General features: G+C 66.8%; 112 protein-coding genes, 2 pseudogenes and 2 riboswitches (2 of these 116 only partly in view). Of the genes and pseudogenes, 89 read left to right on the forward strand and 25 right to left on the reverse strand.

Features of this window, described 5'->3' with window-relative positions; translation table 11 throughout:
- The 6 genes from ACZ45O_RS14830 to ACZ45O_RS14855 all read left to right on the forward strand — a co-directional run.
- Nucleotides 1-670: the final stretch of an ABC transporter substrate-binding protein gene (locus tag ACZ45O_RS14830; RefSeq protein ID WP_464854056.1), read on the forward strand. 1031 nt of this gene lie to the left of the window's left edge; only the last 670 of its 1701 coding nucleotides appear in the window; its start codon lies beyond the left edge, outside the window; it ends in the stop codon at nt 668-670.
- A 225-nt stretch (nt 671-895) separates the two neighbouring features.
- Complete coding sequence (locus ACZ45O_RS14835; RefSeq protein WP_464854058.1) at nt 896-1879, forward strand: ABC transporter permease; 984 nt, start codon at nt 896-898, stop codon at nt 1877-1879.
- 15 nt (nt 1880-1894) lie between these two features.
- Nucleotides 1895-2794, forward strand: coding sequence for an ABC transporter permease (locus tag ACZ45O_RS14840; protein ID WP_464854059.1), 900 nt, complete (start codon nt 1895-1897; stop codon nt 2792-2794).
- A gap of 257 nt (nt 2795-3051) precedes the next feature.
- A complete protein-coding gene (locus ACZ45O_RS14845) occupies nt 3052-4716 on the forward strand; it encodes an ABC transporter substrate-binding protein (protein ID WP_464854060.1) in 1665 nt (554 codons plus the stop codon).
- Nucleotides 4717-4803: 87 nt separating this feature from the next.
- Nucleotides 4804-5790 (forward strand): ABC transporter permease, encoded by a 987-nt coding sequence (locus ACZ45O_RS14850; protein ID WP_464854061.1) that lies wholly within the window; start codon nt 4804-4806, stop codon nt 5788-5790.
- Nucleotides 5791-5802: 12 nt separating this feature from the next.
- Complete coding sequence (locus tag ACZ45O_RS14855) at nt 5803-6711, forward strand: ABC transporter permease (RefSeq protein WP_464854062.1); 909 nt, start codon at nt 5803-5805, stop codon at nt 6709-6711.
- A gap of 100 nt (nt 6712-6811) precedes the next feature.
- On the opposite strand, the gene ACZ45O_RS14860 is transcribed toward ACZ45O_RS14855, so the two are convergent.
- On the reverse strand, nt 6812-7543 hold the full coding sequence (locus ACZ45O_RS14860; RefSeq protein WP_464854064.1) for a geranylgeranylglyceryl/heptaprenylglyceryl phosphate synthase: 732 nt from the start codon (nt 7541-7543) through the stop codon (nt 6812-6814).
- 79 nt (nt 7544-7622) lie between these two features.
- Here ACZ45O_RS14860 and uvrB point away from each other — a divergent pair, with 79 nt between their 5' ends.
- Nucleotides 7623-9596 (forward strand): excinuclease ABC subunit UvrB, encoded by a 1974-nt coding sequence (uvrB, locus tag ACZ45O_RS14865; protein ID WP_464854066.1) that lies wholly within the window; start codon nt 7623-7625, stop codon nt 9594-9596.
- 17 nt (nt 9597-9613) lie between these two features.
- Here the strand turns inward: uvrB and ACZ45O_RS14870 are convergent, their stop codons facing one another.
- Entirely contained in the window at nt 9614-10054 is a 441-nt protein-coding gene (locus ACZ45O_RS14870; protein WP_464854067.1) for an NUDIX hydrolase, read from the reverse strand.
- A gap of 159 nt (nt 10055-10213) precedes the next feature.
- Nucleotides 10214-10319: riboswitch (TPP riboswitch) on the forward strand.
- 87 nt (nt 10320-10406) lie between these two features.
- On the opposite strand from ACZ45O_RS14870, the gene thiD reads away from it, so the two are divergent.
- The 7 genes from thiD to ACZ45O_RS14905 all read left to right on the forward strand — a co-directional run bounded on the left by thiD (nt 10407) and on the right by ACZ45O_RS14905 (nt 20024).
- Nucleotides 10407-11240, forward strand: coding sequence for a bifunctional hydroxymethylpyrimidine kinase/phosphomethylpyrimidine kinase (thiD, locus tag ACZ45O_RS14875; protein ID WP_464854069.1), 834 nt, complete (start codon nt 10407-10409; stop codon nt 11238-11240).
- Entirely contained in the window at nt 11237-12691 is a 1455-nt protein-coding gene (gene thiM, locus ACZ45O_RS14880; RefSeq protein ID WP_464854071.1) for a hydroxyethylthiazole kinase, read from the forward strand. Before thiD ends, thiM begins: the two co-directional genes overlap by 4 nt.
- Nucleotides 12688-13215: an energy coupling factor transporter S component ThiW gene (gene thiW / locus ACZ45O_RS14885; RefSeq protein WP_464854073.1), complete on the forward strand. Its 528-nt coding sequence runs from the start codon at nt 12688-12690 to the stop codon at nt 13213-13215. Before thiM ends, thiW begins: the two co-directional genes overlap by 4 nt.
- A gap of 317 nt (nt 13216-13532) precedes the next feature.
- Nucleotides 13533-14492, forward strand: coding sequence for a ferrochelatase (gene hemH / locus ACZ45O_RS14890; RefSeq protein WP_464854075.1), 960 nt, complete (start codon nt 13533-13535; stop codon nt 14490-14492).
- Nucleotides 14493-14703: 211 nt separating this feature from the next.
- A complete protein-coding gene (locus ACZ45O_RS14895; protein ID WP_464857792.1) occupies nt 14704-15276 on the forward strand; it encodes a DsbA family oxidoreductase in 573 nt (190 codons plus the stop codon).
- A 124-nt stretch (nt 15277-15400) separates the two neighbouring features.
- Nucleotides 15401-17002, forward strand: coding sequence for an alpha/beta hydrolase family protein (locus ACZ45O_RS14900; RefSeq protein WP_464854077.1), 1602 nt, complete (start codon nt 15401-15403; stop codon nt 17000-17002).
- Nucleotides 17003-17243: 241 nt separating this feature from the next.
- Nucleotides 17244-20024, forward strand: coding sequence for a phosphodiester glycosidase family protein (locus ACZ45O_RS14905; RefSeq protein ID WP_464854079.1), 2781 nt, complete (start codon nt 17244-17246; stop codon nt 20022-20024).
- Nucleotides 20025-20027: 3 nt separating this feature from the next.
- Here the strand turns inward: ACZ45O_RS14905 and ACZ45O_RS14910 are convergent, their stop codons facing one another.
- Nucleotides 20028-20807, reverse strand: a complete 780-nt coding sequence (locus tag ACZ45O_RS14910; RefSeq protein WP_464854081.1) for a DODA-type extradiol aromatic ring-opening family dioxygenase — start codon at nt 20805-20807, stop codon at nt 20028-20030.
- A gap of 124 nt (nt 20808-20931) precedes the next feature.
- Here ACZ45O_RS14910 and ACZ45O_RS14915 point away from each other — a divergent pair, with 124 nt between their 5' ends.
- Complete coding sequence (locus ACZ45O_RS14915) at nt 20932-21237, forward strand: winged helix-turn-helix transcriptional regulator (protein ID WP_464854082.1); 306 nt, start codon at nt 20932-20934, stop codon at nt 21235-21237.
- Between the two features lie 81 nt (nt 21238-21318).
- Here the strand turns inward: ACZ45O_RS14915 and ACZ45O_RS14920 are convergent, their stop codons facing one another.
- On the reverse strand, nt 21319-21855 hold the full coding sequence (locus tag ACZ45O_RS14920; RefSeq protein WP_464854084.1) for an HNH endonuclease: 537 nt from the start codon (nt 21853-21855) through the stop codon (nt 21319-21321).
- 221 nt (nt 21856-22076) lie between these two features.
- Between ACZ45O_RS14920 and uvrA the strand changes: the two are divergent.
- The 6 genes and pseudogenes from uvrA to ACZ45O_RS14950 all read left to right on the forward strand — a co-directional run bounded on the left by uvrA (nt 22077) and on the right by ACZ45O_RS14950 (nt 31111).
- Nucleotides 22077-24942: pseudogene (gene uvrA / locus ACZ45O_RS14925) on the forward strand (excinuclease ABC subunit UvrA).
- Nucleotides 24943-25016: 74 nt separating this feature from the next.
- Nucleotides 25017-27011, forward strand: a complete 1995-nt coding sequence (locus ACZ45O_RS14930; protein WP_464854086.1) for an ABC transporter substrate-binding protein — start codon at nt 25017-25019, stop codon at nt 27009-27011.
- A gap of 140 nt (nt 27012-27151) precedes the next feature.
- On the forward strand, nt 27152-27781 hold the full coding sequence (locus ACZ45O_RS14935; RefSeq protein WP_464857794.1) for an RNA polymerase sigma factor: 630 nt from the start codon (nt 27152-27154) through the stop codon (nt 27779-27781).
- A 4-nt stretch (nt 27782-27785) separates the two neighbouring features.
- The gene (locus tag ACZ45O_RS14940; RefSeq protein WP_464854088.1) at nt 27786-28160 is read left to right on the forward strand and encodes a hypothetical protein; all 375 of its coding nucleotides are present in this window, start codon (nt 27786-27788) and stop codon (nt 28158-28160) included.
- An 83-nt stretch (nt 28161-28243) separates the two neighbouring features.
- Nucleotides 28244-30133 carry an excinuclease ABC subunit UvrC gene (gene uvrC / locus ACZ45O_RS14945; protein WP_464854090.1) on the forward strand — a complete coding sequence of 630 codons (1890 nt, stop codon included), beginning with the start codon at nt 28244-28246 and terminating at the stop codon, nt 30131-30133.
- A gap of 48 nt (nt 30134-30181) precedes the next feature.
- Nucleotides 30182-31111: a polysaccharide deacetylase family protein gene (locus tag ACZ45O_RS14950; protein ID WP_464854091.1), complete on the forward strand. Its 930-nt coding sequence runs from the start codon at nt 30182-30184 to the stop codon at nt 31109-31111.
- Nucleotides 31112-31165: 54 nt separating this feature from the next.
- Here the strand turns inward: ACZ45O_RS14950 and ACZ45O_RS14955 are convergent, their stop codons facing one another.
- The gene (locus tag ACZ45O_RS14955) at nt 31166-32479 is read right to left on the reverse strand and encodes a TlpA family protein disulfide reductase (protein ID WP_464854093.1); all 1314 of its coding nucleotides are present in this window, start codon (nt 32477-32479) and stop codon (nt 31166-31168) included.
- A 167-nt stretch (nt 32480-32646) separates the two neighbouring features.
- Here ACZ45O_RS14955 and ACZ45O_RS14960 point away from each other — a divergent pair, with 167 nt between their 5' ends.
- The 3 genes from ACZ45O_RS14960 to ACZ45O_RS14970 are packed head-to-tail and all read left to right on the forward strand — an operon-like array spanning nt 32647 to nt 34459.
- Nucleotides 32647-33024, forward strand: a complete 378-nt coding sequence (locus ACZ45O_RS14960; protein WP_464854095.1) for a DUF2089 family protein — start codon at nt 32647-32649, stop codon at nt 33022-33024.
- A 13-nt stretch (nt 33025-33037) separates the two neighbouring features.
- Entirely contained in the window at nt 33038-33433 is a 396-nt protein-coding gene (locus ACZ45O_RS14965; RefSeq protein ID WP_464854097.1) for an SHOCT-like domain-containing protein, read from the forward strand.
- Nucleotides 33434-34459, forward strand: a complete 1026-nt coding sequence (locus ACZ45O_RS14970) for a DUF4097 family beta strand repeat-containing protein (protein ID WP_464854098.1) — start codon at nt 33434-33436, stop codon at nt 34457-34459.
- Between the two features lie 75 nt (nt 34460-34534).
- On the opposite strand, the gene ACZ45O_RS14975 is transcribed toward ACZ45O_RS14970, so the two are convergent.
- Nucleotides 34535-35005: a hypothetical protein gene (locus ACZ45O_RS14975; protein ID WP_464854100.1), complete on the reverse strand. Its 471-nt coding sequence runs from the start codon at nt 35003-35005 to the stop codon at nt 34535-34537.
- 117 nt (nt 35006-35122) lie between these two features.
- Here ACZ45O_RS14975 and ACZ45O_RS14980 point away from each other — a divergent pair, with 117 nt between their 5' ends.
- Nucleotides 35123-35575 (forward strand): NUDIX domain-containing protein, encoded by a 453-nt coding sequence (locus ACZ45O_RS14980; protein ID WP_464854101.1) that lies wholly within the window; start codon nt 35123-35125, stop codon nt 35573-35575.
- A gap of 1 nt (nt 35576) precedes the next feature.
- On the opposite strand, the gene ACZ45O_RS14985 is transcribed toward ACZ45O_RS14980, so the two are convergent.
- Nucleotides 35577-36617 carry a CPBP family glutamic-type intramembrane protease gene (locus ACZ45O_RS14985; protein ID WP_464854103.1) on the reverse strand — a complete coding sequence of 347 codons (1041 nt, stop codon included), beginning with the start codon at nt 36615-36617 and terminating at the stop codon, nt 35577-35579.
- Nucleotides 36618-36775: 158 nt separating this feature from the next.
- Here ACZ45O_RS14985 and ACZ45O_RS14990 point away from each other — a divergent pair, with 158 nt between their 5' ends.
- From ACZ45O_RS14990 to ACZ45O_RS15005, 4 genes are read left to right on the forward strand one after another with little or no spacing between them, the layout of a single operon-like run.
- Nucleotides 36776-37354 (forward strand): RNA polymerase sigma factor, encoded by a 579-nt coding sequence (locus ACZ45O_RS14990; protein WP_464854104.1) that lies wholly within the window; start codon nt 36776-36778, stop codon nt 37352-37354.
- Nucleotides 37308-37811, forward strand: a complete 504-nt coding sequence (locus ACZ45O_RS14995) for an anti-sigma factor family protein (protein WP_464854105.1) — start codon at nt 37308-37310, stop codon at nt 37809-37811. The genes ACZ45O_RS14990 and ACZ45O_RS14995 overlap by 47 nt, the downstream gene beginning before the upstream one ends.
- 22 nt (nt 37812-37833) lie before the next feature.
- Nucleotides 37834-38454 (forward strand): B-box zinc finger protein, encoded by a 621-nt coding sequence (locus tag ACZ45O_RS15000; protein ID WP_464854106.1) that lies wholly within the window; start codon nt 37834-37836, stop codon nt 38452-38454.
- Between the two features lie 25 nt (nt 38455-38479).
- Nucleotides 38480-39442, forward strand: coding sequence for an ROK family protein (locus tag ACZ45O_RS15005; RefSeq protein WP_464854107.1), 963 nt, complete (start codon nt 38480-38482; stop codon nt 39440-39442).
- A gap of 81 nt (nt 39443-39523) precedes the next feature.
- On the opposite strand, the gene ACZ45O_RS15010 is transcribed toward ACZ45O_RS15005, so the two are convergent.
- Nucleotides 39524-39802, reverse strand: a complete 279-nt coding sequence (locus tag ACZ45O_RS15010) for a hypothetical protein (protein WP_464854109.1) — start codon at nt 39800-39802, stop codon at nt 39524-39526.
- 115 nt (nt 39803-39917) lie between these two features.
- Between ACZ45O_RS15010 and ACZ45O_RS15015 the strand changes: the two genes are divergently transcribed.
- The 20 genes from ACZ45O_RS15015 (at nt 39918) to ACZ45O_RS15110 (ending at nt 62907) form a co-directional block, all read left to right on the forward strand.
- Nucleotides 39918-40745 (forward strand): hypothetical protein, encoded by an 828-nt coding sequence (locus ACZ45O_RS15015; protein WP_464854111.1) that lies wholly within the window; start codon nt 39918-39920, stop codon nt 40743-40745.
- Between the two features lie 62 nt (nt 40746-40807).
- Nucleotides 40808-41713 carry an RNase adapter RapZ gene (gene rapZ / locus ACZ45O_RS15020; protein ID WP_464854113.1) on the forward strand — a complete coding sequence of 302 codons (906 nt, stop codon included), beginning with the start codon at nt 40808-40810 and terminating at the stop codon, nt 41711-41713.
- Entirely contained in the window at nt 41713-43086 is a 1374-nt protein-coding gene (locus ACZ45O_RS15025; protein WP_464857796.1) for a gluconeogenesis factor YvcK family protein, read from the forward strand. Before rapZ ends, ACZ45O_RS15025 begins: the two co-directional genes overlap by 1 nt.
- Nucleotides 43087-44379 (forward strand): class II aldolase/adducin family protein, encoded by a 1293-nt coding sequence (locus ACZ45O_RS15030; RefSeq protein WP_464854115.1) that lies wholly within the window; start codon nt 43087-43089, stop codon nt 44377-44379.
- 3 nt (nt 44380-44382) lie between these two features.
- Nucleotides 44383-45327, forward strand: coding sequence for a DNA-binding protein WhiA (gene whiA, locus ACZ45O_RS15035; RefSeq protein WP_464854117.1), 945 nt, complete (start codon nt 44383-44385; stop codon nt 45325-45327).
- A gap of 138 nt (nt 45328-45465) precedes the next feature.
- Nucleotides 45466-46461, forward strand: a complete 996-nt coding sequence (locus ACZ45O_RS15040) for a polyprenyl synthetase family protein (protein ID WP_464854118.1) — start codon at nt 45466-45468, stop codon at nt 46459-46461.
- Nucleotides 46462-46500: 39 nt separating this feature from the next.
- Entirely contained in the window at nt 46501-47145 is a 645-nt protein-coding gene (locus ACZ45O_RS15045) for a redox-sensing transcriptional repressor Rex (protein WP_464854120.1), read from the forward strand.
- A 131-nt stretch (nt 47146-47276) separates the two neighbouring features.
- A complete protein-coding gene (cdaA, locus tag ACZ45O_RS15050; protein WP_464854122.1) occupies nt 47277-48143 on the forward strand; it encodes a diadenylate cyclase CdaA in 867 nt (288 codons plus the stop codon).
- Nucleotides 48140-49414 (forward strand): CdaR family protein, encoded by a 1275-nt coding sequence (locus ACZ45O_RS15055; protein ID WP_464854123.1) that lies wholly within the window; start codon nt 48140-48142, stop codon nt 49412-49414. Before cdaA ends, ACZ45O_RS15055 begins: the two co-directional genes overlap by 4 nt.
- Nucleotides 49415-49428: 14 nt before the next feature.
- Entirely contained in the window at nt 49429-50772 is a 1344-nt protein-coding gene (gene glmM / locus ACZ45O_RS15060) for a phosphoglucosamine mutase (RefSeq protein ID WP_464854125.1), read from the forward strand.
- 94 nt (nt 50773-50866) lie between these two features.
- Nucleotides 50867-51640: a GerMN domain-containing protein gene (locus tag ACZ45O_RS15065; protein WP_464854127.1), complete on the forward strand. Its 774-nt coding sequence runs from the start codon at nt 50867-50869 to the stop codon at nt 51638-51640.
- 425 nt (nt 51641-52065) lie between these two features.
- A complete protein-coding gene (glmS, locus tag ACZ45O_RS15070; RefSeq protein WP_464854129.1) occupies nt 52066-53895 on the forward strand; it encodes a glutamine--fructose-6-phosphate transaminase (isomerizing) in 1830 nt (609 codons plus the stop codon).
- A gap of 83 nt (nt 53896-53978) precedes the next feature.
- Complete coding sequence (locus ACZ45O_RS15075; RefSeq protein WP_464857798.1) at nt 53979-54248, forward strand: ATP-binding protein; 270 nt, start codon at nt 53979-53981, stop codon at nt 54246-54248.
- 1421 nt (nt 54249-55669) lie between these two features.
- Nucleotides 55670-55831 (forward strand): helix-turn-helix domain-containing protein, encoded by a 162-nt coding sequence (locus ACZ45O_RS15080; RefSeq protein ID WP_464857800.1) that lies wholly within the window; start codon nt 55670-55672, stop codon nt 55829-55831.
- A complete protein-coding gene (locus tag ACZ45O_RS15085) occupies nt 55786-56256 on the forward strand; it encodes an IS21 family transposase (protein WP_464854131.1) in 471 nt (156 codons plus the stop codon). Before ACZ45O_RS15080 ends, ACZ45O_RS15085 begins: the two co-directional genes overlap by 46 nt.
- Nucleotides 56257-56910: 654 nt before the next feature.
- Nucleotides 56911-57687: an HAD family hydrolase gene (locus tag ACZ45O_RS15090; protein ID WP_464854133.1), complete on the forward strand. Its 777-nt coding sequence runs from the start codon at nt 56911-56913 to the stop codon at nt 57685-57687.
- Nucleotides 57639-58370 (forward strand): thymidylate synthase, encoded by a 732-nt coding sequence (locus ACZ45O_RS15095; protein WP_464854135.1) that lies wholly within the window; start codon nt 57639-57641, stop codon nt 58368-58370. The genes ACZ45O_RS15090 and ACZ45O_RS15095 overlap by 49 nt, the downstream gene beginning before the upstream one ends.
- Nucleotides 58371-58603: 233 nt before the next feature.
- Nucleotides 58604-60370 carry an ABC transporter ATP-binding protein gene (locus ACZ45O_RS15100; protein ID WP_464854137.1) on the forward strand — a complete coding sequence of 589 codons (1767 nt, stop codon included), beginning with the start codon at nt 58604-58606 and terminating at the stop codon, nt 60368-60370.
- A 13-nt stretch (nt 60371-60383) separates the two neighbouring features.
- On the forward strand, nt 60384-62087 hold the full coding sequence (locus ACZ45O_RS15105) for an ABC transporter ATP-binding protein (protein ID WP_464854139.1): 1704 nt from the start codon (nt 60384-60386) through the stop codon (nt 62085-62087).
- A 391-nt stretch (nt 62088-62478) separates the two neighbouring features.
- Complete coding sequence (locus tag ACZ45O_RS15110) at nt 62479-62907, forward strand: hypothetical protein (protein ID WP_464854140.1); 429 nt, start codon at nt 62479-62481, stop codon at nt 62905-62907.
- Between the two features lie 130 nt (nt 62908-63037).
- Here ACZ45O_RS15110 and ACZ45O_RS15115 read toward each other — a convergent pair whose 3' ends face one another.
- Nucleotides 63038-63970: a TerC family protein gene (locus tag ACZ45O_RS15115; protein ID WP_464854141.1), complete on the reverse strand. Its 933-nt coding sequence runs from the start codon at nt 63968-63970 to the stop codon at nt 63038-63040.
- A 478-nt stretch (nt 63971-64448) separates the two neighbouring features.
- Here ACZ45O_RS15115 and ACZ45O_RS15120 point away from each other — a divergent pair, with 478 nt between their 5' ends.
- Nucleotides 64449-65807 (forward strand): IS1182-like element ISSyth1 family transposase, encoded by a 1359-nt coding sequence (locus ACZ45O_RS15120; RefSeq protein WP_464857802.1) that lies wholly within the window; start codon nt 64449-64451, stop codon nt 65805-65807.
- A gap of 106 nt (nt 65808-65913) precedes the next feature.
- Here ACZ45O_RS15120 and istB read toward each other — a convergent pair whose 3' ends face one another.
- Nucleotides 65914-66669, reverse strand: a complete 756-nt coding sequence (gene istB / locus ACZ45O_RS15125) for an IS21-like element helper ATPase IstB (RefSeq protein WP_464854143.1) — start codon at nt 66667-66669, stop codon at nt 65914-65916.
- Nucleotides 66670-66672: 3 nt separating this feature from the next.
- A complete protein-coding gene (gene istA / locus ACZ45O_RS15130; protein WP_011194407.1) occupies nt 66673-68199 on the reverse strand; it encodes an IS21 family transposase in 1527 nt (508 codons plus the stop codon).
- A 323-nt stretch (nt 68200-68522) separates the two neighbouring features.
- Here istA and ACZ45O_RS15135 point away from each other — a divergent pair, with 323 nt between their 5' ends.
- The 6 genes from ACZ45O_RS15135 to ACZ45O_RS15160 all read left to right on the forward strand — a co-directional run bounded on the left by ACZ45O_RS15135 (nt 68523) and on the right by ACZ45O_RS15160 (nt 72510).
- Nucleotides 68523-68999: a hypothetical protein gene (locus ACZ45O_RS15135; protein WP_464854145.1), complete on the forward strand. Its 477-nt coding sequence runs from the start codon at nt 68523-68525 to the stop codon at nt 68997-68999.
- 253 nt (nt 69000-69252) lie between these two features.
- Nucleotides 69253-69537 carry a CD3324 family protein gene (locus ACZ45O_RS15140; protein WP_464854147.1) on the forward strand — a complete coding sequence of 95 codons (285 nt, stop codon included), beginning with the start codon at nt 69253-69255 and terminating at the stop codon, nt 69535-69537.
- Between the two features lie 109 nt (nt 69538-69646).
- Nucleotides 69647-70120, forward strand: coding sequence for a stage V sporulation protein AC (spoVAC, locus tag ACZ45O_RS15145; protein ID WP_464854148.1), 474 nt, complete (start codon nt 69647-69649; stop codon nt 70118-70120).
- Nucleotides 70121-70130: 10 nt separating this feature from the next.
- Nucleotides 70131-71147 (forward strand): stage V sporulation protein AD, encoded by a 1017-nt coding sequence (spoVAD, locus tag ACZ45O_RS15150; protein ID WP_464854150.1) that lies wholly within the window; start codon nt 70131-70133, stop codon nt 71145-71147.
- A gap of 4 nt (nt 71148-71151) precedes the next feature.
- A complete protein-coding gene (gene spoVAE / locus ACZ45O_RS15155) occupies nt 71152-71502 on the forward strand; it encodes a stage V sporulation protein AE (protein WP_464854152.1) in 351 nt (116 codons plus the stop codon).
- Between the two features lie 384 nt (nt 71503-71886).
- The gene (locus tag ACZ45O_RS15160; protein WP_464857803.1) at nt 71887-72510 is read left to right on the forward strand and encodes a superoxide dismutase; all 624 of its coding nucleotides are present in this window, start codon (nt 71887-71889) and stop codon (nt 72508-72510) included.
- 105 nt (nt 72511-72615) lie between these two features.
- Here ACZ45O_RS15160 and ACZ45O_RS15165 read toward each other — a convergent pair whose 3' ends face one another.
- A complete protein-coding gene (locus ACZ45O_RS15165; protein WP_464854153.1) occupies nt 72616-73059 on the reverse strand; it encodes a hypothetical protein in 444 nt (147 codons plus the stop codon).
- Between the two features lie 18 nt (nt 73060-73077).
- Complete coding sequence (locus tag ACZ45O_RS15170) at nt 73078-73299, reverse strand: hypothetical protein (RefSeq protein ID WP_464854155.1); 222 nt, start codon at nt 73297-73299, stop codon at nt 73078-73080.
- Between the two features lie 125 nt (nt 73300-73424).
- Between ACZ45O_RS15170 and lysS the strand changes: the two genes are divergently transcribed.
- Entirely contained in the window at nt 73425-74951 is a 1527-nt protein-coding gene (gene lysS, locus ACZ45O_RS15175) for a lysine--tRNA ligase (RefSeq protein WP_464854156.1), read from the forward strand.
- A gap of 80 nt (nt 74952-75031) precedes the next feature.
- On the opposite strand, the gene ACZ45O_RS15180 is transcribed toward lysS, so the two are convergent.
- The gene (locus tag ACZ45O_RS15180) at nt 75032-75295 is read right to left on the reverse strand and encodes a hypothetical protein (RefSeq protein WP_464854158.1); all 264 of its coding nucleotides are present in this window, start codon (nt 75293-75295) and stop codon (nt 75032-75034) included.
- Between the two features lie 265 nt (nt 75296-75560).
- Here ACZ45O_RS15180 and ACZ45O_RS15185 point away from each other — a divergent pair, with 265 nt between their 5' ends.
- The 5 genes from ACZ45O_RS15185 (at nt 75561) to ACZ45O_RS15205 (ending at nt 80315) form a co-directional block, all read left to right on the forward strand.
- A complete protein-coding gene (locus ACZ45O_RS15185) occupies nt 75561-76202 on the forward strand; it encodes a helix-turn-helix transcriptional regulator (protein WP_464854160.1) in 642 nt (213 codons plus the stop codon).
- A 144-nt stretch (nt 76203-76346) separates the two neighbouring features.
- Complete coding sequence (locus ACZ45O_RS15190; protein ID WP_464854162.1) at nt 76347-77237, forward strand: PaaX family transcriptional regulator; 891 nt, start codon at nt 76347-76349, stop codon at nt 77235-77237.
- Nucleotides 77197-77979 (forward strand): enoyl-CoA hydratase-related protein, encoded by a 783-nt coding sequence (locus tag ACZ45O_RS15195; protein ID WP_464854164.1) that lies wholly within the window; start codon nt 77197-77199, stop codon nt 77977-77979. The genes ACZ45O_RS15190 and ACZ45O_RS15195 overlap by 41 nt, the downstream gene beginning before the upstream one ends.
- A gap of 3 nt (nt 77980-77982) precedes the next feature.
- Nucleotides 77983-78756, forward strand: coding sequence for an enoyl-CoA hydratase-related protein (locus tag ACZ45O_RS15200; protein WP_464854166.1), 774 nt, complete (start codon nt 77983-77985; stop codon nt 78754-78756).
- A gap of 5 nt (nt 78757-78761) precedes the next feature.
- Nucleotides 78762-80315, forward strand: a complete 1554-nt coding sequence (locus ACZ45O_RS15205) for a 3-hydroxyacyl-CoA dehydrogenase (RefSeq protein ID WP_464854168.1) — start codon at nt 78762-78764, stop codon at nt 80313-80315.
- A 141-nt stretch (nt 80316-80456) separates the two neighbouring features.
- Here the strand turns inward: ACZ45O_RS15205 and ACZ45O_RS15210 are convergent, their stop codons facing one another.
- The 4 genes and pseudogenes from ACZ45O_RS15210 to ACZ45O_RS15225 all read right to left on the reverse strand — a co-directional run.
- Nucleotides 80457-81080, reverse strand: a complete 624-nt coding sequence (locus tag ACZ45O_RS15210) for a DUF47 domain-containing protein (RefSeq protein ID WP_464854170.1) — start codon at nt 81078-81080, stop codon at nt 80457-80459.
- Between the two features lie 54 nt (nt 81081-81134).
- Nucleotides 81135-81350 carry a DUF2905 domain-containing protein gene (locus ACZ45O_RS15215; protein ID WP_464854171.1) on the reverse strand — a complete coding sequence of 72 codons (216 nt, stop codon included), beginning with the start codon at nt 81348-81350 and terminating at the stop codon, nt 81135-81137.
- A 12-nt stretch (nt 81351-81362) separates the two neighbouring features.
- Nucleotides 81363-83018: a putative ABC transporter permease subunit gene (locus ACZ45O_RS15220; protein WP_464854173.1), complete on the reverse strand. Its 1656-nt coding sequence runs from the start codon at nt 83016-83018 to the stop codon at nt 81363-81365.
- Nucleotides 83015-83686 (reverse strand): annotated as a pseudogene (locus tag ACZ45O_RS15225) (ABC transporter ATP-binding protein); the annotation flags it as partial. The gene ACZ45O_RS15220 and the pseudogene ACZ45O_RS15225, both read right to left, overlap by 4 nt.
- Nucleotides 83687-84000: 314 nt before the next feature.
- On the opposite strand from ACZ45O_RS15225, the gene ACZ45O_RS15230 reads away from it, so the two are divergent.
- From ACZ45O_RS15230 to ACZ45O_RS15255, 6 genes are all read left to right on the forward strand, one after another.
- Complete coding sequence (locus tag ACZ45O_RS15230; protein ID WP_464854175.1) at nt 84001-84990, forward strand: S1C family serine protease; 990 nt, start codon at nt 84001-84003, stop codon at nt 84988-84990.
- A 214-nt stretch (nt 84991-85204) separates the two neighbouring features.
- A complete protein-coding gene (locus ACZ45O_RS15235) occupies nt 85205-85771 on the forward strand; it encodes a hypothetical protein (RefSeq protein ID WP_464854177.1) in 567 nt (188 codons plus the stop codon).
- 41 nt (nt 85772-85812) lie between these two features.
- Nucleotides 85813-86034 (forward strand): 4Fe-4S binding protein, encoded by a 222-nt coding sequence (locus tag ACZ45O_RS15240; RefSeq protein ID WP_464854178.1) that lies wholly within the window; start codon nt 85813-85815, stop codon nt 86032-86034.
- 13 nt (nt 86035-86047) lie between these two features.
- Nucleotides 86048-87112 carry a 3-methyl-2-oxobutanoate dehydrogenase subunit VorB gene (locus ACZ45O_RS15245; protein WP_464854180.1) on the forward strand — a complete coding sequence of 355 codons (1065 nt, stop codon included), beginning with the start codon at nt 86048-86050 and terminating at the stop codon, nt 87110-87112.
- Nucleotides 87112-87873, forward strand: coding sequence for a thiamine pyrophosphate-dependent enzyme (locus ACZ45O_RS15250; protein ID WP_464854181.1), 762 nt, complete (start codon nt 87112-87114; stop codon nt 87871-87873). The genes ACZ45O_RS15245 and ACZ45O_RS15250 overlap by 1 nt, the downstream gene beginning before the upstream one ends.
- Nucleotides 87860-88414 (forward strand): 2-oxoacid:acceptor oxidoreductase family protein, encoded by a 555-nt coding sequence (locus ACZ45O_RS15255; protein ID WP_464854182.1) that lies wholly within the window; start codon nt 87860-87862, stop codon nt 88412-88414. Before ACZ45O_RS15250 ends, ACZ45O_RS15255 begins: the two co-directional genes overlap by 14 nt.
- Before the next feature lie 27 nt (nt 88415-88441).
- Here the strand turns inward: ACZ45O_RS15255 and spo0A are convergent, their stop codons facing one another.
- Nucleotides 88442-89203 carry a sporulation transcription factor Spo0A gene (spo0A, locus tag ACZ45O_RS15260; RefSeq protein ID WP_464854184.1) on the reverse strand — a complete coding sequence of 254 codons (762 nt, stop codon included), beginning with the start codon at nt 89201-89203 and terminating at the stop codon, nt 88442-88444.
- Between the two features lie 328 nt (nt 89204-89531).
- Between spo0A and ACZ45O_RS15265 the strand changes: the two genes are divergently transcribed.
- Entirely contained in the window at nt 89532-90782 is a 1251-nt protein-coding gene (locus ACZ45O_RS15265) for a uracil-xanthine permease family protein (RefSeq protein ID WP_464854185.1), read from the forward strand.
- An 80-nt stretch (nt 90783-90862) separates the two neighbouring features.
- On the opposite strand, the gene ACZ45O_RS15270 is transcribed toward ACZ45O_RS15265, so the two are convergent.
- Nucleotides 90863-91432, reverse strand: a complete 570-nt coding sequence (locus ACZ45O_RS15270) for a hypothetical protein (protein WP_464854186.1) — start codon at nt 91430-91432, stop codon at nt 90863-90865.
- 172 nt (nt 91433-91604) lie between these two features.
- On the opposite strand from ACZ45O_RS15270, the gene ACZ45O_RS15275 reads away from it, so the two are divergent.
- The gene (locus tag ACZ45O_RS15275) at nt 91605-92651 is read left to right on the forward strand and encodes an NADH-quinone oxidoreductase subunit I (protein ID WP_464854188.1); all 1047 of its coding nucleotides are present in this window, start codon (nt 91605-91607) and stop codon (nt 92649-92651) included.
- Nucleotides 92652-92802: 151 nt separating this feature from the next.
- Here ACZ45O_RS15275 and ACZ45O_RS15280 read toward each other — a convergent pair whose 3' ends face one another.
- Nucleotides 92803-94200, reverse strand: coding sequence for an ISLre2-like element ISSyth3 family transposase (locus ACZ45O_RS15280; protein ID WP_011195728.1), 1398 nt, complete (start codon nt 94198-94200; stop codon nt 92803-92805).
- 215 nt (nt 94201-94415) lie between these two features.
- On the opposite strand from ACZ45O_RS15280, the gene ACZ45O_RS15285 reads away from it, so the two are divergent.
- Nucleotides 94416-95234 (forward strand): Asp23/Gls24 family envelope stress response protein, encoded by an 819-nt coding sequence (locus tag ACZ45O_RS15285; protein ID WP_464854189.1) that lies wholly within the window; start codon nt 94416-94418, stop codon nt 95232-95234.
- 45 nt (nt 95235-95279) lie between these two features.
- Here ACZ45O_RS15285 and ACZ45O_RS15290 read toward each other — a convergent pair whose 3' ends face one another.
- Entirely contained in the window at nt 95280-95606 is a 327-nt protein-coding gene (locus tag ACZ45O_RS15290; RefSeq protein ID WP_464854190.1) for a hypothetical protein, read from the reverse strand.
- Between the two features lie 645 nt (nt 95607-96251).
- Here ACZ45O_RS15290 and dapF point away from each other — a divergent pair.
- The 6 genes from dapF to rpoN all read left to right on the forward strand — a co-directional run bounded on the left by dapF (nt 96252) and on the right by rpoN (nt 101793).
- Nucleotides 96252-97070, forward strand: coding sequence for a diaminopimelate epimerase (gene dapF / locus ACZ45O_RS15295; protein WP_464854192.1), 819 nt, complete (start codon nt 96252-96254; stop codon nt 97068-97070).
- Nucleotides 97071-97133: 63 nt separating this feature from the next.
- Nucleotides 97134-97913, forward strand: a complete 780-nt coding sequence (locus tag ACZ45O_RS15300) for a phosphate ABC transporter substrate-binding protein (RefSeq protein ID WP_464854194.1) — start codon at nt 97134-97136, stop codon at nt 97911-97913.
- 55 nt (nt 97914-97968) lie between these two features.
- Nucleotides 97969-98802, forward strand: coding sequence for a phosphate ABC transporter permease subunit PstC (gene pstC, locus ACZ45O_RS15305; protein WP_464854196.1), 834 nt, complete (start codon nt 97969-97971; stop codon nt 98800-98802).
- On the forward strand, nt 98799-99596 hold the full coding sequence (gene pstA / locus ACZ45O_RS15310) for a phosphate ABC transporter permease PstA (protein ID WP_464854198.1): 798 nt from the start codon (nt 98799-98801) through the stop codon (nt 99594-99596). The genes pstC and pstA overlap by 4 nt, the downstream gene beginning before the upstream one ends.
- On the forward strand, nt 99596-100396 hold the full coding sequence (locus ACZ45O_RS15315; protein ID WP_464857804.1) for a phosphate ABC transporter ATP-binding protein: 801 nt from the start codon (nt 99596-99598) through the stop codon (nt 100394-100396). Before pstA ends, ACZ45O_RS15315 begins: the two co-directional genes overlap by 1 nt.
- 35 nt (nt 100397-100431) lie before the next feature.
- On the forward strand, nt 100432-101793 hold the full coding sequence (gene rpoN / locus ACZ45O_RS15320) for an RNA polymerase factor sigma-54 (RefSeq protein WP_464854200.1): 1362 nt from the start codon (nt 100432-100434) through the stop codon (nt 101791-101793).
- 66 nt (nt 101794-101859) lie between these two features.
- On the opposite strand, the gene ACZ45O_RS15325 is transcribed toward rpoN, so the two are convergent.
- Nucleotides 101860-102288, reverse strand: coding sequence for a PH domain-containing protein (locus ACZ45O_RS15325; protein ID WP_464854202.1), 429 nt, complete (start codon nt 102286-102288; stop codon nt 101860-101862).
- A gap of 9 nt (nt 102289-102297) precedes the next feature.
- Entirely contained in the window at nt 102298-103215 is a 918-nt protein-coding gene (locus tag ACZ45O_RS15330; RefSeq protein ID WP_464854203.1) for a LysR family transcriptional regulator, read from the reverse strand.
- A 237-nt stretch (nt 103216-103452) separates the two neighbouring features.
- Here ACZ45O_RS15330 and ACZ45O_RS15335 point away from each other — a divergent pair, with 237 nt between their 5' ends.
- The 4 genes from ACZ45O_RS15335 (at nt 103453) to ACZ45O_RS15350 (ending at nt 106276) form a co-directional block, all read left to right on the forward strand.
- Complete coding sequence (locus ACZ45O_RS15335; RefSeq protein ID WP_464854205.1) at nt 103453-104631, forward strand: phosphoglycerate kinase; 1179 nt, start codon at nt 103453-103455, stop codon at nt 104629-104631.
- Nucleotides 104631-105074: a hypothetical protein gene (locus tag ACZ45O_RS15340; protein WP_464854207.1), complete on the forward strand. Its 444-nt coding sequence runs from the start codon at nt 104631-104633 to the stop codon at nt 105072-105074. The genes ACZ45O_RS15335 and ACZ45O_RS15340 overlap by 1 nt, the downstream gene beginning before the upstream one ends.
- Before the next feature lie 33 nt (nt 105075-105107).
- Nucleotides 105108-105863 carry a triose-phosphate isomerase gene (tpiA, locus tag ACZ45O_RS15345; RefSeq protein WP_464854209.1) on the forward strand — a complete coding sequence of 252 codons (756 nt, stop codon included), beginning with the start codon at nt 105108-105110 and terminating at the stop codon, nt 105861-105863.
- A 131-nt stretch (nt 105864-105994) separates the two neighbouring features.
- The gene (locus tag ACZ45O_RS15350; protein WP_464854211.1) at nt 105995-106276 is read left to right on the forward strand and encodes a metal-sensitive transcriptional regulator; all 282 of its coding nucleotides are present in this window, start codon (nt 105995-105997) and stop codon (nt 106274-106276) included.
- 187 nt (nt 106277-106463) lie between these two features.
- Here ACZ45O_RS15350 and trxA read toward each other — a convergent pair whose 3' ends face one another.
- On the reverse strand, nt 106464-106808 hold the full coding sequence (trxA, locus tag ACZ45O_RS15355; RefSeq protein ID WP_464854213.1) for a thioredoxin: 345 nt from the start codon (nt 106806-106808) through the stop codon (nt 106464-106466).
- 235 nt (nt 106809-107043) lie between these two features.
- Here trxA and gpmI point away from each other — a divergent pair, with 235 nt between their 5' ends.
- The 8 genes from gpmI to ACZ45O_RS15395 form a co-directional block, all read left to right on the forward strand.
- Complete coding sequence (gpmI, locus tag ACZ45O_RS15360; protein ID WP_464854215.1) at nt 107044-108597, forward strand: 2,3-bisphosphoglycerate-independent phosphoglycerate mutase; 1554 nt, start codon at nt 107044-107046, stop codon at nt 108595-108597.
- 6 nt (nt 108598-108603) lie between these two features.
- Nucleotides 108604-109896 carry a phosphopyruvate hydratase gene (eno, locus tag ACZ45O_RS15365; protein WP_464854216.1) on the forward strand — a complete coding sequence of 431 codons (1293 nt, stop codon included), beginning with the start codon at nt 108604-108606 and terminating at the stop codon, nt 109894-109896.
- Between the two features lie 159 nt (nt 109897-110055).
- Complete coding sequence (secG, locus tag ACZ45O_RS15370) at nt 110056-110289, forward strand: preprotein translocase subunit SecG (RefSeq protein WP_464854217.1); 234 nt, start codon at nt 110056-110058, stop codon at nt 110287-110289.
- A 74-nt stretch (nt 110290-110363) separates the two neighbouring features.
- Entirely contained in the window at nt 110364-111050 is a 687-nt protein-coding gene (locus ACZ45O_RS15375) for an alpha/beta hydrolase (protein WP_464854219.1), read from the forward strand.
- A 157-nt stretch (nt 111051-111207) separates the two neighbouring features.
- Nucleotides 111208-111960 (forward strand): biotin synthase BioB, encoded by a 753-nt coding sequence (locus ACZ45O_RS15380; RefSeq protein WP_464854221.1) that lies wholly within the window; start codon nt 111208-111210, stop codon nt 111958-111960.
- Between the two features lie 79 nt (nt 111961-112039).
- Nucleotides 112040-112156, forward strand: a riboswitch (SAM riboswitch).
- Between the two features lie 83 nt (nt 112157-112239).
- Nucleotides 112240-113238 carry a methionine ABC transporter ATP-binding protein gene (locus ACZ45O_RS15385; RefSeq protein ID WP_464854223.1) on the forward strand — a complete coding sequence of 333 codons (999 nt, stop codon included), beginning with the start codon at nt 112240-112242 and terminating at the stop codon, nt 113236-113238.
- Nucleotides 113231-113881, forward strand: a complete 651-nt coding sequence (locus tag ACZ45O_RS15390; RefSeq protein WP_464854224.1) for a methionine ABC transporter permease — start codon at nt 113231-113233, stop codon at nt 113879-113881. The genes ACZ45O_RS15385 and ACZ45O_RS15390 overlap by 8 nt, the downstream gene beginning before the upstream one ends.
- Nucleotides 113882-113910: 29 nt before the next feature.
- Nucleotides 113911-114482: the 5' portion of a MetQ/NlpA family ABC transporter substrate-binding protein gene (locus tag ACZ45O_RS15395; RefSeq protein ID WP_464854225.1), read on the forward strand. Its footprint extends 274 nt past the window's final position; only the first 572 of its 846 coding nucleotides appear in the window; the start codon lies at nt 113911-113913; its stop codon lies beyond the right edge, outside the window.

The following is a 114482-nucleotide window of genomic DNA, read 5'->3' on the forward strand; positions in this document are numbered from 1 at the left end:
CATTCCTCCCGGCCCGATCCCGCCGATCTCGTGGGCGTACGACGACTCCATCGAGGTCCTGGAGCGCGACGTGGAGAAGGCCAAGCAGTTGCTCGAGGAGGCCGGCTTCGTGATGAACGAGAGCACCGGCATCTACGAGCGGGACGGCGAGCCGCTGAAGCTGACGTTCTTCGCCGGCGCGGGCGCCACCACCACCGAGGCCATCGGCGCGATCGCCCGCTCCAGCTGGAAGGAGATCGGCGTCGACCTGGACGTCCAGATGATCGACTTCAACGCCATGATGGACAACTACGTGGCTCCGGGCAAGTTCGACGTGACGTTCAGCGCCTTCAACCTGGGTCTCGACCCCGACTCCATGTTCAACCTGTTCCACAGCTCCGCCGGCCAGCCGGACGCGAACGGCAACGTGCTCGGCTTCAACAGGGCCCGGTTCTACAACGACCGGGTGGACGAACTGCTGGAGAAGGCCCGGGAAGAGTTCGACCCGGAGAAGCGCAAGGAGTACTACTCCGAGTTCCAGCGGATCGTGGTTGACGAGGCGCCGGTGATCATGGTCTACTCCAACGTCTACACCGACTTCGTCAACAGCCGGGTCAAGGGCGTTGTGAACTTCCCTGGTTTCGGCGCCACCAGCGACTACATCTACCGCTGGTACATCAACGAGAAGTAGGCGGCCGTTCCGAGTCTGTGAGTGTGGGTTGCGCGCAGGGGTGGGTTTCGCACTCACACCCTGCCCGGCCCACACTCACACTCCTAAATACGTCATTTATCCACCATTCACCACGAAAACTTCCGCATAGCCTCTTGTAATCCAGGCCCTGGCGCTTGAGTCGGGCGCACCGCTCACTCTCACCGCCCACCGCTCACTACTCACTGGTAATAGGGGTGATACCCGATGGGCCGCTATCTGTTAAAGCGCGTATTGAATATGATCCCGCTGCTCATCCTGGCGACCCTGCTCTCATTCAGCATCATGCAGCTGGCCCCGGGCGGCCCGGAGAAGGTATTGCTCGCTGCCGAGGACGCGACCCTCGATCCGTCTCGCATCGAAGAGCTGCGGGAGCGGTGGGGCCTGAACGATCCCATTCCCGTGCAGTACGTGCGCTGGCTGGGGAATGTGCTCACCGGCGACTTCGGCCGCTCGTACTTCTACCGCAAGCCGGTCTCCGAGGTGATCGGCTCGGCCTTGCCGGCGACGCTCCAACTTCAGTCCATCGCGCTGTTCCTCACCTACCTGATCGCGCTGCCGCTGGGCATTATCTCCGCCGTGCGGCAGTATTCGAAGCTGGATTACGCCGTGACCGGGCTGGCCTTTGCCGGGCAGGCGGCGCCGAGTTTCTGGGTGGCCATCCTGCTGATCTGGGGCGTGGCGATGAAGTCCAACGGCCTCATCCCCACCAACGGCATCGCGACCCCCGGCGTGAATTTCGAAACTTACGGCTGGCTCTCGGTGCTGGCCGACCGGGCTAAGTACATGATTCTGCCGCTGACCGTGATGGTCTTCGGCAGCCTGACCAGCCTGACCCGATACATGCGCTCCTCCATGCTTGAGGTTCTGAAGGAGGACTACATCCGCACCGCCCGGGCGAAGGGTCTGGCAGAGAAGGTCGTGGTGTACAAGCACGCGCTGCGGAACGCGCTTCTGCCGGTGATCTCGATTTCCGGCGGCCTGCTCTCGTCGATGGTGGGCGGCGCCGTCATCACGGAGACGATCTTCTCCTGGCCGGGCATCGGCCGCGTCGGCTTCGACGCGGTGACGCAGCGTGACTACAACGTGTCCATGGCCATCATGCTGATGTCCGGCGTGCTGACGCTCATCGGCTTCCTGCTGGTCGACATCGCCTACGTGTGGGTCGATCCGCGCATTAAGTACGACTGATGGGGGGTGCTTGCGATGGCGGTCGCGGCTGAACAGAAGACCGATAAGCTCTATGGGCAGGCGCCGAAGGAGACCACGCAGTTTCAGCAGATCGTGCGGCGCTTCCTGCGCAACAAGGCAGCGGTGGTCGGCCTCATTGTCCTGCTGCTCATGTATCTGGTGGCGATTTTTGCGCCGTACCTGGCCAGCGAGTCCCTGGACGCGATGAACATTCCGGCCCGCTTCACGCCGCCGAGCCTGGAGCACCCCTTTGGAACGGACAACCTGGGGCGCGACGTGCTCTCGCGGATGATCTGGGGCTCCCGCGTTTCGCTTTCGGTGGGCTTCGTGGCCATGACCATGGCCGTGGCGATCGGCTCGCTGGTGGGCGCTGTCGCCGGCTTCTACGGCGGCACCTGGATCGACATCCTGCTGATGCGCCTTGCCGAGGCGATCTCGATCATTCCGGTCTTCTTCCTGCTCATCACGGTGGTGTCTGTCATCAGGCCATCCATCTTCAACATCATGCTCGTGATCGGCGTGACGTCCTGGCCCGGCCTCGCTCAGATCGTGCGCTCGCAGTTCCTGAGCCTCAGGCAGCGCGATTTCACCGAGGCCTCCCGCGCCATGGGCGCCAGCGACGCCCGCCTGATCTTCCGGCACATCCTGCCGAATGCCGCGGGACCGATCATCGTGTCGGCGACCCTCCGCATCGGCAGCGCGATTCTCACGGAGTCGAGCCTCTCCTTCCTGGGTCTGGGCACCCAGCCGCCCCTGACCTCCTGGGGTCAGATGCTCTCCCAGGGCCGGCCGTTCCTGCTTCAGGCGCCGTGGGTTTCGATCTTCCCCGGACTTGCGATCTTCATCGTGGTCATCTGCTTCAATTTCGTCGGCGACGGCCTGCGCGACGCCCTCGATCCGAAGATGAAGCGATAATGGAATTGTGCGAGAATGCCCCGGGCATGAGCCCGGGGCTATTTTGTGTGCAAAAATGGCCGAACAAATATACGAGTTCTTCAGATATACTAGCGCAAAAAGAAATATGACAGTAGGTCTCAAAGAGGAAATTCGGGTGAACCGATGAATCAATGCGGTAGTCTGATGAATAGCACCACACAGAGGAGGTCAAGGGAGAAGCGATGAGAAAGAACCGCAGGTCCCTCGCCGCAGCAGCCGTACTGCTTGCGCTCACGATGGTTCTGGCTGCTTGCGGCCCCAAGGAGTCCGCTCCGCCCGCCAGCCCCGGCACCGAGCAGCAGGGCGGCACGCAGACCCAGACTCCGTCCACGTCCCCGTCTGATACCCCGTCCAGCGGGCCCAAGGTCGGCGGTGAGCTGAACCTCCGGCTGAACCAGGACCCCGACAACCTGAACCCGATCCTGTCCTCGTCCGCCTACGGCTCGGCGATCTACGGCCTGGTCTACTCCAGCCTGTTCGACTTCGATGTCGACTGGTCGCCGAAGGGCGACCTGGCCGAGAGGTGGGATACCCTGGACGACGGCCTGACCTTCCGGGTCAAGCTGCGTGAGGGCGTCCTGTTCCACAATGGCGAGGAGCTGACGTCCGAGGACGTCGTCTTCACGATGAAGGCGATCAAGCACCCGGACTACACCGGCCCGCGTGCGGCCTCGCTGGCCTCCGTGGAGGACATCGTCGCCGTTGACCGCTATACGGTGGACTTCAAGCTCAGCGAGCCCTTCGCGCCGATCTTCACCAACATCAACTACGGCATCCTGCAGGCGAAGCTCTTCGAGGGCACCGAGATCGGCGACCTGGAGAACCATCCGGTGACCTGGGAGCCCATCGGCACCGGCCCGTACAAGTTCAAGGAGTACGTGCGCGGGCAGTACGCCCTGCTCGAGCGGAACCCTGACTGGTTCCGGAGCGAGGAAGAGGGCGGCGCCCCCTTCATCCAGACCATTCGCATGAAGGTCATCCCGGACGACCAGACCGCCCTGGCGGCCCTGGAGAACGGTGAGCTCGACGTCGAGACGCCGACCCCCGCGGAGGTGAAGCGGCTGCTCACCGAGTACGAGGGCCGGTTGATGCCGGTACAGTACGAGCGCAACGGCTGGGGTTACATCCTGATCAACACCACGAAGGAGCCGCTGACTGACGTCCGTATCCGGCAGGCTCTGACCTACGCCCTGGACCGCGAGGCCATCGTTCAGGGTGCCCTGGACGGCGAGGCCGTCGTGCCGCCTGGTCCGCTGCCGCCTGTTTCGTGGGCCTACAAGCCCGACCTGCAGACCATCGGCTACGATCCGGCCAAGGCTGAGCAGCTGCTCCAGGAGGCCGGCTTCACCAAGGGCGCCGACGGCATCTACCAGAAGGACGGCCAGCCGCTGAAGCTGACCCTGTACGCCTCGTCCGGCTCCAGCCTGATCGAGGCCCTGACCACGATGGCCCGGCAGATGTGGCAGGATGTCGGCATCGACGTGACGGTCCAGCTGATGGACTTCAACGCGATGAACGAGAACCATCTGCAGCCCGGCAATTATGACATGGCGTTCCAGGCCTTCAACCTCGGCCTCGATCCTGACAGCCTGTACGCGCTCTTCCACGGCAGCCTGGCTAAGCCTAACGCCGCGGGTCTCGTGACCAGCTTCAACCGGATGCGGTATGACAACCCCGAGGTCAACGCCCTGCTCGAGGAGGGCCGCCGGGAGTCCGATCCTGATAAGCGCAAGGAGATCTACGGCGAGGCGCAGCAGATCATCGTCAACGACGCACCTGTCATCCTCATGTACTCCAACCTCTACACCGACTTCCACACCCCGCGGGTGAAGGGCATCGTCAACTTCCCCGGCGCCGGTGCTACCCTGGACTACCTGTACCAGTGGTGGATCGACGAGTAACAGCCTGAACCGCATGCACTACGGGAGTGGGGGGCGCCCCTACGGCGCCCCCCATATTCCCTCCCTGAGTTGAAGGTGGTGACCGGTATGGCTCGGTACCTGACCAAGCGAATTCTCAACATGATTCCCCTTCTGTTCATTGTAACACTTCTCTCCTTCGGGATCATGCAGCTCGCGCCGGGCGGTCCCGAGTACGTCATCTTGTCGGCCGAGGCGGATGCCATGTCAGACCCGCAGCAGGTGGAAGCCCTGCGCGAGAAGTGGGGGCTGAACGACCCCGTTTACATCCAGTACTTCCGCTGGGTGGGCAACATGCTGCAGGGCGACTTTGGCAAGTCGTATTACTATCGCCTTCCGGTAAAGGAAGTGCTGGCCTCTGCGCTGCCGAATACCATTCGGTTGAACTTCTTTGCGCTGGTGCTCATTTATGCGATTTCCATTCCGCTGGGCGTGATCTCCGCCGTCAGGCAGTACTCCAAGACCGACATGATCGTCACGGCGACTGCATTCGCCGGGCAGGCGGCCCCCAGCTTCTGGGTTGCATCACTGCTCATCTGGGGCGTGGCCATGAACTCCGGCGGCCTGATCCCCACCAATGGAATCTCAACTCCGGGCATCACCTTTGAGACTTACGGCTGGCTGAGCGTGCTGGCCGACCGCGCGAAGTACATGTTCCTGCCCCTGATCGTCATCGTGTTTGGCGGACTGACCGGCCTCACCCGCTACATGCGCTCCAGCATGCTCGAGGTGCTGCGGGAGGACTACGTGCGCACTGCTCGTGCCAAGGGGCTGGCGGAGAAGGTCGTCATCTACAAGCACGCCCTGCGCAACGCGGTGCTGCCCATCCTGGCCGTTTCGGGCGGCCTCCTGAGCAGCCTGGTGGGCGGATCGGTCATCATCGAGAACGTGTTCTCATGGCCGGGCATCGGCCGGGTGGCCTGGCAGGCGGTGAACAACCGAGACTACAACGTCTCCATGGCGGTCATGTTGCTCAGCGCCGTGCTGACGATGATCGGGTATCTGCTCGTGGACATCGCCTACGTGTGGGTCGACCCGCGCATCAAGTACGACTAGGGGGGAACTGCCATGGCTGCGCCGCACCTGAACACCGAAGCTGAAGAGCAGTTGCAGGGTCTGGCCCGTGAAGAGAGCCAGTTCCGGCAGTTCGTCCGCCGCTTTGCCCGCAACAAGCTGGCCGTCGTGGGACTCGTCATCCTGATCATTTTCTACGCCGTGGCCATCTTTGCCCCGTTCATCGCGAGCGAGCCGCTGGACGCCCGCGTGAACCTGGCGGAGCGTTTCCAGCCCCCCGGGTCGCCGGGCCACCCGCTGGGCACGGACAACCTGGGGCGCGACCTGCTCTCGCGCATGATCTGGGGCAGCCGCATCTCGCTCTCGGTCGGCTTCGTGGCGATGGGCGTCGCCGTGCTGCTGGGCACCCTTGTGGGTTCGATCGCCGGCTATTACGGCGGTACCTGGATTGACATCATCCTGATGCGCATCGCCGAGGCGATCGACGTCATTCCGGTCTTCTTCCTGCTGGTGACGGTGGTCTCGGTTCTCGAACCGAGCGTCTACAACATCATGATCGTCATCGGCCTCACGTCGTGGCCGGGCCTGGCGTACATCGTGCGCGGTCAGTTCCTCAGTCTGCGCCAGCGCGACTTCACGGAGGCCTCCCGCGCCATGGGCGCCACCGACGCGCGGCTGATCTTCCGCCACATCCTGCCCAACGCCGTCGCGCCGATCATCGTCTCGGCCACGCTGCGCATCGGCGGGGCCATCCTGTCTGAGGCCGGCCTCTCCTTCCTGGGGCTCGGCGCCCCCCCTCCGGCCGTTTCGTGGGGTCAGATCCTCTCGGTGTCGCGGACCTTCCTGAAGCAGGCCCCGTGGCTCATGTTCTGGCCCGGTCTGGCCATCTTCATCACCGTGCTGGCGTTCAACTTCGTCGGCGACGGCATCCGCGATGCGCTCGACCCGAAGCTGAAGCGGTAACGGCTCTCCCAAAGGCAACTACCGCCGGATTCCTGCCGCCTGTCGGCCGGGAATCGGGCGGTTCTTGTTTGCCATGGGTGGTGGGGCGCTTCCGGCCGGCTCAGGCATGGCGGGCAGCGGCTACGGTCTCCCGCAACCGCTCGGGCGCCACGTAGACCAGGTTGCCCACGACGACGGTGTGGGCGTGGCGGGCGGCCAGACCGGCCTGAGCCGCCGACCGGATGCCGCCGCCGTAGACGACGTGCGCCTCACCGGCGTTCTCCCGCACGGCCTGCAGGAGGGCCATGTCGCCGAACGCCCCGCTGTACTCGACGTAGATCACCGGCAGGCGCAGCACCCGGCCGGCAAAGGCGGCCCAGGCGGCCGCGTCCTGCGGCGTGAGATCGGTGGTCGCCCGGGTCAGTCGGGCTGCGGTGCAATCGGGGTTGAGGACCAGGTAGGCCTCGGGCACCAGCAGGTCCCACGGGATGTACTCACCGACCACGGGGAGGAGCCGGGCCATGGCTGCGGCCTGGGCCCCGCCCAGCCAGCGGCTCTCCGGCGCGTTCAGCACCAGGGGGATGAAGAAGAGGGCCGGGCCGGGCACGGCCGACTCCAGGGTGGAGACTTCCAGGGCGACCGGAACCGGCGCGTCGGCCAGGCGGCCCAGCAGGTCGAGCACCGCCTGCTGGGTCATGCCGGTGGAACCGCCCAGCACGATGGCGTCTGTGCCGCTCTCGTAGACCGCATCCAGAGCTGCGGGAGAGAGGGGCCGGTCGGGGTCGAGCTTGGTGACGTGCCGCCAGGCGCGCCAGTCGGGGGCGGGCGGCCAGGTCACCGGCGATGGGGCCATGCGTATCGCTCCTCCATGTTGGCAAACGTATGTTTGTGCAGTATACTGGAGACAATCCATGCCGAGGGGGTGAGGCCGGGTGAAGCCCTTCAAGGTTCATGCACCGTTTGAGCCCACGGGCGACCAGCCGCAGGCCATCGAGCGGCTGTCCGAGGGTGTCCTGCGCGGCGAGCGCGAGCAGATCCTGCTCGGGGCCACCGGCACCGGCAAGACGTTCACCATCGCGAAGGTCATCGAACGGGTGCAGAAGCCCACCCTGGTCCTGGCGCACAACAAGATTCTGGCCGCGCAGCTTTGCTCCGAGTTCCAGGAGTTCTTTCCGGAGAACGCGGTCGAGTACTTCGTATCTTACTACGACTATTACCAGCCGGAAGCCTACATTCCCACGACGGATACTTATATCGAAAAGGACGCGCTGATCAACGACGAGATCGACAAGCTGCGCCACTCGGCGACCATGGCCCTGTTCGAGCGGCGCGACGTGATCATCGTCGCCTCGGTCTCCTGCATCTACGGCCTGGGCTCGCCGGAAGACTACAAGGATCTGGCCGTCTCTCTGCGGGTGGGCAACCAGGTGGACCGCGACTACATCCTGCGGCGCCTGGTGGACATTCAGTACGAGCGGAACGACCACAACTTTGTGCGCAACAAGTTCCGGGTCCGCGGCGATGTGGTGGAGATCTTCCCCGCGGGCGCGACCGACCGGGCCATCCGCTGCGAGTGGTGGGGCGACGAGATCGAGCGCATCAGCGAGTTCGACCCGCTGACGGGCGAGGTCACGGGCATCATGAACCACGTGGCCATCTACCCGGCCAGCCATTATGTGGTGGCCGACGAGAAGCGGGAGCAGGCGCTGCTGTCCATCGAGGAGGAGTTGGAGGAGCGGCTGAAGGAGCTGCGCGCCCAGGGGAAGCTGCTGGAGGCCCAGAGGCTGGAACAGCGGACCCGCAACGACCTGGAGATGCTGCGGGAGATCGGTTTCTGCAGCGGCATTGAGAACTACAGCCGGCACCTCACCGGGCGCAAGCCCGGGGAGCCCCCCTTCACGCTGCTGGACTTCTTCCCGGACGACTGGCTGCTGGTGGTGGACGAGAGCCACGTCTCCATCCCCCAGGTGGGGGCGATGTACAACGGCGACCGGTCGCGCAAGGAGACCCTGATCGAGTACGGCTTCCGCCTGCCGTCGGCGGCGGACAACCGGCCGCTGAAGTTCGAGGAGTTCGAGGAGCGCATCAACCAGGTGATTTACGTGTCGGCCACGCCCGGGCCCTACGAGCTGGAGCGGGTGCCGCCGTCGCTGGTCGTGGAGCAGATCGTCCGGCCCACGGGGCTCCTGGATCCCGAGGTGGAGGTGCGCCCGATCAAGGGGCAGATCGACGACCTGTACGCCGAGATCCGGGAGCGGGTGAAGAAGAACCAGCGGGTGCTGGTGACCACCCTGACCAAGCGGATGGCCGAGGACCTGACAGAGTACCTGAAGGAGCTCGGCGTGAAGGTGCGCTACATGCACTCGGACGTGGAGACGATCGAGCGCATGCAGATCGTGCGCGACCTGCGGCTGGGTGTCTTCGACGTGCTGGTCGGCATCAACCTGCTGCGGGAGGGGCTGGACATCCCCGAGGTCTCCCTGGTGGCGATTCTGGACGCCGACAAGGAGGGCTTCCTGCGCGCGGAGCGGTCGCTCATCCAGACCATCGGCCGGGCGGCCCGGAACGCGGAGGGCAAGGTCATCATGTACGCGGACCGGGTGACGCAGTCCATGCAGAAGGCGATCAGCGAGACCAACCGCCGCCGGGCGATTCAGGAGGCGTACAACCGGAAGCACGGCATCGTGCCGAAGACGATCGTGAAGCCGGTGCGCGACGTGATCCAGGCGGTGAAGCCGGCGGAGGACGCCGCGCCGATCAACCTGCTGGATACGCCGCCGCACGAGATTCCGAAGGTCGTGAAGCAGCTGCGGAAGGAGATGATGCAGGCGGCGAAGGACCTGGACTTCGAGCGGGCGGCGGAGATCCGGGATATCATCTTCGAGTTGGAGAAGAAGCGGCGGTAGCGGTGATGAGCCCTGGTTCATGGCCGCAGGATGCAGGCGCGGACCGCCGTCCACGTATGCCGGTTGGATTCCCAGTACAGTTCCGCCTCCACCGCGGGGGCCGGTACCCAGCGCCAGCCGTCGTGCTCCGTCAGGGTAATCCCATCGGCGGTCCCTGGAACCTCCACCCAGTACAGGTCCTTGCGGATGACCTGGTGCGGGAGGTCAAACTCCCACTGGCCTGGAACCGGACGGAGATCCTCAGTCGGCACCCTCAGGCCCGTCTCCTCATAGATCTCTCGGACGCAAGCCTCGCGGGCGGTCTCCCCTTCGCGTATTCCGCCCGTGATGGGCTGCCAGAAACCAGCCGGAAGGTCGGCGCTCGGCGGCTTGTGAAGCAGAAGCACGTCGTCCTCTGCGTTCGCCCTGCGACGGACCACCCAGCATTCGATGCTGTATTGAACCGGTTTACCCGCCACCTGATGGACACCTCCCTGCGACGTCGCTAATTTTTCATATTTCAATCCGCGATTATACAATATACAGTGTCACGCGCAAGATCAGAGGGATCTGTGATCTGTCGGGTTGACATCCTCTTTGCCGCGATGGTACGCTGTCCGCGAAGTTACATATTGGGCTCGGTCCACTAGGGGAGCCTTTTGGCTGAGATCAGGTCATTTGGGACCTGGACCCTTAGCACCTGAACTGGGTAATGCCAGCGGAGGGAAGTGGACGGCCGGCCGTTCTGAGCCTGTGCGGCCGCCTCCACTTCTTCGTGGAGGCGGCCTTTCGAGTTTCGTGAAGACTGCGCACAGAAAGGTGTGATCCATCGTGACCCAACCCCGCGCCCTGACCATCGCCGGCTCCGACTCGGGCGGCGGCGCCGGCATTCAGGCTGACCTGAAGACCTTCACCGTCCTCCAGACGTATGGCACCTCGGTGATCACCTGTGTCACCGCGCAGAACACCCTGGGGGTGACCGGGGTCTATCCGCTCACCCCCGAGCAGGTCGCGGCCCAGCTGGACGCCGTGCTCTCCGACATCGGCACCGACGCGGCCAAGACCGGCATGCTGTACGACGCCGCCATCATCGCCGTGGTGGCCGACCGGGTGAAGCGGTACGGCGTCAGCAATCTGGTCGTCGACCCGGTGATGATCGCCAAGAGCGGACATGCCCTGCTGCTGCCCGAGGCGCAGGCCGCCGTGCGGGAGCTGCTGCTGCCCCTGGCGCGGGTGGTGACGCCCAACCTGCCCGAGGCCGAGGCCCTGACCGGCATGGCCATCCGCACCCGCGCCGACATGGAGGCCGCCGGGCGCCGCCTCCTGCAGATGGGGGCGCGGGCGGCCGTGGTGAAGGGCGGCCACCTGGGCGGCGAGCCGGCCGCCGACCTGCTCATCGCCGCCGACGGCAGCGAGCAGTGGCTGGAAGAGGAGCGGGTGGAGAGCCGGCACACCCACGGGACGGGCTGCACCTTCAGCGCCGCCATCGCCGCCGGGCTGGCCCGGGGCCTGGATCTGCCGGAGGCCGTCCGCCTGGCCAAGGCGTTCATCACCCTTGCGATTCGGAAGGCGCCGGGGATCGGTGCTGGCCACGGGCCCACCAACCACCTGGCCTGGCTGGAGGAAGGGCGCGGGCTGCCGGGAGAAGGGGAGGAGAGGCGATGAAGGCGCTGCCGGAGATGGTCCGGAATCGGCGCCCCCTGGTCCACGCGATGACCAACTACGTGACCATGGACTGGGTGGCCCGGGGGCTCCTGTCCGCCGGCGCCCGGCCGGTGATGGCCCGGGACGGGGCGGAGGCCCATCTGGTCGCCGCGGCGGCCGACGCCCTCGTGCTCAACCTGGGCACCTGGAGCCCCGGGCTGCAGCAGGCGATGCTGGAGGCCGGGCAGGTGGCCTCCCGGCGCGGGATTCCCGTGGTCCTGGATCCGGTGGGCGCAGGGGGGATCGAAACCCGGACCCGCGCGGCTCTGGAGCTGCTGGAGCGGGTGAAGGTGACGGCCATCCGGGGCAACGCCGGGGAGATCATGGCGCTGGCGGGCGAGCAGGGGCTGGTGCGCGGGGTCGACGGTGCGCAGGAGGCGCTCGGCCTGCGGCTGGAGCGGGCGGCCCGGGCGGTGGCCCGGCGCTCCGGCTGCGTTGTGGCCGTCACGGGGGCGGTGGATCTGGTGACCGACGGGCGGCGCACCCTCACGGTTTGTGCGGGTCACCCGCTCATGGCGCAGATCCCCGGGGCCGGCTGCCTGGCGACCGCCCTGGTCGCGGCATCCCTGGCCGCATCCCCGGCCGCACAGGGCGACGCCGCTGCTACCGCACAGGGCGATGTCGCCCCGGCCGTGGACGTGGTGGCGGAGGCGCTCCTCTGGGCCGGGTGGGCCGGCGAGCAGGCAGCGTCGGACGCGCCGGGGCCCGGCAGTTTCGCCCTCGCCTATCTTGACCGTCTGGGCCGGGCCGGTTCCCTGCCGGCAGGGCGGATCGCACCGCCCCTCTCCGAACTGCTCAGCCTGTACGTGCTGGTCAGCGGCGCCACGCCCCCGGAGGTGGTGGAGGCGGTCCTGGAGGCGGGCTGCCGGATGATCCAGTTCCGGGAGAAGCATCTCCCGCTGCCCGCCCAGGTGGAGGCGGCGGGCCGGGTGCGGGAGGCGTGCCGGCGGCACGCTGCGCTCCTGCTAATCAACGACCGGGTCGACTTGGCGCTGGCGGTCGGGGCCGATGGGGTGCACCTGGGTCAGGACGACCTTCCGGTCGCGGCCGCCCGGCGGATTCTGGGGCCGGCCGCGATCATCGGGGCGACCTGCGAAACCGCGGAGGAGGCCCGGATCGCCCAGGCGGCCGGTGCGGACTACATCGGCGCCGGCCCTGTTTACGCGACCCCGTCCAAGGCGGATGCCGGGGAGCCCTACGGCCCTGCGGTGGTCAGGCGGGTGAGCGGGGCGACCCATCTGCCGGTGGTCGGCATCGGCGGCATCGGCATCGGCGGTGCGGCGCCAGTGATTGAGGCAGGCGGCGTCGGGGTGGCGGTGATCTCCTCCGTGGTAGGGGCGCCGGACCCCATGGCGGCCGCCAGGGCCATTCTCGACGAGGTGGAAGGCGCAAAGCGGGGGGTGTTGGCATGAACCGAGTCGAACTGCTGACCCGGATGGCGATCCTGGTGGCGCTGGGCGTCATCTCGTCCTACTTCTCGGCGATTCCGCTGTTCGGGGCGAAGCTGTTTCCCGCGCAGCACGCGATGAACGTCGTTGCGGGGGCCATGCTGGGCCCGGTCTATGGCGGGATCGTCGGACTCGCCATCGCCCTGATCCGCATCATGCTGGGCAGCGGCACGCTGCTCGCGATTCCGGGCACGCTCTTCGGCGTGGTGCTGGCGGGCCTTCTCTACCAGCGCACCGGTTCCCGGCTGGCGGCCATGGTGGGCGAGGTGATCGGCACCGGCGTGATCGGGGCCGTGGCGGCCTATCCGGTGGCGGCGCTGCTGCTGGGCAACGCCAAGGCGGCTGCGGGCGGGATCGGCTTCTTCATCCCCGGCTTCGCGGCCAGCAGCGCAGCAGGCGCCCTGATCGGGGGGCAGGCGCTGGCCTTGCTGCAGCGGTTCCGCCTGATGACGGCGGGCCGCCAGGTTGACGGCGGGCCGTCCGGTTAACGGATGCCGGGGCTGCCACAGTGGGGCCCGCCCCGCAGGGGGCCTTGTCCTGCCTGGTGGGATGCTCTGCCGGTGTTCAACCTACGGCGGCGGATGTATGCGCGCCGTCTGGTGCCCGACTCCCACCTGAACTCTAGGGACAAATAATAGACGCATAATTTAGGAACGTTGACCCATAGGACTGCACGCTCGGGCCGCCTATACTCAGAGTGGAATCACAGGCCCCACCGTTGGCGCGCATTCGCAACCTCCAGCAGGGGCGCACGCTGTACGTCACTAAATATCAACAGGTATGTTTTTTATGGAGGCGCTGCACAATGGAGAAAACGGCGGTCTTGCTCGTCAATCTGGGAACGCCCGCCGCCCCAGAGCCCGCGGCCGTGCGGTCCTACCTGGCCGAGTTCCTGGGCGACTGGTGGGTCATCGACAAGCCCCGGTGGCAGTGGCTGCCCATCCTGCACGGAATCGTGCTGCGCACCCGGCCGCCGAAAGTGGCCAGGCTCTACCGGGAGATCTGGTTGGACGAGGGCTCTCCGCTGATGCACTACTCGCGCCTGCAGCAGGCCGCGCTCCAGGAACGGCTGGACGCTGAGGGCATTCGGGTCGCCCTGGGCATGACCTACGGCGAGCCCTCCGTGAAGTCGGCCCTGGACGAACTGCGCAAGTGGGGCGTTCGCCGCCTGCTGGTCCTGCCGCTCTTCCCGCAGTACTCCTCGACCACGACGGCGCCGATCTGGAGCAAGGTGCAGCAGGCGCTGGCCGACTGGCGCGACATGCCCGAGCAGATCTTCATCCGTGACTTCCCGACCCATCCCAAGTACGTGGGGTTGCTCGCGGAACGGATCAGCGTCTACATCGCGGAGAACGGCGCCCCCGACGCTCTGGTCCTCTCCTACCACGGCATCCCGGTGTCGTATGCTGAGGCCGGCGACGATTACCCGGCCCAGTGCGAGCGCACCACCGACGCCGTGAGGGCGCGCTTCCCCGATCTGAAGGTCGTGCTGGGCTATCAGTCCAAGTTCGGGAACGACCCCTGGCTGGAGCCGGCCACCGACGACGTGCTCGAAGAGCTGGCCCGCACGGGTCACAAGCACGTGGCGATCATGGCTCCCGGTTTCGTCGCGGATTGTATTGAAACGCTGCACGAACTGGAAATCGAGTACGCCGAGGAGTTCGCCGCGGCCGGCGGCGAGCGGTTCGGCTACCTCCCCGCGGCCAACGATCACCCGCTGTTCATCGACTGCCTGGAAGATCTGGTGCGGCAGTACCTGCCGTAGCGCGCCCTGCCGAGTCCGCCGCATGACGGCCACCCTGAGCCGGCACACTATGGCAGGCGCGCCTCCGCCGGCCATTACGGGGCGCGCAGCGCGTACGTCGAAAGGGTACGGCGACCGGCCCGGACGAGGCGCTGTCCGGGCCGCAGGGGAGGAGATGCGCATGGCGATTCGGCTGACCATCTTTTCCGATTTCGTGTGACCCTTCTGCTACATCGGCGAGGGACTCGTCGAGAAGCTGAAGCAGGAGCCCGACCTGCAGCCAGAGGTTACCTGGATGCCCTTCCAGCTGAACCCGGCGATCCCGCCGGAGGGCATGTCGACGGCGGAGTACTTCGGGGGCCGCATGCCGCCGGGCCGCCTGGACATGATGCGCGCCGAACTGAGAGCGCGTGCGGAGACCCTGGGGCTGCCGATGGACCTGCCGGACTTCATCTGTAACACCGGCCGGGCGCACCAGCTGGCGGAATACGCGCGCGCCGAGGGGCGGCTGGACCAGGTGATTCTGCCCCTGTTTCAGGCCTACTTCGTGGAGGGGCTGAACCTGCACGACGAGGCGGTGCTGGCCGAGGCCGCCGAGGCGGCCGGGCTCGACCGCGAGAAGGCCCTCAGTGCGGTGCGGACGGGGTCGTATGCGCAGCGGCTGGATGAGCACCTGGCCCTAGCCGGCCGGTACGGCGTGGGCAGCGTGCCGACCTTCATCGTCAATGACCGGTATAAGATCGTCGGGGCTCAGCCTTACGAGCCCCTGCGCGACGCCCTCCGCCAGATCGCACAGGAGGGATAGACGGAACACTGCGGGCAGCCTTCGGGCTGCCCGCTTTTTTCGACGCAGGGTTTGTCCCTTACCGGCACGAATTCTCTCCCTGTATGCCGATACTGGAAGGGGGAGTTTTGTGCACCTGAAGCGCTTGAATAGTTGGCTGCGACGCTGCCTGGCCGCCGGCCTGCTGGCGGTGATGACCATCGCTCCCGAGGTCGCGTGGGCGGCAGGAGCCGACCTGGTGCCCCTGCGGTTCCTGGCCGAGGAAGTGGGGGCGACTGTGGAGTGGGACGGCGAGACCCGCATCGTCACCCTCGTGACGGAAGATGGCGTGACCGCCACGCTGCGGATCGGCGACACCGAGGCGCTGGTGGATGGAGAGGCCGTTCCCCTCGGCGCCGAGGCTGTGATCATCAACGACCGCACCATGGTGCCCCAGGCGTTCATGGATCTGGTGCTGGGCCTGCCGGTCGCCTGGGATTCTGATGCAAAGAAGGCGGTTGTTGACCCCTACATGCTGAAGGCGTTCCGTCTGGTAAACGCCCTGATGCACAACGACCTGGACGCCGTAAATGCGCAGCTCAGCCCGGCCCTCCGGGAGGCGATCCCGCAGGAGGCCTGGGTGCAGCTGGCCGTCTCCCTGGCGCCGCTGGGTGAACCCGGCCGCCCGCAGGTGTTGGGCGCCGGCGCCACCGCGGTGCACTACAACGTCGATATGCTCGTGGCCTTCACCAACGCACCGCAGAAGGTGATCATCCGCTTCGACGGCGAGGGCCTGGTGGATGACTTCCACATGAACACCTACATGCCGCTCGCGGTGGCAGGCCCCCCTGCGTACGCGGACCCGGCGGCCTTCACGGAGGAGGAGGTCGTGGTGGGCGAGGCCCCCTGGGCCCTGCCCGGTACGCTGACCCTGCCGGCCGGTGAGGGTCCCTTCCCCGCGGTGGTGCTGGTCCACGGCTCGGGCCCCAGCGACCGGGATGAGACGGCGTATGCGGTGAAGCCCTTCCGCGACCTGGCTCACGGCCTGGCCGCCGAGGGCATCGCCACGCTGCGGTTCGATAAGCGCACGTTCGTCCACTCCCAGAAGTTCGGCGTCAACCCTGCATTTACGGTGCAGGAGGAATCGGTGGAGGACGCGCTCGCCGCCGTGCGCCTGCTGGCGGCCGACCAGCGCATTGCCGCCGACCAGATCTACGTGCTGGGCCACTCCCTGGGCGGCGTCGTCCTGCCGCGCATCTTCGATCAGGATGAGGACGGTCTGATTCGGGGCGGCATCGCCATGGCGGCAGCCAACAGCATGCTCGATACCATCTGGGCGCAGAACCAAATCATGGTCGAGACCGGGCAGCTGCCGCCCGAGCAGCTGGTGTTCATCGAGGCGCAGCTGGAGATCCTGCGCGATCCCGACTTCGACCCGGACAATCCGCCCGTGGGCTATCTGTTGGGCACGCCGCACTACTGGCACGACCTGGTGCCCAAGGCGTCGGAGCTGTTGAAGGAGCAGGAGCAGCCGGTGCTCTTCCTGCACGGGGCCCGGGATTTCCAGGTGCCGGTGTCCGAGTACGAGAGCTTCCAGGCCGACCTCTCCGGGAGGACGAACGTCACATTCCAGCTCTTCCCGAAGCTGAACCATGTGTTTACCGAGGGTGAGGGTGAGATCAGCACCCTGGCGGAGTACATGGTTCCGGCCAACGTGCCTGAGTATGTGATCGACGCCATCGCAGACTGGATCAAGTCGATGCCGTAGCCGCGCCGGTCTGGGGTGGCTCCGGATCATATGGACCTGTGGGACCAGGGCCGTCACCGCCCTGGTCCCCTGTTTTTGGCGGGTCTGGCATTTGCGCCCGTGTGGCGCCCGCATGCAGCCCGGTACGGCCACTGGCAACCATTCCCCCCAGTTCCTGCAAGCTTCTGCGGAAACCGGTTCACTCCTGGCACCGTCAAAGGTTACAGGTTACAGAATACCCGTCCAGGAGGAAACCACCTACATGAAGAGGATGGCCTGGCTCATGATCCCGGTGCTGGCGGCGGCCCTGGCGGCGCCCGCCGCCGCGGCGCCTTACGATACTTTCCCCCCGAGCTATGTGAGCGCTCGCCACGAGATCACCCCCGTCGCCCAGGGGCTGACCCTGACCCACTTCGAGCGGCTCTACCCCCACGGTTGGGTGAACGGCTGGCTGCTCACCGCCGACCTGTCCCACCCGACCCTGATCTCCGACGTGCTCACCGCGCCCGGCGTGACCGAGCGGGAGCCGCTGCTGGAGATGGCCGCCCGGGCCGGGGCGGTGGCCGCCATCAACGGCGACTTCTTCGCGATGGGCGGCAGCGGCATCGCCCTGGGCACCGTCGTGCGGGGCGGGGAGTACCTGCAGTCGCCGCTGCCCGACTGGCCCAACGGCGCACTGGTGGGGAAGGACCGCATCGGCCGGCTGGCGACGGTGGCGCTGGAAGGCACCGTCACGACGCCCTACGGCGAGCACCCCCTCACCGTGGTCAACACGCCGGTGGTGCCCGAGGGCGGCCTGGGCATCTTCACCCCGCTCTGGACCATTGACCGGCCCTGGGCCATGGGGGATGCGGAAGAGGGGCGGGAGGTGCTGGTGCGCGCGGGGCGGGTCGTGGCGATCAACGCGCGCGTGAACGGCGACCCCGTGCCGGAAGATGGCTTCATCCTCGTGGGCACGGGCGATGCGGCCAGGTTTCTCGACGCCCTGAAGCCCGGAGATCCGGTGGACGTGTCGTACCGACCCAGCCCGGCGGTGGCGTGGGCCGTGGGCGGGCAGAACCACCTGGTCCGGGAGGGCGCCGTGGTGCCTGACCTAGACAATTCCGCTCGCCGCCCCCGCTCGGCCATTGGCTTCTCCGCCGACGGCTCCCGCATGTACCTGCTTACCGTCGAGGGCGACTCGTCCCGGAGCGCCGGGGCGACCCTGGCTGAACTGGCTGAGCTCATGAAAGCGTGCGGCGCGGCCGACGCGCTGGAGCTGGACGGCGGCGGCTCGGCCACCATGGTGGCCCGCCGCCCCGGCGAGCCCCTGAGTGTGCTCAACCTCCCCGCTGCGGCTCAGCGGCGCATTCCCAACGGCATCGGCCTGTTCGCCATGCCCGGGTCGGGGCGGGCGCACCACCTGCAGATTGACGGCGATCCGCGGGTATTCCCCGGGCTCTCCCGCACGTTTGCGGTGCGGGCCTTCGATGAACAGTACGAGGCTGTAGACGTGAAGCAGCCCCGGTGGGGGCTGCAGGGGCCGGGCGCGATGGCGCCGGAAGGCCGGTATACGGCGGTGCAAGGGGCCGGTTCACAGCCCGTGGCACCGGGCGCGAAGGCAACCGTTACGGTTTCGGCGGAGGGGTTGACCGCAGACCTGCAGCTCCGCGTGCTGGGGCCGCTGGCCCGGATCGAGCCGCAGGTCCCGGGCGGCCTGGCCCTGCTCGATGAGGGCGGGCGAACCTTCACCGTCGTCGGCTACGATGCCGACGGCTACAAGTCGGTGATCGACGCCGCCGATCTCGACCTGGAGTACGACGAGAACCTCGTCCGGCTTGAGCGGGAGGGCAGCGCCGTGCGGGCCGTCCCGGTCGCAGCGGGCTCCGGGCTGATCACCGTATCGGTGCAGGGGCACAAGGCCGTCATTCCCTTCGTCTCCGGCATGCGCACGACCCCTGTGGAGGCCCTGGCCCAGCAGACCTTGTGGACGTTCGAACGCCACCCTGCGCAGGTAATCGGATCGGTGGCCCCGGCAGCGGGTCCCGACGGCGGCGCTGCCGTGGCTCTGCACTACACCTTCGGCCCTGCTGAGGGGAACCGGGCCGCCTACCTGCAGGCGGTGACGCCGATCCCCCTGCCCGGCCGGCCCGACCGTATCGGGCTGTGGGTGAAGGGCGACGGGCAGGGGGCCTGGCTGCGGGCCGTACTGCAGGACGCGGCCGGCGCCAGCCACACGGTGGACCTGGCCCCGGCGGTGGACTGGACCGACTGGCGATACGTGGAGGCGGCGGTGCCCACCGGCGCCGCCTACCCCCTGAGCCTGTACCGGATCTACCCGGTGGAAACCGACGCCGCGCGGTCCTACTCCGGCACGCTCGCCTTCGCCCACCTGACGGTGAAGTCGGCCCTGCCGATGCCTGAGGTCCCGGAGCCCGAGCCCGAAGGGCCTGACGCCATCCTGAACCCGGCCGCGCCCGCCGGTGAGGAGAGCTGGTCCTTTGCAGTGCTGGCCGAGCTGCCTCTGGCAGCGCCGGAGATCGCCGTGCAGGAGGCCCTGGAGGGCAGTCCGACGTTCTTCCTGGTCAGTGCCGGGCTGCGGGAGCCGGTGCGGGCGATTCTGGCGGACCTGGGCGCGGCGGACATTCCGGTATATGAAATGACGCCGCCGGCGCGCTACTTCGACGCCGGCGGGGTGCGGTTCATCCTGTTGGGCACGGGTCAGGGCGGGCTGCGGTCCACCGCCTTCCACCAATGGGAGGGGCTGGATGCCCTGCTCTACCTGACCGAGCAGGCCACGGCGATCCGCCAGGTGGTTGTGGTGGGCGGGGAGAGCCCGCTCCACTTCGCCGACACCCGGGAGGGGCAGCTCCTGCAGGAGCGGCTGACGGCCTTCGAGGAGCGGTCCGGGAAGGCGACCGCCTACCTGAGCGCCGACGGCGTCATCCCGGCTGTGACCCGGGTGGAGGGCATCCCGTACATCAGCGCCGGCACGCCCCGGGCCCCCCGGCTGTTCACCGTCGATCCGACGCCGGGGAACCCGTGGATCAGGCTGGCGCCATAGGAATCAGCCCCCGAACTGCCAGAGGGCGTGGCTGAGGTTGCCGTAGCGGTAGCTGCGGTGCAGCTCCCGCACGGTGCGCTGGTCGTCGGCCGCCCCGAGTGCGTAGAAGAGCGGAATGAAGTGTTCGTTGCCCCCCGGCGGCACCGCGAGACGGGCGCCGGGGGCTTGCTGTTCGTAGTCGAAGAGCGCCGGCAGGTCCCACCCGGCGATGCGCTCCAGGAGCCAGTCGTCGAAGGCGACGGCCCAGGCGTCCGCCTCCGGCGGATCGTCCCAGCGAATCGTGCGGAAGTTGTGGATGGTGCCGCCGCTGGCGAGGATCATGACCCCTTCGCGGCGCAGCGGGGCCAGGGCCTGGCCGATGCGGTACTGCTCCGCCGGCGGCGCCCAGGGGTTCACCGACATCTGCACGACCGGCACGGTGGCCTCGGGGTAGATCAGCTTCAGGGGCACCCACGCCCCGTGGTCGAGGCCCCGATGCCGGTCCACGTCGAAGGGAACGCCCGCTTCCTTCAGGAGATCGGCGATGCGCGCGGCCGTGGCGGCGTCGCCCTGCGCCGGGTACTGCATGCGGTACAGCTCCGGCGGGAAGCCGCCGAAGTCGTGGATGGTGCCATAGTAGGCCACGTCGCTGATCATCTGCGGGTCGGTCTCCCAGTGTGCGGTGAACACCACGATGGCGCGCGGGCTGTATTGCTCGCCCAGCGCCCGGAGGGCGCGGGTGTACTCGTTCTCTTCCAGGGCCAGCATCGGCGAGCCGTGTGCAGCGAAGATCGCAGGCTGCATGGACAGCCCTCCTTTTTTCGATTTCGGTTAGCCTGCTTACGATTTGTAACTAAGTATATGAAGGGTAGTTGCTGTTGTCAAGGGAACTCCTTCTGTTATAATACGAACGAGGAGGTGATGAGCCATGGCTGATTTCCAGCTCTGCCCGAAGTTCGAGCGCGCCATTCACCTGCTGGGGAAGCGCTGGACGGGCCTGATTCTGTGGACGCTGCTGAGCGGCCCGAAGCGGTTTTCCGAGATTGAGTCGGCGATTCCCGTGAGCGGGCGGCTGCTCTCCGAACGGCTGAAGGAGCTGGAATCGGAGGGGCTCGTCACCCGGGAGGTCTTTCCCGAGGTGCCCGTTCGGGTGGTTTACTCCCTCACGCCGAAGGGGCAGGCGATGGAGCCCATCCTGGCCGCCGTCCAGCAGTGGGCCGAGGACTGGGGCTGAGCGTCCACAGCACAGAAATGCAGGCCGGGCTGGCAGCCCGGCCTGTGTGCAATATTAGAGGAGAAGATCCGTGGAGCCACTTCAGTAGAGCGACTTCCGGCTGACGGGCTCCGCCTGGAGCAGCCGCACCAGGCGGGCGTACCGGAAACGCGCAGCCGGGCCCGACTGGTCGGCGGGCACCGGCTCCGGGTCGGCCAGCGCGGCGGCGCTGGCGGACAGGTGGCGGCCCGACAGGATCAGCTCGGGAACGGGCGCCGGGCGGCCCATCTGGCGGGCGAACTCCGCAGCGTCCATGTCGCCCCGCCGGCCGTTGCACTCCTCGCAGGCGCAGATGCAGTTGGCCATGGTCGTGCGCCCGCCCTTGGACCAGGGGATGACGTGGTCCATCGTGAAGCCCGGCCGCCCGCACCAGTAGCAGGTGTAGCGGTCGCGGGCCAGCACCTTCAGCCGGATGTACCGGTAGGCGAAGGGGTCGAAGCGCAGCCGGATGCGGCTGCGGCCGATCCACTTGGCCCGGCCCAGCCTGACCTCCCGGTCGGCCACCTTGCGCCTGCAGGGGGTGAGGGTGCGCCCCCGGCTGTCAATCACTTCGATCAGATTCGCGTCTGCCGTATCCATACCTCCATGGGGCACCACACGTCTCGCCCCCTTCCATTAGTCTGGCCGCGTCCGGGGACGCAAATCCTCCCGCCCGGACGCTAACCCTTATATTATAGCACAGAACCGAACATACGCGGTGTTGCAAACAGGCGTTCGGCGGGGTATGATTTACCTGGCGCCACACGCGCGCCTGCTGTGGTAAGATCTAATGTTGAGACTGCTGTGGGGGGCGTTTGGTTGTGTCAAAGGACCGGCTCGTGATCAGGGGTGCACGTCAGCACAACCTGAAGAACATCGACCTGGAGATTCCCCGGGACAAGCTGATTGTGTTCACCGGCGTCTCAGGGTCCGGAAAGTCGTCCCTCGCGTTCGATACCATCTACGCGGAGGGCCAGCGGCGCTACGTGGAGTCGCTGTCTGCCTACGCGCGCCAGTTCCTGGGCCAGATGGACAAGCCCGACGTGGATTCCATCGAGGGGCTCTCGCCGGCCATTTCCATCGACCAGAAGACGACCTCCCGCAACCCGCGGTCCACCGTGGGCACGGTGACCGAGATCTACGACTACCTGCGGCTGCTCTACGCCCGCATCGGCCGGCCGCACTGCCCCAAGTGCGGCCAGCCCATCGCCCAGCAGACGGTGGACCAGATGGTCGACACGCTGATGCAGATGGATGAGGGAACCCGCATCCAGGTGCTGGCGCCGCTGGTGCGGGGCCGCAAGGGCGAGCACCAGAAGGTGTTCGAGCAGATCCGGCGCGGGGGCCACGTGCGCATGCGGGTCGACGGCCAGGTGATGGACGTCGCCGACGAGGCGCCGAAGCTCGAGAAGAACCGCAAGCACACCATCGAGGTGGTGGTGGACCGGTTGGTGATCCGGCCGGACATCCCGCGCCGGCTGGCCGACTCGCTGGAGACGGCCGCGGGACTGACCGGCGGCATCGTCACGATCGACGTGGTCGGCGGCGAGGAACTGCTGTTCAGCCAGAATTTCGCCTGCCCCGACTGCGGCGTCTCCATCGACGAGCCGCAGCCCCGCAGCTTCTCCTTCAACTCGCCCTTCGGCGCCTGCCCGGTCTGCACGGGTCTGGGCTTCCAGACGGAGTTCGACCCGGAGCTGCATCCTCGACCCGTCGCTGTCCCTCGATGAAGGCGCGCTCATCCCCTGGGCGACATCCAGCCAGCAGTGGTTCCTCCACCAGCTGGACGCGCTCTGCCGGCAGCTGGGCATCCGGAAGGATGTGCCCCTGAACCAGCAGGATCCCCGGTTCCAGGAGGTACTGCTCTACGGCTGGCCCGAGGAGAAGGTCCGCTTCGAGTACGAGAACATGTACGGGCAGCGCAAGTGGTATGAGGTGACGTTCGAGGGCGCGATCCGGCAGCTGGAGCGGATGCACCGGGAGACCTCCAGCGAGGCGATCCGGGAGCACCTGGGCCAGTACATGACCAGCCGGCCCTGCCCGGCCTGCGGCGGCGCGCGGCTGAAGCCGGAGTCGCTGGCCGTGAAGGTGGGCGGGCTCTCCATCTCCGAGATGACGGCCATGGACGTGGCCGCGATGCGCGACTTCCTGGGCCGCCTGGCCCTGACAGAGAAGGAGCGGGCCATCGGCGCGCAGATCCTGAAGGAGATCGACGCGCGGTTGGGCTTCCTGATCAACGTCGGTCTGGACTACCTGACCCTCGACCGGCCGGCGGGGACCCTGTCGGGCGGCGAGGCGCAGCGGATCCGGCTGGCCACGCAGATCGGCTCGCACCTGGTCGGCGTGCTCTACATCCTGGACGAACCCTCCATCGGCCTTCACCAGCGGGACAACGCGCGGCTGATTGAGACGCTGAAACACCTGCGGGATCTGGGCAATACCCTGATCGTCGTCGAGCACGACGAGGACACGATCCTGGCGGCCGACTGGGTCGTCGACATCGGGCCGGCCGCGGGCGAGGGCGGCGGCCGCATCGTCGCCTCGGGCCCGGTGGAGCGCATTCTGAACACCCCCGAGTCGCTCACCGGCGCCTACCTCTCCGGCCGGCGGCAGATCCCGATTCCGGCGGAGCGGCGAAAGCCCAACGACAAGTGGCTGGTCGTGCACGGGGCCGCGGAGAACAACCTGAAGGACATCACCGTGCGGATCCCCCTGGGCACCCTCACCGTGGTGACCGGCGTGTCGGGTTCCGGCAAGTCGACCCTGGTCAACGAGATCCTCTACAAGCGGCTGGCGGCCGACCTGAACCGCGCCCGCACCAGGCCCGGCAGGCACCGGGCGGTGGAAGGGCTGGAGCACCTGGACAAGGTGATTGAGATCGACCAGTCGCCCATCGGCCGCACGCCCCGGTCGAACCCGGCCACCTACACCGGGGTCTTCGACCTGATTCGCGAGCTGATGGCGCAGACCCCGGAGGCGAAGATGCGGGGCTACAAGCCGGGCCGCTTCTCCTTCAACGTACGGGGCGGCCGCTGCGAGGCCTGCAAGGGCGACGGCATCATCAAGATCGAGATGCACTTCCTGCCCGATGTCTACGTGCCCTGCGAGGTCTGCAAGGGCGCGCGGTACAACCGGGAGACGCTGGAGGTGCGCTACAAGGGGAAGACCATCGCCGACATCCTGAACATGACGGTCGACGAGGCGGTGGAGTTCTTCCGGCCGCTGCCCCGCATCTACCGGAAGATGCAGACCCTGCAGGACGTGGGGCTCGGCTACATCAGGCTGGGCCAGCCGGCCACCACCCTTTCCGGCGGCGAGGCCCAGCGGGTGAAGCTGGCCACCGAGCTTTCCCGGCGCGCGACCGGCCGCACGATCTACATCCTGGACGAGCCCACCACCGGTCTGCACACCGCCGACGTGCACCGGCTGCTGGAAGTGCTGCAGCGGCTGGTGGATGCCGGCAACACGGTGCTGATCATCGAGCACAACCTGGACGTGGTGAAGCAGGCGGACTGGATCATCGACCTGGGTCCGGAGGGGGGCGAACGCGGCGGCCGCGTGGTGGCCGAGGGCACCCCGGAGGCCGTGTGCGAGAACCCCGACAGTTACACCGGCATCTTCCTGAAGCGGCACATGGCGCGGCAGCGGGCCGGCGCGCCGCTGGAGGCCGCAGCGGGAACCGACTGAGCGGCAGGTGGGGCCGGCCTTCGGCTCGAACTGATTGAGGGGCCGCGCCCAGCGGCAGACAGGAGAGAGGACTGGTGAAGAACTCCAGCAGGTGCCCGTACTGCGGAGCGGCCGTCTCGTCGTCCGCCAACTACTGCGACAGCTGCGGCACGCCGCTGAAGGCGGCGGCGGCCGGCGCGCCCGCGCGGCGGCGCGGCCGGACCGCCGGCCGGGTGGCGGTGTGGGTCTTTGCGGCGGTGCTGATCGCATTCTTCGGTACCGGGGTGCTGGGCGGCTTCCGCGTGCACGCGGGCCGGTGGCCCTGGAACCCGCAGGAGGCGGCGCCGGCCGAGCCGGCCGACCCGAACCGCACGCCCGGCGGGCCCGAGCCGGAGCAGCCGCAGGGCGAGCAGCCGTCGGCCCCGCTGGAGCGCTACCTGCGCTCCACCGTGACGATTCACGTGCGCGGCGAGCAGGGCAGCCGCGTGGGCACCGGATTCATCATCGACACCGGGGGCCACATCGTGACCAACGCGCACGTGGTCGAGGGGCACCGGGAGTGCGTGACCGTCATCGACGACAACGGCACCACGCACCAGGGCAGCGTGGCGGGGTCCGACCGCAACCGCGACGTCGCCCTGATCACGGTGCCGACCATGGCCAGGTGGCCCGATGTCCTTTCGCTTTCCGACCGGAGTGTGAAGGCCGGCGAGCCGGTCTACGCCTGGGGGCGCACGAAGGGCAGCCCGAGCAAGTCCGTGCTGCCGGCGGAGGTCGTCGAGACGGGCCACGCCCGTCGCATCGAGGGGCGCTACTACGCCGATCTGGTGGTCTTCCGGGGGGCCGAGGTGACGCACGGCTCCAGCGGCGGCCCGCTGCTGGATCCCGCGACCGGCGAGGTGGTCGGGATCGTCACCGCCGGGTCCGATAACGGCCTGGGTTACGCGATTCCCATCGCCGGCGAGGTCGCCCGGCTCATCGCCCAGTGGGCGCAGCAGCCGCTGCCTTCCGGGTGCGGCGAGGTGCCCGCGGGCGACGCGACGCCGGTGGTCCTGGCGGCGGTGGCCCCGCTGTCAGGCGCCCACGGCGCCTGGGGCATCGACCTGGCCAGCGGCGTCGAACTGGCGCTGCGGGACATGGAGGCCGACCTGCTGAAGGCCGGCTACCAGGTGTCGCTGGCCCGGTACGACGACCAGGGGCAGCCTGAGGTGGCCGCCGAACATGCCCGGAGCCTGGCGTACGATCCGGGCGTGATCGGGGTGGTGGGCAGCTTCACCAGCGAGGCCACCCGGGCGCTGGCGGAGGCGCTGAGCGAGAGCGGGCTCGTGCTGGTCGCGCCCACGGCCCGTGCGGAGGACCTGCTGCAGGCCGGCTGGCCGCACGTCAACCGGCTGGTGGCGCACCAGGCCCGGCTCGATTCGGCCGCGGCGGCCTTTGCCAGGGCCAGGCTGAATGTCGGCGCCATCCTGCTGCTGCTTGACGGCAGCGAGGAGGCCGAGCGGCGGGCGGCCTCGTTCACCACCGCGGCGGAGATCATGGGCCTTCCGGTCGCGGGCCGCGTCGTCGTGTCCGGTCAGGTGAACGGTTCCGCCCTGGCGGCAGCCGTGAGGGCGTACGCGCCCGACGCGCTCTTCTACGCCGGCAACAGCCAGACCGGCTACCAGGCGGTAACGGCCCTGCGCCAGGCGGGCGTTGACCTGCCCGTCATCGGCGGCGTCGAACTCTACAACCCCGCGTTCGAGAGGACGGAAGGCTCCGGCTGGCGGGACATCTACTTCGCCCACTTCACCCAGGGGAACGACGCCCGGTTCATGCGCCACTTCGAGGCCATTCTGGGCAAGCCGACGCGCGGCTACGGCATGTTCGGGTACGATGCGGCACGGGTCATTCTGGAAGCGCTGGTGAGCTACGGCGAGGCGCATCCGGGCCAGGTGCCGGACCGGGCCGAGCTGGCCGAGCGGGTGCGGGCGACCCGGGGGCTGAAGGGCTGGTCGACGCGGATCAGCTTCGATCCGGCCACGGGGGAGAACCAGGCGGCGCGTGTCTACTTCTTCGAGTGGGTGGACGGGCGTTACGAACTGCAGCACTAGCAGGAAAAAGGCTCTGGCGCGGAGAACTAGGAACAACCTCTTTCCGCGCCGGGGCCTTTCGGACATAGGAAGTATCGTGGTATAGTAAGTTATATGTGTACGTGACGGGGAGGTGAGCGGCCATCGCTGAGTTGGAGCCCGTGCTTGACGCGGAACTGGATTTGATTGAGCGTTGCCAGACGGGAGATCGAGAGGCGTTCGAGGAGCTGTTCACCTTCTACCGCGACGATGTGTTTCGCTTCGCCTACCTAGTGGTGCGGGACTCGACCCTGGCGCAGGACGTGGTGCAGGAGACCTTCCTGAAGGTCTTCCGCTCCATCGCCAAGTTTCAGTTTCGGTCGAGCTTCAAGTCCTGGCTCTACCGAGTCGCCGTGAACGAGGCGATCACCCTTCTGCGCCGGCGCAAGATCAAGGAAGAGCTGGACCCTGCGCCGGGCGCGAGCCAGGAGCATCAGCGCGACCGGGTCGAGCGCGCCTGGCAGCCGGAAGAGGCCGTGCTCGACAGTGAGGAGCGCCACCTTCTGCATGTCGCGATCGGCCGCTTGGACCCCGTCCACCGGTCTGTGATCGTTCTGAAGTACTTTCACGAGTTCTCCGATACCGAGATCGCGGCCGTGATCGGCTGCCCGCCCGGTACGGTGAAGTCGCGGCTGCACCGGGCGCGGGAACTGCTGCGCCACCAGATGGCGCGCCAGATGGGCAGGCCGGACCTGATCGCCCTGTCCTACCACCGCCTGTCGAAGACGTCGCTTGTGCCCTGCGAGGAGTGAGACCATGCGCGTCAACGAACGGACGATTCGGGATGTCTTGCGTTCGGAGGCGGCGCGTGTGGTGCCGCCGCCGGATTTGTGGGAGCGCATCGAGCGGGAACTGGATCGTGACCGGCTGGGGCGGACAGCGCGTGCGGCCCGCCGTCGCGCCTTCGGCCTCCGCCAGGTGGTGGTCGCTGCCCTCGCGGTGGGCGCCCTCTGGTTCGTGATCGCGCCGGCCCGGCCCGCTGTGCGCCAGGTGGCCCTCTCGCCGGGGCGCTGGGCGGACATCGACCGCACCTGGGTCGCCGTGGTGGTCCCGGTGGCACGGTCAGAGGCCGGCCGGCCGGCTGTGACCGACCTGCGCTGGTCGTCGCAGGAGATCACGCTCCTGCGCTGAGTTGGATCCGGTCGCCCCGCTCCGGCGGGGCCTTTTCTGTGGCGGCGGATGCTAAACTATAGGGACAGGGGAGGTGAGTGCGCTTGGGCCTGGAGGAGCAGATCAAGCTGCTGCCGGACCGGCCGGGCTGCTACCTGTTCAAGGATGCCTCCGGCCGCATCATCTATGTGGGAAAGGCACGGAACCTGAAGAACCGTGTGCGCCAGTATTTCCAGTCGTCCCGCAACCTGACGGCCAAGGTGCTCGTGATGGTCAGCCAGATTGTGGAGATCGAGCACATCGTGACGGATACGGAAACTGAGGCGCTGGTTCTGGAGTCTAACCTGATTAAGAAGCACAAGCCCAAGTTCAACATCCGCCTGCGGGATGACAAGCACTACCCCTATCTGCGCCTGACCCTGACCGAAGAGTGGCCGCGGCTGGTGGTGGCCCGCTCGATGAAGAAGGACGGCTCCCGCTACTTCGGCCCCTACACCAGCAGCCAGGCCATGTGGGAGACGATGAAGCTGGCCCGCCGGCTGTTTCCGCTGCGCACCTGCAGTGACCCCGCCCGGTATCCGCGGGGGTGCCTGCAGTACCACATCGGCCGCTGCCTGGCCCCGTGCCTGCCTGACTTCGACCGCCACGAGGCGTATGCCGAGGCGGTGCGCGACCTGCAGGCCTTCCTGGAGGGCCGCACGCAGGACGTGGTGGCCCGCCTTCACGCCCGCATGGAGCAGGCGGCGGAGCGGCTGGAGTTCGAGCGGGCCGCCGAGTTGCGCGACCAGATCAGGGCCATCGAGAAGGTGACCGAGAAGCAGAAGATCATCGCGCACACCATGGTGGACCTGGACGCCATCGCCTATGCACGGCTGTACGACGAGGCCGGCGTGCAGGTCTTCTTCGTCCGGCAGGGGAAGCTGGTGGGGCGCGATCAGTTCATCATGTCGGGAGCCGATGAGATGACGGGAGGCGAGATCCTCGCCGCCTTCATCCAGCAGCATTACAGCCAGACGGACTTCGTGCCGAAGGAGATTCTGGTCAGCGAGGAGATTCCGGAGGCCGACGTGATCACGGAGTGGCTCTCGGCCAAACGGGGCTCGCGGGTGGTGCTGCGCCGCCCGAAGCGGGGTGAAAAGCGCGGGCTGGTGGAGATGGTGGAGCAGAACGCGCAGGAGGCCATGGCCGAGCGCAAACAGCAGCGTGAGCTGGAGCTGGCCGCGACCGAGGGCGCGCTGCACGAGCTGCAGGAGGCCCTGGACCTGCCGCGGCTGCCCCACCGCATCGAGTGCTTCGACGTGTCGCACGTGCAGGGCTCCCAGGTTGTGGCCGCCATGGTGGTCTTCGAGGGCGGCAAGCCCAAGAAGGCGGACTACCGGCGGTTCAAGATGAAGGTCGACCAGAACAACGACTTCGCCAACATGGCCGAGGCCGTCACGCGCCGCTTCCGCCGGGGGCTCGCCGAGCGGGCCGCGCAGGTCGAGGGGCGCGTGAGGGACCTGGAGGAGAGTCGGGTGGCTGAGGGCGGGTCGGCGTACGGCGGCAAGTTCGCCGACTTTCCCGATCTGCTGATCATTGACGGCGGCAAGGGCCAGCTCTCCTACGTCCGGGCTGTGATGCGCGATCTGGGCGTCGACCACATTCCCACCTTCGGTCTGGCCGAGGCGGAGGAGCGGCTCTGCGCGGAGGACCGCCCGGGCTGGATCGAACTGCCCCGGGGTTCGCAGGCGCTCTTCCTGCTGCAGCGTCTCCGGGACGAGGCGCACCGCTTCGCCATCACCTATCACCGCAAGCTTCACCGACGGGCGAGCACGCAGAGCCGGCTCGACGAGGTGCCGGGCATCGGGCCCAAGCGAAAGAAGGCCCTTCTCCAGCATTTCGGCTCGCTGAAGGCCATCCGGGAGGCCACGGTGGAGGAGGTGGCGCAGGTTCCGGGCCTGAACCGGGAGCTGGCGGAGCGGGTGAAGGAGGCCCTGGGCGGCCCGATGCGCTGAGCGGCGCCGCATTCGCTACTGCTACACTCTACTGATGAAAGGGTATGAATGACGATGAATAAGCGCTGGGTTGCCATGGCACTGTTTGTCTCCGTCCTGCTGGCCGGCTGCGGCGGCGCCGCCTCAAACCAGACCCCGCCCGGTTCAACGCCGCCTGCCTCCACGGATCCGGCAGACGATCCGCAGCCGGACCCCGGCTCCGGGGCCGAGGAGCCCGGCGGAGAGGCGGATCCCGCAGACCCGGAGGACCCTGCCGATCCGGCTGATCCGGCCGCCTGGCCCGACCCGGCCGACCCGACCGATGCCGAGCCCGGCGGTGCGGCCGGCGACCACCCGACCGATCCCGGGCTGCCTGCGGTCACCTGGAAGCCGAGCGGCATCGGCTACCCGCTGGTGCCCAGCGACCCGTCGGTCCAGCAGAAAGTGGCCATGCTCACCTTTGACGACGGCCCCTCGAACTACACGCCCGAGGTGCTGGACCGGCTGAAGGAGGCCGGCGTGAAGGCGGTCTTCTTCATCACCGGCTACGGCGCCGCGGAGCACCCCGAGCTGTTGAAGCGCATCCACGAGGAAGGGCACCTGCTCGGCATCCACACCATGACCCACCCCAACATGACCGAGCTGAGCCGCGAGGAGCAGATCGAAGAGATCCAGCCGCTGATCGACCTGATCACCGAGGTGACCGGCGAGCGGCCGAGGTATTTCCGCCCGCCCTTCGGCGCCTACAACGACACGCTGCTCGCCACCCTGGACGAACTGGGGCTGGAGCTGATCAACTGGAGCAACGGCTCGCTCGACTGGGAGGGCGTCGTGGACGGGTATAAGGACCCGAACCAGGTGGTCGCCGACGTGCTGGATCAGCTCCACCCGGGCTCGGTCATCCTGGCGCACGACACCATGAAGCACACCGCCGAGGCCGTGCCGCTGATCATCGAGGCGCTCCGGGCCGAGGGTTACGAGTTTGTGGTCCTGCCCTGACAACAGGAGCCATGAGATGAAGAAAGAAGGGGAACGCTCCCCTTCTTTCCGGCTTTATGGGACCTTCTCCCGCCGCCGCCACCAGAGCCAGGCCAGCGTGGCCGCCAGCGCGGCGGCCAGCTGCACCGCGGTCACGCCGGCCGGCGCGCCCGACGGGCGGGCCAGGTCGGCAAGGGCCACGGCGAGGGCGCCCAGCAGCAGGGCGGTGACCGTCCCCTGCCCCGCAGCAGGGGCGGAACGGGTCTGGGCGAGGAGGCTCAGCAGCCCCGCAGCCAGGAGGGCCGGCCCCAGGGCCCACTCGGACGGCGCGGGCGAGCCCAGGGCGGCGACCCCGACGCCGAGCAGCAGAGCGGGCAGGGTGCGATCCCACACCTGCAGCCAGTCCGGCACACGGCGCAGCCCCCAGAGGCCCAGCGCCAGGCCGCCGGCCAGGGCGCCCGGCAGCGCCAGGGCGCCGTAGGGGAAGGTGAGCAGGAGCGCGGGGCTGCGCACGTAGGCGCTGGGATCCAGCAGCACGTAGAGCAGCTTCGCGCCGAAGGCGCCGCCGACGGCCAGGTTGAGCACCAAGTCGCGGGCGGACTCCGCGACTGCGGGCACGGGCCCCGCGCGTCCCGCCAGCACGTAGGCCAGCAGGAGGCCGGCCAGCCAGAACACCGCCCGCGTGGGCAGGACGGCCGGGCCGAGGCTGACCGCCTCGGGCAGCAGGCTGCCCAGGCCGCGCCCGGTCTGGGGGGCAGCCGGGTTTGCAGCCGCTGCCGCCAGGTACTCCTGCATCGCCCGGTAGGACAGCGGCCCCGCCACGCGGGCGGTGATCACGCCCTCAGGACTGATGAACAGGCTCGTGGGCATGGAGGCCACCTGGAAGCGGGCGCCGGCCTCGTCTGCGGGGTCCAGCAGGACGGGGAAGCTGTACCCGTGCTCGGCCAGGTAGGCCAGCGGCGCCGAAGGGCTGGCCTCCCGGGCCGTGAGGTTGACCGTGAGGAGGGCGGTTCCGGGTGGGAGCGACGCCGCGAGCCGCTCGATCTCCGGCATTTCGGCGCGGCACGGCCCGCACCAGGAGGCCCAGAAGTTGAGGAAGACCGCCCGGCCCTGATAGTCGGCCAGGCTGACCGGCCGGCCGCTGAGGTCCGCCAGCTCCAGCGCCGGGGCCCGGTGGCCGACGGCGGGGCGCGGCGGCCCCTCCGGTGCAGCGCCCGCCGGCCGGAAGGCGCCGCCCAGGAGCAGCACAGCCCAGATCAGCAGGAGGATCGCCCCGTGTGCGCGCCGCAGCCTGACCGCCTCCCTTTCTGCGTCGTCCAGCTCTGATATCCTTTGGACGACCCGGAATTCTGCACAGGTATGTACCGGCTTGTTGAGGTCGCCCTTCACGAATGTTAAACACGACCCTCAAAAACATTGATAAACAGCCTTGACACGAATGAGGGTTCGCGGATATCATCAACGTAAAGGTGGTGCTTTAGGAAAGTTAAGGGTCAGCTTTAACTTAGGGATCGCACTGACGAAAGGGTGAGGTGATGGGGTTGAGGAACTGGCGAATGCCCAGTCAGTGCCCGGTCTGCAGCGGGGAACTGACCGTGACGCGCCTGGAGTGCGGCCACTGTGCCACGAAGCTGGAGGGCCGGTTCGACGCGACGCCGTTCGCCCGGCTCACGCCGGAGCAGCAGGAGTTCGTGATCACCTTCCTGCGGGCCCGGGGGAACATCAAGGAGGTCGAACGGGAGCTCTCCATGTCGTACCCGACGGTGCGCGCCCGGCTCGACGCGGTGCTGGAGGCCCTGGGCTACCGGGTGGACCGCAGCGCGGCGGAGGAGGAGGCCAGGGCGAAGCAGGCCCGGCGCAAGGAACTGCTCGACCGGCTGAACCGCGGCGAGATCACCGCCGAGGAAGCGGTGGCGGCGCTGAAGAGCCTGTGAGGGGGTGGCAGCGGTGAACGAAGAACGGCTGATGATCCTGCAGATGCTGGCCGGCGGCAAGATCTCGGTCGAGGAGGCCGACATCCTGCTCCGGGCCCTGGAGGAGACCGCTGCCCCTGCCGGAGAACCGCAGGCGGACCCGGCCGGAACGGCAGCCCCCCGGGCGGAGCGGGCCGACCTGGGGGCGCGGCTGAGTGAACTGGTGCGGCAGTCCCTGGAGGAGGCCGACCGCGCGCTCGACGAGGCCGTGCGGACCGTGGAGGAGAAGCTGGCGCAGCAGGAGCGGCGGGAGCCCTACCGGCAGATTCGCCGCCTGGCCGACTCGCTGGACATGGCCAGGGGCAGGACAGCCAGGGTGACCGTGAAGCTCAGCGACCAGAGGGAAGAGAAGACGAGGAGGGTTGATTGAATGTCCCAGGAGGAACGCCTGCTCATCCTGCAGATGGTGGCAGATAAGAAGATTACCGCCGCCGAGGGCGCGGAACTGCTTCGGGCCCTGGAGGGACAGCGGGAGGAGGAGTCCTTCGCCGAAACCTCCCCGCCGCCCGGGTCCCGGCGCAGCGGGACATCCGCGACGCTGGCCTCCGGCCTCTCCAGCCTGTTCGAGGAGGTCGTGGAGCGGGTGACGGGGGCGCTCACCGACTTCAAAGGGCAGCGGTACGAGTTTCCCACCGAGATCAGCGGGGTCTTCACTGCGGACCGGGTGCCGCTGAAGATCTTCAGCGGCAACGGCCACGTGGAGCTGAGGGGCTGGGACGAACCGGGGTACAAGGCGCAGATCCTCGTGAAGGCCCGGGGGGCCAGCGAGGACGATGCCCGTCGGCGGGCGGAGGAGGCCTACAGGGTGACGGCCACGGAGACGGGCTTTCACCTGGAGACCGACCGGCGCTTCGACTGGACGGACGTCGGTGTGCACGTCACGCTGTTCCTGCCCAGGGAGCATACCTATCACGTGGACACGCGCACGGGCAACGGGCACATCCGGCTCGAGGGGATCGCGCTCTCCGAGGGCAGCGCGAAGAGCGGCAACGGCCGCATCACCGTGCTTGGCGTGACGGCCGACCGCCTCTACCTGAAGTCGGGCAACGGCTCGGTGGAGGTGGACGGCGACGTGGCCGACCTGGAGGCCACCACGGGCAACGGCTCGCTGCGGGCGATCCCCATGGGCCGCCGCTCCGAGCGGATGCAGCTGAAGACCGGCAACGGCTCGGCCGCCATCGACACCGGACGGCTGAGCCGGGCGGTGGGCGTCTTCATCGACGCGCACACCGGAATGGGCAGCGTCTCGGTGAGCCGCTCCGACATGGTGTACGAACTGGATGAGCGGAACCTCGGCTACAAGCACGTCATCGCCCACAGCGAGGGCTACGACCAGGCCGAGCAGAAGGTCGATATCCGCGTGCGCACCGGGCTGGGCTCGATCTCCGTCGAATAGGCCGGACTAAGGGAAAAACTGGGGGGGTTCGCTGCGGCCCGTGCCGCGGCGAACCCCCCTCAATGGGGCCGGGACTCACTGCTGGGGCTGCGTGCCCTGCATATAATCCTGGCCGTCCTGCGGCCAGCCCATGGGCGCACCGCCCGGCATCTTGCCCCACGGCCCCATCATCATGCCCTTGCCGAAACCGTCCTTTCCCCAGCCGCCCATTCCGGGATAGCCCATGCCGGGGTAACCCATGCCCGGGAAGCCCATTCCGGGAAAGCCCATCCCCGGGAAGCCCTTTCCCCAGCCGCCCTGGCCCGGATAGCCGCCGTAACCGGCGTGCTCCGGCTCGCGGGCCTCGCCCCGCGGCATGCCCAGCAGTTGCGGCTCCATGGCTTCCACGAGCCGGATGGCCTGCGAGGCGGGCATCCCCATGCCCACCAGGGCGCCCATCAGCGCGACCTCGCGCAGCGTATGTTCACGGTTCGCACCTTCCATCCGCAGCTCCCGCAGTCCGTGGGCAACGATGGGCTCGACTGCACGCATCAGCCGATAAGGCATGCTGCACACCTCCACTCCCATGCTATGCCCCGCGGGCGGGTGATGACATAAGCCGGGGGAAGCGGAGGGGCGCCTTTCGGTGTATGATGGGTACAAGAGCATGGTGGAGGGGCCTGCATGAGATTGGCAGCGGCTTTGCGCACTGCGCTCGCGGTCGGTTACGACCTCTTCCTGAAGCTGAATCCCCGCAAGGTGGCCGCCCACGCGGTGATCCCGGACGATGCCGGGCGCGTGCTGGTGCTGCGGTCGCGCTACGCAGACGTGTGGATGCTGCCCGGCGGCGGGCTGGGGGCCGGCGAGCACCTGGACGAGGGCGTCCGCCGTGAGTGCCGGGAAGAGCTGGGTGTGGATGTTGTGGTGGAAGCCCTGACGGGTATGTACTACGTGGAACGGTCGGCCGCCTACGTCGGGGTGTTTCGCTGCCGGCTGGAGGGGCAGCCGATCCGGCTCTCCCACGAACACGAGGCGTACGCATGGGTGGCGCCGGACCAGCTGCCGCCCCCCGCCCGGATCATGGCGCGCGATGCGCTGCGGTTCGACGGCACCACCGCCGTCGCCCGGCTGCCCTGAGTCAGCCGAACACCATGGCCAGCTCCTGCATGGCTGCCCACAGGTAGATGCCCAGGGTCAGCCCGCCCGTGAGCCACGAGGCTGCGCTCAGCAGACGGCGCCGGCGCAGGCGCAGGACGGCCAATTCGCCGGCGAGCCGCTGCAGTTCGGCGTCGCCCTCGAAGGCCAGGCTCTCCAGGTGGGGCCCCTGCTCCGTCTGTCCCTCGGCCTGCCAGTCCAGCTCCACCTCGAACTCCGCAGGGCGGGCCAGGTGGCGGGGGCTGAACCCGGCGGCCAGGAAGTAGGCGACGGCCGAGAGCCCCGCCGCCATGAGGGTCAGCATGACCATCGACGTCCAGACGGCCGTATCGGGAAGCATCTCAAGCCCCTGCAGTTCGGCAGGAGTTGCCTGGTCCTGCACGAAGAATGTCAGAAGCAGGGCGATGCCGTTGTTGATCAGGTGCATGATCATGCCGGGCAGGATCGAGCCCGAGCGCTGCACCGCCAGGGCCCACAGCATGCCCAGCAGGGTCAGGGGGATCAGCCGGACGATGCTGAGATGGAGCGCGCCGAAAAGCAGGCCGGTCAGGACGACCGCGGCGGTGGGGCCCAGGGTGCGCAGGGCGCCGAGCACGTATCCCCGGAAGGAGAGCTCCTCGCAGATGGCCGGCACCAGGGCCCCGACCAGCAGCGCAAGCCAGGAGCCGGCGTCCAGGAGGATCTGGTAGGTCTGGGGCATCTCGCCGCCCAGGCGCTGCACCAGCAGCACCAGCACGGCGCCCATCAGCTGGGCGGCCAGCCAGCCGACCACGCCCAGCAGCACCGCCCGGCCGAAGCCCCCAGGCGAGAGCATGCGCAGGCGGAGGAAGGGGCGGAGAGGCCGCTTTTCCACCGCGAGGGTGAAGACGATCGGCAGGGCGACGAAGATGAGGAGCTGGGAGAGGACCACCCCTGTGAGGCCGAGCGAGTACTGGAGCGCACCGCCTGCGAACAGCAGCAGGACGAGCGCCGTCAGGTAAAAGGCGAGAACCCGGACCAGGGCCACCTGTTGTCTTGTGGTCACGCGTCTATCCTCCGCTTACCAGATGAATTGAGAATGAAAACTTGTTGAAGGGAACGCACGCGTTTGGTGCGTCTAACGCGCGAGAACCCCTGAGAGGTGTGTGGAAAATCTTGTCTCCCCGTGACGAAACTCTGGCTTTCGCGGCGCAACAGGGGGATATGGATGCCTTCGCGGCCCTTGTGAACCGGCACAAGGGGCGTGTTTACCGCACCCTTTATCAGGTGGTTGGCGACGCCGCCGATGCGCAGGATCTGGCGCAGGAGGTCTTCGTCAAGGTCTTCCGCAACCTGGGGAGCTACCGCGGCGATGCCGCCTTCACCACCTGGCTCCACCGGGTCACCCTCAACATGGCCTTCGACTGGCTGCGGGCCCGGAAGCGCCGTCCGCTCACCGTGCCGCTGGAACCGCCGCCGGGTCAGGAGGAGCAGCGGATGCCTGACCTGCCCAGCCCCGAGGCCGGGCCGGAGGAACTCACCCTGCGGGAGGAACGGCGCCGAAACCTGCGGGCGGCGATCGACCGGCTTTCGCCGGACTACAAAGAGGTCGTGCTGCTCTATCACTTCTACCATCTGAGCTACCAGCAGATCGCCGACAGGCTCGGGATACCGGTGCGCACGGTGGAAACCCGCCTGTACCGGGCCAGGGCGAACCTGAAACGGATGCTGACCAGCTTGGAAGGAGGTGAGCGCGTTGAAGTGCAGCGATGTGCTCCTGCGACTGGAGGCGTACTGGGCTGAAGAGCTGACGGGGGCAGAGCGGGCGGACTTCGACGCGCACCTCGAGGGCTGCGCTGAGTGCCGCTACCTGGTGGAAGGCCGGGAGCTGCTCAGCGATCTGGCCGATCCGGAACTGGCGCGGATGGTGCTGACCGAGCCGCCGCCCCTGCCCGACGACTTCACCGAGCGGGTGATGGCGCGGGTGGAGGCGGAACGGCCGCGGCCTTTCGCCTTCCTCTGGCCCTGGCTGCGCGGGCACTGGTCGATTCACCAGTACGCCAGCGTCGCCTACGCGCTCGCCGCCACTCTTGTGGTAGTTTCGCTGGGCAACCGGTTTTTCCTCTGGAGCCAGGCCACCGACCGTCTGGCGGTGTGGACCGCCAAGGGGCAGGCCTACTGGGCTGCCATCGAGGCCTGGGCGGGGCCCGTCTCCGACCGGCTGCTGAGCATGTGGTACGCGCTGACGGCCTTAGTATAGCGATTCGTAGGAGGCGACACCGATGAGTTGCGCCTACCACCCCGAACGGGAGGTTCGGGGGATCTGCAGCAACTGTGGCCGGCCGGTGTGCGCGGAGTGCCTGGTGGACCTGAACGGGCAGCCGTTCTGCAAGCACTGCCTGGCGGCGCGGATGCAGCAGCCCGTGCGCGAGATCAGCGGGTTCGTGCGCTTCGTGCTCTCCATCGCGCCGGGCGTTGGCCATTTCTATATGGGATTTTTCAACCGGGGCATGCAGTTCTTCCTGGTCACCCTCGTGGGCGGCATGATCCTCAACCTGGCGTTCCCCGGTCTGCTGGGCCTGTACATTCCGGCCGCGATCTTCTTCAGCATCTTTGACGCCCGCGAGATTCACCTGCGGCTGAGCCAGGGCCTCGAGGTGGAGGACCGCGGCTTTTTCGACGTAAGAGCCCTGCCGCAACAGTTCGGCCAGCGCCACGCGGGCATCGCCCTGATCGTGCTGGGCGCGCTCGCGCTCTGGCGCGTGATCTCGACCGACCTGCTGAGGTGGCTCTTCAAGGCGAACTACGTGGTGGTGCAGCGTGCGCTGAACGGCTTCACCTTCGGCATTCTGGCGGTGGGGCTCGGCGTATGGCTGCTCATGCGCGAGCAGCGCCGGCAGTAGCGCCGGCGCGAAAGGAGGCACCGCCATGCCGGCTGGCACCGGGCTGGCTTTGGGGATCGACCTGGGTGGGACGGCGATCAAGGTCGGCGTGGTGAACCGCGCCGGGGAGATTCTGGCCCGGGCCTCCCGGGCCACCGAGGCCGAGACGGGCCCCGAAGGGGTCGTGGAGCGGATCGCCCTTGCGGTGATGGACGCTCTGCACGCCTGCGGCCGGGAGCTTTCAGACCTGGACGGCGTGGGCGTGGGCACCCCGGGGATCTGCGATGCCGCGCGCGGCCTGGTGCGCAGTTCGGGCAACCTGGGCTGGAAGGAAGTGCCCCTGGGTCGGCTGCTGAGCCGGCGGCTGGGGGTGCCCGTGCGGCTGGAGAACGACGCGAACTGCGCCGCCTGGGGCGAGCAGTGGTGCGGCGCGGCCCGGGGCTGCGACGATGTCATCCTCTTCACGCTGGGCACAGGCGTGGGCGGCGCCCTCATTCTGGGCGGGCGCCTCTACAGCGGGGCAAGCGGCTGGGCCGGAGAGCTGGGCCACATCCGGGTGATGCCGGATGGGCCGCCCTGCTCCTGCGGGCTGTCGGGCTGCCTCGAGACCGTCGCCTCGGCCGCGGCCATGGGGCGCGCAGGTCAGGAGGCCGTCGCGGCCGGCCGCTCGCCCGCCGTGGCGCGCATCGCCGCCGCGCAGGGCGGCCAGGTCGATGCCCGGGCGGTCATCACCGCCGCCCGGGAGGGCGACGCCGCTGCGGCTGAAATCTTGCGGCGGGCCGGGGAGTACCTGGGGCAGGCGTCGGCCATGCTGATCAGCGCGCTCAACCCGGCCCTGATCGTGGTGGGCGGTGGCGGCGCGTACGCCGGCGATTTTCTGCTGGAGCCCATGCGCCGAGTGATCGCCGAACAGGCGATGCCGGGCCCCGCCGGCGTCGTCCGGGTGGTACAGGCGGCCCTGGGCAACGATGCCGGACTGATCGGCGCCGCGACCTCCGTGTGGCGCTGAGGCGCGGAAAAAGGGGCAGGCCAAAGAAAAGGGGCAGGCTTTTTGGCCTGCCCTTCTTGGCTGTGGGCGGTGGGCTGCGAGCTAGTCGCGGCCCGGGCTCGCGGTGGGGGGCGCGTCGTCTGTGCCGGGGGCGATCCAGGCGCCGCAGAAGGGGCAGCGCACGCGCGCGGCGGGCGGGAACGCGCCCAGCCGCTTGCCGCAGCATGACACGGGGTGGAGCGGCAGCGACGGCAGCTTCTGCCTGAGCAGCCGCCGCCGGTCCAGCTCCCGGATGTCGGCTTCCACCAGCGCGAGAAACTCCTTCAGGTCGAGACTGCGCAGCTCGCGCTCGGTCATGGGCTGCCTCGGATGACCTCCCACGGCCTTTCACCTCCCGTGCGGAGCGCCACCGGTAACTCTCCCTGTTCGGAAGGTTTGGCGATCGGATGCTCAATTCCTGCCGGGAATACTAGCGGCTGCAAGGGAGGGACGCGCGTTGAGGATCATTGCAGATCTCCACACCCGGGTGCGGACCGGTCAGGCCTCCGACTGCGTGGAGGCGCAGGTGAGCGCAGCCCTGGCCCGCGGGCTGGAGGCCGTGGCGCTGTTCGCACCCGATTCCAGGACCCTGAAGCCGGTTCTTGAGTCCGTCCGGGCGATCGACCCGCGCACGCCCACCATGCGGGTGCTGTCGGGCGCCGCCTGCCGCATCACATCGCCGGAGGGCGAACTGAGTGCGCCCCGCGCCGTGCGGCGCGGGCACGACCTGGTGCTGGCGGTGGCCACGCCGCAGTTGGCGCCGGCGGTGCAGCGCTGGATCCCCCGGTACCGCCCCGGTCTGCGCCGGGCGCTGACCGATGCCGTGGTCGCGGCCGTGTACCGAAACGACATTGACCTCATCGCCCTACCGGGGCACCTGGAGGTTGACCCGGCGGAGCTGGCCCGCGCGTGCCGGGACCGGGGCGCGGTCCTGGAGGTATGCGCCCGGAGGCCCCGTCCGTCGGCTGCCTTCCTGCGGCAGGCTGCGCGCCTGGGCGTGCGGTTCGCCGTCACGTCGGGGGCCCGCAGGCCGGAGGAGGTGGGCGACTTCGGCGCGGCGGCTGCCCTGCTCGCGGCGGCCGGCGTGTCCCCGGAGCAGGTGGTGAACAGCGACCGGGGCGATCTCGCGGGCTGGCTGGCGGAGCGGCGTCCGTTTCTAGATTATGGCGGATGGGCCGACTGGACCAGCCACGGCGCGCGCGGGCGCGAGGCTCGCCAGAGGCGTGAGGAGCGGCATCCCAGCGACTGGGCGGACTGGTCCGCGCAGGGGGGCGAGATCCACTGATGCCGCGCGCCTGACAGGAGAAGCGCGGGTCGGGGGCGAATGCTGGCGGTGAAAGTCGGGGGGTGATGGGCGTGGATCAGTCCATACGCCTGGTGATCGTGACCGGGATGTCGGGCGCGGGCAAGACCCAGGCCTTGAAGTATCTGGAGGATCTGGGCTTCTTCTGCGTCGACAACCTGCCCCCGTCGCTCATGCCCAAGCTGGCCGAACTGTTCGGTCGGACCGACGGCAAGGTCAGCCGGCTCGCGCTGGGAATTGACATTCGCGGCGGCCGGTTCTTCAACGAGATCATCGGAGCCCTGCGCCAGACCGCGGACATCGGCGTGGCCTACCAGATCCTGTTCATGGACGCCTCCGACGAGGTGCTGGTCCGCCGCTACAAGGAGACCCGCCGACGCCATCCGCTGGCGGTTCAGGGCCGGCTCCTTGAGGGCATCCAGCGGGAGCGGAAGCTGCTCCAGGAGCTGCGCGGCCTCGCGACCTTCATCATCGACACGACGAACCTGACGCCCGCCGATCTGCGCAAGGAGCTCCACAAGCGGTTCGGCCAGGACCCGGAGAGCCCCGACTTCCACGTGAACGTGGTCTCGTTCGGGTTCAAGCACGGCGCGGTGCTGGACGCCGACCTGCTGTTCGACGTGCGCTTTCTGCCCAACCCGCATTACGTGCCAGACCTCCAGCCGCTGACCGGCGAGGATCCGGCGGTGGAGGACTACGTGATGAAGTGGAACACGACGCAGCAGTTCTACCGGCGGCTCACCAGCCTGATCGGCTTTCTGCTGCCGCATTACGTGGCCGAGGGGAAGAGCCTGCTGACCATCGCCATCGGCTGCACCGGCGGGCAGCACCGCTCCGTCTGCCTGGCCCGCCGGCTGGCGGACTGGATTCGCGAACGGGGTTACTCGGTCTCGGTGGAGCACCGCGACATGCCCCGCCGTGCCGCGCGCGCGGAGGAGGGGCAGCCGTGATGCGCATGCTGCGCTGGTTTGCGCCGGGGCTCCACATCAAGCGGTGGCTGCTGGTCGCCGTTCTCGGCGTCGCCCTGGTGGTGGTGGGTCTCTCGCTGACCCTGCGAATCAACGTGTACAGCCTTCTGGGCGCCTGGCTGGTGGAGAACCTCGCCGCCACCGCGGCCGTTCTTTACACGGGCCCGGTTGTGGCCGGCGTCGCGGCTGCAGCCCTGGGGGTGGTGCTCACCTGGGTGGGCGTCAGCCGGCTGGTGAACTCCGTGCTCTCCACCCTGACGGCCCGGGAGGAGGGCGTGGCCGACGCGTTCCTGGAGCGGCGGCTCCTGCTGCGGGGGCCGCGCGTGGTCGCCGTGGGCGGCGGGACGGGGATTCCCACCCTGCTGCGCGGCATGAAGCAGTACACCGCGAACCTTTCGGCCGTGGTCACCGTGGCGGACGACGGCGGCTCCTCGGGCCGGCTCCGCACCGAGTTCGGCATCCTGCCGCCGGGCGACATCCGCAACTGCCTGATCGCCCTGGCGGACATCGAGCCGCTGATGGAGCGGCTGTTCCAACACCGCTTCACCAACGGGGAGGGGCTGGCCGGCCACCCCTTCGGAAACCTGTTCATCCTGGCGATGACCGAGGCCACGGGCGACTTCTACCAGGCGGTCAGGGCGGCCAGCGAGGTGCTGGCCGTGCGGGGGCGGGTGCTGCCGTCCACCCTGGACCACGTGCTGCTGCGGGCGGAGCTGGCCGACGGGCGGATGGTATCCGGCGAGTCGGCGATCGGCAAGGCCGGCAGCTCCATCCGCCGGGTCTTCCTGGACCGGGCCGACGGCGCGGGAGAGGTCAGGGCCCTCGACGACGTGCTCACGGCCATCCAGGAGGCCGAGCTGATCGTGCTGGGCCCAGGCAGCCTGTATACCTCGATCATCCCGAACTTGCTGGTGCCCGGGGTGGCGGACGCGATCCGGCAGTCGCCCGCGCTGAAAATCTATGTGTGCAACATCATGACCGAACCCGGGGAGACCGACGGGTTCAGCGTCTCACACCACCTCAGAGCCCTGATCGACCACGCCGGATACGGCCTGGTGGACATCTGCCTGGCCAACACCCGGGCGGTGCCCGCGCAGCTGCGGGACAGGTACAGGCAGCAGGGCGCGGAGGCCGTGGCCATCGACCCGGCCGCCTACCGGCTGGGGGTGCAGGTGGTCGCGCGGGATCTCCTGCGGGTGGAGGGGGACTACGTGCGCCATGACCCGGAGAAGCTGGCCCAGGCGATCGGCCACCTGTTCCTGGCCCGGCGCCCGCACGTGGGCCACACCCCCTGGGAGTTCTTCCTGTTTCGACAGCGACTGCGGGAGCGTTCCCGCCTGGAGGGGAGTCGTTAGATGGCGGTTTTCAGCGCCCGGGGCGTCTGGCCCGGGGAAGCAGAGGGACGCATCTTCTGGGTGGACGCGGAGGCGAAACCGGAGCGGGCCAGCTGCGCCGACCGGCCGGCCGAGATCGGCCGGCTGCGGGAGGCGGTCAGCCGCGCCCTTGCCGACCTGGATGGCTGGATGGAGCGGCAGCCGACCCTGGGAGGCCGGGTGCTCCTGCAGCACTGCAGGGAAGCGCTGCAGGACCAGGCCTTCATGCAGCGGGTCACCATGCTGATCGACCAGCACGGCCTGGCGGCCCCCAGCGCTCTGGTGGAGGCGGCGGGGCTGGTGGGGAGCATCATGGCCCGCAGCGAGGAGCTTCAGGAGCGGGCCCGGGCCCTGGAGGAGACGGCCCGGTGGCTGGCGCGCCGGCTGGCCGGCGACCGCTACCCCCCGGACGCCATCCTCGCAGGCCAAGCCTTTTCGGCGCTCGAGCTGCTGGACCGGACGCAGCCCGCGGTGATGGCCGCCGGCGAGCCGGCGGTGGTGGGCGATGCGCCGCTGCTCTGGGGCGTGGATGCGGTCTCGCCGGAGTGGCACGGCAGGCCGGCCCGCATCAGCGGGGGCGCCCTCATCATCGGAGAGGAGGCAGAGGCTGACACAGTGCGATACGAGGCAGAGCGCAGGGCGGTGCTGTCGGTCGCGCGCCGCATGCACGCCGACGGGCTGGTGCGGCTGACGGCGGGCAACGTCTCCTGCCGCATCCCCGGTACGTCCCTGTTCGCCATTACCCCCAGCGGCATGCCCTACGATGCGCTGGAGCCCGCGGACATCTGCATTCTGGACCTGGACGGCCGCGTGGTGGACGCGCGGCGGCGCCCGTCCACGGAAATGCCGCTGCACCGGCTCACCTACCTGCGGCGTCCGGACGTGGGCGCGGTGGTGCACACGCACTCCATCTATGCGTCGGCATTCGCCTGCACCGGGCAGGAGCTTCCGGTCATCTCCACGGAGCTGGCCGGGCTGGTGGGCGGGACGATCCGCTGCGCGCCGTACGCGCCCAGCGGCACGGAGACCTTCGCCGAGGTCGCCCTGGCCGCGCTGGGCAACGAGGATTTGGCGGTGCTGTTCCAGAACCACGGAGCCATGGCCGTCGCGGAGAACCTCGAGAGGGCCTACGCCGTGGCGGTGGGGCTCGAGGAGGCGGCGCAGATCTACCTGCTGGCGCGGCAGGTGGGGGAGCCCATCATCCTGCCGCCCGAGGAGCGGCGCCGCATCTTCCTCGCCAGGCGCAGGGCGTACGGCCAGTCCCGGGAGGCGTAGATATTGTCGGATGAAGTCTCTTTCTCGGCGATGGTGAAGGCGGAGCTGGCCCTGCTGACGCCGGAGCTGCCGTGCTGCCAGCGGATGGAGCTGGCGGGGCTGGTGCGGGCGCTGGGGCGGCTGGAGCTTCAGGGGCGCGGCCGGGTCGCCCTCACCCTGTCCACCGATTCGGCCCCGGTCTCCCGCAAGGCGATCCGGCTGCTGAAGCGCGTCTCCGCGGTGGAGTACAAGGTCATGGTCATGCGCCGCCGTAAGCTGCGGAAGAACCTGGTCTACCGCATTCACATCCCGCCTCAGCCGGCGGCCATGGAGCTCCTGCAGCTGGCGGGCTTCATCGACGCCGCGGGCCAGCCCACCGAGTGGGCGGAGCGGCCCGAACTGGCCCACGACCACTGCCGCAGGGCGTACCTGCGCGGCGCCTTCCTGGGCAGCGGCTGGGTGGCGGGTCCGGAGAAGCAGCACCACCTGGAGATCAGCACCTCGGCCACGGAGGCGGCCGACGCCCTGGGCCAGATGCTGTTCAGTTTCGGCATCTCCGCCCGGATGGCGGCCCGCCGGGAGTCGCTGATCCTCTACGTGAAGGAAGCCGACCAGATCATCCGCTTCCTGGGGCAGATCGGCGCCCACCACGCCCTCCTGCGCTACGAGGAGGTGCGCGTGGTCAAGGAGATGAAGAATCGGGTGAACCGGCAGGTGAATGCCGAGGTCGCCAACATGGTGAAGCAGGTGGACGCGGCGGCCCGGCAGGTGGAGGCCATCGAGCGGCTGAAAGCCGCCGGCGCCCTGGAGCGGGTCTCTCCCCCGCTGCAGGAACTGGCCGCCCTCCGGCTGGCGCATCCGCACGCCAGCCTGAAGGAACTGGGGGAACTGTGCCGGCCGCCCGTCAGCAAGTCGGGCGCCGCACACCGCATGCGTCAGCTCATGGCCCTGGCCGAGTCACTGGGATGAACAGAATACGTAGTCTTTAGAGTTTGCGATTGACAATCGTCATGGTACAATAGGAATGATGTCACAAGCCCGATGTGCAGGGGCTGGCTCCTCCTTTCGGATCAAGTCCGTCCTACTTCGGAAAGAGCAGGTGATCAGGTGAGTTCGCAACCGCTCGCCGGCAAGACACGGCCGCTCGACGTCTTCTCAACCATAGCCGACGACCTGCGGCAGGTGGAGACCGCGATCGAAGCGGCCTTGTCTACGCAGGAGACGATGCTGGAAGAGGTCTCGACCCATCTGCTGCGGTCGGGCGGCAAGCGCATCCGCCCGGCGCTGGTGATTCTGGCGAGCCGCTTCCCCGGCGTGGAACTGAAGCAGGTGATCGATGTGGCGGTGGCGGTGGAACTCATTCACATGGCCACCCTGGTTCACGACGATGTGGTGGACAACGCCGATCTGCGCCGCGGGCGGCCGACCGTCAACGCCGTCTGGAACAATCAGGTCTCGGTGCTCACGGGCGATTACCTGTTCGCCAAGGCGTTCACCCTGCTGGCGGACACCGGCAACAACCGCGTCGTCCGGCTCATGTCTGAAGTGGTCCGGGAGATGAGCCAGGGGGAGCTGGCGCAGATCGCCTCCTACTTCGATGTAGACCAGACGGAAGAGCAATACTATCGGCGCATCGCCCAGAAGACGGGTTTTCTGATCGCCGAAGCCTGCCGCCTGGGGGCCGTCATGGCCGGGGCTGAGGAGGAGCAGGTGCGGGCCGTCTACGACTACGGGATGGGCGTGGGCCTGAGCTTCCAGATCGCCGACGACCTCCTGGACTTCTTCGGCGACGAGGGCACGGTCGGCAAGCCGGTCTGCGGCGACCTGAAGATCGGCATCCTCACGCTGCCGGTCATTCACGCCCTGCAGCACGCGCCGAAGCGGGCCGAACTGCGCGAGCTCATCCTGACCCGGTCGATTGACGACGCGGAGGTCGAACGCGTGAAGGAGATCCTGACGGAGGCCGGCTCCTTCGACTACGCCCGCCAGAAGGCGCGTGAGCACATCGATCGGGCTGTGCGGGCCCTGGACCAGGTGCCGACCCTTGCGACGCGGCCGGCCCTGAAGACCCTTGCAGATTTTGTTATCAACCGGAACTTCTAACCTTCCGGTTGTCATACTTGCGAATCAGGGGGCTGTTGCATGCGACGGACCAACATTCCTGATGCTGCCATCAGGCGATTGCCCGTGTACCTGCGGGTTGTCAGCGAACTGGCCGCCGCTGATGTTCCCATCATCTCATCGGCAGAGCTGGCCGAGAAGACGGGGCTCTCCCCGGAACAGATTCGGAAAGACCTAGCGTACTTCGGCGCCTTCGGAACCCGCGGGGTGGGCTACGACACCGCCATGCTCAGCCGCCGAATCGCCCGCATCCTGGGCATTCACCGCGGCGTGAAGGCCGCGCTCGTCGGCTTCGGGCACCTGGGGCACGCGCTCGCCCGCTACTCGCTCACCCAGCACAAGGACATCGTCATCTCCGCAATCTTCGACGTGGACCCGGAGAAGGTGGGGCAGGACGTCCTGGGCGTGCGGGTCCAGCCCGTGTCGGAGATGGTCGAAACCTGTCGTAAGCAGGGCGTGAAGATCGGCATCATCACCGTGCCGGCGTCTGCGGCCCAGGCCACGGCCGAGCTGCTGAAGGAGGGCGGCGTCGAGGCCATCCTGAACTTCGCGCCGGCGAAGCTGTCGGTGGACGGCGTGTTCGTGCAGAACATCGACCTGACCATCGAGCTCCAGAGTCTCGCCTACTACACTTCGGCCAGCGAGGACGATGCGGCCGAGGACTAGTGGCACGGCAAAGCGGCGGCGTCCCCGGGAGGGGGGCGCCGCCAGAACTTTTTCGTGGGCCTGTTCGTCCAATAGTGAGATCGATCGACGCATGCTATCATAGAGAGAGAAGCAGGGGTTCCCGCGAGGGGGTGGCTCCGGTAGACCTGACCAACGTCGTCAACTTCCTGGCCGCCCTGGGCGTACGCTCGCCGTGGGATGTGCTCCGCACGGTGCTGGACATCAGCCTGGTCGCGTACATTATTTATAAGCTTTTTTCCCTGATACGCGGCACTCGGGCGGTCCCGCTGATCAACGGTGTCATCACGCTGGTGGTCGCGCTCCAGGTGGCCGAGGCCCTGCGGTTTTATACTATTCAATTTATACTCGAAAATGTGTTCATCGCCGCGTCCGTCGCCCTGCCCATCATCTTCCAGCCCGAGCTCCGGCGGGCCCTGGAGCACATTGGACGGGGCCGGTTGCTGAAGACGAGTTTACGCCTGGACGAGTTTGGCGATGAGGATCGGACGCGCATGATCGACCAGGTTGTGCGTGCCGCCGAGATTCTCGGGCGCACCAAGACGGGCGCCCTGATCGTCATTGAACGCGAAACCGGCCTGAACGAGTACATCGACTCCGGCATCAAGCTGGACGCCCTGGTGTCCGCGGAACTGCTGGTCAACATCTTCGTGGAGAAGACCCCGCTGCACGACGGCGCGGCGATCATCCGGCAGAACCGGGTGGCCGCTGCCGCCTGCTGGCTGCCGCTGGCCGAGGCCACTCCCCTGTCGCACGAACTGGGCACCCGGCACCGGGCCGCAGTCGGGATCACAGAGCAGACCGACTGCGTGGTAGTGATCGTGTCGGAGGAGACCGGCGTGATCTCGGTGGCGGTGCAGCGCACCCTTACCCGGAACCTGGACGAGAAGTCCCTGCGGGAGATGCTGATGAAGCTGCTGGAGCGCAGCAGGCGGCCCGGTCCGGTGCGGGGCCTCTTTAACTGGGGGGCTTCGTCATGATCAGGCGGCTGCTCTCCCTCCTCAGGCAGGACTTCTGGCTGAAGCTGCTGGCCCTGAGCGTCTCGGTGCTGCTCTGGGCCATGGTCGTGCAGGACTACAACAAGGTGACCTCGGTCTCCTTCGACGTCCCGCTCGAAGTCATCTCGCATCCGGAATACGAGGTGTTCGAGGGTCCCCGGGATCTGGAGACCGATGTGGAGGTGCGGGTCAGCGGCCCAAACCTGCTGGTCTCCTCATTGAAGGCCGAGGACCTGAGGGCGCGGGTGGACTACCGCACGGTGCAGCAGCCGGGCCGCGCGCAGGCGGTCCGGGTGCAGGTGACGGGGCCTCCCCGCTACGAGGGGCAGGTGGAGTACCGGGCCAGCCCCTCCACGGTCAGCGTGACCCTGGTGGAGAACCGCACCTTGACGGTGCCGGTCGCGGTCACGCCCGAATCGGGCATCGTGGCCGTGGGCGACCGGGAGTTCCGCTACAGCGCCGCGCCTGTGAACAGCACGATCTTCGTGTCGGGACGCTCCGACTCCCTGGGCCTGGTGCGCACCGCCGTGGTCACGCTGCAGGGGGTCGACCTGGAGCCTCCGCTGGAGGACGGCCGGCTGGCACAGGCGAAAACCCGGCTGCAGAAGCCGGTGCGGCTGGTGGACGCCGTGATGCAGCCGGTGGAGAAGCTGGAGGAGCACTACGCCGAGGTGGAGATCTCCTGGGAGGAGCTGCCGCCTGGCAAGCGGGTGGCGGTTTCGCCCCAGACGATCGGTGAACTGCCGCCGGGCTTCGAGCTGGTCGGGCTGAGCGCAGATCCGGGCGAGGTCACGATCCGCTCCGCGACGCTGGATGGCAGCCTGCCGCAGGTGAGCGCGGTGCAGACGGAGCCGGTGGATCTTTCCGGCCAGACCCAGAGCTTCACCACGGTGGCCCGGCTGGTGGCGCCTGCGGGCACGAGCCTGGCGCAGACTTCCGTGGAGGTCAACGTGGTCATCCGCGAGGTCAGCGCAGAGAAGGTGTTCGGCGCGGTGCCCATCGCCGTGCAGAACGCGCCGGAGGGCATGGTGGTGACCCTGAGCCAGTCCACCGCCCAGGTGCAGCTGACGGGCCGCTACACCCTGGTGCACCCGCTGGACGCCAGCGCGGTGATCGCGTATGTGGACCTGGAAGGGCTGGGTCCCGGCACCCACAGGCTGCCGGTGAAGGTGATCTATCCGCCCGAGATCGTCGAGACGGCCATCGATCCGGCGATCATTGAGGTGACCATTGCTCCCCCCGAAACTGAGTAGAAAGGGGCTTCTTTATGCCCAGGATGTTTGGAACTGATGGTGTCCGCGGTGTAGCCAACAGCGAAGCGCTTTCCCCTGAACTGGCCTTTGCCCTGGGGCGGGCGGCGGCGACGCTCGCCCGGAAACGGTCCGGCGGCCGTGTGGTGGCTGCGGTGGGGCGAGATACCCGCCGCTCAGGCCCCATGCTGGCGGCGGCGCTCTCCGCGGGCATTTGCTCCGCCGGCGGCGACGTCGTCGACCTGGGGGTGATTCCGACGCCGGGCGTGGCCTACGTCACCACGCACCTGAACGCGGACTTCGGCGTGATGATCTCGGCCTCGCACAATCCGGCCCCCGACAACGGGATCAAGTTCTTCTCAGCCGACGGCTACAAGCTGCCCGACGCCGCCGAGGATGAGCTGGAGGCCCTGGTGCGGACGACGCCCGACACCATGCCGCGCCCCACCGGAGCCGATCTGGGAAGCATCCGCCAGAGCCCGGCGGCGGTGGAGGCGTACGTGGAGCACCTGGTTTCCACCGGCAGCCCCCTCAGCGGCATGCGGGTGGTGGTGGACTGCGCCCACGGCGCAGCCTACCAGCTGGCCCCTGAGGTGCTGCGCAGGCTGGGCGCCGAGGTGATCGCGCTGAACACCGCTCCCGACGGCCTGAACATCAACGACGGCTGCGGCTCCACGCATCCCGAGGCTCTGCAGGAGGCCGTGCGGGCCCACAAGGCGCACGCGGGCATCGCGCACGACGGCGACGCGGACCGCTGCATCGCGGTCGACGAACAGGGCGAGCTGGTGGACGGCGATCAGATCATGGCGATCTGCGCCCTGGACCTGAAGGCGCGGGGCGAGCTGCCCCGGGACACCCTCGTGGCCACCGTCATGTCCAACATGGGGCTGGAACTGCTGCTGCGCGAGCACGGGGTCAGCCTGGTGCGCGCCAAGGTGGGCGACCGGTACGTGCTGGAGGAGATGCAAAAGGGCGGTTACGGCCTGGGCGGCGAGCAGTCGGGCCACGTGATCTTCGGCGCGCTCTCCACCACGGGCGACGGCATCCTTACGGCGGTGCAGCTGCTCTCCGTCGTCGCGCGGGAGCAGCAGCCCCTTTCGGCCCTGGCCGGCCGGATGAAGCGGCTGCCCCAGTGGCTCGAGAACGTGCGGGTGGGCCGCAAGGAGGGCTGGGAGCAGAGCCCGGCCATTCAGGCGGCCATTGCCCGGGCCCGGGAGGAACTCGCGGGCCAGGGGCGGGTGCTCGTGCGGGCCTCAGGCACCGAACCGCTGATCCGGGTGATGCTGGAAGGCGCCGACATGGCGCAGCTCCGCCGGCTGGCCGCGGCCATCGGGGAGGTGATCCGGACTGAGCTCCAATAAGAGGAAGCGGCAGTCGAACCGCCGCTCAACGGGCGCCCGTGCCAAGCGGAGCGCCCGTCCCCGCGCGCGGCGTAGCGGGGGGACGCTCCGGCAGGTGTTCACCAGCCCGCTCACCCCGGTGCTTCTGGGGGTCCTGGTGGTGCTGGCGGTGGGTTTCTGGGCGCTGAAAGGCGCCGATGCGCCGGCTTCGACGAACGATGCCCGGGGACCGGGCCAGACGGTCGCGGAAGAACCCGCAGGCGGATCTGAGGCAGGTGTTGCCTCGGGTGCAGAGCCGGCTGCGGGTGAGGAGCCAGAGGAGAGCGGCGGCGCAGACGCTGCGCCGCCGCAAGCGGATGAAGAGCCGCCACCCGAGCCGGCCGCACCGGCGTATCCCCTGGCGACCAGCCGGTCCGCCATCGACCGGTCGGGCGGGGCGGCGGAAACGATGCGGATCACGGTGTACTACGTGGACTTTGACGCCAACATGGAGGCCCTGCAGCCGGTGGAGATCCAGGTTCCCTTCTCCATCACGCCGATCAAGGACAGCGTGGAGCATCTGCTCCACCCGCCCGAGGAGCTGGGGCTGTTCAGCGAGTTCCCGCCGGGCACTGCACCGATCGGCTTCAACCTGGAGGGCGGCGTCGCCGTGGTGGACCTGTCGCCGGAGGTGGAGGGCGTGCGGGGCGAGACGGCGGTGAACGCCGTCGTCGCCACCCTGGTCTACACCCTTACGGAGATTCCTGGTGTGGAGGCCGTGCAACTGTGGGCCAACGGAGAGCCGGCGGTGCTGGACGGCTTCGAGTGGTCAACGCCGCTCACCCGGGCCGACGTGGAGGCGTGGCAGCGGTTCCGGGTGGAGCCGGTCATCCCGTACAGCGGCGGGTAGCCCTCCGGGCGGCGGGCTTCCCGCCACTTTTTTCTTGACGGTTTTCGTCCCCGCTCCGTACACTGGGAAAAGGAAAGGGGGGGAGAAATGCGAGTCTCGTAGGTTCCGGACGGCAAAAGTGCACAGAGACGTTTTGGATCCATGAAGCGCCAGGACTTGCGGCCGGCAGGGCCGCAAGTTGACGAGGTGGGGGATCTCGGAGGATTCGGCGGGTGACCCCCGGTTGCTCACGACCGATAACGGCTCTACAAAGGCCGGGAGCGATCCCGGAGACAAAGGGGCCAGGTGAGGCTGCGGACGGGCAAAGACCGTCCCGGGCATCCTATTGTGCCTTTTTGCCATGTCCACGGTAACCTGCGATGGGCGAGACCAGGCGGGTTGGGTGGACATGGCCCTTTTTGCTTGCAAACGAGGAGGAACAAGCCATGTGCGGCATCGTTGGCTATATCGGACAGCGAGAGGCGCTGCCCGTGTTGATGGACGGCCTGAAGCGGCTGGAGTACCGGGGATACGATTCCGCCGGTGTGGCCGTGGTCGCGGGAGGCGAGACCCGGGTGGCGAAGCGGCAGGGGAGGCTGCGCGAACTGGAGGCGGCGCTCACCGACTTGCCGGCCGGAAGCCGCGTGGGCATCGGGCACACGCGGTGGGCGACCCACGGCCGGCCGTCGGATCGGAACGCGCACCCCCACACCGACGCGTCGGGCCGGTTCGCCGTGGTGCACAACGGGATCATCGAGAACTACGCTGAACTGCGGGAAGAGCTGGCGCGGCAGGGGTGCGTCTTCCGCTCCGAGACCGACACCGAGGTGATTCCCCACCGGATCGCTTCCCACTACGACGGGGACCTCGTGCAGGCTGTGCGCCGTGCCGTCTCCCGGCTGCGCGGGGCGTTTGCCCTGGCGGTGGTGTGCGAGCAGGAGCCCGACAGGATCGTGGCTGTACGGGTCGCCTCGCCGCTCGTGATCGGGCTCGGCGAAGGGGAGCATCTGCTGGCCTCGGACATTCCCGCGCTGCTGCCCTACACCCGGCGGGTCATCGCGATGGAGGAGGGCTGGCTGGCCGTCCTGACCCGGGAAGGGGTGGCCGTGACCACGGTGTCCGGGGAGCCGGTCCAGCCCCGGGTGATGCATGTGAATTGGGAGCTCCGCCAGGCGGAGCGGGGCGGCTACGCCCACTTCATGCTGAAGGAGATTCACGAGCAGCCCCGGGCCCTGCGGGACACGCTCTCGGGCCGGCTGGACCCGGCGGCAGGCCGGGTGCGGCTGCCGGAGGTGGGGCTCAGCGCAGCCGAGGTGCAGGCGCTCAGCAAGGTGGCGGTGGTGGCCTGCGGTACGGCGGCCCACGCCGGGCTGGTGGGCAAATACCTGATCGAGAGGCTGGCCCGAATTCCCGTCGAATGGGACCTTGCGTCGGAGTACCGCTACCGGGAGCCCATGGTCGACGAACGGACGCTGTTCGTCGCGGTGTCGCAGTCGGGGGAGACCGCCGACACGCTGGCGGCGATGCGGGAGGCCCGGAGCCGGGGCGCGAAGGTGCTGGCGGTGACCAACGTGGTGGGCTCCACCGTGGCCCGCGAGGCCGACTGGGTGCTCCACACCTGGGCGGGGCCCGAGATCGCGGTGGCCTCCACCAAGGCCTACACCACCCAGGTGGAGGCGCTCACCCTGCTGGCGATCTGGCTGGGGCAGCAGAACGGCCGCATCGACCTGGCCGAGGCCGCAGCGCTGGTGGAGGGACTCCGCCGGCTCCCCGACCAGGCGGAGCAGGTGCTGGCGCTGGAGCCGGCGGTGAAGGCGGCCGCGGAGGAGCTGGCTCTGCAGAGCGACGTGTTCTTCATCGGCCGGAACCTGGACTACGCCGTGGCCCTGGAGGGGCAGCTGAAGCTGAAGGAGATCAGCTATATCCACGCCGAGGCCTACGCGGCGGGGGAGCTGAAGCACGGCACGCTGGCACTGATCACCGACGGGGTGCCGGTGGTGGCCCTCAACACGCAGCCCGAGCTGATGGAGAAGACGATCTCCAACATCCAGGAGACCCGGGCGCGCGGGGCCTTCGTGGTGGGGCTGGCGCAGGAAGGGGATGAGGCGACGGCCCGCCACTGCGACCGGGTTTTCTACCTGCCTCGCACTCACCGCTTGCTGATGCCCGCGCTGGCGGCCATTCCGCTGCAGCTGCTGGCGTACTACGCCGCGGTGGCCCGGGGGACCGACGTCGACAAGCCCCGCAACCTGGCCAAGAGCGTGACGGTGGAGTAGCGCGCGGCGAGCGGGACGGCGAATTGTGCACGCGAAATAGTTGCTGTCACTGAAGAGCAGTTCGTGTCACTGTACAAGAGTTGGTGTCACCGTGCGGAGGGCGAGGCCGTGTATTGGCCTCGCCCTCAGGTGTACGCCCGGCATGGGCGTCAACTCTAGTCAACGGTCTCAGGCGAGCCCATGCCGAGAACCACCTGGAGCGGCGTCTCCGTGTCTACCTGTCCCCTCGCCTTCTGATAATCGACGAAATGGGGCATATCCCTTTCGGGAATATGGAAGCCCACGAGATCTCCAAGCGTTGTGAGCGAGGCATGTCGCTCGTTGTCCCGTCCAACAAGACCTATGGTGAATAGGGCTCGGTACTTGGTGATTCCATAATCGCCCCGCCGATCTTCAACTACCTTCTCCACCGTTCCACCACGGTGAACCTCCGTGGGGAGAGCTACTGGCTCCGTGAGAGGCGCAAAGACCATTTATAGTTGTGACCTGTCGAGCCCTACACCACAAGGCTTTCCGAGATCGGCCGAGCCGTACAATGTCGTGACCTATTGCCATCGAGAGAAACCCTGGCGGCATTACATCCCAATATTGTCATGACCGGTGGCTCTCGCTGAGATGGTAAGAAGGGCAGCTCGCCAGTGGCGGGCCGCCCTCTCTTGAGGCTAGATTTCAACGAGGAAGGTAGGACCGAATGAGGTCGGCGATATGTTTCATACCGTGTTGCTCCAAATACTCAATGAACACTGGCCAAGGCGGTATGTTGCTTCGGTAGGGATGGTCACATGGACCTGTATACATACCGCCTCCTGGACCAGTGTATAACCCGCCCCCTGGGCCAGTATATAGGCCGCCCCCTGGACCAGTGTATAACCCGCCCCCTGGGCCAGTATATAAGCCGCCCCCTGGACCAGTGTATAACCCACCCCCTGGGCCGGTATAGAGTCCACCCCCTGGACCAGTATACAACCCCCCGCCTGGGCCGGTATACGCTCCGCCACCGGGTCCCGTGTACATGCCGCCGCCCGGGCCGGTGTAAAGACCTCCGCCAGGCCCCGTATACTGATCTCGAGGCCAAGTATTACGCACAACTGGGCCCTCCCTTCCTAAAAAGCCAACACGCTATACCGCTCTCACTAGGCAGCTCGAGCCTTCGGACCAAAATCCCTGACAGGATTCAGGCCTTTGTGTCCCTGCACACCGCGAGATGAGACTTGCTTCATAGTATTTCGACAAGTGAATGACGCGCACCTGCCAGTCCGAATGGACTCACCGAGAACTGGTATCGACCAAAGAGGTAGGATTGGAGACTAAACAAAACAAGACCTTACCAAGACAACAGGTCCTGTTTGCCTCCGCTGTTGGTCCGGGGGTCGGGGGTGCATTTGGCCGGTGCGGTCATGCCGGGCAACCGGTTGGGTGAGGGCGGCATCAGTAGTGAGCTCGAACAGGGTGACACAATCAGATCAACCCCCGTTCTTGGCGGGGGTTACAGGGCTGATATGGAGCGTTGTAAGCGCCGGATGTAAAATGACCCAGTAGCGCCGGAAAAGAAATGACCCAGCCCTGGCCGAAATACGCACTAGCTTCGACTTCCGCCAAGATGACGAAGGAGTGCTTAAACAAAATGCTCTGGAGTGGGTGTGTTTGATAACCTAAGAGTGAGCCATTTGGGGGCCATTTGATCACGCAAAAGTGAGCCACCTCTAACTTCCAGACCTGTAAACTGGGATGTACGGCATTTCCAGTTTGCAGGGGTGAAAGGATGAAGATCGAGATGGCCCATGTTGAGCGTATCAGATGGCTGCTGCATGTGGAAGGGAAATCGCAGCGACAGGTCGCCAAAGTGCTCGGGATCCCCCACCAGACAGTGGCCAAGTATGCCAACCCGAGGTGCCCCGCTACCAGCGGCGGAAGCCAGCCGGGCAGCTGGTTCTGACCCCCGAGTTCCAGATGCAGATCGAGCGGCGGCTGGCGGAGAACGAGACCCTGCCCCGGAAGCACCGGTGGACCGGCAAGACGATCTACGAAGAACTGGTGGCTATAGGCTACCAGGGCAGTGAGCCCTCCGTGCGGCGTCACATCGCCAAGGTCCGGAAGGTGAAGCGCAAGCAGGCGGTCTTCCTCCCCCTGGCCCATAACCCGGGCGAGAGTATCGAGTTCGACTGGGGCGAGGCGGTGCTCATCCTCGATGGCGTGGAGCTCTCGGCGCAGATCCTGTGCGTCCGTCTGCGCTGGAGTGGCATGCCCGTCGTAATTGCCTACCCGAACCAGCGCCAGGAAGCCATGTTTGACGGCATCCGGCGGGCGCTGGAGTTGCTGGGCGGCGTCCCCCGCCGCATGACGTCGGACAACCTCAAATAGGCCGTGAAACGCATCCTGGAGGGCCGCAACCGGGAGGAGCAGGACGACTTTCTCAGCTTCCGTACCCACTACCTCATCGACAGCAATGCAACCCCGCCTTCGGCCACGAGATAGACGGCAGGAAACCCGCAGCGGGGATCCGTCAAAGCTCACGAAGCCATCGCGGGCGACTTTACGCTCTTCGGATAGTAACTAAGTGAGTAGCGTACGTCCGGGGAGCGGCTGTAGTTGCTCTCGTTGCCGCAGATCACAAGGCCGTTGGTGTGTGGTACCGTGCGTTCACCGGCTCACCTGCTCGCACCAAGTTAGCCGAGCGATTTCACGGAGACTCTTGCCCTTTGCCGCTAACTCGTGTCGCGTCAAAACTGACCCACCTCCAAGCATTTCGTGGACACCTCCTACCAGTGTGGTAGCTAGTCAGGAGGTGTCTTCGATGGGGGTGGGTCCAATTCATTTCGGTACTACAGGGTCAATGTATCACCGGCAGTGAGACCAACCGACCTCAAGGAATCCCTGCCCATGCACACGCATATGAAGTCCCCATTCGTACGACTTGTCGGTAATGAACATATAATCGCTATTGACAGTATCTGCACACTGTGAGAATATTATTTTGGATCCTCTGAGAGCCGGTTCTCTTTGGGAGGCTGTTGCATGGCGTGGGTACTGTTCGACCTTGATGACACGCTACTACATACATCTCCAATTTACGAACGGGTTCGTCAGGACTTCGGCCAGGCCATGGAAGCTCGTGGTCTCGGCCCTGCAGCGGAGGCCGTCAGCCTTCTATGGCGAGTTGATTCTCGCAACCGGACCACCCTGGGTGTAGCAAAAGAACGGCTTGCGATTTCTATGTACGACACGTATCGCGCCCTAGTTGAGAAAGCAGGTGCGGCACCCGACCCCGTGGTTCGGGATGAGTGTTTCGCACGGCTTGGGACCATCGTCAATCATCGGTACCGATTGGTGTGGGGGGCGCGTAAGGTGTTGTCTGCATGCGTCGCTTATGGGCACCATTTAGTCCTCTACACCCGTGGCGACCGGGAATTGCAGCAGCGGAAGATCCGGCAGGCGGGTATCATTCATCACTTCTGTCATGCAGAAATTCTTGACAGAAAGGGACTAGAACAGTTACAGGACTTACTGTCTCGTTTGGGAATCTCCGCTTCAGACGCTTGGATGGTAGGCGATGAGATTAGAGCAGACATTGAGCCGGCCCTAGCTCTGGGAATGCGAGCCATCAGGGTTTGGGGTTACCACGAGGCGGAACCGGCCCCTTTGCCAGTGTCGGATCTGTTATATAATGTCAGGATCATCACGCATGTTTTACCAATACTTTGCCCCCGATTTGTTTCTGTTAGGGAAAGGAACGGCGCGAGTACATGTTTATCGAAGCCGATTCGGTCGATCAGGTCCAACGTAGTGTCGTAAAGGTTCTGCTCTCCAAGGGGCGACGAGTACGGCCCCGAGGTCAGTGGGTTTACGAGGTTACGGGCCTGTCGTTCAGGTTGAACAATCCCCGAGCACGACTGGTGTATAGTAAAGCACGTAAGTTTAGCCTTCCCTTTGCGGTTGGTGAAATGTGCTGGTACCTACGCGGAACCAATCGCTTGGACATCATCTCCTACTACAGCAGGAGGTATCGCCAGTTCTCGGACGATGGTATGACACTCTACGGCGCCTATGGCAGACGCCTATTCACGAACGAGTTGACCGGTTCGGTACAGTGGCAAGCTGCCCTGCGTTGTCTACAAAGGGACCCGGATACCCGCCAAGCCGTCCTGCACCTCCATCTCCCCCAGGATCTCCTCGCTGACACTAAGGATGTGCCTTGTACTTGTTACCTCCAATTTTTCATCCGAGAAAATCGTTTGGAAATGATTGTGAATATGCGTTCGAACGACATCATCTGGGGCACCGCTTACGATGTATTCAGCTTCACGATGATGCAGGAGATTATGGCTCGGCAACTCCGGCTTGAGGTCGGACCTTACATGCACTTTGCCGGCAGCATGCACATCTATGATCGTCATCTCCAGATGGCAGAGGAAATCCTTTCAGAGCGGCCCTACCGGACGTTTGAGATGCCCCGCATGCCGGAAGACCCCTGGTAGGGGCTGCACGAACTGCTGCGAACGGAAGAGGAGCTACGCACCAGCGGAGTGGCTTGCTCTTGGCCCGAGGATGAGTACTGGCATCAACTAGCAATCGTTTTGCAGATCTATGCAGTGACGAAGTCCGGCCACGAAGCGCACACCCTCTCGTTGCGACCTAAGTTGATGGGCTGTTATGAATCGTTGCTGTTCCGTGGTGACGCTTTGGTCAGGCGTGAAGGAGGCACGCCCCTATGAACAAGGGGCACTGGATGTGGGAAATCATACGCCGTCTAACATCCTTCCGAGGAGCCGGCCTGTTGCTGGTGGTCCTGACTGCTGGTGCGGGAGTTCTTGGCGCCCTTCCACCGCTGCTGATCGGTAGGATCATCGACGAGGCGTTGCCAGACGCCAACGTCCGGCAGCTCGCCTTACTGGCTGGAGGGGTTCTTGGCGCCCTTGTCGCCGTTGAAGTGCTGATGGCTCTCAGGCAGTATGTGGCTTCCGGCATCGTTCTCCAACTAAATCGGAACTTGCGGCTGGATGTTTACCGTTCTGTGTTGAAAACCCAGGTTGAATTTCTCAAAACCACACCGCGTGGCGATATTCTGCAGCGGTGTGTGGATGACGCTGAATCGCTCCAGTCGTTTAGCCTGGATACGCTCCCCACCTCGTTGCAAGAACTGATCAGCGCAGTGGTAGCGGTCGGCGTTATCGCCCGCATTTACTGGCCGTTGGGGATTCTTGGCGCCCTGGTCTACTCATTGTACCTGCTTCCGGTGCGTTACTTCGGTAACCTGCAGCGGCAGGTGGTAGCTGACCTGCGGAACCAGAATGCCCTTCTGCACCAGGTGCTTCAGGAGAACCTGGAGACCGTCCGCCTGATCAAGACGTTCGGTGCTGAGGAGCGTGAGTACCAACGGGTGCAGTCGCTCCAGCATCGGTGGGCAGAACTGGTGCTGCGACGGTATGTCACCGAAAACATGTTTCGTAATTTTCCGCGCGTCCTGGATGCCCTTGCGCCGGCCCTCGTATTTGCTCTGGGTGGTTGGCAGGTCTTCGCTGGCCGTCTCACGGTGGGGGACCTGGTTACCATCACGGGCCTGCTGCCGGCGGTAAATGCTCCGCTTCGCTCCTTTTCGGCTACCTTCCTTGCGCTCAAAGACGTGGGGGCTCGCTTGGAACGGGTGGTTGAATATCTTGCCCTCCCCGTTGAATCGGGTCAGCGGGGGTCACTCAAGCCAGTGGAGCAGATCCAAGGCCACATTGAGTTTCATCATGTCAGTTATCATTCCGTTCGCGGTACCGTCCTCTCCGACGTCTCGTTCACGATTCAGCCCGGTGAGCATGTGGCCATCGTTGGCCGGAGCGGCGCGGGAAAGAGCACGATCCTACAGCTCATCGTACGTCTGCTTGAGCCCAGCAGCGGCACCATCACCATTGATGGCCAGCCGCTGGCTGAACTGGACGCCGCAAGTCTCCGCGGGCGGATTGGCATCGTGCCCCAGGAGCCGGTCATTTTTAACACCACCATAGCGGAGAACCTCCGCTATGTCGGACGAAACGAAAGCGAGACAGAGGTTGCACAGGTCGCGCACCTCACTGGGGCGGACGATTTCATCAGCGCGCTGGAAAACGGTTACGAGACGGTCGTCGGTGAAAAGGGGGTCACTCTGTCCGGAGGACAGCGGCAGCGGCTGGCGATTTGCAGGGCGCTGCTCGGAAAGCCTGATGTGCTGATCCTTGACGAGGCGACCTCAGCTCTGGACCGGCACAGCGAAGAGCAGGTTCAGTTGGCCATCCGCCAAGCCATGGCAGGGAAGACTTGCTTGTTTGTAGCCCATCGGCTCCAGACCGTTGTACATGCCGACCGCATCCTCGTGTTGGATGAAGGGCGTTTGGTGGAGCAAGGCACGCACAACGAGTTGCTCGCCCGCGGTGGTCTTTACGCACAACTCTGGCAGCCGCATTCCGAAACTGCGGAGGAAGGGGCTGTTCTGCATGCAGGTAAGGCCCGTTGAGGGAGCCAGTCATATGCGCTGGCTCTTGGGCCTGTTTGTTCCCCACTGGAAGCGAGCAGTTTTCTCTGCTCTTCTGGTGATCGTCCGGTCTGTATTGCTCCTATGTCCACCACTGCTGGTCCGAAGTATCATCGACAAGGCTCTGCCTTCCGCCCAGGGGAACCTGCTGATCATCGCCTCAATCGGCATTGTGGCGATTCCCATAGTCACAGGTGCAATGATCATTTGGGACCTCTATGTGAGCGGCATTGCGTTGAGTGTCGCGGCCAAGGTTCGATCTGACCTGTATAACGGTTTGCAGCACCAACCATTAGAATGGCTGGCCGGTACGAAGACCGGCGAACTCATTGCGAGGCTGCAACGTGAAACCGAGCAGGTCTTCCTGTTTGTGTATCAGGGCTATGGAAGTTTCACCTGGTTCAACGTCACCATCGCCATCGGTCTCGGGATGATGGCCTGGCTCGAGTGGCGGCTCACCTTAACGGTTATATGCCTGCTGATCTTCCAATCCTGGTCCATCAGTCAGCTGGGTGAGAAGGTCAAGAAGGCCAGCCAAAATGTCGCAGTGGCGCATGCGGGTATCGTTGAGCATATGCGTGAAACCACCACCGGGGCTGTTTTCATCAAATATGCCGGCCTGGAGAACCGTGCCATAGACCAGCTATCCCGCCACTTGGACGAGCACTTCCGGGCTTACCGGCGTCACCTTGCGCTGGAGCGTACGGCCAGCGTGGTTAAGGCGGTGATGGCAGGGCTGTTGCCCGCCACGATCTATCTGTGGGGCGGAATCATGGTAATGAACGGCCACATCTCGACCGGTTCGTTGGTAGCGCTGGTGTCGCTGTACACTTGGATCCAGCCTGCCGTCTTCGGGTACCAGGGGATGTATTTGGCCATAATGCGGGTTTCCGTCAACGTGGCCCGATTGCGTGAAATCCTGTTCCCGGCACGGGTCAACGGTGGGACGGCTCGTCCGGCGCCGCCGCTTTCGATGCAGCTGCTGAATGTCTCGTTCACTTACGGCGGGGAGCGAAACGTTCTCCAGAACATCTCCCTCAAAATCCCATCAGGGCGCACCATCGCCATCGTGGGGCCGAGCGGGTGTGGCAAGAGCACGTTGGCGGATCTGCTTCTGGGGCTGCGCACCCCAGACTCAGGCCAGGTACTGCTGGGGCCGGAACCGCTCGGGAAGGTAGATCAGGAATGGTTGCGCCGGCATGTAGTGGCGGTCTCGCAGGATGTGCAGGTTCGCAGCGGCACGCTCCGGGAGAATGTGACGTTTGGCAACCCAGAGGCCAGCGACGAGGAAGTGAGCGAGGCGCTCCAGGCGGTTGCGCTGCATGATTGGATCCAAACCCTGCCAAACGGACTTGAGACTCGCGTAGGCGAGCAAGGCCTGCAGATTTCTGGCGGCGAGCGCCAACGCCTGAGCTTGGCCCGTGCCCTGTTGCGGCGCCCCTCGATCCTCATCCTCGACGAGGCCACCTCGGCCCTCGATACACTCACCGAACGCCAGGTCATGGCCAACCTGCGCCACAAGTTGCAGGGATGCACATTTGTCATCATCGCCCACCGCCTCTCTACCGTCGTGGATGCCGATCGGATTTACGTGCTGGCCGACGGCAAGGTAGTCGAGGCGGGCAGCCATCCGGAACTGATGCGGGCCGGCGGCATGTACGCATCTCTCTACCAGAGGCAGATTCAGCATGGCGAGTAGCGTGTTGCCATCGGGCCTGGCAGAAGCCTTTGGACTCTCCCCGGTAGAGATCAGAATGCGGTCCGGGCGGATGATGTCGGTCCACTACGACGTAGTGGATGCGACTGGACAGGAATGGTTCCTCAAGTGCAGTCCGACCGATCACCGGATCGAGCATCTGGACCTTCTGCGAGCGGTGCATGGCCGCCTCAACGCCTGCCGGATCTCGGTGCCGATCATGCGTCCTACATGCGATGGGCGTAGCGGATGGGTGGAGGGGGGCCGCCTGTATGCTTGTTACAGCCTGATGCCCTCAGAGCGCGATGCACTCCCACGTGAAGACGGAGAGGCCGCCGGCGCCCTGCTTGGTCGGATTCATAGGGCTCTGCACGGTGCTGCCTTCACTGGCGCTGTGTGGGCAAGGTCGCTCGCCAACCGGTCCGCCGCCGTCCGCATTCCGTTCTGCCCGTCGGCCAGCACAACCCGCATCGAGTTCCGCTCGCCGGATCCGGCCGCCAACCCGTACCTGGCCCTGGCGGCGCAGCTCATGGCGGGCCTCGACGGCATCCGGCGGCGGATCGATCCGACGGCTGCAGGCTTCGGCCCCGTGGATGTCGACATCTATCATCACCCGGAGGCGGCCCTGCTGCAGTTCAGGCAGGTACCGTCCTCGCTGCGCCAGGCGGTGGAGGCCTTGTGGGCGGACCACGACTTCCTGCTGGAGGGCGGGGTCTTCTCGGAGGATCTGATCGAGACCTTCATCGCCCTGAAGGAGGAGGAGATCCGAAGGCTGGAGACGCACCCGCACCCGGTCGAGTTCGAGATGTACTACGACAACTGAGCGCCGGGATGTGCCGGGGAGGATGAACCGTTCCCCGGCATCAGGAAAGGCCGGGAACCCTCCCTTGCGGACGGGTTTCCGGCCTTCTCCCTGCACCCGGGCAGCGCCGGGAATCGCAGGGCTTCGTCTGTCAGTCCGCCCCCTGCGTCGGGGTCCGCTCGGGGATGAGCAGCGAGGCCACGATGGCCACGGTGATGGTGCCGAGCACCAGGGAGAGCGAGATCCAGGTTTCAACGTGGTAGCCGAACGGGATCGCCAGCATCTTGCCGCCGATGAAGAGCAGAACGAGGGCCAGCCCCACGCTGAGGTAGCGGAACTTGTCGAGGATGCCGGCCAGCAGGAAGTAGAGCGCCCGCAGGCCCAGAACGGCGAAGATATTGGACGTCAGCACGATGAAGAAGTCGCGGGAGATGCCCATGACGGCCGGGATGGAGTCGACCGCGAAGAGCAGGTCGGTCGCCTCGACCATGACGATGGCCATGCCCAGCAGCGTGAGCTGCCACCGGCCGTTCTTCCGCGTGATGATCGCCTGGCCGTCGTACCCGGGGTAGGTGGGCAGCACCTTGGAGAGCAGCCGGTAGACCCTGTTGTCCTCCAGCGAGGTCTCGCCCTCGTCACCCTGACGCAGCATCTTGAAGCCGGTGATCAGCAGGAACACCCCGAAGATCGGCAGCAGCCAGGTGAACCGCTCCACCGCCTCCACGCCGACGAAGATGAGCACGCTGCGCATGACCACCGCGCCGATCACGCCCCAGGCCAGGGCCCGGTGCTGGAGGCCGCCCCGAATGCCGAAGAAGCCGAAGATCGTCGCGATGACAAACAGGTTGTCAACGCTGAGGGCCTTCTCCATGGTGTAGGCCGTAATATACTGCATCCACATTTCCATGCCGTAGCGGTAGTACACGTAGCCGCTGAACAGAAGCGCGAGCACAATCCACGCGAGCGAGGTGACTGCGGCTTCTTTCAGCCCGATGTCGTGGTCATCCTTGTGGAGGACGAACAGGTCCAGCCAGGTGGCAAAGATCACGAACAGAAAGAAGGCAATCAACTCCAGGGTGTGCACGGCGATCCCTCTCCTTTGCTTAGCTTAACGTTGCCGGGACGCCGCCTGCCATACCGGCGGCCGGTGAATACAGAAGGGGCATGACAAGACCCTGTTCCGTTGTGGAACAAGGTCTTGCCATGCCCCAGTTCTTCCTGGTGGCCGGAACAGCCGGGGGCGCCTCGCCCGCATTGACCGACTGTTCCACCCGCCTCGGCAGGTCGGCTACTCCCCTTGTAAACACTAGAATCTACCTGTTGAGTATACCGGCGGTCGGCCCCGGTGTAAAGATGCGTATTCCGGTCAAATCGACCAGTGATTCCGGTTCAAGCCGACCACCGGTTCTGATCCAAGTCGACCGCCGTTTCCGATTTCATCCGGCCAGCGCGGTGGCACTGAGGGGATGGAGCGAAGTGGCGATGGCTGGGCAGCGCTAGGAGCCTGTCTGAGTAAGCCAGTTCTGTAGGAGCAAAAGGGTTCGGTGTCCAATGTCTTCAGCATGAGCAAGAAGGCGTATCGACCGTATGAGCCCAATCAGCTGTTGCTGCTGCCCCCTGCCCTGCAGGACTGGCTTCCGCATGACCATTTCGCTTACTTCCTGAGTGATGTCGTGGACTCACTCGATTTAAGCCAAATCGAACAGACGTACGAGCGAGAGCTACGAGGTTACCCACCGTACCATCCGCGGATGATGGTCAAGGTGCTGCTGTACGCCTACTGCAACGGCGTCTACTCCTCTCGCAAGATCGAACGCCGGCTGCAGGAGGACGTAGCCTTCCGCGTCCTTGCGGCCAACAACCAGCCCGACTTCCGGACGATCAGCGATTTCCGGAAGCGGCATCTAAAGGCCCTCTCCGACCTGTTCCTGCAAGTGGTCAAGATCTGCAAGAAGGCCGGACTGGTTCGCCTGGGTCATGTGGCCTTGGATGGCACCAAGATCAAGGCCAACGCCTCCAAGCACAAGGCGATGAGCTATAGCCGGATGGTGGAGGAAGAACAACGCCTGAAGGCGGAGATCGCAGAGCTGCTCCAGAAAGCCGAGCAAGCTGACCAGGCCGAGGATCACCGCTTCGGCCCACATCGTCGTGGGGATGAACTGCCCGAAGAACTCCGCTTCCGTGAGCGGCGGCTGGCCAAGATTCAAGAAGCCAAGGCTGCTCTGGAAGCCGAAGCGCGCCTGAGGGCCGGCGCTGACGAACATGAGCCTCCCGAGGAGCCGGGACCCAAGGGGCCCAAGGGCGGTCGTCGGCGGAAGCGGCCGAAGGCAGAACCCGCACCAACAGCGCAGCGCAACTTTACGGATCCCGATTCCCGGATCATGAAAGGCTCTGATAAGCAGTTCATCCAGGGGTACAACGCCCAGGCCGTCGTCGATGCCGATACGCAGATTGTCGTCGCTGCTGCCGTAACAAACCAGGCGGCAGATGCTCCGCACTTGATCCCCATGATGGAGCAGGTCGAAACCAATGTCGATGAGATGCCGGAGGAGGTTTCTGCCGATGCAGGGTACTTCAGTGAGCAAAACGTTCAGTGGCTCTTGCAGCGGCGAATCAATCCCTACATTCCTCCGGAGAAGCAGCGGCACAGCGAACGTCGCCGTGCGAAATCACCACGCGGCCCGATTCCCAAGGGAGCAACGCTTCGGGATCGGATGCGGCGGAAACTGCAGCTAAAGCGACACGCCGAGCGCTACCGAAAGCGAGAGCAGAGCATTGAGCCGGTCTTCGGGCAGATCAAGGAGGCTCGTGGTTTCCGGCAGTTCCATCTCCGTGGACTGGAAGCAGTCAACGGGGAATGGCTTCTTGTGTGCCTTTGCCACAATCTCTTGAAGCTCTACGCTTTCAGCCAGGCCGGATAGACCCGAAATCTGCCTTCAGACAGCGCATGAAGAAGTAGGCACGATCGTTGATATCCAATCATTGGGAGTCTGCCCCTGTCTCACGTGCGGTTACCCGGACAGGCTCCTAGCCCATGGTTAACTCGGATGTCTGGAGGTTCGCTATCTTCCGCATGGATTCCCCCTTCAGGTTCAGTTTGTGCGCACCATGTACCAGGCGGTCCAGGATCGCATCGGCTACGGTAGCGTCGCCGATCACACTGTGCCACGTTTCGATCGGCAACTGCGAGGCAATCACTGTCGACCGTGCCTGTGTACGATCATCGATGACTTCGAGAAGGTCTCGGGATTCCGCCACAGAGATGGGAACGAGACCCCAGTCGTCCAGAATTAACACATCCGTCCGGGACAGGGTGTTGAGGATGCGGCGAAGGGAGCCGTCAACCCGCGCGGTAGCCAGCTCGGCAAGGAGGCGCGGCACCCGGTAGTAGCGAACGGTGTAGCCGTGCCGGCAGGCGGCGTTGCCCAGAGCGCACGCGAGAAACGTTTTCCCCACACCGGTGGGTCCAACAATCAGGATGTGCTGGCCGTACTCGACCCACTGGCATGCGGCGAGGCTCCGCATGACGGTTCGGTCCAGGCCGCGCGGATGCTGGTAGTCAACATCTTCCATGCATGCGGCCACGCGGAATTTCGCCTCTTTGAGAAGCCGAGCCAGGCGCCGGTTTTGCCGGTCGAGCCATTCCTGATCCACGAGGAGTTCCAGACGTTCCTCGAACGACAGGGACTGGAGTTCAGGTTGCCGCTGTTGGCGCACCAGGGCGTCAGCCATGCCGCGAAGCCGCATTTCCCGAAGCCTTTCAATCGTCGTCTGCAAGGGCATTCGTTACGGCCCTCCCCCTGCGTAATAGTCGGGGCCCCGCAGATTGGGGTGCACCGGAGTGGCCTGGTTGTCCGGTGGGCCAGGCAGCGGCGCTTGATCCAGGTTATGGGCCAGGATGGACTTCACACTGCTGTAGCTGAACGTCCGGGCCGCACATGCCCGGGCGGCGGCCGCTTCGAGACGGTCGGAGCCATACTTCCTGGCCAGGTGGATGATGCCAAGGCACGACCGGAAGCCCTGCTCCGGATGCGGCTTCTCCTCCAGGATCGTCACCACCAACTGCGCCGTGTGGGGTCCGACCGATTCCGCCCAACGCCGCAACTTGGACGGGGTCCATTCCCGATGCCGGCGGTGGGAGGCTGGCATGTGCTGAATCTGGGTGACGGACCGTCCACGGCCGGTCGCCCGTGGATGGCAGGCTACTCGTTTTCCCCGGTGCAAGATTTCCACCAGGCCGTCCGTGAGGCGGATATCCACCGTCTCCCCAACCAACGGGTACGGGACACTGTAGTAGTTGCGGTCGACCTCGACATGGTAGTCGAGATTGACCTTGGCTTTCCGCCACTCAGCAAACTCATAACGCTGCGGCGGTAAAGGGCGCAACGCCGGCTTGTCCAGCGTTTCGTACAGGCTCCGGCGCGTTCCTTCGAGTTTTTGGAACGGTCGGTCATTGAGTCTGGCCACGGCCTCTCGAATTGCCCGGTTCGCGTCGTGAAGACTGAAAAAGGTGTGGTTCCGCAGGGCGGCAAGAATCCAGCGCTCCACCACCAGGACCGCGTTTTCGACTTTCGCCTTATCCCTGGGGCTGCGGGGTCTTGCCGGAATGACCGCAGCGCCGTAATGGGCCGCCATTTCCTGATAAGCCGGGTTGAGATCCGGTTCGTAGCGGCAAGCGCGGGTGACGCCGGCCTTCGGATTGTCCGGCACGATGATCTCTGGAACGCCACCGAAGAACTCCAGGGCGTCGCAGTGGGCTTTGATCCAGGAACGCAGGTCCTGAGCCGGATAGGCCTTGGCAAAGGTGTAATTGCTGGCCGGCAGAACGGCAACAAAGATCGGAGCCTGCCAAACCTCTCCCGTCTCGCGGTCATGAATGGGCACGGTATCGCCGGCGAAATCCACCTGCATCTGCTCACCTGCCCGATGCGGTTGCCGGAGAACGACATCGAGCTTGGAACGCCACTGCCGGTATCGCTGGCAGAACTGGCTGTACTGCAGCCCATCTGGATGATTCTGCTTATATTCCCACCACAGGAGCTGCAGGGTAACCCCTTTTCGGGCCAGTTCCCGGTGGATGTAGGCCATGTCTGGCAAGGGCCGCTCTACTAGCCCTTGGGGGTTTCCTGGGTAAAGCTTGGCCTCAAGTTCTGCGTCGTCGATGTTCGGCAGCGGCCAGGAAAGGCCGGAGCATTCAAACCGCCGAAGCATGTCCAGCACGGTGCTGTGCGAGATCGAGAGGCTCCGGGCAATCTGCCGGGCGGAGAGCCCGACCTCCCACTTCAAGCGAAGGATCTCTCTGATCTTGCGCATCGACAACCTCCGATTTGCCAAGGCTTGCCCACGTCCTCTCGTGTGGAGATGTTATCCACAATTCGGGAGGAGCCGGCAAAACCCTGTAATGGTCGACCATGCCGCTTCGCTCTAGGATTCGAGCCGGTCGATTTGGGCCGGAATGGGCGGTCGACTATCCCCGCAAACGGTGGTCGATTTCATCCGTAATAAGTGGACGGATTCGACCGGAATGAGTGGTCGAATCCGTCCGGAATACGCATAAAGAGGTCTGTTCAGGTGAAGGGCTGGCTCCGGCCGTTGACGTCATACCAGCAGATGCAGCGCAGAAAGGGCGTGGGAACATGCAGACGGGACAGGTAAACCGGAACGTCATCTGGGGAGTGCTGCTCATCGGGGCCGGGCTGCTTCTTCTGCTGGGCAGCCTTGACATTGTGGTCTGGCCGCTGCGGGCGCTTTCGGGCCCGCTGGCCCTGGGAATTCCCGGGCTGATCTTCGCACTGGTGTACAACGGCAACCGGGATCAGTGGTGGGCGATCATTCCCGCCGGAGTGCTGCTGACCCTGGCCGGGGTGGCCCTGGTCGGGGGGCTGCTGCCCCGGTTCGATACCGGATGGCTCTTCTTCCTCGGGCTGGCCGTCACCTTCGGCCTGGTGTGGCGGGAGACGGGAGGCGCCCAGAGGTGGGCGCGGGTGGCTGCCCTGGTCTTCCTGGCGCTCACCGGCCTGGTGCTGCTCGGGTCCCTGATCCGGTTCGCGCTGCCTCTGGCCCTGCTGGGAATCGGCATTTACCTGCTGGTAGGGCGGAACCAGGCGGGCTAGCCCGGGGGAGCGGGAGGCGTCAGGCTATTGACAGGAGTCTGTCACACTCGCTATCATGATGCCTGAGCAGACTATGCTGAGAGGAGGTGCCGGAATGTCCATCATGATGCTCACGACGATCATCACTGCGTCTGATCGGTCCTTCCGGCACGTCCCCGCACGGTCTGCCTGAACGCGCAGCCAGGCCTGACCGCGGGGCGTTGCCCTGCGGTTTTTTGTCTTGTTGGTCAGGACAAAGGAGGCCTGGTGTTCCTTGGCACGGTACCTGAACGCGGCGGATGTCCTGCCGCCCGAACTGCTGGCTGAGGTCCAGCGCTACGCGGCCGGCGAGCAGCTATATATTCCCCGCCCGCAGCAGCGGCTGCCCTGGGGCACCCGCACGGGCGCCCGGGCCTACCTGGCCCGGCGCAACGAGCAGATCCGGCAGCGGCGGCGCGAGGGGGCGAGCATCGAAGAGCTGATGCGGGAGTTTCACCTGAGCTACGACTCGATTCGCAAGATCGTCAGTGGAAAGAACGGTTCTGCGGAAGGCCGGTAGTCAGACTGGCTTTTCTGGGATGGCCCGGCGAAAGGCAGGCGAGGGCGCCTGCCTTTTCGCATACCGCCTGCGCCGCAGGCGCAGACTACCTTCCCGGAGGTGTCCGAGCGTGACGATCCGAGAGGGGACCTCGCAGGAGACGCAGCAGTCCCTGTACCGGCAGATGGTCGCCAGGGCGGAGCCCGGACCGCCCCGGCTGCGGAACGCCGTGATGGCCTTCTTCACCGGGGGGCTGGTCTGCGCGCTGGGGGAGGGCATTACGGACTTCTGGGAGCGCGTCTTACGCATCTCGCACAAGCAGGCGGCCGACCCGACGGTGGCCACCCTGATCTTCCTGGCCTCGCTGTTGACCGGCCTGGGATACTTCGACAAGCTGGCGCGGTATGCCGGCGCAGGCCTGGCGGTGCCGGTCACCGGTTTTGCCAACGCCATGACCGCCTCGGCGATGGAGTTCAAGCGTGAGGGGCTGATCTTCGGCATCGGCGGGCGGATGTTCCAGCTGGCCGGCGCCGTGATCGTCTACGGGGTGGTGACCGCCTTCGCGGTGGGCCTGATCACCGGCATCGCGCGGCTGGTGCGGTGAGGGACCGGCCGTGGCGAACAAGCGCATCGGCGCTCAGACGGTAAGGCTGGAGCAGCCGCCCGTCATCATCGGGGCGGCCGCGGTGGCGGGGCCGGTGGAGGCCCGGGGCCCGCTGGGGCACGAGTTCGACCAGACGTACCCCGACCTGACCATCGGACAGAGTTCTTTTGAGAAGGCCGAGCGCCAGATGATGATCGACGCCTGCAACCTGGCCCTGCAGCGGGCCGGCATCACGCGGAAGCCGCCCGCGGTGGACTACTTCCTGGCCGGCGACCTGCTGAACCAGCTGATCACGGCCTCGTTCAGCGGACTGGAGGTCGGGGTGCCGATGTACGGGCTCTACGGCGCATGCTCGACATTCAGCCAGTCTCTGGCGATCGGCGCCAAGCTCATCGACGGCGGATTTGCCGACCGGGTGCTCTGCGCGGTCTCCAGCCACGTTGGCGCGGCAGAGCGGCAGTTTCGGTACCCCACCGAGTATGGCAGTCAGAAGAAACCCTACGCGCAGCATACGGTGACCGGCGCCGGAGCCGTGGTCCTCGCCGCCGCCGGTGAGGGACCCCGCATCACTTACTGCACCACGGGCAAAGTGGTGGACTACGGCGTTGCCGATCCGTTCAACCAGGGCGCCGCGATGGCGCCCGCCGCCGTGGATACGATCGAGGCGCACCTGAAGGAGACCGGGCGCAGCGTCGAGGACTACGATCTCATCGTCACCGGCGACCTGGCCAGCTTCGGCTCGCAGATGGCCGTGAAGCTGGCTGCGGAGCGCAACATGAAGCTGGACAAGAACTACCGGGACTGCGGGGTCATGGTCTACGACACCACCCGGCAGAATGTGCACAGCGGGGGGAGCGGCTGCGCCAGTTCGGCCATCGTGACCTGCGGTCATCTGTTGAAGGAGATGGCGCGGGGCAGGCTGCGGCGCCTGCTGGTGGTCTCCACCGGCGCCCTGTTTTCGCCGACCAGCTTCCAGCAGGGCGAGAACATCCCAACCATCGCGCACGCGGTCGCAGTGGAGGCGTAACCCGATGATGTACCTCAAGGCCTTTCTCGTGGGCGGGCTGATCTGCATGATCGCGCAGGTGATCCTCGACAACACCAAGCTCAGCCCCGGCCACGTGCTTTCCGGCCTCACCGTGGCCGGCGGCCTCCTCGGCGGGCTCGGACTCTACGACAAGCTGGTGGAGTTCGCCGGTGCGGGCGCTGCGGTGCCCATCGCCAGCTTCGGCAACGCGCTGGTGAAAGGCGCGCTGCAGGAGCTGGACCAGAACGGGCTGGTCGGCGTGCTGACCGGCATGTTTGAGGTGACCAGCACGGGAATCGCGGCCGCGATCGTATTTGCCTTCCTGACGGCGGCGACATTCAATCCGAAGAGCTGAAGGATGCGCCGGGCTGCCCCCCGCCCCTGCTGCATAGCGTAGTGGGTGGAAGGAGGGAGGCCCGGCGTGTTCGGCTTTCAACCCTACGACCCGTCGGCGCTGGTCTACCAGCACATCGCCGACTGGGCGCGCCACGTGCGCGCCTGCATCGCGGATCTGCGGGCCGAAGGCGCATCGGCGGACGATCTGCGGCCCTGGCAGGAACGGTTTGAACGGCTGGAGCAGAAGGCCCAGGCGGCTTCGGGCGCTGCGCGGCCGGACGGCGGGCAGGCGGACGCGGCGGCCCTGATGGCAGAGGCCTACGACGCCCTGGATGGGTTCCTGCGCGCGGCCGCAGGCAGAGGACCGTTGCCCCCGCCGGGAGAGCCTGCCCGGCTGAACCCGGTGCCGCCCGGAGGCCACCGCCTGCCGCCGCTGCCGTACCCGTACGACGCGCTGGAGCCCTACATCGACGCCGAGACGATGCGGCTTCACCACGACCGGCACCACCGCAGCTATGTGGAGGGGCTCAACCGGGCGGAACGGGCGCTCGCGGAGGCCCGCGCCTCCGGCGACTGGGCCCTGGTGAAACACTGGGAGCGGGAGGCGGCGTTTCACGGCGCGGGGCACTACCTGCACACGCTCTTCTGGGAGAGCATGGCGCCCGGGGCCGGCGGAGAGCCCGGCGGCGAGGTGCTGGCGCAGATCAGGCAGGACTTCGGAGATTTCGAGCGGTTCCGGGAGCAGTTCAGCAAGGCGGCCGAGAACGTGGAGGGGGGAGGCTGGGCGATCTGGGTGTGGGCGCCGCGGGCGAACCGCACGGAGATCCTGACGGCGGAAAAGCACCAGAACCTGAGCCAGTGGGATGTGGTGCCCCTCCTGCCGCTGGATGTATGGGAGCATGCCTATTACCTGAAATACCGGAACGACCGCTCGGCCTACATCGACCAGTGGTGGAACGTGGTGAACTGGCCCGCGGTGGCAAGGCGGCTGCGGCAGGCCCGCAGGCTGTACTGGGAGCCGGCGTGAAGAGGCGCGCCGGTAGGCCCCGCGAGGGGAGGGGCTGGGCGCTCAGAATGCGCCTTCGCCCCTTTTTCCGCGGGGCCTGTGACCAGCTGAGCCGGTCCTGTCGCGTTACGGCCGGGCCTTGCGATGGCTGCGCCTGGCCTTCTGCCATTCCTTCAGGAGCTTCTTCGCCTGCTCCTTGGTGATGCGGCCGTCCTTCACGGCCTGATCGAGCCGCTCCTTCACCTCGGCCTCGGAGGCGTGCGGGGAGAGTCCCATCCGGCGCATGGCCCGCCACTCCTTGAGGCGGGCCGCCTCCTCGCCGGTGATCTGGCCCTCGCGCTCGGCCCGGTCGATCAGCTGATCGATCTCCGTGTTGAGCTGGTCCAGACGGGTGCGCCGGAGCGTGCGTATATCGTTCAGGAGCTGCTCCATGCCCGGCGAGAGCTTCGGCGCGGCCTTGTCCGGGGCCTTCTCAGACGGGGAGCCGGCGGCCAGGGCGGTGCCGCCCAGCAGCAGCCCTGCCCACACGGTCACCAGCAACAGTGCCAACCAACGCTGCGTCGCGCGCATCCTGGAACCTCCCTCATGTCAGGTGGGGGTGGGATAGCCCTCATCCTCATCCTCTTCGAATTCCAAGTCGAGCCGGTTTTCGGCGGCAAACGCCCCTTCGTTGCCGCCGACCATGTAGCCAAGCGCTGCCGCTTCGTGGCTCCAGGCCTCTCCGCTCCTCATCTGCTGGAGCAGCCGCTGGGTTTCGGAACGGGCGGCCTGCTGCGCCCCGGGATCCGGGCGGTTCTGGTTCTTCGCCATTCTCTGCCCCCCTTTTGGGGAGTAGTCTGCCCCAGGTGGCGCCGCTTCCATCAACTTGTCTGGGACAACCCTTTTCTGTATAATCACCAGGGTGAGAGACCCACTGTGCGGGAAGGAGAAGTCGCATGAGCAACCACCCGAACCTGTGGCCGTACCAGGAAGCAAGACGAATCATCGAGCGCTGGCCGCAGAAATCGCGCTACATCCTGCAGACGGGGTTTGGCGCGTCCGGCCACCCGCACATGGGCACCATCGGCGAGGTGGTCCGCACCTTCTACGTGGCCAAGGCCCTGCGCGACCTGGGCCGCGACTCGGAGATCATCGTCTTCTCCGACGACATGGACGGCCTGCGCAAGATTCCGAGCAACATCGATGCCCCGTGGCTGAAGGAGCATCTGGGCAAGCCGGTGACCCGCATTCCCGACCCCTATGGCACCCACGAATCGTTCGGCCACCATATGAACGCCGAGCTGATCGAGATGCTGGCGAAGACGGAGATCGAGGCGACCTTCCGCTCGGCGTCCGACTGCTACGCCGACGGAACCTTCGACGAGGGCATCCGCCACATGTTCCGCCACATGCAGGGCATCATCGACCTGGTGCTGCCGACGATGCGGCCGGAGAACCGCGAGGGCTGGTTCCCCTGGCTGCCCGTCTGCCAAAACTGCGGGAAGGTCTACACCACCCGGGTGGAGTCGTATGACCCGGAGGAGGCCACGGTGACCTACTCCTGCACCGGTTCGTTCCGCGATGTGCACGGCTGCGGCCACCGGGGCACCCAGAGCGCCCTGGGCGGCCGGGGCAAGTTCTTCTGGAAGGCGGACTGGGCCCTGCGCTGGTACGTCTTCGGCGTCAACTTCGAGATGCACGGCAAGGACCTGATCGACTCGGCGAAGCTCTCCAAGGCCATCGTGAAGCTGCTGGGCGGCGAGCCGCCGAACACCATGTTCTACGAGCTCTTCCTGACCGAGGAGGGGCGGAAGATCTCCAAGTCCACCGGGGCCGGCATCTCCATGGAGAACTGGGGCCGCTGGGGCACGCAGGATTCGCTCAACCTGCTCATGTTCCGGAACCCGCGGCAGCAGAAGCGGCTGAGCCCGGAAACGGTCATTCAGTACACCGACGAGACGCTCACGATGCCGCCCGATGACCCGCAGTACCCGTTCATCTACTACCACGGCGACCGGCCCGACCTGGGCGGGCTGCGCTACTCCGACATCATCAACCTGGTCAACGCGATCTCGGAGACCGACCCCGACGTGCTGATTGAGTATCTGGGCCGCTCCTTCGGGCACGAGCGGATCCGCAAGAACGAGCCCTTCGTGCGGGAGCTGCTGGAGAAGGCCGTTCATTACTACGAAGATTTCATTCTGCCCACCCGCCAGACGCCCGAACTGACCGAGGCCGAGTGGGCGATGGTCGACGAGTTCGAGGCGATGATCCAGCAGACCGACGATGCAGAGGAGATTCAGACCGGGGTCTTCAACATCGCCCGGGCCCACGGCATGCAGCCGAGGAAGTTCTTCCAGATCCTCTACGGCGTGCTGCTGGGGTCCGACAGCGGCCCGCGGATCGGCGGCTTCGTCACGCTGGTGGGCAAGGATCGGATCCGCGAGCTGATTCAGGCGGCACGGGAGAAGGCCAGGGGCTGAGGTGCGCACGCGAAACCGGGGCTGTTCAGGAGCAGAGGTGTCTGCGTCCTGGACAGCCCCGTTGGATTTTGTGCCAGCGGTCAGGCGATCTGGCTCATCTGGTGCAGCAGATCCAGTGGCGGCGCTGCGGGGAAGGTCTCGCGATTCTCACCGGTGACCCTGGTGAGCGCAAAGGACTGGCTCTGGTTGCTGATGCGCTGCAGGAACTCGACCAGGTGCGCGCGGGAGCAGAACTTCCAGGCGAAGGCATCGGCCGCCGGATGGCTCATGCGGTTCTCCGGCATCAGGATGTAAGCCAGGCGCTCATCCTCGAACTGCTCCAGGCAGTGTTTGCACATGAACACCCAGGTTCACCTCCAGTGTGGTCGATCCAATCTTAATTATAGGGCTCATATTCGACCCCAACAACTGTTCAGGGAGCCACCCGCCCCCTGTGCTCCATCCACCCTGCGACCAACTATTGGTACCGCGGGATGGCTATTAGGGCGAGTGCCTTAGTCCTATCGGCTATAATTGGTGACAAACGGCTTTAGAAAGTATCCGGCTGATCTTTCATATGATAAAATGTATGCGAGTTAAGTCTGTGACTGCGAAGAGGAGGGGAACGAGTTGTCAGTCGATGTCATGCCTCGCCAGGAGGAGACCTCCACGCGCCGCGAGATCATCAACCTGCTGCGGGTTGTTGGCCCCCTCACAGTAGGCGAGCTCGGCGAGCGCCTTCACATTACGCATGTCGCAGTCCGACGTCACCTGACCTCTCTGGAGCGGGACGGGCTGGTCACCTCTGTGCAGCAGCGGCTGCCCATGGGGCGGCCTACCCGGGTCTACTCGCTGACCGAGGCGGCCGACAACCTGTTCCCGAAGAAGTACGGCGCCATGATGGTGGAACTGTTGGACTTCATGCACGACACGGATCCGGCACTGGTGGAGGACTTTTTCCGGCGGCGGGGCGAGGAGCTGGTCGCACGCTACGGCGGCGACGTGGACGGAGACACCCTGAGCGAGCGGGTGGAGCAGCTCGCCGCGATCCAGCAGGCCAACGGCTACCTGGCCCAGTTTGAAAAGGAAGAGGATGGCACGCTGGTGCTCAAGGAGTTCAACTGCCCCGTGCACCTGGCCTCCCGGCGGTATCCCCACGCATGCAACCACGAACTGCAGTTCTTCAAGACCGTGCTGGGGACGGAGAACATCGAGCGGGTGGAGTGCATCGCCAAGGGCGGCCAGTGCTGCCGCTACCGCATCCAGCCATGACCGATCACGGCGGGCGCCGACCTCCATGGAGAGGTCGGCGCCCTTGTCATGTCCGGTGACCGCCGCGCGGGCGCTTTGAAGGGGTGGTCGCTGCGCTCTGGCAGGTGAGCGGGCGGAAACGGCGAATCTGTCTGCACTGGCCGAATGTTGCGCGGCTCGGGGGCAGGTGGGGTGATGAAGGCCCGTTCGCTGCTGTTCAACCTGTGGGGCGACTATATTCAGCATGTGGGCGGAGAGGTGTGGGCCACGACCCTGGCCGCCTGGGTCAGGCCGTTCGGCGTCAGCGAGGCGGCCCTGCGCCAGGCGCTCTCCCGCATGGCGCGCCAGGGGTGGCTGGAGGTGCGGAAGGTGGGAAACCGCACCTGCTACGCGCTCTCCGCCGCGGGGCGCCGGCGCATCGTCGAGGCGTCGCGGCGGGTGTACGACGGCCGCGAGCTGGACTGGGACGGCCGCTGGCGCGTGCTGGTCTACTCCGTTCCCGAGGCCCTGCGGAACCGGCGCAACGACCTGCGGCGCGAGCTGATCTGGACGGGCTTTGCCCACCTCTCCCCGGGAACGTGGATATCGCCGAATCCCCTGGAGGACTCGGTGCGGGAGCTGCTCAGGCGCTACGGTCTGGAGGCCTATGCCACGCTCTTCGTCGCCGGATACGTGGAGCCGTGGGCGGCGGAGGACCTGGTGCGCCGCTGCTGGGATCTGGAGGCGATTCAGGCGAGCTACGATCGGTTCATCGCCCGCTGGGAGCCCCGGCTGGCCGCCGAGGCCGGCCTGCATAGCGATGAGGATCGGTTCGTGGAGCAGATCCGGCTGGTCCACGATTACCGCAAGTTCCTGTTTGTCGACCCGGGGCTGCCGCGCCAGCTCCTGCCCGACGCCTGGCGGGGGCATGACGCCCGCCGCCTCTTCCAGGCCTACTACGACCGGCTGCGGCCCGGGGCGCTCCGCTTTCTGGAGCGGCACTTTGAGGCGACTCAAGCCCATGACGCAAAGGAGGATGACGACCGTGGCGTACGAGAACATCCTGGTCTTCCGTGAGGGGGATGTGGGCCGGGTGCAGCTGAACCGCCCTCAGGCCCTCAATGCCCTGAACTCCGGCCTGATGGCGGAGCTGGTGACCGCGTTCCGGGAACTGGAGCAGGATCCCGGCGTGGGGTGCTTGCTCCTGCACGGGAACGAGCGCGCTTTTGCGGCCGGTGCCGACATCAAGGAGATGGCGGAGCTCGGCGCGATCGATATGTATACCCGTGACTATATCGAACGCTGGGACGAGGTCGCCCGCATCCGCAAGCCGATCGTCGCCGCGGTCAGCGGCTATTGCCTCGGCGGCGGCCTGGAGCTGGCGATGATCTGCGACATCATCGTCGCCTCGGAGACCGCGAAGTTCGGCCAGCCCGAGATCAACATCGGCGTCCTGCCGGGGGCCGGCGGCACCCAGCGGCTGACCCGCGCTGTCGGGAAGTCGCTGGCGATGGAGATGGTGCTGACCGGCCGCATGATCACGGCCGAGGAGGCCCGGGCGGCGGGCCTGGTCAGCCGGGTGGTGCCGGTGGAGGCCTACCTCACCGAGGCCCAGAAGCTGGCGGAGGAGATCGCCTCCAAGTCGCCCGTGGCCCTGCGGCTGGCGAAGGAGGCGGTGCTGCAGGCCTTCGAGGGCAGCCTGAGCAGCGGGCTGGCCTACGAGCGCCGGCTGTTTGCGATGGCCTTCGCCTCGGAAGACCAGAAGGAGGGCATGCGCGCTTTTGCCGACAAGCGGAAGCCCGAGTGGAAGGGGAGGTAGCCCGTGAGCGAGACGGCGGTGCGCTGGGCGCTGGACGGGGCCGGCGTCTTCCGGATCACCCTGAACCGCCCCGAGCGGCTGAACGCTTTCAACCAGGCCCAGCACGAGGAGCTGCTGGCGGCCCTGAACCGGGCGGAGCGGGACCCTGCCGCGCGCTGTGTGGTCATCACCGGCGAGGGGCGCGCGTTCTGCGCGGGCCAGGATCTCGAGTCGCTGGGCGACATGCCGGTCGGCGACCTCGTGCGCCGGTACTACAACCGGTTGATCACCCGGATCCGGAGCCTGGAGAAGCCGGTGCTGGCTGCCGTGAACGGGGTGGCCGCCGGCGCGGGCGTGAGCCTGGCGCTGGCCTGCGACCTGATCGTGATGGCCGAGAGCGCCGCGTTCATCCAGGCCTTCGTGCGGATCGGGCTCGTTCCCGACTCCGGCGCGTCCTACTTCCTGCCGCGGCTGGTCGGCTACCACAAGGCGATGGAGCTGGCCCTCTTCGGAGACCGGGTCAGCGCTGCGGAGGCCCTGGCGCTGGGGCTTTGCAACCGGGTGGTGCCCGACGACCAGTTCGAGGCGGCGGTGACCGAGTGGGCCGAGCGGCTGGCCAGGGGTCCCCGCTCCATGGGCTGGATCAAGCGGCAGCTCAACCGGGGGCTGGAGCGCTCGCTGGAAGAGGTGCTGGCCCTGGAGGCGCACCTTCAGGAGGCCGCGGCCCGGAGCGAGGATGCCCGTGAGGGCATTCAGGCCTTCGTGGAACGGCGCGAACCCAGGTTCACGGGGAGGTAGCGGTCGTGCGTCGGATAGGCGTCGTCGGGGCCGGCACGATGGGAGCCGGCATTGCCCAGGTCGCGGCCCGGTCCAACTTTGACGTATTGCTCTACGATATCGATCCCAACGCCCTGTCGGGTGCCCTCCGGCGCGTGAAGGCCGACCTGGAGCGGCAGGTCGCGCGCGGCCGCCTCGCCGAGCCACAGGTGGCGGAGATTCTGAACCGCATCACCACCACGACGACGCTGGGCGACTTCGCCGCGGTGGATTTCGTCATCGAGGCGGCGCCTGAGGACCTGGAGCTGAAGCGCGGGCTGTTTGACCGGCTGGACCGGCTGTGCCGGCACGATGTGGTACTGGCCACCAACACCTCATCGCTCTCTGTCACGCAGATCGGCGCGCTGGCCGGCCGCGCGGACCGGGTGGTGGGCATGCACTTCTTCAACCCGGCGCCGGCGATGCGGTTGGTGGAGGTGGTGGCGGGCGACGCCTCCGGCGAGGCCGCGCTCGAGGCGACGGTGGCCCTGGCGGAGGCAATGGGCAAGGAGCCGGTGCGGGTGAGGGATACCCCGGGCTTCATCGTGAACCGGGTGGCGCGCCCGTTCTCCGGCGAGGCCCTGCGCCTCCTGGGGGAGCAGGTCGCGACCGCGGCGCAGATCGACCGGATCGCGCGCCTGGCCTGCGGCTTCCGCATGGGGCCTTTCGAACTGATGGACCTGGTGGGGCTCGACATCAACTTCGCCGTCCACCGGTCTGTGTATGAACAGTTCTTCGGCGACCCGCGGTTCCGCCCGCACCCGCTGCAGGAACGCATGGTGAAGGCGGGCAAGCTGGGGCGCAAGACCGGCGAGGGCTGGTACCGGTATCGGGACGGCCAGGCGGTGAACGGCCCGGCCCCGGCCCAGCATTCTCAGGTGCCGGCGCCGCGGGTGCCCGAGGTTCGCAACGTGGCCGTGCTGGGCGACGCCGATCTGGCGGACCTGGCCGCGGAGGCGGGCTATCGGCTGGTGGACTGCTGCGCCGACGCCGATCTGGTGATCCTGGGCGACCCTGCGCTGCTGGTGGGCCGGCAGCCCTCCCCGGAGGTGCCGGTGCTGGTCGAGGCTTCGACCCGCTCGACCACTGAGATGGCGGCGCAGACGGTAAACCCGGCCCAGGTCGTCGGTTACGGGGGCCTTCCCCGGGTGAGCCGGCGGCAGCTCGTGGAGGTGGCGCCCGGGCTGCGGACCGATCCCGCAGCGACGGCGATGGCGGTGCGATTCTTCCACTCGCTCGGCCGTGACACTGAGGTGGTGGCCGACGGCCCCGGGCTGGTCGCGGCACGGCTGCTGGCGTGCCTGATCAACGAGGCCGCGTTCGCCCTGCAGGAGGGGGTGGCGACCGCCGAGGGCATTGACACGGCGATGAGGCTCGGGCTGAATTACCCGCTGGGTCCGCTGGAGTGGGCGGACGAGCTCGGCCTCGACGCCGTCCTGGCTGTGCTGGAGGGGCTGCAGCGGGAGACCGGGGAGGACCGGTACCGCCCGGCGCCGTATCTGCGGAAGCGGGCGGTCGCAGGGCTGCCTCTGCGGGGGTAGGGCAGGGGGCACGGGCGACGTGAACACAAACCAACTGGACAATGCGCGAAGCGCCTCCCGCAAGCCGCTGTGCGGCCTTGGGAGGCGCCTTTGTGGGCCCCTGAGGATATTGGCGGTGCTGGCCATCGACCATGTGGCCACTCACGCCCGCTTCATGATCACGCCTTCGAGGGTGTTGGCCACCGCTTCGACCTGGTCGGTGGCCCGTTCCAGCATTTCGTAGATCTCCTTCATCGTGATGAAACGGATCGGGTCGGACTGGCTCTTGTCGTACAGCTCGGAGAGCGCCAGGCGCAGTTCGTCGTCGCCGTGGTCTTCAAGCGTGTTGATCTGGCGGATGCGGTCCCGGATCTCCAGCAGCTTGCCCCCAGCCAGGAGGTCGATGGCGGCGACCAGCTCGGTGGCCTGCGCCCGCAGAATCTGCGCGAAGGCTCGCAGGTGCTTGTCCGACGCCGACAGGCGGTAGATGCCGACGCGGGCGGCAGCGGCCTCCATCGCATCGACCACGTTGTCGATCGCGACCCCCAGCGTGGCCAGGTCGGCACGCTCCAGCGGCGTCGCGAAGGTCTTGTGAATCAGCTCGAAGAGCTTGTGCGTCAGGTCATCGCCCTTCGACTCGAGCTGCTTGATTTCCGGTCCCAGGTTCCCCACGTGCACGGGCTCTTCAAGCAGCCGCCCGAGCAGGCCGGCCACCTCTGCGGCGTTCTCGGTTGCCTCCCGGAGCAGTTGGTAGAACTGTTGGCTGCGACCGCCGATGAAAAGCATGATGCATTCCCCCTATCCGCTAAAGTGAAAAGCCAGCCTGCTGGCGCCGGCAACTCAACGCCCCCACCGTTGCCAGAGCCAGAAGAGCAGCGAGAGGACGATGCTGGCGAGAATGCTGGTTGCGATCGGGAAGTAGAAGGTGAAGTTGCCGCGCCGGATGATGATGTCGCCCGGCAGCCGGCCCAGGCCGGGCGAAATGCGTTCGAACAGGGTGATCGCACCGCCCACAACCAACAGCAGTGCGCCTATGGCCATCAGCGTGCGACCCATGCGATCCACTCCCTACAGTTCGTATTGCGTGTAGCGTACATCGGCCAGTGCACCGACGATCTGTCCCAGGAACCAGGCCCCCAGGGCCAGCACGATCAGCAGACCGGGGAGGAAGAACGGGCGGAGGGCCAGGTAGAGCAGGACGGAGGCTCCGGCCAGGACGGCGACGATCGCCAGGTTGATCAGCATGGCCAGGAACGAGTTGATGTTTCCCTTCATGGCCTGCTGCGGGTCGGTCCAGGCCAGGCTGGGTTTCAGCACGTCGATGAGCAGCCCGCTGTAGCCGCTGATCACGCTGACCAGCAGGCCGCCGATCAGCAGGACGGCCAGGTTGCGCAGGGTGCCCAGCCCCAGCCAGACCGTCACGACGCCCATCACCAGCAGGTTGAGCAGGCTGAACAGCACGCTGTGCAGGAGCTTGGCGTGAATCTGCACCCGGGGGGCCACCGGCAGGGACTGGCTGATCCAGAACCACCGCCCTTCACGGCTGATGGCCGAAGAGGGGATGACAGACGTGGAGTTGAGGAGGAAGAGGATGCCCAGCAGCACCGCCGGCGTCCACGGGAGGTCCGCGCCCGCGGAGAAGTCGATGCCTTCGACGAGGAGCCCGCCGGTCGCCAGGGGAATGGCGATGAAGAGGGGAATGAGCAGCGGCGTGATTACGCCGGACATCAAGAAGGTGGGGTTGCGGTTGAGCAGCCGCACCTCCCGGAGGAACAGCGCCCGGAGGGGAGACTGCTCCTTCCCCGTGCGCTCTGCCAGTTCGGGCCGGCTGACCTGACGCCCCGAGGACGCCACCTCGTCGCCGCCCAGCAGTCCGCCCAGGAAGAACCGCTCCGCTCCCGCCACCAGGAGCCCCAGGGATACGGCCACGATGCCGGTGAACAGGAGGAAGGGCGGGATGCCCAGGGCCGGGCTGCCGGCCTGAAGGGCCTGGGTGCCCCAGGTGGACGTGACCAGCCACCGGGCGACGCCCTGAACCAGGGGCTGCTGTGCCTCCACGAACCGCTGCACGTCCTCGACTCGCAGGCCCCCCTGCTGGAAGCGGCCGACGAACTGGATGACGATGGCCAGGCCAACGCCCACCAGGGCGCCGAAGACGCGGAACAGGTCGCGGTTGCGGCGCAGCGCGGTGATCCGCATCAGCAGCAGGCTGAAGAGGGCGGAGAGCACCAGCGGGACGACCGGAAGCATCAGGTAGATGAGTACGGCGAAGGGGATGTACAGCGGCCCCACATCGGCCAGCACGCCGTAGACTCCCAGGGCGGGCAGCACCACCGGCGCGATGGTCAGGTACTCGCCCAGGAGAATCGACATCAGCTTCGAGAGCGCGATCTCACCGGGCCGCAGGGGCAGGGGAATCAGGAGCCGCAGATCCTGGCTGAAGTAGAAGACGGAGATGACGTAGAGCACGCCGAAGATCAGGCAGAGGAGCTGCCCGCCCGTCAGGGCGATGGTCAGCACGAGATGGGCCTGGCCGAGCGGTTCGAGCCCCATGTAGAGGCCGATGTAGGCCACGATGAACATGACGATCAGGGGGAAGAATGCCAGCAGGATCAGCGGGATCAGGAGAAGGCCCAGGCGGGACCGGGTGCCCGTCATGCGCTGCAGGCTGCTGCGCCAGGTCTGGATGAGCTGCACCCGCAGGAGCGGCCAGACGTTCCTCATTGCTCCGTCAGCTCCAGGAAGATGGATTCGAGGGTCTCGCCGGTCTGTCCCCTGCGCAGTTCATCCAGGGTGCCGCAGGCAATGATGCGCCCCTTGTTGATGATCGCCACCCGGTCGCAGAGCCGCTCGGCCACTTCGAGCACGTGTGTGGAGAAGAAGAGGGTCCGGTTCCGGCGGGTGTGCTCAGCCATCAGTTCCTTCAGTTGGTGGGACGAGCGAGGGTCCAGGCCGACCATGGGCTCGTCCAGCACCCACACGGGCGGGTCTCGCATCAGGGCCGAAATCAGCACCAGCTTCTGCTGCATCCCGTGGGAGTAGCTGTCCACCCGGTCGAGGAGGGCGTTGGTCAGGTTGAAGGCGTCCGCGAACCGGGCGATGCGCTCCTGCCGCTCACCTGAGGGCACGCCGTAGACGTCGGCGATGAAGTTCAGGTACTCCAGGCCCGTGAGCTTGTCGTAAACCTCGGGGGTGTCCGGCACGTAGGCCAGCTGCCGCTTGGCCTCCAGCGGCTGCCTGACGACGTCGTAGCCGCCGACCCTGACCGTGCCGCTGTCTGGCCGCAGCAGCCCGACGATCATCTTGATGGTGGTCGTCTTGCCCGCACCGTTGGGACCGAGGAAGCCGAAGATCTCGCCGGGCCGGATCGTCAGACTGAGGTTGTCCACGGCTTTCTTCGTCCCGCCGCCGTAGCTCTTGGAGACGTTCACGAGTTCGATCATGCAGCAATCCCTCCAAGGTCAGACGCATCTCCTAGGGGTTTCACCGGCGCCCGGTTTCTTCCTGCCCTGCATGGGTTTTCGCAGGAAAACGGTGCGCGGCGGCGTCCGTCATTCCGTTCTTTGACCGTTCATTGAGAAAAGACGTTTCGGAGGTACCGATTTGTTCAGCCGGACGGGCGACCCGCCCGGGGTTGAGATCAAGACAGATCGTACGTAAAATGGCATGTTAGAGTGGCTACGATGCAAGGATGGGGGGTGTGGGCGTGGACCCGTTTTCCTCGGCTCTGATCGCGGCGCTTGACCGGGTGCGCCCGGCAGTGGTGCACATTTACGCCACCACGCCCAGGACGGGGCAGGTCGCTCTGGGTACCGGGGTGATCCTGGACCATTATCATATCATCAGCACCGCGCAGATTGTCGCCCCGGAAGACGAGATCACCGTGAAGACGGCGGATGGGAAGCGGCGGCGGGCGGAGTGCATCGGCGTCGACCCCGTCTACTTCCTGACGGTCCTCCAGGTTGAGGAGCGGCTCCCCATCGATCCGCCCACCTTTGCGCCGGACGGCACCACACCCGTGGGGCTCTTCGTCGCGGCCGTGGGCTACGCCCTGGGGCAGGAGCATACGGCCGCCAACGGGATCATCAGCAGCAGCGACCGCACGGTCTACCGCCCGAAGGGGCGCGGCAGGGGCAACCTGCCGGTGGACGGGCTCCTGCTGACCACCGCCCCCATCCATCCCGGCAACACCGGCGGTCCACTGGTGGACCTGGAGGGGCGGGTGGTGGGCGTGAACGGCATCCCCTGGCAGGGTGGGCTCAGCCTGGCCATCCAGGCCTCGGTGGCGGCCCGCGTGGCCAGCCAGATCATCGATTACGGCTACGCCGTACATCCCTGGCTGGGCTTCTCAGGCGAGCCCGACGTGATCGACGACATCTGGGTCGAGATGCTGAACCTGCCCATCGACCGGGGGCTGGTGGTGCAGTACGTGCAGGCCAACGGGCCGGGCCGGCGGGCCGGCGTGGAAGAGATGGACATGATCATGGCCGTGAACGAGCGGCAGCCGGTCACAAGCACGGGGATGATCCGGAAGGTCCTCGCGACCCGCCGCTACGGCGACCGGGTGCCGCTCACGGTGCTGCGGCAGGGCGAACTGATCGAACTGCACCTGCCCGTGGAGGAGGTTCCCGGTCTCGAGCAGCTCTACCCGGAGAGCGACGAGGAGTCGTCGCTCACGGAGGACGAAGAGGACTAGGCGCGTTCACAATTTTTCAGGTTGCGTGGATAGCCCTTTATGTCTAAACCCAAGTACCGATACCCCCAGTCCCTCCGCGACGGTTAAGATGGACCTGGGGGGATCAGTCATGATGAAGGCTGCCCGTACCCTGTTGTTGGGCCACTTCGGTTCAGGCAAGACCGAAGTGGCCATTTTTTTGGCCCTTTCGCTATGTGCTGGACAAAAGCGCCCCATGCTGCTGGATCTGGATTTTATCACGCCATACTACCGGTCGCGCGACGTGGCCGATGAACTGGCGGCAGCAGGGGTTGAGGTGGTGCGGCCGGCCGGCGAGCTGTGGCGCTCTGACCTGCCCGTCGTAGCGGCGCGCGCCGTGCAGGCCCTGACCGCGTACGACGGGCCGGTGGTGGCGGACGTCGGCGGAGGCGAGGGCGCCCGGGTGCTCGGCAGCATGCGGCTCTCACCGGGCACGTACGAGGCGCTGATGGTGGTGAACCCCTACAGGTCGGGCACGGAGTCGCCGGAGCAGGTGGTCGGGTACGCCCGGTGGCTGGAGGAGATCGGCCGCATCAGGCTGACGGGGCTGGTGAACAACGCCAACCTGGGCCCGCTAACCCGGCCCGAGCACGTTCTGGAGGGGCTGGCGCAGGTGGAGGAAGCTGCCCGGCGGCTGAACCTGCCCGTGCGCTGGACGGCGGTGCGCGCCGATCTGGCCGATGCGCTGCCGGGGCTGGACCTGCTGCCGCTCACATTGCGCATGCGCCCGCCCTGGGAAGCGCCGGCCTCCGCCCTGCTGTAGGCGACGTGACGACCAGTGGAAACGACGGTGAAAAGGGGGTTATGGGGTTGCGCGCAATCAAGCTGGAACTGGATCAGGATCGGTGCAAGGGGTGCGAACTGTGCACGGAGGCCTGCCCGCGCGCGGTGTTGGCCATGGGCTCGCAGATCAACGCGCTGGGCTACCGGGCGGCCGTGGCCATCGCCCCGGAGCGGTGCACGGGTTGCCGGGCGTGCGCACTGGTCTGCCCCGAGGTCGTCTTCACCATATACAAGACCGCCTAGGAGGGGATGCCCGATGGAACCGATGATGACGATGATGAAGGGCAACGAAGCCCTGGGCGAGGCCGCGATTCGTGCGGGCTGCCGGTTCTTCTTCGGCTATCCCATCACCCCGCAGTCGGAGCTGCCGGCTTACATGGCCAGGCGCATGCCCGAGGTCGGGGGCACGTTCCTGCAGGCCGAGTCGGAGCTGGCCGCGGTGAACATGCTCCTGGGCGCGGCGGCCACCGGCGTGCGGGCGATGACCTCCTCCTCCTCGCCGGGCTATTCGCTGAAGCAGGAGGGCATCTCGTATATGATCGGGTCTCAGCTGCCGTGCGTGGTGGTCAACATCATGCGGGGCGGCCCGGGCCTCGGCAACATCCAGCCTTCCCAGAGCGACTACTTCCAGATCGTGAAGGGCGGCGGCCACGGCGACTACCGCATGATCGCCCTGGCGCCCGCCACCGTGCAGGAGCTGGTCGACCTGACGATTCTGGCCTTCGACCTGGCGGATTTCTACCGCAATCCGGTGGCCCTGGTGGGCGACGGGCTGCTGGGCCAGACGATGGAGCCGGTCAGCTTCCCGCCTGTGAAGACCACGGACGACGACAAGGACTGGGCCCTCACCGGCGCCCACAACCGCCCGAAGCGGGTGATCACCTCACTGGAGCTGAACCCCGAGAACCTGGAAGCCCACAACCGCGTGCTGCAGGCGAAGTTCGCCGCGATGGAGGAGCGGGAGGCCCGGTGGGAGGAGTACCGCTGCGAGGATGCGGAGCTGGTCGTGGTAGCGTACGGCACGTCGGCCCGCATCGCCCGCGCCGCCGTGGACGCCGCCCGCAACATGGGGCTGCGGGTCGGCCTGTACCGGCCGATCACGCTGTGGCCCTTCCCCGGCGAGGGGCTGACCCGGCTGGCGGAGCAGGGCGTGCGGCGGTTCCTCGATGTGGAGATGTCCAGCGGGCAGATGGTGGAGGACGTGAAACTGGCCGTGCTCGGCCGGGCCAGGGTGGATTTCTACGGGCGGCTCGGCGGCATGGTTCCGACCCCGCGTGAAATTCTCGGCCAGATTCAGGAACTGATGGGAGGCGAGGCCTGATGAAGCGCATCGCTGGCATGCCCGGGTCGATGTCGGCCGTGGTCACCCATTACTGCCCGGGCTGCAGCCACGGCGTCCTGCACCGCATCATCGCCGAGCTGATCGACGAGCTGGACCTGCGCGGGCGCACGGTGGGCGTCGCGTCGGTCGGCTGCTCGGTTCTGGCCTACAACTATTTCGAGACCGACTTCGTACAGGCCCCCCACGGCCGGGCGCCGGCGGTGGCCACCGGGGTGAAGCGGGCGCGCCCGAACCTGTTCGTCTTCACGTACCAGGGAGACGGCGACATGGCCGCGATCGGCACCGCGGAGATCATCCACGCGGCGGCCCGGGGCGAGCGCATCACCGCGATCATGTACAACAACTCCATCTACGGCATGACCGGTGGGCAGATGTCGCCGACCACCCTGATGGGCGCGGTGACCGCGACCACCCCGTACGGGCGGAGTGAGGAGAACGGCCGGCCGTACCGCATGGCCGAGCTGCTGGCCCAGATGCCCGGCACGGCCTACGTCGCGCGCACCCACGTCGCCGACGTGGCGAACATCGTGAAGACGAAGCAGGCCGTCAGGAAGGCGTTCGAGGCGCAGATCCGCGGCCTCGGGTTCTCGATGGTCGAGGTGCTTGGCAACTGCCCGACCAACTGGGGGATGACCCCGGCGGAATCCAACCGCTATGTGCTGACCGAGATGCTCAGCTACTTCCCGGTGGGTGAGTTCAAGGATGTGACGAAGGAGGCGCTGGCCGGTGTACACGCATGAGGTTCTGATAGCCGGATTCGGTGGCCAGGGCGTGCTCACCGCCGGGCAACTGCTCGCCTATGCCGGAAACCTGGAGGGACAGCACGTCTCGTGGGTGCCGGCCTACGGACCCGAGCAGCGGGGCGGCACGGCCAACTGCTCGGTGGTGATCTCCGACCAGCCCGTGGCCTGCCCGCTGGTCTCGGAGCCGACCGCCTGCATCGTGCTGAACCAGCCATCGCTGGAGAAGTTCGAACCGATGGTGCAGCCGGGGGGCACGCTGGTGGTCAACACCTCCCTCTGCACGACCCGCCCGAAGCGGACGGACATCACCGTCGTGCCCGCGCCGGCCACCGACCTGGCGGTGGAACTGGGGGCGATCCGCTTCGCCAACATGGTCGCGCTGGGCGCGCTGCTGGCGGTGGTGCCCATGGTGAAGACGGAGTCGATTCTGGAAGTCCTGCCGAAGGTGATGGGCGAGGACAAGGCGCAGTACGTGCCCATCAACCGTGAGGCGTTGAAGATCGGGATGGAAGAGGCGCGCAGGGTTCTGATGGTCTGAATCCGGGAGACGTGCGGGGAGCGGGGGCTAGTCGGAGCCCACCGCTCCCCGCAGGTGATCCGCCAGCATGGCCACGAACTCGGCATTGGTCGGCTTGCCCCGCACGTGGTGCACCGTGGCGCCGAAGAGCCGCTGGAGATCGTTGATGTCGGCCCGTCCCCAGGCGACCTCGATCGCGTGGCGGATCGACCGCTCGACCCGGTTGGGCTGGGTCCCGTGCAGCCGTGCAATGTGCGGATAGAGCTCCTTCGTCATGCCGCAGGTGCTCTTGTTGATGCTGAGGACGTACTGTACGGCGTCTTTCAGGAAGCGGTAGCCCTGAAGGTGTGCCGGGACGCCGCTGCGGCGCAGCAGCTCGGCGATGGTGCGCGGGCTGGGCACCGCGCGGCCGGCCGACGGCGCCTGTGAGGCGGAAGGGTGACCGCACACCAGAAGGGCCCGCTCCGCGACTAGGTCCGGCTGACAGGGGCGAAGGAGGCAGTAGCTGGCCCCGTTCGCGTAGTAGTGCTGCACCAGCAGATCGGAGGCGCAGGAGAGCAGCAGCAGAACGTGGGGACGCTCGCCCGGGTTCAGTTCCGCCAGCACACCCAGCCCGTCCAGATGCGGCAGGACGTCATCCAGAATGAGCAGGTCCGGGCGCAGGGTCCGCACCAGTTCCACCGCCTCCAGGCCATGGCGCGCTTCGCCCACCACGGCGAATTGGTTCATGCCGTCGAACTTGTCCACGAGGCGCTGGCGCTCCTCGTGGTTGTCGTTGGCGATTACGACGGTGGTCCGGCCTTCCTCCATGTTGTTGAACCCCTCCTTCTCCGATGGGAAGAATCCTTACTTCTGGTATGAAATACCTTCCGGCCCGGCGACAAAATCAGCTGCCGCCGCGACGATTGAAAAAATCTGCTGCCAGCAGGTGAAAAAGATCTCTGGTCATCTGCCGCGGATCGTGATACACTTAGACAGAACTGAATACCGGCGACCTTTAAGGCAGTCCCGTGAGACTGGCAAGGTCACATGGTAAGGTGCGCCCTGATGCGGGTGTGCCCTGCCACGCGACTTCTTGCCTCGCCGGTAAGGAGTCTTTTTTTGCGTCGCAGGAACACATGATCAGGGGGTATGTGCGATGGCGGGTTCGACGGCAGCGATTTCTCAGACGGCAGCGCTCTCACCGACCAAGCGGTTCGTACTGGGCCTGCAGCACGCGGCGGCCATGTTCGGCGCCACGGTGCTGGTGCCCATCCAGACGGGGCTGAATCCCAGCGTGGCCCTGCTCACCGCCGGTCTCGGCACCTTGCTGTTCCACCTGGTGACGAAGGGGAAGGTGCCGGTGTTCCTCGGATCGAGCTTCGCCTTCATCGCCGCGATTCAGATGGTCGGGAAGGCGGAGGGGCTGGAGTACGCCACAGGCGGCATCATGGTGGCGGGCCTGGTCTACCTGGCGCTGGCGGGGCTGGTCTACCTGTTCGGCGTCGACCGGGTGCGCAGCTTCTTCCCCCCCATCGTCGCCGGCCCGATGATCATGGTCATCGGCCTGACGCTGGCTCCCGTGGCCGTGGGCATGGCCTCCGAGCACTGGCTGGTGGCCCTCATCACGCTGATGGCCGTGGTCGTGGTATCGGTCTACGCCCGGGGCTTCCTGAAGCTGCTGCCCATCATGTGCGGCATTCTGGTGGGATTTGCCGCCGCCATGGCCTTCGATCTGGTGGAGTGGGCGAAGGTGTACGAGGCCTCCTGGGTCGCCGTGCCGCCCGTAATGGCGCCCAAGTTCAGCCTCTCGGCCATTCTGGCGATCGCCCCCCTGGCCTTGGTGACGATGGTGGAGCACATCGGCGACATCACCACCAACGGGGCTGTCATCGGCAAGGACCTGATCCGTGATCCCGGCCTGCACCGCACCCTGCTGGGCGACGGTCTGGCCACCGCCCTGGCCGGCCTGCTGGGCGGCCCGGCGAACACGACCTATTCGGAGAACACCGGCGTGCTCGCGGTTACCCGCAACTACGACCCCGGCACCCTCCGCATCGCGGCTGTCGTCGCCATCTGCCTGGCGTTCGTCGGCAAGCTGGGGGCGCTGCTTCAGGTGATTCCACAGCCGGTCATGGGCGGCATCTCCATCGTGCTGTTCGGGATGATCACGTCCATCGGCATCCGCCAGGTCGTCGACGCCCGGGTGGACTTCACCAACGGGCGCAACCTGGTCATCGCGGCCGTCATCCTGGTGCTCGGCATCGGCGGTGCGGCGATTCCGCTGCCCGGCGGCCTGCAGCTCGGCGGCATGGCCCTGGCGGCCCTGGTCGGCGTGGTGCTGAACAAGGTGCTCCCGGAGCAGATCTCCCGGGAGGCCGAGGCGGTGCTGACCGGCGGCGACGACTAGCACAGGAACGGGAAAACCCCGGGAAAGGCATTCGGCCTTTCCCGGGGTCTTTTCGTCCTGGAACGGGCTCCCGCGGAACCCTACCTGGCCTGCTCGTTGATGGCGTTGATCAGCGCGGCCAGGCCCCCGGCGGGATCGCCCTGGCGCGAGCGGGGCAGGTACTGATTCTGCACCATCTCCAGCATCTGCTGGAGCGAGATCTTGCGATCGAAGACCAGCGCGCCCATGGCGAAGCGGATGTTGTAGTTGTCGGCCGGGAACAGGACCAGCAGAATCTCGTTCTTGCCGGGGTAACCCTGCTCAGCCAGCATCTGATCGAGGTAGTCGGTCTTGTCCATTTCGCGGGGGGCGTCGCGGGCAATAATGATCGTGTACGTAATGGGCGACTCGACCCGGAGCGCTTCCTTCAGGGCCTCGAGATCGCCGGGCAGGTCGGGAACCTCGGGGTCGGGCTCGGTGGACTCCTCAGGAGGCTCGTCCGGCGAGGATGGCGTCGTGGGATCCTCCGACGGCGGGGGGCCTGGTGTCGGCTGCGGTTCAGACTGCGGCGGCGGTGACGGAGGCGGATTCTCCGCGGAGCCACAGCCGCTGACGAGCAGCGCGGTGCTGAGTATGAGTGCTGCGGCGCGCAGCCAGAGACGTCGGCGCATGTCGTGTGACACCCCCTTGGCAGTCTTACTAGATAATCTAACGATGCGCATGGCCTTGAGGTTACGGTCGCTGCGCCGAAATGCCCATAAAGGCCATTCCGAATCCACCGCTCTCCCTATTTTGCTGATCGGCCCGGCAGCGGTACGATCAGAGGTGATGGGAGTGAGCGACTTGATCAACCTGGAACACCTGCTGAAAGTAGTCGATCCCGACCCGATTCGGGTGGATGCGCAGGCCTGCCTGGCGGCGAGGCACCGGCACTCGGGCTGCCGCCGCTGTGCGGAGGTGTGCCCGGCCTCGGCGCTGCGCCTGGAGGACGGGCGGATCCAGGTGGACACGGGGGCCTGCGACCGCTGCGGCATTTGCGCCGGGGTCTGCCCCACGGCGGCGATCACCGTCCGGGGAATCGACGAGGAGGCGGCGCTTTCCGCCGGGTCCGCGTACTGCGAAAGGACGACCGGAACCGGCCTCAGGCTGCCCTGCCTGGGCTACCTGTCGGTGGACCACCTGATGGCGATGGCCCTGCGCCATCCCCGGGTGGAGCTGACCGGCGGGGATTGCGCGTCATGCCCGCGGAGGGCCGGCGGCGAGCAGGCCCGGGAGGCGGCCCTGAAAGTCACCGAGGCCCTGGCGGCGCTGGGCTCGGACCATGTGGTGCGTCTGTCGGCGGCCGCCGATGGCGAAGCGGGCCGCCAGAACCTGAGCCGCAGGGAGCTGTTCGGGCTCTGGCGCACCGAGTCGGCTCAGGTTGCCCTCCAGTTCCTGCCGGAGCCGGAACTGAACCATGCGCGTCTGCCTGCACGTCTGCCCCGGCGGCGCGCCCGCTGGCTGCGCCGGGTGGATCCCGAGACGGCGGGGGCCGGCGCGATGCCCGAAGGCCCCTGGAAGGCCCGCAGCGTCACCGAGGCCTGCACGGGCTGCGGCATCTGCGCGGCGTTCTGCCCGACCGGCAGCCTGGAAGCCGAAAACGTGGACGGAACATGGACCCTGACGCACCAGCCGGCCGCCTGCGTAAGCTGCGGCACCTGTGTCGAGCTCTGCCCGGTGGGCGCCATGGGCGAGGAGCCGCTCACGGCCGCAGCGCTGGCCGGCGGGGAGCGGCATACGCTCATCTGCCTGGTCGAGCGCCGCTGCCGCAGCTGCCGCCGGACGTTCAAGGGTCGCCCCGAGGACGAGCGGTGCCCCAACTGCAGGAATATTCTGGGGCCGCTCGCGTAAGCTACCATTCCACATAGTAGACGATCTGGCTTGGTTTATCCAGCAGCAATTTTCGCGAGGGCCTGTCAAGCCAAAGTGGGTACGTCTCACTTCCAAAAGTGTTCTGTATAAATCTGGTTCTTGAACGGACGCTGACTACCGTTCTCGTTTTTTACCTGGTCACCAGACCCGCAAACCCCCTGAACGTCTTGGAGTATCCTCCGCTGTTGTTGCGACCGGCGTTCAGGATCGGCATGCGTGCATGCCGGGCAGCATCGACTCCCCGGCCTACGGTCTCACGAACCCGATGGCGCACTTTCTCCGCAGCCGCGTTCACAGATTCAAGCCCCAACGCACGCTCAACGTACTGTACGGCCCCCCGTAAAGCGCCGCGATAATATGCTGCCATCACCTGCAGCATTGCCATCAGGCCACTTTCCGACCAGCTCCGCCCCACCTTCCGCAGCCGTGCCGAATACCGCTCCACCGCCCCTTCCGCGGCGCCCACGCCGCGTAACCCCTCAACGTTGACGCCCCGCTCTTGCAGCCGAATACGGTAATCTCGAATTGACTCCGGCATCGTCCTGAGGTCGGCCAGCAGCCGGCGCATCTTCCCACGACGATCCGTGTCGGTCTCGGCTTTATGCGCTTCATCCAGCACCGCCAGCAACCGTCCAGCATCGTTTGCTTCAAGTGCAGCGTGTGCCTGCTCTAAGCGCTGGGGCCGGTGGCGCAGCACATGGTTTAACTCCCGCTTCAGGTGGAACCGATCGATCTGGTACAGCGCCTTGGGAAACCACGTCACGCCCTCCCGGATCCACAACGCCCGGTCCCCGTTGATGATCACCCAGGTCTCGCTTAGGTCGTACTCGCTCTCCAGAAGCTCGCTCAACTGCTCCCAGCTATCCCTGCCCGGTTCGGGCACGAAATCGCGCCGGTTCACCAGGCTGTACTCCTTACTACCTGGGCCTCGCTGGATCCAACCCTCATGAATCACAAACAGCCGGACTTCTGCCTTCTTGCCACGCTGACGAGCTGGCCAGAACCCGTCTGCCTCGATGAACAAGACCCGCACACGTCGGGTACCGGCCAACGTCATCTGCTGCTGTTTTTCCGCCGCTGCAAGCGCCCTTCCGGTCTGCAGGTTCCACTGCCGAATCGCTTCATGGCTGACAAACACCTGGCAATCCCGCCGCTCCAGCTCTGCCGCAGCACCCCGGTACGATCCAGCTGTCACAGACGCTTCAACCGCATCTGCCCTTACCGAGTCACTCACCCGCTGCCGTTTCGCTATTCCCAACACCTCATCCAGCAGGAACACGAAACGCTCTTCCTCGCGGTCCCAGTAGTAGCGGCGCTGGAACGTGATCGGCCCGAACTTGGTGACGACGCTTCGGGACCGCATTTCCTTGTACACATACCGACTCGGGTCTCGGCTCTCGTACAGCGCCGTGTCAATCGCAGAGAGCGCCTCGACCAAAGCCTCGCGGAAGCAGTCGAGTGTCTGTTGCCAAGCCAAACGTTCAATCTCCTGAAAGGAGAAATCCACCGCAGCACGAATTTGCTCCATGACGAGAGATGACCCTCCTCGTGTTGGTATTGGCCAATCTCAACACTTTGGAAGGGCACATCTCTCGTCCTGCTATTTCAGGAGAAAAAATGTGTTGTACCCACGAAAACTTTACTCACACTTTTCGCGAGCACGCCCCTGGCAAACCTGAAGGCGCGCCGATTCGTCAGAGAGAATAGAGGACTGAGACGCAAGCAGCACAGGGGGTGATCTGGGTGGAGGTGGTGGCCTTTGTGGGGCCTGCGGGCAGCGGGAAGAGCCACCGCGCCCAGATCGTGGCATATCAGAACCAGTGCGAGTTCATCGTCGACGACGGCCTGCTCATCGACAAGGACGGGAAGATCCGCGCGGGCACCAGCGCCAAGCGGGAGGAGAACAAGATGGCGGCCGTGCGGCGGGCCATCTTCCTGAACGAGGACCACCGGGAGGAGGTCCGCGCCGCCCTCTGGTCGCTGAAGCCGAAGCGCGTGCTGGTTCTGGGCACGTCCGATGAGATGATCGTGCGCATCTGCGACGCGCTGGACCTGCCGCACCCCGACCGCACGATCCGCATCGAGGAGATCGCCACCCCTGCGCAGATCCGCCTGGCCCAGCGGAAGCGGCATCACGAGGGCAAGCACGTCATTCCGGCCCCGACGTTCGAGGTCAAGAAGACCTTCTCGGGCTACATGGTCGACCCGCTGCGCTACTTTTTCAAGCGGGGGCACGGGCTGGACCCCGTGACCCTGGAGAAGTCGGTGGTGCGCCCGACCTTCTCCAGCCTTGGCCGTTTCTTCATCGCCGATACGGTGATCGCGGCCATCGCCACCCGGGCGGCGGAGGAGATTCCGGGCATTGGCAAGGTCGGCCGGGTGGTGGTGGAGAGCCGGCGGGAGGGCGTGCTGGTGGATATGGAGATCCTGCCGCGGTACGGCTTCCACATCTTTGACGTACTGCGGGAGGCGCAGGAGGCCGTGGCCGCGCAGATCGCCCACATGACCGAATTGAACGTGCTGGAGGTCAACCTGGAGGCCCGGCGCCTCCTGGTGGAATGAAGAAGAGCCCCCTCTCAGGCCCGCCCGGCCTTTGCAGGAGGCTCTTTACGCGGATGGGCTGTCCTTCTTGACCTTCTTGCGGCGTGCAGGCCAACTCTGCCGCCCCGGCGAGACCGCCTCGTCCTCATCCGGCGGGACGGGCCAGACGCGGCTCAGCACCGCCAGCAGGCTGGTCAGATTGCCCTGAAAGGTAAGGGTACCCTGGCTCTCCCCCGGCATGCCGGTAATGCAGTTCAGCGCCAGGGCGACCTCCATTCCGTCCAGGTTGCCCTCGGCCTGCACATCGGTCTCCAGCAGGTTCACGGGAGTCTCGCAAACCTTCATCTGGCGCCTCCGGCAGGCGTCGAGCACCTTCTCCTTGCCTTCGAGCACAGGTCTCCCTCCTCTCTCAGTCACAGGTCATTAGGATGTCATTATAACGACTCGTTCAACGAGAAAACAGCCTTGATCACCCAGGAATCTCTTGGTACAATGTACGCAACGTGCTGAACTGCGGTAGCGGTTCAGCACAACGTTTACTATGCCGGGGCCGGGCGGCGTGTACGGCCGGACCCGGCAGCAGTGCGCAGCTGGTGTGGCAGGGGGAGGGGAGTGGGGAGGGGGGCTCCGCCCCACACCCCACTTGGATCGACGCAACGTGCTGAACTGCGGTAGCGGTTCAGCACAACGTTTACTATGCCGGGGCCGGGCGGCGTGTACGGCCGGACCCGGCAGCAGTGCGCAGCTGGTAGCAGGGGGAGGGGAGTGGGGAGGGGGGCTCCGCCCCACACCCCACTTGGATCGACGCAACGTGCTGAACTGCGATAGCGGTTCAGCACAACGTTTACTATGCCGGGGCCGGGCGGCGTGTACGGCCGGACCCGGCAGCAGTGCGCAGCTGGTAGCAGGGGGAGGGGAGTGGGGAGGGGGGCTCCGCCCCACTCCCCACTTGGATCGACGCAACGTGCTGAACTGCGGTGGCGGTTCAGCATGTTGCGGCAGGATCCGCTCCGGATGCCGTGGGGGGGTGGAGGCACGGTGATCCGCTTCACGAAGATGGAAGGGGCCGGGAATGATTATATCTACATCAACAACCTGGTGGAACAGATCCCCGAGGAACGGCTCTCGGCGCTCGCCCGCGCCGTGAGCGACCGCCACTTCGGCGTGGGCGCAGACGGCCTCATCGTCATCCTGCCGCCGACGGAGCCGGGTTATGACTTCCGGTTCCGCATGTTCAACGCGGACGGCTCTGAGGGGGAGATGTGCGGCAACGGCATGCGCTGCTTCGCCCGCTACTGCTTCGATCGGGGACTCACCGACAAGCGCGCGTTCCGGGTGCAGGCCCTGGCGGGTTGCGTGGTGCCGGAGGTGCTGCTGGACGCGGCCGGAGAGGTCGCCGCGGTGCGGGTGGACCTGGGTGAGCCGCGCGGCCTGGGCGAGCAGCGGGTCGCGGCCGCCGGCCGGGAGTACCGCGTGATAACGGTGAATACCGGCGTGCCGCACATCGTGATCTTTGCCGACGACGTCGAGTCGGTGGACCTGGCGGCGGTCGGCCCGCTGCTGGAGCGGCATCCCGGCTTTCCGACGAGGGTCAACGTCAACTTCGCACAGGTGCTGAGCAGGTCGGAGGTAAGGGCCCGCACCTGGGAGCGGGGATCGGGCATCACCCTGGCCTGCGGCACGGGGGGCTCGGCCGTGCTCGTGGCCGCCTGCCTGCTGGGCCATACCGGGAGGCAGGCCCGGATCCGCATGCCGGGGGGCGATCTCCAGGTGGAGTGGGACGAGGCCACGAACCACGTCTTTCTGACCGGTCCGGCGACGTTCGTCTGCGACGGCGTCTTCCTGAAAGAGATCTGAATGCAACGGCGGGGCGCCTTCTGGAAAGGCTAGGGAAAGACTGGCCTGAACAGGAGGCGCCTCATGCGCGCGTATACGAGGCAAACCGTGCTGATCCTCTCCCTGCTCGCCGCCCTGCTCGCGGGCTGCGGCCGCTCCAGCGTCGGCCTGCGCATCGCCGGTTCGACCTCGCTCCAGCCCCTGGCGGAGATGCTGGCCGAGGGCTACCAGGCGGCCGGCGGCGCACGGGTCTCCGCTCAGGGCGTCGGGTCCACGGCGGGCCTGCAGGCCCTGCGAACCGGGGTGGCGGATCTGGCCACCATCTCCCGGAGACTCACGCCCGAGGAGGTCCGCGAGGGGTTCCGGGCGCACGTCATCGCCTGGGATGTGCTCGCCATCGCCGTCCACCCGTCCAACCCCGTGGAGGGGCTGACTCTGGCCGAGCTGCGCCGCCTTTTTTCCGGCGAGATCCGGGACTGGGCCGAGCTGGGGAGCCCCGCGGGCCGGGTGCACCTTATCAGCCGCGAGGCGGGATCGGGCTCGCGGGAGGCGTTCCGGGAGCTCGTCGGCCCGATTCACCCCCTGACCGCCGTGCAGAACAGCAACGGGGTCATCCGGCTGGCCATCCGGAACGATCCGGCCGCGGTGGGCTATCTGAGCCTGGGCGTCGCCCGGGCCGGCGGGGTCAAGCTGGTGCGCGTCGACGGGCGACTGCCCGGCGAGCCCGGATACCCCCTGGTGCGCCCGCTCAGCCTGGTCACGCTGGGCCCCCCTTCGGGCGAGGCGCGGGCCTTCCTGATGTACGCCCTGAGTCCCGCCGGGCAGCGGTTAGTGGCGGACGAGGGATTGCTCCCGGTCCGATAGCCTGTCTCATATGTGACGGTTCCGCATATCCATCGCTTCAGGAAGATCTGGGGGGATGGATGTGCGGGACCGTCTTGCGCGCGCCGCCCTGGCGGCGCTGGCCGCCGTGGCCTCAGCCGGCGTTCTCCTGATCGCGCTGGCGGTGGCCGTGGAGGGCTGGCCCGCCCTGCCCCACCTGTTCGGGGCGGTCTGGAGCCCGGAGGACGGAAAGTTCGGCGTGCTCCCGCTGCTGGCGGGTTCGGCCCTGGTCACCCTCGGCAGCCTGACGCTGGCCGTACCGGCGGGCATTGGGCTCGGCCTCTTCCTCGCCGACGTCGCGTCGCCCCGGCTGGCGGGGGTGGTCAGGCCCGCGCTCCAGGGAATGGCGGCCGTGCCCAGCGTCGTCTTCGGCTTCCTGGGGCTGAACCTCATCGTGCCCTGGATCAGCCGGGTCTTCGGCGGGCTCGGCTTCAGCCTGCTGGCCGGCTGCCTGGTGTTGGCGCTCATCGTGCTGCCGACGATCGCCGCGGTTTCCGAAGATGCGCTGCGGGCGGTGGACCCCGCGCTGCGGGAGGGGGCGTACGCGCTGGGCGCCACGCCGGGGCAGGTGGCGTGGAGGCTGCTCCTGCCCGCGGCGAAGAGCGGCCTCACGGCTGCGGTGGTCCTTGCGCTGGGGCGTGCCCTGGGCGAGACGATGGCCGTGCTGATGGTGCTGGGCAACGCCGCGGCCGTGCCCCGCTCGCCCCTGGATCCGGCCCGCACCCTGACGGGCAACATCGCCCTGGAGATGGCCTACGCGGCCGGCCGTCACCGGGAGGCGCTGTTTGCCAGCGGCGCGCTGCTCCTCCTGCTCAACCTGGCCGTCACCCAGGCTGCCCGGCTCGCCGCCGGAGGGAGGGCGGCGCGGTGAGGCCGCTGCTCAGCGCCCTGGCGCTCGTCGTCTCCGGCGTGATGGCCGGCCTGGTGGCCGCGGTGGCTGTCAAAGGAGCCGGGAGCCTCACGTCCGACTTCCTGTTCACCCTGCCGGCGGGCGCCGGCCGCGAGGGCGGCATCCTCTCCGTCATCCTGTCCACCCTGTGGCTGGCCGCCGGCGCGCTGGCATTCAGCCTCCCGCTGGGGGTCGGCACCGCGCTCTACCTGGTGGAGTACGCGCCCCCGGGCCGGATCGTCGGTCTCATCCGCAGCCTCACCGAGACGCTGGCGGGCGTTCCCTCCATCCTCTTCGGCCTCTTCGGGTTTGCGGTGTTCGTCGTGCGGCTGGGGTGGGGGCCCTCGCTGCTTTCGGGCAGCGCGACGCTGGCCGTCATGCTGCTGCCGACGGTCATCCGCACCAGCGAGGAGGCTGTGGCCGCCGTGCCGCAGGAACTGCGGGAGGGGGCTGCCGCGCTGGGGGCCGCACGGTGGGACGCCATCCGCCGGATCGTGCTGCCGCAGGCGGCCCCCGGCATCCTGACGGGCGCCCTGCTGGCCCTGGGGCGGGCCGTGGGCGAGACCGCGGCGGTGCTGCTGACCGCGGGCACCGACCTGGCCCTGCCGCGGTCGCCCCTGGATCCGGGCCGGCCCATGGCCGTCCACCTCTACATCCTGGCGGGCGAGGGGCTCTCCGACGGTCGGGCCTACGCCACGGCGCTGGCCCTGGTGTGCGGGGTCCTGTTTGTGAACATATTCGCCCATCTGCTGCTGGGCGGGAGGCGGGTGCGGTGATGCGAGGAGACACGGCCCGTGCCAAGCTGGCTACCCGGGGCCTCAGGGTCTACTATGGCGGGCGCGCGGCGCTGCGGGGGGTGAGCCTCGCCGTGCCGGACCGGTCGGTGACGGCCCTGATCGGGCCGTCGGGCTGCGGGAAGTCGACATTCCTCCGGGCCCTGAACCGCATGCACGACCTGCGCCACGACGCGCGGGTGGAGGGGCGGATCCTGCTGGACGGCCGCCCCATCGACCGGCTGCCCCCGGAGGTGCTGCGCCGCCGGATCGGCATGCTGTTCCAGCGGCCGAACCCCTTTCCGATGTCGATCTTCCAGAACGTGGCCTTCGGCCCGGCCCTGCTCGGCGTGCGGGGGAAGGAGCTGGAGCGCATCGTCTGCTCGGCCCTGCAGCGGGCGGCGCTCTGGAACGAGGTGAAGAGCAGGCTCCACCAGCACGCGGGCGGGCTGTCGGGTGGGCAGCAGCAGCGGCTCTGCCTGGCCCGGGCCCTGGCCATGGAGCCGGAGGTGCTGCTCCTGGACGAGCCCTGCTCGGCCCTGGACCCGGGCGCCACCGAGGAGATCGAGCGGCTGATCGCGGAGCTGCGGTGCTCGATGGCGATCGTGCTGGTGACGTATTCCCTCGAGCAGGCCCGCCGTCTGGCGGACCGGGTGGCGTTCTTCCAGGACGGGCGGCTGGTGGAGGAGGGGCCGGCGGCTGAGGTTCTGGAACGGCCCCAGCAGCCGGAGACGCGCCGCTTTCTGGCGCGCGGCGATTGGCACAGGACTTGCAGAGGAAACGGGGGCGACCAGGGAGAATAGCCTACAGCAGAGCAGCATGCTGGGGGGTGTCGGCCATGCGTCTCGGTTTTGAGCTTCGAATGCAGCAGACCCAGCGCCTGGTGATGACACCCGAGTTGCGCCAGGCCATCACGGTGCTGCAGAAGCCGGTAGCCGAGCTGGGCGAACTGATCGCCGGCGAACTGCTGGAGAATCCCTGCCTGGAGGCAGAGCCCCGGGAGCCCGTGGAGGAGGGGGCGCCCTCCGAAGTGGGCCGGCTGCTGGATTTCCTGAGCCGCGGGGACCTGCCCGGGGCCGGCGCGCCGTCGGACCGGGACGAGGAGACGTCGTTCGAGGCGTACACGCCGAAGCTGCCCACGCTCGCGGAGCACCTGAACAGCCAGCTGGGGCTGCTGCCGCTGGACCGGAAGCAGGAGCGCATCGCCCGGTTCCTCATCGGCTGCATCGACGACCACGGTTACCTGACCGTTTCCGTGGAGGAGGCCGCCGCGCAGCTGGGCGCCCCGGAGGAGCAGGTGGAGGCCGCACTGCAGGTGATTCAGTCGCTGGATCCACCGGGCGTCGGGGCACGGTCGCTGCAGGAGTGCCTCCTGATTCAGTGGGCCACCCTGGACGACCCGAACCCGCTGGTGCCTGAGCTGATCCGGCATCATCTGCGGGACCTGGCCGCCGGGCGCATCCCCCGGATCGCCGAGCGGCTGGGCGTGGACACGGCCGAGGTGCAGGCGGCGGCGGACGCGATCCGCAGCCTTGACCCCAAGCCCGGGCGCCGCTTCGGCGGCGCCGATGAGACCCGGTATGTCGTGCCCGACGTGGTGGTGGAGCGCGTGGGCCAGGAGTACGTGGTGCTGGTCAACGAGGCGCCCCTCCCGCGGTTGTCGATATCGCCCCACTACCGCCGGCTGCTGGACACCGCCGACGGCAGGACCCGCCGCTACGTGGAGGACCGGATTCAGTCGGCGCTCTGGTTGATCAAGTCCATCGAGCAGCGCCGCCTGACCCTGCTGCGGGTGACCGAGGCGATCGTGCGGTTTCAGCGGGACTTTTTCGATCACGGCCCCAGGTACCTGCGTCCGCTCACGCTGCGGGAGGTGGCCGAGGCGGTCGGGGTGCACGAGTCGACCGTGAGCCGGGCCACCAGCGGCAAGTGGGCCCAGACGCCGCAGGGCATGTTCGAGCTGAAATACTTCTTTTCCAGCGGCGTGGAGTCCGGCCGCGGGGAGGGGGTGGCCGCGGAGGCGGTGAAGCGGCTCATCGCGGACCTGATCAGGCAGGAGGATCCGGCTGCGCCGCTCTCCGACCAGGCGCTTGCCGAGGCGCTGGCGGCCAAGGGGCTCAAGATCGCGCGCCGCACGGTCGCGAAGTACCGGGACGAGATGGGCGTGCCCAACTCGGGCCAGCGGCGCCGTTACGGATAGTCAGGTGAATACGGATGGTCACGGCAAAGGGCTGCGCACGAACGCGCAGCCCTGAGTTATTGTGGTTCAGACCCGGATCTCCACTTGCGGGCAGCGCTCCCGCAGGAGCTGCAGGAACGCCGCTCGGTCCCTGGGAGAGATGAGGGGCGCGAAGCCCTTGTTGGTGCGGATCTCCAGGCGGTTCATGGACAGCGCGGGCGACGAGAGGGGGCTTCGCGTCGGCCGGACATACTTGATGCTGGCGAGGGGAATCCGCCAGGTCAGGAAGGCCGACTGGATGATCAGTTCGTTCTCGGTGATGGTGTAGCCCGTGCGGAACCAGATCCAGAACATCAGGCCCTGGATGAGCGCCGGCAGCACCCCGGCCAGGAGCCAGACCCACCAGGGGCTCGGCTCCCGGATCAGCAAGACCAGCATGGCTACCAGCATGCCGGGAACGAGAACCCAGACGATCAGGGCGAACCACAGCGCCCGCTCAGACGGGAAGTACCGCACCCGTTCAGCTCACTCCTCCTCTTCCAACCCCAGATTGACCTGGAACAACTCCTCCAGCACGCGGAGGAAGGCCTTGGCGGTGCCGCTCCAGATCTTGCCCCGGCGGTGGATGAGGATGTTCTGCCGTTTCAGGTTGGCGCTGTTGGCCAGCGGCACCGCCACCACCTGGCTCAGCTCGATCTCGGACTTCACCGTGGAATAAGGCAGCATGGTCAGCCCGAGTCCGCAGAGCACCATGCGCTTGGCGGCTTCAATGGAATCCAGCTCCATTGTAATATGGGGGACGAACCCCTGCCCTGCCCACCACTGCTCCACCAGGGCCCAGTACCCGGAGGCCCGGTCGGTGGTGATGAACGACTCCTGCGTCAGCTCGTCCAGCGAGACCTCCTTTCGCCGGGCCACGGGATGATCGGGCGGGACGACCAGCAGGATGGGCTCCTCCGACAGCGGGTAGGTGACGATCTCAGCATGGTTGGGGAGCGGCGCGTGCACGAGCCCGACCTGCACGGTGTCGTCCAGCACCAGCTGCTGCACCTGGTGCGAGCGGCCGGTGTGCACCAGCACCTCCACCTTGGGGTAGGAGCTCTTGAACTTCGTCAGGATATCGGGCAGCAGGTAGGCAGAGGTGGTGAGGGCCGAGCCCACGGAAAGCGTTCCCCCGCTGGCCGTCTGCAGGTCGAGCACCGCTTGGCGGGCCCGCTTGATGTCCTGCAGGACGCGCTCGGCGTGAGGCAGCAGCGCCTTGCCGGCATCCGTGAGACGCACGCCGCGGGGGCGGCGTTCGAAGAGCAGTTGCCCCAGCTCTTTCTCGAGGGCCTGTATGCGGGCCGTCACCGAGGGCTGGGTGAGGAAAAGCCGCTCGGCGGCCCGGTTGAAGCTGCCGGTTTTCGCAATCCACCAGAAGGCCTCCAGTCCTTGCACATCCATCCTCGCTCGCCTCCCGGTTGGCGAATCCATTCATCCTACCTATACGATACCATAAAAAGAATCTATCCGGGTGCTAAACAAAACCTATCTGTATCACCGCGCGGTGCCGGAAGAATACTAAGCCGCGGGAAGGGATTTTTCCATTTCCGTGGAAAATCTTTTGTTGAGGGGTTTAACAAAGTCAGGGGATCATCCCGCCCCGGCCGGGGCGCCATGCGAGAAAGGTGGAGTCGAAAGATGGCCTTGATGACCGTGCGCGACATCGATGTCAAGGGCAGGCGCGCCTTCGTGCGCGTCGATTTCAACGTCCCGCTGGAGGATGGCCGCATCACCGATGACACCCGGATACGGGCTGCCCTGCCCACCATTCGGTACCTGGTGGAGGAAGGGGCGGTCGTGGTACTGGCCTCGCACCTGGGGCGGCCCAAGGGCAAGCGGAACGAGGCGTTCTCCCTGGCCCCCTGTGCGCGGCGCCTGTCTGAGCTGCTGGACCGGCCGGTGGAGTTCGCCCCGGACTGCATCGGCGAGGACGTGGAGCGGCTCGTGGCCTCGCAGCCGCCCGGCTCGGTGGTCCTGCTGGAGAACGTCCGCTTCCATCCGGGGGAGGAGAAGAACGACCCCGAGTTCGCCGCGCAGCTCGCGCGCCTGGGCGAGATCTTCGTGAACGACGCGTTCGGCACCGCCCACCGGGCGCACGCCTCGACCCGGGGCGTGGCGGACCATATGGAGGTGCGTGTCGCCGGCTTCCTGATGCAGAAAGAGGTCGACATCATGGGCAAGGCCCTGTCCGACCCCGACCGGCCGTTCGTGGCCATCATCGGCGGCGCCAAGGTCTCTGACAAGATCATGGTCATCGAGAACCTCCTGACCAAGGTCGACCGGCTGATCATCGGCGGCGGCATGGCCAACACGTTCCTGCGGGCCAAGGGCCTGCCCACCGGCCAGTCGCTGGTGGAGGAGGACCGGCTCGACACGGCGAGGGAGTTGCTCGCGAAGGGCGGCGACAAGATCCTCCTGCCATCCGACCTGGTGGTGGCCTCGGAGTTCAAGGCGGAAGCCCAGCAGCGTGTGGTCCGGGCCGACGCCATTCCGGAGGGCTGGATGGCCCTGGACATCGGGCCGGAGAGCGCCCGCGCGTTCGCCGCGGCCATCCGGGAGGCCCGCACCGTGGTCTGGAACGGCCCGATGGGCGTGTTCGAGATGGAGCCCTTCGCGCGGGGAACCTTCGCCGTGGCCCAGGCGATGGCCGACAGCGAAGGCGTGACGATCGTGGGCGGCGGAGACTCCGTTGCCGCCGTCGAGGCGGCGGGCCTGGCCGACCGGATGACCCACGTCTCCACCGGTGGCGGCGCATCGCTGGAGTTCCTGGAGGGGAAGGAGCTTCCCGGCGTCGCCTGTCTCGCCGTGAAGCCGTAATGAACCTGCTGGGTAGGATCTTCGGGCGCCGGCAGCCGGAATCGCCTGCTGCGGCGTGGCTGCGCCGGCGGGCGCAGGCTGAGCCGGCAGAGGTGGTGGAGGAGCACTTCCGTGCGATTGAGGCCCATGACCTGGAGTGGATTCTGGCAACGCTGACGCCTCAGCGGGCCCGCCTGTACAGCGGGCCGACCACCCTGGACCGCCGGCGGCTTTCGGTGAAGGCGGCGCGCGTGACCGGGGTGACCCCCGCGCCGGACGCGCCGGCGGTGCGCGTACCCGGCTACGGCGAGCAGCAGGTCCTGCGGGTTGAGTATGAACTGGCACTGGTGCCCGGTGAGGAGCGGCGCGATCCCAGTCTGGTGGAGGGGCCCCAGTGGGCCTACTTCGTGCTGGTGCGGGAGGGCGCCGGCAAGCCCTGGCTCATCGCCGACTGGGGCCGTTAGCCGGGACGCGACGTGCAAAGGAGGACCCATGCCATGCGGACACCCGTTGTTGCAGCGAACTGGAAGATGCACAAGACGCAGACGGAGGCCCGGCAGTTCCTGGCGGACTTCCTGCCCCGGGCGCGGGACCTGGCCGGGGTCGAGATCGTGATCTGCCCGCCCTTCACCGCGCTGGCCGCGGTGGCCGAGGGGCTGAAGGGCAGCCAGGTGGGACTTGGGGCGCAGAACATGAGCGACCAGCCGTCCGGGGCCTTCACCGGCGAGGTCTCCGGCGCCATGCTGGTCGATGCGGGCTGCAAGTACGTGATCCTCGGTCACTCGGAGCGGAGGCGGCTCTTCGGTGAGAGCGACCAGGTGGTCGGTGCGAAGGTGCGCGCCGCGCTGGAGCACAACCTGACCCCCATCCTCTGCATCGGAGAGACGCTGGAGGAGCAGCAGGCCGGCCAGGCCGATGCGGTGAACCGGCGGCAGCTCCTGGCCGGCCTGGAAGGGCTGACGGCCGAGCAGGTGGCGGGCCTGATCATCGCGTACGAGCCGGTGTGGGCCATCGGCACCGGCAAGAACTGCGATCCGGGCGACGCGCAGGCGCGCATCGCCGCCGTGCGGGCCGTGGTGGCGGAGACCTTCGGTGCGGACGCCGCCGCGCGGGTGCGCATCCAGTACGGCGGGTCGGTGAAGCCCGCCAACATGGCCAGCTACATGGCCCAGCCGGATATCGACGGGGCGCTGGTGGGCGGCGCCAGCCTCGACCCGGCTTCCTTCGCCGCGATCTGCGAGGCCGCCCGTTAGGCGTCAGCGCCCAAGAGGCCGCCCGTCCGGACTCGCCTTGGCACACCCGCCGCACGCCGGTGCGGCGGGTCATTCTGTCCCTTTGACACAGGATACGGGGTACGGTAATCTTATGGCAGGAGGCGGTTGGGATGAACATCAAGGAAGCCAACCCGGCACTGTACGAAGACCTGATGCGCCGCCTGAAGCGCATCGAGGGGCAGGCCCGGGGTGTGCAGCGAATGCTGGAAGAGGGGCAGGACTGCGAGCAGATCCTCATCCAACTGGGCGCCATGAAAGCGGCCATCAACCGCGTGGGCATGAAAGCCGCCGCCTGCAATATGGGCGTGCAGGTGACGGAAGCCCTGAAACGCGGCGAGGATCCGACGGCCGCAGTTGACGTCGTGATCGAGCAGTTCATCAAGCTCGGCTGAGTTGCGAAGGGGAACCGGACCTGCGTGTCCCGGTTCCCCTTTCAAGTGAGCCTGCTTACAAACGCAGGGCAGAGCCCTGTTCTGTCGGTCGGCTGTACCGCTTTTGACGTGATCGCGGCGAGCGCCGGTCGTTCATGAAACGACTTCGGCGGAGGGACTTATCCCCCTCCGCCGGTCAGGTTTCTGCTCAGGCCGACTCGAGTTGATCCAACGCGGCGTCCAGAATCCGGTACATCTCGTGCTTGGGCCGGAAGCCCACCAGCTGGCCGACCGGCTTCCCCTTGTGGAAGAGGATCATCGTCGGGATGGACATCACGCCGAACTGGCCGGCCCACTGCTGCTCCTCATCCACGTTCAGCTTGGCGATCTTGATGCGGTGACCGTTGTCCCGCGCGTAGTCCTCCAGCACGGGGCCGATCATCCTGCACGGTCCGCACCAGGGGGCCCAGAAGTCAACGAGCACCGGAAGCTCGGACTGCAGCACCTCAGCCTCAAAGGTAGCGTCGGTAATGGGAACAGTATACTGTGCCATTTGCGGTCCCTCCTGTAGATAGGATACCCCGTGGGGTATTCGCTCGCGGTTAGGACGCTCTTAGTTTGCACGCGGATACGGTCTTTCGCGCAGACTAGGGGGAAACAGCTAAAGAGGAAGGGGAACAGGCCTTCAATAACGAACCTGACTTTGGTAAAATAACTTGGCAAAAGTTCTGCGGTAAGCGGAGAACGACGCGCGCAGACTTTTCGGGAAGGCAGGAGGTGACCCGGACTTGTCCGCCTATCGCAGACCTGTGGCCTTGATCGTGCTGGACGGATGGGGCCTGAACCCCGACTCCCGGGCCAACGCCGTGGCAATGGCCCGACACCCGAACTTCGACCGGCTGATGGCCCGCTATCCGCACACGACGCTCACGGCCTCGGGCGAGGCGGTGGGCCTGCTCCCCGGGCAGATGGGCGACTCCAACGTGGGCCATCTGAACCTGGGGGCGGGCCGCATCGTGTACCAGACCCTCGTCCGCATCCGGCGATCGATCGATGACGGATCGTTCTACACCCTGCCCGCCTGGCGCAGGGCCATCGACCGGGCCAGGCAGCCGGGGGCGGCCCTGCACCTGATGGGGCTGGTCTCCGACGGCGGGGTCCACAGCCACATCGACCACCTGCTCGCGCTCATCGACCTGGCGAAACGGGAGAACGTGGAGCGGCTGTACGTCCACGCGTTCCTCGACGGGCGCGACGTGCCTCCCAAGTCCGCCGGGCCCTACCTGGAGCAGGTGGAGGCCAAGCTGAAAGAGGTCGGGCTGGGCGCCATCGCCACCGTCTCCGGCCGGTACTACGCCATGGACCGGGACAAGCGGTGGGAGCGCACGGAGAAGGCGTTCCTGGCGCTGACCCGGGGAATCGGGCACAAGGCCGCGTCGGCCGTGGAGGCGGTGGAACTGGCTTACGCGCGGGGCGAGACCGATGAGTTCGTGCAGCCCACGGTGATCGAGGGGGTGGACGGACGAATCGGCGCGGGCGACGGGGTCATCTTCTTCAACTTCCGGCCGGACCGGGCCCGGCAGATCGTGCGGGCCCTGCACGAGACAGCCTTTGACGGGTTCAAGCGGCCCGAGGGGTTCGAGCCGGTTACCCTGGTGACCATGACGCAGTACGACCAGACGTTCACCGACATTCCCGTGGCCTTCGGCCCGCAGTTCGTCGACGTGCCGATGGGCCAGGTGGTGGCGGAGGCCGGGCTGCGGCAGTTGCGCATCGCTGAGACCGAGAAGTACCCGCACGTGACCTACTTCTTCAACGGCGGCGAGGAGCGGGTCTTCCCCGGCGAGGAGCGGGTGCTGATTCCGTCGCCCAAGGTGCCCACCTACGACCTGAAGCCCGAGATGTCGGCGTACGAGGTGGCCCGGGAGGCGGTCAAGTGGATTGAAGAGGATCGGACGGATTTCATCGTGCTCAACTTCGCCAACCCGGACATGGTGGGCCACACCGGCGTGCTGGAGGCGGCGATCAGGGCGGTGGAGGCGGTCGACGAGTGCCTGGGGCAGGTGGTGGATGCGCTGCTGGCCAAGGGCGGTGCCGCCATCATCCTGGCCGACCACGGCAACGCCGACCAGATGGTGGACCACGAGACCGGGGCGCCGCACACCAACCACACGACCAACCCCGTCCCCTGCATCCTGGTGGACGACCAGCGGATCTCGGCGAAGCTCAGGCCCGGTGTGCTGGCCAACATCGCGCCGACGCTGCTGGAGATCATCGGCCTGCCCAAGCCGCCGCAGATGGACGCGGATTCGCTGTTGGTGAGCAACGTGGAAGGAGCCTGATCTGGGATGACGACGATTGTGAATGTGCATGGCCGCGAGGTACTGGATTCCCGGGGCAATCCCACGGTGGAGGTGGAGGTGATCCTCGCCTCCGGCACCGCCGGCAGGGCCATCGTGCCCTCGGGCGCCTCGACCGGGCAGTTCGAGGCGGTGGAGCTGCGCGACGGCGACAAGCAGCGCTACCTGGGCAAGGGCGTGCTGAACGCCGTGCGGAACGTGAACGAGGTGATTGCCGAGGCGGTGATCGGCCTGGATGCCACCGACCAGGTGGAGCTGGACCAGGCGATGCTCGCGCTGGACGGCACGCCGAACAAGTCCAAGCTGGGCGCCAACGCCATCCTGGGGGTGTCGCTGGCGGCGGCCCGGGCTGCGGCGGCCGAGCTGGGCATTCCCCTGTACCGTCACGTGGGCGGTCTGACCGCCCGCACGCTGCCGGTGCCGATGATGAACATCCTCAACGGCGGCGCGCACGCTGACAACAACGTCGACATGCAGGAGTTCATGATCTTCCCCGCCGGCGCGCCCTCGTTCCGGGAGTCGCTTCGCATGGGGGCCGAGATCTTCCACACCCTGAAGGCGGTGCTGAAGGCCAAGGGCTACAACACGGCCGTCGGCGACGAGGGCGGCTTCGCTCCCGACCTGAAGTCCAACGAGGAGGCCATCACCGTCATCCTGGAGGCCATCGAAAAGGCCGGCTACAAGCCCGGCGAGGAAGTCTTCCTCTGCATGGACGTGGCCTCCAGCGAGTTCTACCGGGACGGCAAGTACGTGCTGGCCGGCGAGGGCAACAAGACGCTCACCACCGATCAGCTGATCGACCTGTGGGACAGCTGGACGCGGCAGTACCCCATCGTCTCCATCGAGGACGGCGTGGCCGAGGACGATTGGGAGGCGTGGGTCGAGCTGACCCGCCGGATCGGCGACCGGGTGCAGCTGGTGGGCGACGACTTCTTCGTCACCAACACCGAGCGGCTCGCACGGGGCATTGAGATGAACGCCGCCAACTCCATCCTGGTCAAGGTGAACCAGATCGGCACCCTGACCGAGACGATGGAGGCCGTGGCGATGGCGCACCGGGCCGGGTACACATCCGTGATGTCGCACCGCTCGGGCGAGACCGAGGACACCACCATCGCCGACCTGGCGGTGGCCCTGAACTGCGGGCAGATCAAGACCGGCGCTCCCTCCCGCACGGACCGGGTGGCCAAGTACAACCAGCTGCTCCGCATCGAGGAGGAGATGGGCGACGCGGCCGTCTTCGCGGGACTCTCGGCGGTCCGCGGCCGGAAGCAGGGTTAACACAGAGCGGGGCCGCGAAGTCTGTCGAGACTTGTCGGCCCCGCTTGTCGCATCATGAGATCCTCTTTGGCGCCCAGGCATTCCACTTCGCGATTGTCCCCGCCGGTGGGATATGGTACAATTGACAAGCTATCAAGGCGCACGCGAGGGGGTGAAGGGATGAAAACATTCGTGCTGGTTATTCATACCCTGTTTGCCCTGGGCCTGATCGCGACGGTGCTGCTGCAGTCCGGTAAGAGCGCGGGCCTGTCAGGCTCCATCGCCGGTGCGGGGGAGCAGATCTTCGGCAAGAAGAAGGGCATGGACGAGATTCTGAACCGCTTCAGCATGGCGTTTGCCACCCTCTTCGTGTTGACGTCTGTGCTCATGCTCTTCCTGGAGACCCGGGGCTAGAGGCGTTAGCAGAGCGGTATCGCAGGGCCGGGGGAAGTGACCCGGCCCTTTTTGCTTTCCACCGGAGGTGCGCCATGCCGATCGTCATGCGCAACAGCGGGCCCGTGTTCGTACAGGGCGGGCCCGTGGGGTGCCTCGTGCTGCACGGTTTCGGCGGCTCGCCCGCCGAGGTCCGGCCGCTGGTGGACTACCTGGCGGCGCGGAAGCTCACCGTCTGCGCGCCGGTGCTGCCAGGGCACGGCCCGGAAGCGGCGGACCTGGGCCGCACCCGGTTCCGGCACTGGATCCGGGGAGCCGAGGCTGCCCTGGGTCAGGTGCGGGCCGTCTGCGCAGAGGTCCACCTGGTCGGGTTCTCGATGGGCGGGCTGATCGCCCTCCACCTGGCCGCGCGGCACGCCGTACGCTCCGTCTGCACCCTGGCGGCGCCGATCCTGCTGGAGGATGCGGAAGGCCTCGGCGCGCGCATGGCTGCTTACCTGGGCACGCCGGCCCGCGTTATGCCCGCCCTCCGGTCGCTGGTGCGCCTCGCGCGCCTCACGCGGCGGCAGCTCGGGCGGGTGGAGGCCCCCGTCCTGGCCGTGCAGGGCGACCGCGATGACTGGATTGCGCCGGACAGCGCCGCCTACCTTGCGGCGCGCCTCCCATCGGCCCGGCTCTTGGTGCTGCCGGGGCGGGGACACTTCCTGGTGTTGGAACGCGGCCGGGACGAGGTGGCGGCGCAGGTTGTGGACTGGATGATAGTACCGCGTGAACAAAAGTAGCCACAAAGAAATGGGCCTTTCCCGGAATAGGCTATTGCCAGACAATCCGGTACGATATTTGTGACGGCTGTCACAAGAGGCAGGTGATCGTGTGATTGGGCCGATCCTTCGTCGTGCCGAAGCCGGCCGTACGCCTAGTCGCCGGGAGATTCTGCTCATGTTGCGTGCCGAGGAAGACGAGTACCGAAATCTGCTTGAAGTCGCCGGCCGAATCTGCCGGCAGAACAAGGGTCAAGAGCCGTCGCTGCGCCTGCTCGTCGACCTCGAAGTCAGCGAACCCGACAGTGTGGTCAATGACGTGGTGACTGCGTGGCAGAAAGGTTGCGAGTCGGTGCTGCTGTGCGCATCGTCGGAGTACCAGGCCGTGGGTGACGTGGCGGACCTCATTCGGAAGATCGCGGCGCAGACAGAGATGCACATTGCCCTCTGTCTGGGCGATCGGGCGTACGACGTCTATGCGCAGTGGCGTCAGGCCGGCGCCGTGGAGTACCTGCTGCCACACGACTGCTGCAATCCGGAGCTCTTCGCGCACCTGTACCCGGGCCAGTCGCCGGCCGACCGGCTCACCCGCGGCCTGTGGCTGAAGGGTCTCGGTTTCCGGGTGACGGGGGGCATCTGCGTGGGCATCGCCGGCCAGACCGATGAGGACATCGCCGACGACCTGGAGGTCCTGCGCAACGCAGCCGTCACCGGCGTGGTGGTGCGCTCCGTCGACGCGGCCGCCGATGTGCTGCGGGTGCTGGCCATCACCAGGCTCTGCCTGCCTGACGCCGATCTGTGGGTGGCCACCGACGACCCGGTCCTGCAGGCCAGGGCCCTCACCTGCGGCGCGAACATCCTGGTCACCGCGCACCCTGAGGGCTCGGGCCCTGAGGTGCCGCGCGTGCTGGCCCCGCTGAGTTCCAACTGACGATCAACCACAGATTCCTGGTTGACGCATTCGGCGCGCCGTGGTATCTTTAGCTTCAATACAAACTGCATAGCGTTGACTCTTATCCAGAGTAGGCTGAGGGACTGGCCCGATGACGCCACGGCAACCGGCACGTGCCCCGGCGTGCAGCGGTGCCAATTCCTGGGGAGGGCATCTGCTCTCCCGAAGATAAGAGGCAGCCGGAAGACGATGATGTTGATTCTGTGCGCCTCTATTGTGGGGCGCACTTTTCTATTGCCGAAATGGAGGTAAGGCCTCGTGATCGAGCTCAAGGGCCTCACGAAGATATTCAAACAGAATGGGCAGGAGATCGTGGCCTTGAGCGATGTCAGCCTGCACGTGCCCAGGGGGCAGATTTTCGGCATACTCGGCCAGAGCGGAGCCGGAAAGTCTACCCTCATCCGGTGCGTCAATCTGCTGGAGCGTCCGACAGCAGGCGAGGTTTGGGTGGACGGGCGGGAGATCACCCGCCTCAGCCCCCAGGAGCTGCGGGCCGCGCGCCAGGAGATGGGTATGATCTTCCAGCAGTTTAACCTGTTCGATGCCCGCACGGTCTTTGGCAACGTGGCCTACCCGCTGGAGGTGGCCGGCTGGCCCCGCCAGCGCATCTGGGAGAGGGTGGAGGAGCTGCTGGCCCTGGTGGGGCTGTCGGACAAGGCCGACGCCTATCCGGCCCAGCTCTCCGGCGGCCAGAAGCAGCGGGTGGGCATCGCGCGGGCGCTGGCGCCCGGGCCGAAGGTTCTGCTCTCCGATGAGGCCACATCGGCACTGGATCCGGACACCACCCGGTCGGTGCTGGCGCTGCTCCGGGAGATCAACCAGCGGCTCGGGCTGACCATCCTCCTGATCACCCACCAGATGGAGGTGGTGAAGCAGGTCTGCGACTCCGTGGCCATCCTGGAGGGCGGCACGGTGGTGGAGCAGGGCGGCGTGCTGGAACTGATCGGCCGGCCGGGCTCCCGGCTGCGGGAGCTGTTTTACGAACCCGTGGGAGACGTGGCCGTCCGGATCCACCCAGAAGGGGTGCGGGTTGTGCTCTTCTTCGTGGGCGCCTCAGCCGACCAGCCGCTGATCAGCGCGATGGTGCGCCGGTTCCAGGTGGACGCCAACATCGTTCACGGCGCGGTCGAGCGGATTGCCGGAGCGACGGTGGGCCGGCTGCTGGTGGAGCTCACCGGCCGGCCGGAGGACATTCAGGCTGCCCTGCGGTTCCTCGAGGAGCAGGGGGTCTCGCCGGAGGTGATTCCGCATGGTTAACCTGGGGCCGATGATGGCGAAAGCCACCTGGGAGACGCTCTACATGGTGGGTGCCGCCGCCTTCTTCACGCTCCTCCTGGGCCTGCCCCTGGGTGTGCTGCTGGTGATCACCGCCCGGGGCGGCCTTTGGGAAAAGCCGGGGCTCAACCGCGTCCTCGGTGTTCTGGTGAACATCGGCCGCTCGACGCCCTTTGTCATTCTGATGGTGGCGGTCACCCCGCTCACGAGGGCGATCGTCGGCAGTTCCATCGGCACCACGGCGGCCATCGTTCCGCTGGTGGTCGCGGCCGTTCCCTTCATGGGGCGGGTCGTGGAGCAGGCGCTCCACGAGGTGAGCCCCGGCCTGGTTGAGGCTGCCCTGGCCATGGGCTCCACCAACTGGCAGGTGGTCACCAAGGTGCTCCTGGCGGAGGCCAGGCCGTCGCTGGTGCGGGGCACGGCCCTGATGCTGGTGAACGTCGTCGGCTACTCGGCGATGGCCGGCGCCATCGGCGGCGGCGGATTGGGCGACGTCGCCGTGAAGTGGGGCTACGCCCGGTACGAGATGGACGTCATGTACGTCAGCCTGGTGATCCTGGTCGTCATGGTTCAGGTCATGCAGTGGATCGGCGACAGCCTGGCCAACAGGTTTACGCATAAATAGGGTTATCGAAAACATGGGAGGTTGAGCGAATGAAGCGCATCGTGAGTCTTGCACTGGTTTCCGTCCTGGCTCTGGGCGTGCTGGCCGGCTGTGGCGGTGCGAAGGAGCCTGCGGGTGAGCAGCAGCCTGCCGGGCAGCAGGAGGAGCAGGTCACGCTGAAGGTGGGGGCGACGGTCACGCCTCACTCTGAGATTCTGGAGTCCATCAAGGAGGCGTCCGCGGCTGAGGGGATCAACCTGGATATTGTGGTCTTCACGGACTACGTGCAGCCGAACCTCGCCCTGGCGGACGGCAGCCTCGACGCCAACTATTTCCAGCACGTGCCCTACCTCGAAGACTTCGCCTCCAAGCGCGGTCTGGACCTGGTCTCGGTCGGCGCTGTCCACCTGGAGCCGCTGGGCCTCTACTCCCTGGAGCTGACCAGCCTGGACCAGCTGCCTGACGGGGCCACGGTCTCCATTCCCGACGACCCCACCAACGGCGGGCGTGCGCTGAAGCTGCTGGCCGATCAGGGGCTGATTGAGCTGAAGGAGGGGGTCGGGGTCGAGGCGACGCCCAACGATGTGGTCGCGAACCCCAAGAACCTGAAGATCGAGATGCT

The organism is Symbiobacterium turbinis, from assembly GCF_055383075.1.

Bases quoted from the DNA above. Each gene is read 5' to 3' on its own strand.
- istA (WP_011194407.1), bottom strand. From the start codon at position 68,199: ATGCGCAAGATCAGAGAGATCCTTCGCTTGAAGTGGGAGGTCGGGCTC.
- spo0A (WP_464854184.1), bottom strand. From the start codon at position 89,203: ATGGAGGAAGGCCGGACCACCGTCGTAATCGCCAACGACAACCACGAG.
- ACZ45O_RS15080 (WP_464857800.1), top strand. From the start codon at position 55,670: ATGGCCCATGTTGAGCGTATCAGATGGCTGCTGCATGTGGAAGGGAAA.
- ACZ45O_RS15105 (WP_464854139.1), top strand. From the start codon at position 60,384: ATGCGCTGGCTCTTGGGCCTGTTTGTTCCCCACTGGAAGCGAGCAGTT.
- rpoN (WP_464854200.1), top strand. From the start codon at position 100,432: ATGCGTCTCGGTTTTGAGCTTCGAATGCAGCAGACCCAGCGCCTGGTG.
- ACZ45O_RS14855 (WP_464854062.1), top strand. From the start codon at position 5,803: ATGGCTGCGCCGCACCTGAACACCGAAGCTGAAGAGCAGTTGCAGGGT.
- ACZ45O_RS15245 (WP_464854180.1), top strand. From the start codon at position 86,048: ATGGAACCGATGATGACGATGATGAAGGGCAACGAAGCCCTGGGCGAG.
- ACZ45O_RS14850 (WP_464854061.1), top strand. From the start codon at position 4,804: ATGGCTCGGTACCTGACCAAGCGAATTCTCAACATGATTCCCCTTCTG.
- trxA (WP_464854213.1), bottom strand. From the start codon at position 106,808: ATGGCACAGTATACTGTTCCCATTACCGACGCTACCTTTGAGGCTGAG.
- ACZ45O_RS15025 (WP_464857796.1), top strand. From the start codon at position 41,713: ATGCGCATGCTGCGCTGGTTTGCGCCGGGGCTCCACATCAAGCGGTGG.
- ACZ45O_RS15055 (WP_464854123.1), top strand. From the start codon at position 48,140: ATGATCAGGCGGCTGCTCTCCCTCCTCAGGCAGGACTTCTGGCTGAAG.
- ACZ45O_RS14990 (WP_464854104.1), top strand. From the start codon at position 36,776: ATGGATGCCTTCGCGGCCCTTGTGAACCGGCACAAGGGGCGTGTTTAC.
- ACZ45O_RS14970 (WP_464854098.1), top strand. From the start codon at position 33,434: ATGTCCCAGGAGGAACGCCTGCTCATCCTGCAGATGGTGGCAGATAAG.
- ACZ45O_RS15280 (WP_011195728.1), bottom strand. From the start codon at position 94,200: ATGGAGCAAATTCGTGCTGCGGTGGATTTCTCCTTTCAGGAGATTGAA.
- ACZ45O_RS15120 (WP_464857802.1), top strand. From the start codon at position 64,449: ATGAGCAAGAAGGCGTATCGACCGTATGAGCCCAATCAGCTGTTGCTG.
- ACZ45O_RS15030 (WP_464854115.1), top strand. From the start codon at position 43,087: ATGGCGGTTTTCAGCGCCCGGGGCGTCTGGCCCGGGGAAGCAGAGGGA.
- ACZ45O_RS15090 (WP_464854133.1), top strand. From the start codon at position 56,911: ATGGCGTGGGTACTGTTCGACCTTGATGACACGCTACTACATACATCT.
- ACZ45O_RS15100 (WP_464854137.1), top strand. From the start codon at position 58,604: ATGAACAAGGGGCACTGGATGTGGGAAATCATACGCCGTCTAACATCC.
- hemH (WP_464854075.1), top strand. From the start codon at position 13,533: ATGGAGAAAACGGCGGTCTTGCTCGTCAATCTGGGAACGCCCGCCGCC.
- pstC (WP_464854196.1), top strand. From the start codon at position 97,969: ATGGATGTGCGGGACCGTCTTGCGCGCGCCGCCCTGGCGGCGCTGGCC.
- ACZ45O_RS14980 (WP_464854101.1), top strand. From the start codon at position 35,123: ATGAGATTGGCAGCGGCTTTGCGCACTGCGCTCGCGGTCGGTTACGAC.
- ACZ45O_RS15390 (WP_464854224.1), top strand. From the start codon at position 113,231: ATGGTTAACCTGGGGCCGATGATGGCGAAAGCCACCTGGGAGACGCTC.
- thiM (WP_464854071.1), top strand. From the start codon at position 11,237: ATGAAGGCGCTGCCGGAGATGGTCCGGAATCGGCGCCCCCTGGTCCAC.
- ACZ45O_RS14860 (WP_464854064.1), bottom strand. From the start codon at position 7,543: ATGGCCCCATCGCCGGTGACCTGGCCGCCCGCCCCCGACTGGCGCGCC.
- ACZ45O_RS14840 (WP_464854059.1), top strand. From the start codon at position 1,895: ATGGCGGTCGCGGCTGAACAGAAGACCGATAAGCTCTATGGGCAGGCG.
- ACZ45O_RS15315 (WP_464857804.1), top strand. From the start codon at position 99,596: ATGCGAGGAGACACGGCCCGTGCCAAGCTGGCTACCCGGGGCCTCAGG.
- ACZ45O_RS15045 (WP_464854120.1), top strand. From the start codon at position 46,501: ATGCGACGGACCAACATTCCTGATGCTGCCATCAGGCGATTGCCCGTG.
- ACZ45O_RS15000 (WP_464854106.1), top strand. From the start codon at position 37,834: ATGAGTTGCGCCTACCACCCCGAACGGGAGGTTCGGGGGATCTGCAGC.
- istB (WP_464854143.1), bottom strand. From the start codon at position 66,669: ATGCCCTTGCAGACGACGATTGAAAGGCTTCGGGAAATGCGGCTTCGC.
- ACZ45O_RS15165 (WP_464854153.1), bottom strand. From the start codon at position 73,059: ATGCGCGCGACGCAGCGTTGGTTGGCACTGTTGCTGGTGACCGTGTGG.
- ACZ45O_RS15270 (WP_464854186.1), bottom strand. From the start codon at position 91,432: ATGCGCCGACGTCTCTGGCTGCGCGCCGCAGCACTCATACTCAGCACC.
- ACZ45O_RS14975 (WP_464854100.1), bottom strand. From the start codon at position 35,005: ATGCCTTATCGGCTGATGCGTGCAGTCGAGCCCATCGTTGCCCACGGA.
- ACZ45O_RS14960 (WP_464854095.1), top strand. From the start codon at position 32,647: ATGCCCAGTCAGTGCCCGGTCTGCAGCGGGGAACTGACCGTGACGCGC.
- ACZ45O_RS15235 (WP_464854177.1), top strand. From the start codon at position 85,205: ATGCTGCTGGATCTGGATTTTATCACGCCATACTACCGGTCGCGCGAC.
- ACZ45O_RS15335 (WP_464854205.1), top strand. From the start codon at position 103,453: ATGGCCTTGATGACCGTGCGCGACATCGATGTCAAGGGCAGGCGCGCC.
- ACZ45O_RS15170 (WP_464854155.1), bottom strand. From the start codon at position 73,299: ATGGCGAAGAACCAGAACCGCCCGGATCCCGGGGCGCAGCAGGCCGCC.
- tpiA (WP_464854209.1), top strand. From the start codon at position 105,108: ATGCGGACACCCGTTGTTGCAGCGAACTGGAAGATGCACAAGACGCAG.
- ACZ45O_RS15375 (WP_464854219.1), top strand. From the start codon at position 110,364: ATGCCGATCGTCATGCGCAACAGCGGGCCCGTGTTCGTACAGGGCGGG.
- ACZ45O_RS15095 (WP_464854135.1), top strand. From the start codon at position 57,639: ATGTTTATCGAAGCCGATTCGGTCGATCAGGTCCAACGTAGTGTCGTA.
- ACZ45O_RS15330 (WP_464854203.1), bottom strand. From the start codon at position 103,215: ATGGATGTGCAAGGACTGGAGGCCTTCTGGTGGATTGCGAAAACCGGC.
- ACZ45O_RS15240 (WP_464854178.1), top strand. From the start codon at position 85,813: ATGGGGTTGCGCGCAATCAAGCTGGAACTGGATCAGGATCGGTGCAAG.
- ACZ45O_RS14940 (WP_464854088.1), top strand. From the start codon at position 27,786: ATGCGCGTCAACGAACGGACGATTCGGGATGTCTTGCGTTCGGAGGCG.
- lysS (WP_464854156.1), top strand. From the start codon at position 73,425: ATGAGCAACCACCCGAACCTGTGGCCGTACCAGGAAGCAAGACGAATC.
- ACZ45O_RS15265 (WP_464854185.1), top strand. From the start codon at position 89,532: ATGGCGGGTTCGACGGCAGCGATTTCTCAGACGGCAGCGCTCTCACCG.
- ACZ45O_RS15300 (WP_464854194.1), top strand. From the start codon at position 97,134: ATGCGCGCGTATACGAGGCAAACCGTGCTGATCCTCTCCCTGCTCGCC.
- ACZ45O_RS15340 (WP_464854207.1), top strand. From the start codon at position 104,631: ATGAACCTGCTGGGTAGGATCTTCGGGCGCCGGCAGCCGGAATCGCCT.
- ACZ45O_RS14845 (WP_464854060.1), top strand. From the start codon at position 3,052: ATGGTTCTGGCTGCTTGCGGCCCCAAGGAGTCCGCTCCGCCCGCCAGC.
- glmM (WP_464854125.1), top strand. From the start codon at position 49,429: ATGCCCAGGATGTTTGGAACTGATGGTGTCCGCGGTGTAGCCAACAGC.
- ACZ45O_RS15135 (WP_464854145.1), top strand. From the start codon at position 68,523: ATGCAGACGGGACAGGTAAACCGGAACGTCATCTGGGGAGTGCTGCTC.
- ACZ45O_RS15210 (WP_464854170.1), bottom strand. From the start codon at position 81,080: ATGCTTTTCATCGGCGGTCGCAGCCAACAGTTCTACCAACTGCTCCGG.
- ACZ45O_RS14835 (WP_464854058.1), top strand. From the start codon at position 896: ATGGGCCGCTATCTGTTAAAGCGCGTATTGAATATGATCCCGCTGCTC.
- ACZ45O_RS15005 (WP_464854107.1), top strand. From the start codon at position 38,480: ATGCCGGCTGGCACCGGGCTGGCTTTGGGGATCGACCTGGGTGGGACG.
- eno (WP_464854216.1), top strand. From the start codon at position 108,604: ATGACGACGATTGTGAATGTGCATGGCCGCGAGGTACTGGATTCCCGG.
- glmS (WP_464854129.1), top strand. From the start codon at position 52,066: ATGTGCGGCATCGTTGGCTATATCGGACAGCGAGAGGCGCTGCCCGTG.
- ACZ45O_RS15250 (WP_464854181.1), top strand. From the start codon at position 87,112: ATGAAGCGCATCGCTGGCATGCCCGGGTCGATGTCGGCCGTGGTCACC.
- secG (WP_464854217.1), top strand. From the start codon at position 110,056: ATGAAAACATTCGTGCTGGTTATTCATACCCTGTTTGCCCTGGGCCTG.
- thiW (WP_464854073.1), top strand. From the start codon at position 12,688: ATGAACCGAGTCGAACTGCTGACCCGGATGGCGATCCTGGTGGCGCTG.
- ACZ45O_RS14950 (WP_464854091.1), top strand. From the start codon at position 30,182: ATGACGATGAATAAGCGCTGGGTTGCCATGGCACTGTTTGTCTCCGTC.
- ACZ45O_RS15380 (WP_464854221.1), top strand. From the start codon at position 111,208: ATGTTGCGTGCCGAGGAAGACGAGTACCGAAATCTGCTTGAAGTCGCC.
- spoVAE (WP_464854152.1), top strand. From the start codon at position 71,152: ATGATGTACCTCAAGGCCTTTCTCGTGGGCGGGCTGATCTGCATGATC.
- ACZ45O_RS14905 (WP_464854079.1), top strand. From the start codon at position 17,244: ATGAAGAGGATGGCCTGGCTCATGATCCCGGTGCTGGCGGCGGCCCTG.
- ACZ45O_RS14915 (WP_464854082.1), top strand. From the start codon at position 20,932: ATGGCTGATTTCCAGCTCTGCCCGAAGTTCGAGCGCGCCATTCACCTG.
- ACZ45O_RS15220 (WP_464854173.1), bottom strand. From the start codon at position 83,018: ATGAGGAACGTCTGGCCGCTCCTGCGGGTGCAGCTCATCCAGACCTGG.
- ACZ45O_RS15215 (WP_464854171.1), bottom strand. From the start codon at position 81,350: ATGGGTCGCACGCTGATGGCCATAGGCGCACTGCTGTTGGTTGTGGGC.
- ACZ45O_RS15350 (WP_464854211.1), top strand. From the start codon at position 105,995: ATGAACATCAAGGAAGCCAACCCGGCACTGTACGAAGACCTGATGCGC.
- ACZ45O_RS14910 (WP_464854081.1), bottom strand. From the start codon at position 20,807: ATGCAGCCTGCGATCTTCGCTGCACACGGCTCGCCGATGCTGGCCCTG.
- ACZ45O_RS15190 (WP_464854162.1), top strand. From the start codon at position 76,347: ATGTTGCGCGGCTCGGGGGCAGGTGGGGTGATGAAGGCCCGTTCGCTG.
- ACZ45O_RS15195 (WP_464854164.1), top strand. From the start codon at position 77,197: ATGACGACCGTGGCGTACGAGAACATCCTGGTCTTCCGTGAGGGGGAT.
- ACZ45O_RS14920 (WP_464854084.1), bottom strand. From the start codon at position 21,855: ATGGATACGGCAGACGCGAATCTGATCGAAGTGATTGACAGCCGGGGG.